This window comes from Ruegeria sp. YKSD163 (assembly GCF_059612905.1).
Genome location: NZ_JBXWRM010000008.1, coordinates 114,501 through 212,520 on the forward strand (window position 1 = coordinate 114,501; position 98,020 = coordinate 212,520).

The 98,020-nt window shown below is 63.5% G+C and carries 104 protein-coding genes, 1 tRNA gene, 1 pseudogene and 1 riboswitch (1 of these 107 running past the window's edge); of the genes and pseudogenes, 57 read left to right on the forward strand and 49 right to left on the reverse strand.

Going from position 1 to position 98,020, the window contains the following annotated elements:
* The 3 genes from AC2FNA_RS12415 to AC2FNA_RS12425 form a co-directional block, all read left to right on the forward strand.
* Positions 1-115, forward strand: partial view of an acyl-CoA dehydrogenase family protein gene (locus AC2FNA_RS12415; protein WP_496826954.1) — the 3' end only. Its footprint begins 1,046 nt before the window's first position; the window shows 115 of its 1,161 coding nt (coding positions 1,047-1,161); its start codon lies beyond the left edge, outside the window; the stop codon is at positions 113-115.
* An 82-nt stretch (positions 116-197) separates the two neighbouring features.
* Positions 198-2,210: an acetate--CoA ligase family protein gene (locus tag AC2FNA_RS12420; RefSeq protein WP_496826956.1), complete on the forward strand. Its 2,013-nt coding sequence runs from the start codon at positions 198-200 to the stop codon at positions 2,208-2,210.
* Positions 2,211-2,213: 3 nt separating this feature from the next.
* Positions 2,214-2,993 carry a carnitinyl-CoA dehydratase gene (locus tag AC2FNA_RS12425; protein WP_496826958.1) on the forward strand — a complete coding sequence of 260 codons (780 nt, stop codon included), beginning with the start codon at positions 2,214-2,216 and terminating at the stop codon, positions 2,991-2,993.
* 55 nt (positions 2,994-3,048) lie between these two features.
* Here AC2FNA_RS12425 and AC2FNA_RS12430 read toward each other — a convergent pair.
* Positions 3,049-3,332: pseudogene (locus tag AC2FNA_RS12430) on the reverse strand (beta-ketoacyl-ACP synthase I); the annotation flags it as partial.
* Positions 3,333-3,544: 212 nt separating this feature from the next.
* Here AC2FNA_RS12430 and AC2FNA_RS12435 point away from each other — a divergent pair.
* Together AC2FNA_RS12435 and AC2FNA_RS12440 are read left to right on the forward strand one after the other, a co-directional pair.
* Positions 3,545-4,432 (forward strand): sulfotransferase, encoded by an 888-nt coding sequence (locus AC2FNA_RS12435; RefSeq protein WP_496826960.1) that lies wholly within the window; start codon positions 3,545-3,547, stop codon positions 4,430-4,432.
* 151 nt (positions 4,433-4,583) lie between these two features.
* On the forward strand, positions 4,584-4,847 hold the full coding sequence (locus AC2FNA_RS12440) for a hypothetical protein (protein ID WP_234143691.1): 264 nt from the start codon (positions 4,584-4,586) through the stop codon (positions 4,845-4,847).
* 25 nt (positions 4,848-4,872) lie between these two features.
* Here AC2FNA_RS12440 and fabA read toward each other — a convergent pair whose 3' ends face one another.
* Positions 4,873-5,382: a bifunctional 3-hydroxydecanoyl-ACP dehydratase/trans-2-decenoyl-ACP isomerase gene (fabA, locus tag AC2FNA_RS12445; RefSeq protein ID WP_234140269.1), complete on the reverse strand. Its 510-nt coding sequence runs from the start codon at positions 5,380-5,382 to the stop codon at positions 4,873-4,875.
* 189 nt (positions 5,383-5,571) lie between these two features.
* Between fabA and irrA the strand changes: the two genes are divergently transcribed.
* Complete coding sequence (gene irrA, locus AC2FNA_RS12450) at positions 5,572-5,991, forward strand: iron response transcriptional regulator IrrA (protein WP_234140267.1); 420 nt, start codon at positions 5,572-5,574, stop codon at positions 5,989-5,991.
* Here the strand turns inward: irrA and AC2FNA_RS12455 are convergent, their stop codons facing one another.
* Positions 5,992-6,888, reverse strand: coding sequence for a LysR family transcriptional regulator (locus AC2FNA_RS12455; RefSeq protein WP_496826963.1), 897 nt, complete (start codon positions 6,886-6,888; stop codon positions 5,992-5,994).
* A gap of 91 nt (positions 6,889-6,979) precedes the next feature.
* Between AC2FNA_RS12455 and AC2FNA_RS12460 the strand changes: the two genes are divergently transcribed.
* Positions 6,980-7,777 carry a phytanoyl-CoA dioxygenase family protein gene (locus AC2FNA_RS12460; protein ID WP_496827129.1) on the forward strand — a complete coding sequence of 266 codons (798 nt, stop codon included), beginning with the start codon at positions 6,980-6,982 and terminating at the stop codon, positions 7,775-7,777.
* Between the two features lie 72 nt (positions 7,778-7,849).
* Here AC2FNA_RS12460 and AC2FNA_RS12465 read toward each other — a convergent pair whose 3' ends face one another.
* Entirely contained in the window at positions 7,850-8,716 is an 867-nt protein-coding gene (locus AC2FNA_RS12465; RefSeq protein WP_496826965.1) for a hypothetical protein, read from the reverse strand.
* Between the two features lie 134 nt (positions 8,717-8,850).
* Here AC2FNA_RS12465 and miaB point away from each other — a divergent pair, with 134 nt between their 5' ends.
* Positions 8,851-10,170, forward strand: coding sequence for a tRNA (N6-isopentenyl adenosine(37)-C2)-methylthiotransferase MiaB (miaB, locus tag AC2FNA_RS12470; protein WP_496826967.1), 1,320 nt, complete (start codon positions 8,851-8,853; stop codon positions 10,168-10,170).
* A gap of 12 nt (positions 10,171-10,182) precedes the next feature.
* On the opposite strand, the gene AC2FNA_RS12475 is transcribed toward miaB, so the two are convergent.
* Positions 10,183-10,506 (reverse strand): hypothetical protein, encoded by a 324-nt coding sequence (locus AC2FNA_RS12475; protein ID WP_496826968.1) that lies wholly within the window; start codon positions 10,504-10,506, stop codon positions 10,183-10,185.
* A gap of 437 nt (positions 10,507-10,943) precedes the next feature.
* On the opposite strand from AC2FNA_RS12475, the gene AC2FNA_RS12480 reads away from it, so the two are divergent.
* The 11 genes from AC2FNA_RS12480 (at position 10,944) to AC2FNA_RS12530 (ending at position 20,946) form a co-directional block, all read left to right on the forward strand.
* The gene (locus AC2FNA_RS12480) at positions 10,944-11,561 is read left to right on the forward strand and encodes an OmpA family protein (protein WP_235789805.1); all 618 of its coding nucleotides are present in this window, start codon (positions 10,944-10,946) and stop codon (positions 11,559-11,561) included.
* 10 nt (positions 11,562-11,571) lie between these two features.
* The gene (locus tag AC2FNA_RS12485; protein WP_234140264.1) at positions 11,572-11,865 is read left to right on the forward strand and encodes a hypothetical protein; all 294 of its coding nucleotides are present in this window, start codon (positions 11,572-11,574) and stop codon (positions 11,863-11,865) included.
* Positions 11,866-12,001: 136 nt separating this feature from the next.
* A complete protein-coding gene (locus AC2FNA_RS12490; RefSeq protein WP_496826970.1) occupies positions 12,002-13,012 on the forward strand; it encodes a PhoH family protein in 1,011 nt (336 codons plus the stop codon).
* 58 nt (positions 13,013-13,070) lie between these two features.
* Positions 13,071-13,568 carry an rRNA maturation RNase YbeY gene (ybeY, locus tag AC2FNA_RS12495; RefSeq protein ID WP_496826972.1) on the forward strand — a complete coding sequence of 166 codons (498 nt, stop codon included), beginning with the start codon at positions 13,071-13,073 and terminating at the stop codon, positions 13,566-13,568.
* Between the two features lie 33 nt (positions 13,569-13,601).
* A complete protein-coding gene (locus AC2FNA_RS12500; protein WP_234140261.1) occupies positions 13,602-14,489 on the forward strand; it encodes a hemolysin family protein in 888 nt (295 codons plus the stop codon).
* Positions 14,486-16,003: an apolipoprotein N-acyltransferase gene (gene lnt / locus AC2FNA_RS12505; RefSeq protein WP_496826974.1), complete on the forward strand. Its 1,518-nt coding sequence runs from the start codon at positions 14,486-14,488 to the stop codon at positions 16,001-16,003. Before AC2FNA_RS12500 ends, lnt begins: the two co-directional genes overlap by 4 nt.
* Positions 16,004-16,034: 31 nt before the next feature.
* Positions 16,035-16,085, forward strand: a riboswitch (SAM-SAH riboswitch).
* 6 nt (positions 16,086-16,091) lie between these two features.
* A complete protein-coding gene (gene metK, locus AC2FNA_RS12510; protein ID WP_496826976.1) occupies positions 16,092-17,273 on the forward strand; it encodes a methionine adenosyltransferase in 1,182 nt (393 codons plus the stop codon).
* Between the two features lie 125 nt (positions 17,274-17,398).
* On the forward strand, positions 17,399-18,064 hold the full coding sequence (locus tag AC2FNA_RS12515) for a COG3904 family protein (protein WP_496826978.1): 666 nt from the start codon (positions 17,399-17,401) through the stop codon (positions 18,062-18,064).
* A gap of 60 nt (positions 18,065-18,124) precedes the next feature.
* Positions 18,125-18,838 carry a tRNA (guanine(46)-N(7))-methyltransferase TrmB gene (trmB, locus tag AC2FNA_RS12520; protein ID WP_496826980.1) on the forward strand — a complete coding sequence of 238 codons (714 nt, stop codon included), beginning with the start codon at positions 18,125-18,127 and terminating at the stop codon, positions 18,836-18,838.
* A 147-nt stretch (positions 18,839-18,985) separates the two neighbouring features.
* Positions 18,986-20,332: a 3-phosphoshikimate 1-carboxyvinyltransferase gene (aroA, locus tag AC2FNA_RS12525; RefSeq protein WP_496826982.1), complete on the forward strand. Its 1,347-nt coding sequence runs from the start codon at positions 18,986-18,988 to the stop codon at positions 20,330-20,332.
* Positions 20,329-20,946 (forward strand): (d)CMP kinase, encoded by a 618-nt coding sequence (locus AC2FNA_RS12530; RefSeq protein WP_496826984.1) that lies wholly within the window; start codon positions 20,329-20,331, stop codon positions 20,944-20,946. Before aroA ends, AC2FNA_RS12530 begins: the two co-directional genes overlap by 4 nt.
* A gap of 51 nt (positions 20,947-20,997) precedes the next feature.
* On the opposite strand, the gene AC2FNA_RS12535 is transcribed toward AC2FNA_RS12530, so the two are convergent.
* The 11 genes from AC2FNA_RS12535 to hpaE all read right to left on the reverse strand — a co-directional run bounded on the left by AC2FNA_RS12535 (position 20,998) and on the right by hpaE (position 31,481).
* Positions 20,998-21,477 (reverse strand): YHS domain-containing (seleno)protein, encoded by a 480-nt coding sequence (locus AC2FNA_RS12535; protein WP_496826986.1) that lies wholly within the window; start codon positions 21,475-21,477, stop codon positions 20,998-21,000.
* Positions 21,478-21,628: 151 nt separating this feature from the next.
* Entirely contained in the window at positions 21,629-22,687 is a 1,059-nt protein-coding gene (locus tag AC2FNA_RS12540; RefSeq protein ID WP_496826988.1) for a DUF819 family protein, read from the reverse strand.
* A gap of 96 nt (positions 22,688-22,783) precedes the next feature.
* Entirely contained in the window at positions 22,784-23,956 is a 1,173-nt protein-coding gene (locus AC2FNA_RS12545; protein WP_496826990.1) for a DSD1 family PLP-dependent enzyme, read from the reverse strand.
* Positions 23,949-25,382 carry a D-arabinono-1,4-lactone oxidase gene (locus AC2FNA_RS12550; protein WP_496826992.1) on the reverse strand — a complete coding sequence of 478 codons (1,434 nt, stop codon included), beginning with the start codon at positions 25,380-25,382 and terminating at the stop codon, positions 23,949-23,951. Before AC2FNA_RS12550 ends, AC2FNA_RS12545 begins: the two co-directional genes overlap by 8 nt.
* On the reverse strand, positions 25,379-25,756 hold the full coding sequence (locus AC2FNA_RS12555) for a c-type cytochrome (protein WP_496826994.1): 378 nt from the start codon (positions 25,754-25,756) through the stop codon (positions 25,379-25,381). Before AC2FNA_RS12555 ends, AC2FNA_RS12550 begins: the two co-directional genes overlap by 4 nt.
* Positions 25,756-26,412: a TetR/AcrR family transcriptional regulator gene (locus AC2FNA_RS12560; protein ID WP_496826996.1), complete on the reverse strand. Its 657-nt coding sequence runs from the start codon at positions 26,410-26,412 to the stop codon at positions 25,756-25,758. The genes AC2FNA_RS12555 and AC2FNA_RS12560 overlap by 1 nt, the downstream gene beginning before the upstream one ends.
* An 87-nt stretch (positions 26,413-26,499) precedes the next feature.
* On the reverse strand, positions 26,500-27,300 hold the full coding sequence (hpaH, locus tag AC2FNA_RS12565; RefSeq protein WP_496826998.1) for a 2-oxo-hept-4-ene-1,7-dioate hydratase: 801 nt from the start codon (positions 27,298-27,300) through the stop codon (positions 26,500-26,502).
* Positions 27,297-28,148 (reverse strand): fumarylacetoacetate hydrolase family protein, encoded by an 852-nt coding sequence (locus tag AC2FNA_RS12570; protein ID WP_496827000.1) that lies wholly within the window; start codon positions 28,146-28,148, stop codon positions 27,297-27,299. Before AC2FNA_RS12570 ends, hpaH begins: the two co-directional genes overlap by 4 nt.
* 34 nt (positions 28,149-28,182) lie before the next feature.
* Positions 28,183-29,004: a GNAT family protein gene (locus AC2FNA_RS12575; RefSeq protein WP_496827002.1), complete on the reverse strand. Its 822-nt coding sequence runs from the start codon at positions 29,002-29,004 to the stop codon at positions 28,183-28,185.
* Positions 29,005-29,074: 70 nt separating this feature from the next.
* On the reverse strand, positions 29,075-29,926 hold the full coding sequence (hpaD, locus tag AC2FNA_RS12580) for a 3,4-dihydroxyphenylacetate 2,3-dioxygenase (RefSeq protein WP_496827003.1): 852 nt from the start codon (positions 29,924-29,926) through the stop codon (positions 29,075-29,077).
* A gap of 46 nt (positions 29,927-29,972) precedes the next feature.
* Positions 29,973-31,481, reverse strand: a complete 1,509-nt coding sequence (gene hpaE, locus AC2FNA_RS12585) for a 5-carboxymethyl-2-hydroxymuconate semialdehyde dehydrogenase (RefSeq protein ID WP_496827005.1) — start codon at positions 31,479-31,481, stop codon at positions 29,973-29,975.
* Positions 31,482-31,853: 372 nt separating this feature from the next.
* Here hpaE and AC2FNA_RS12590 point away from each other — a divergent pair, with 372 nt between their 5' ends.
* Genes AC2FNA_RS12590 through nqrF form a run of 6 tightly spaced genes read left to right on the forward strand, consistent with a single transcriptional unit; the run spans position 31,854 to position 37,700 of the window.
* The gene (locus AC2FNA_RS12590; protein WP_496827007.1) at positions 31,854-33,197 is read left to right on the forward strand and encodes a Na(+)-translocating NADH-quinone reductase subunit A; all 1,344 of its coding nucleotides are present in this window, start codon (positions 31,854-31,856) and stop codon (positions 33,195-33,197) included.
* A gap of 4 nt (positions 33,198-33,201) precedes the next feature.
* On the forward strand, positions 33,202-34,410 hold the full coding sequence (locus tag AC2FNA_RS12595; RefSeq protein ID WP_496827009.1) for an NADH:ubiquinone reductase (Na(+)-transporting) subunit B: 1,209 nt from the start codon (positions 33,202-33,204) through the stop codon (positions 34,408-34,410).
* Positions 34,403-35,206: a Na(+)-translocating NADH-quinone reductase subunit C gene (locus AC2FNA_RS12600; protein ID WP_496827011.1), complete on the forward strand. Its 804-nt coding sequence runs from the start codon at positions 34,403-34,405 to the stop codon at positions 35,204-35,206. The genes AC2FNA_RS12595 and AC2FNA_RS12600 overlap by 8 nt, the downstream gene beginning before the upstream one ends.
* Positions 35,206-35,859, forward strand: coding sequence for an NADH:ubiquinone reductase (Na(+)-transporting) subunit D (locus tag AC2FNA_RS12605; protein WP_496827013.1), 654 nt, complete (start codon positions 35,206-35,208; stop codon positions 35,857-35,859). The genes AC2FNA_RS12600 and AC2FNA_RS12605 overlap by 1 nt, the downstream gene beginning before the upstream one ends.
* Positions 35,859-36,467 carry an NADH:ubiquinone reductase (Na(+)-transporting) subunit E gene (gene nqrE / locus AC2FNA_RS12610; protein WP_011241816.1) on the forward strand — a complete coding sequence of 203 codons (609 nt, stop codon included), beginning with the start codon at positions 35,859-35,861 and terminating at the stop codon, positions 36,465-36,467. Before AC2FNA_RS12605 ends, nqrE begins: the two co-directional genes overlap by 1 nt.
* Before the next feature lie 12 nt (positions 36,468-36,479).
* On the forward strand, positions 36,480-37,700 hold the full coding sequence (gene nqrF / locus AC2FNA_RS12615) for an NADH:ubiquinone reductase (Na(+)-transporting) subunit F (RefSeq protein WP_496827015.1): 1,221 nt from the start codon (positions 36,480-36,482) through the stop codon (positions 37,698-37,700).
* Positions 37,701-37,934: 234 nt separating this feature from the next.
* Here the strand turns inward: nqrF and arsB are convergent, their stop codons facing one another.
* Both arsB and AC2FNA_RS12625 read right to left on the reverse strand, forming a co-directional pair.
* Complete coding sequence (gene arsB, locus AC2FNA_RS12620; RefSeq protein WP_496827017.1) at positions 37,935-38,942, reverse strand: ACR3 family arsenite efflux transporter; 1,008 nt, start codon at positions 38,940-38,942, stop codon at positions 37,935-37,937.
* Between the two features lie 163 nt (positions 38,943-39,105).
* Entirely contained in the window at positions 39,106-39,630 is a 525-nt protein-coding gene (locus AC2FNA_RS12625; RefSeq protein WP_496827019.1) for a CBS domain-containing protein, read from the reverse strand.
* 106 nt (positions 39,631-39,736) lie between these two features.
* Here AC2FNA_RS12625 and AC2FNA_RS12630 point away from each other — a divergent pair, with 106 nt between their 5' ends.
* The 3 genes from AC2FNA_RS12630 to nqrM all read left to right on the forward strand — a co-directional run bounded on the left by AC2FNA_RS12630 (position 39,737) and on the right by nqrM (position 41,274).
* Entirely contained in the window at positions 39,737-39,925 is a 189-nt protein-coding gene (locus tag AC2FNA_RS12630; protein WP_234221135.1) for a hypothetical protein, read from the forward strand.
* 63 nt (positions 39,926-39,988) lie between these two features.
* Positions 39,989-41,017: an FAD:protein FMN transferase gene (locus tag AC2FNA_RS12635; RefSeq protein WP_496827021.1), complete on the forward strand. Its 1,029-nt coding sequence runs from the start codon at positions 39,989-39,991 to the stop codon at positions 41,015-41,017.
* A gap of 20 nt (positions 41,018-41,037) precedes the next feature.
* Entirely contained in the window at positions 41,038-41,274 is a 237-nt protein-coding gene (gene nqrM / locus AC2FNA_RS12640) for a (Na+)-NQR maturation NqrM (RefSeq protein WP_234143715.1), read from the forward strand.
* A gap of 11 nt (positions 41,275-41,285) precedes the next feature.
* On the opposite strand, the gene AC2FNA_RS12645 is transcribed toward nqrM, so the two are convergent.
* The gene (locus AC2FNA_RS12645; RefSeq protein ID WP_496827023.1) at positions 41,286-42,461 is read right to left on the reverse strand and encodes a helix-turn-helix transcriptional regulator; all 1,176 of its coding nucleotides are present in this window, start codon (positions 42,459-42,461) and stop codon (positions 41,286-41,288) included.
* 407 nt (positions 42,462-42,868) lie between these two features.
* On the opposite strand from AC2FNA_RS12645, the gene AC2FNA_RS12650 reads away from it, so the two are divergent.
* Positions 42,869-44,788: a di-heme-cytochrome C peroxidase gene (locus tag AC2FNA_RS12650; protein WP_496827025.1), complete on the forward strand. Its 1,920-nt coding sequence runs from the start codon at positions 42,869-42,871 to the stop codon at positions 44,786-44,788.
* A 225-nt stretch (positions 44,789-45,013) separates the two neighbouring features.
* Here AC2FNA_RS12650 and crcB read toward each other — a convergent pair whose 3' ends face one another.
* The 7 genes from crcB to pobA form a co-directional block, all read right to left on the reverse strand.
* Positions 45,014-45,376: a fluoride efflux transporter CrcB gene (gene crcB, locus AC2FNA_RS12655; RefSeq protein ID WP_496827027.1), complete on the reverse strand. Its 363-nt coding sequence runs from the start codon at positions 45,374-45,376 to the stop codon at positions 45,014-45,016.
* The gene (locus AC2FNA_RS12660; RefSeq protein ID WP_496827029.1) at positions 45,373-45,753 is read right to left on the reverse strand and encodes a FluC/FEX family fluoride channel; all 381 of its coding nucleotides are present in this window, start codon (positions 45,751-45,753) and stop codon (positions 45,373-45,375) included. Before AC2FNA_RS12660 ends, crcB begins: the two co-directional genes overlap by 4 nt.
* Positions 45,754-45,784: 31 nt before the next feature.
* Positions 45,785-46,624 carry a 3-oxoadipate:acetyl-CoA acetyltransferase gene (locus AC2FNA_RS12665; RefSeq protein WP_496827031.1) on the reverse strand — a complete coding sequence of 280 codons (840 nt, stop codon included), beginning with the start codon at positions 46,622-46,624 and terminating at the stop codon, positions 45,785-45,787.
* Positions 46,625-46,639: 15 nt separating this feature from the next.
* Positions 46,640-47,260 carry a protocatechuate 3,4-dioxygenase subunit alpha gene (gene pcaG / locus AC2FNA_RS12670; RefSeq protein WP_496827033.1) on the reverse strand — a complete coding sequence of 207 codons (621 nt, stop codon included), beginning with the start codon at positions 47,258-47,260 and terminating at the stop codon, positions 46,640-46,642.
* 64 nt (positions 47,261-47,324) lie between these two features.
* Positions 47,325-48,053 carry a protocatechuate 3,4-dioxygenase subunit beta gene (pcaH, locus tag AC2FNA_RS12675; protein ID WP_496827034.1) on the reverse strand — a complete coding sequence of 243 codons (729 nt, stop codon included), beginning with the start codon at positions 48,051-48,053 and terminating at the stop codon, positions 47,325-47,327.
* 44 nt (positions 48,054-48,097) lie between these two features.
* Positions 48,098-48,475, reverse strand: coding sequence for a 4-carboxymuconolactone decarboxylase (pcaC, locus tag AC2FNA_RS12680; protein WP_496827036.1), 378 nt, complete (start codon positions 48,473-48,475; stop codon positions 48,098-48,100).
* Between the two features lie 22 nt (positions 48,476-48,497).
* Entirely contained in the window at positions 48,498-49,667 is a 1,170-nt protein-coding gene (gene pobA / locus AC2FNA_RS12685; RefSeq protein ID WP_496827038.1) for a 4-hydroxybenzoate 3-monooxygenase, read from the reverse strand.
* Positions 49,668-49,759: 92 nt separating this feature from the next.
* Here pobA and pcaQ point away from each other — a divergent pair, with 92 nt between their 5' ends.
* From pcaQ to AC2FNA_RS12730, 9 genes are all read left to right on the forward strand, one after another.
* On the forward strand, positions 49,760-50,677 hold the full coding sequence (gene pcaQ, locus AC2FNA_RS12690) for a pca operon transcription factor PcaQ (protein ID WP_496827040.1): 918 nt from the start codon (positions 49,760-49,762) through the stop codon (positions 50,675-50,677).
* 72 nt (positions 50,678-50,749) lie between these two features.
* A complete protein-coding gene (locus AC2FNA_RS12695) occupies positions 50,750-51,148 on the forward strand; it encodes a DUF2946 family protein (RefSeq protein ID WP_496827042.1) in 399 nt (132 codons plus the stop codon).
* On the forward strand, positions 51,142-53,313 hold the full coding sequence (locus tag AC2FNA_RS12700; protein ID WP_496827044.1) for a 4Fe-4S binding protein: 2,172 nt from the start codon (positions 51,142-51,144) through the stop codon (positions 53,311-53,313). Before AC2FNA_RS12695 ends, AC2FNA_RS12700 begins: the two co-directional genes overlap by 7 nt.
* Before the next feature lie 14 nt (positions 53,314-53,327).
* Entirely contained in the window at positions 53,328-55,235 is a 1,908-nt protein-coding gene (gene nosZ, locus AC2FNA_RS12705; RefSeq protein WP_496827046.1) for a TAT-dependent nitrous-oxide reductase, read from the forward strand.
* 3 nt (positions 55,236-55,238) lie between these two features.
* The gene (locus tag AC2FNA_RS12710; protein WP_496827047.1) at positions 55,239-56,495 is read left to right on the forward strand and encodes a nitrous oxide reductase family maturation protein NosD; all 1,257 of its coding nucleotides are present in this window, start codon (positions 55,239-55,241) and stop codon (positions 56,493-56,495) included.
* Positions 56,485-57,378: an ABC transporter ATP-binding protein gene (locus AC2FNA_RS12715; protein WP_496827049.1), complete on the forward strand. Its 894-nt coding sequence runs from the start codon at positions 56,485-56,487 to the stop codon at positions 57,376-57,378. The genes AC2FNA_RS12710 and AC2FNA_RS12715 overlap by 11 nt, the downstream gene beginning before the upstream one ends.
* Entirely contained in the window at positions 57,375-58,196 is an 822-nt protein-coding gene (locus AC2FNA_RS12720; RefSeq protein WP_496827051.1) for an ABC transporter permease, read from the forward strand. Before AC2FNA_RS12715 ends, AC2FNA_RS12720 begins: the two co-directional genes overlap by 4 nt.
* Positions 58,193-58,714, forward strand: coding sequence for a nitrous oxide reductase accessory protein NosL (locus AC2FNA_RS12725; protein WP_496827053.1), 522 nt, complete (start codon positions 58,193-58,195; stop codon positions 58,712-58,714). Before AC2FNA_RS12720 ends, AC2FNA_RS12725 begins: the two co-directional genes overlap by 4 nt.
* Before the next feature lie 35 nt (positions 58,715-58,749).
* Entirely contained in the window at positions 58,750-59,127 is a 378-nt protein-coding gene (locus AC2FNA_RS12730; RefSeq protein WP_496827055.1) for a c-type cytochrome, read from the forward strand.
* Positions 59,128-59,158: 31 nt separating this feature from the next.
* Here AC2FNA_RS12730 and AC2FNA_RS12735 read toward each other — a convergent pair whose 3' ends face one another.
* Complete coding sequence (locus tag AC2FNA_RS12735; RefSeq protein ID WP_234140145.1) at positions 59,159-59,773, reverse strand: helix-turn-helix domain-containing protein; 615 nt, start codon at positions 59,771-59,773, stop codon at positions 59,159-59,161.
* A gap of 379 nt (positions 59,774-60,152) precedes the next feature.
* Here AC2FNA_RS12735 and gcvT point away from each other — a divergent pair, with 379 nt between their 5' ends.
* The 4 genes from gcvT to AC2FNA_RS12755 all read left to right on the forward strand — a co-directional run bounded on the left by gcvT (position 60,153) and on the right by AC2FNA_RS12755 (position 65,668).
* Positions 60,153-61,250 (forward strand): glycine cleavage system aminomethyltransferase GcvT, encoded by a 1,098-nt coding sequence (gene gcvT / locus AC2FNA_RS12740; protein WP_496827057.1) that lies wholly within the window; start codon positions 60,153-60,155, stop codon positions 61,248-61,250.
* A 119-nt stretch (positions 61,251-61,369) separates the two neighbouring features.
* The gene (gene gcvH / locus AC2FNA_RS12745) at positions 61,370-61,735 is read left to right on the forward strand and encodes a glycine cleavage system protein GcvH (RefSeq protein ID WP_234143734.1); all 366 of its coding nucleotides are present in this window, start codon (positions 61,370-61,372) and stop codon (positions 61,733-61,735) included.
* A gap of 56 nt (positions 61,736-61,791) precedes the next feature.
* Positions 61,792-64,650: an aminomethyl-transferring glycine dehydrogenase gene (gene gcvP / locus AC2FNA_RS12750; RefSeq protein WP_496827059.1), complete on the forward strand. Its 2,859-nt coding sequence runs from the start codon at positions 61,792-61,794 to the stop codon at positions 64,648-64,650.
* Between the two features lie 61 nt (positions 64,651-64,711).
* Positions 64,712-65,668 (forward strand): helix-turn-helix domain-containing protein, encoded by a 957-nt coding sequence (locus AC2FNA_RS12755; protein WP_496827061.1) that lies wholly within the window; start codon positions 64,712-64,714, stop codon positions 65,666-65,668.
* Between the two features lie 57 nt (positions 65,669-65,725).
* On the opposite strand, the gene katG is transcribed toward AC2FNA_RS12755, so the two are convergent.
* The 7 genes from katG to AC2FNA_RS12790 all read right to left on the reverse strand — a co-directional run bounded on the left by katG (position 65,726) and on the right by AC2FNA_RS12790 (position 75,678).
* The gene (gene katG / locus AC2FNA_RS12760; protein ID WP_496827063.1) at positions 65,726-67,921 is read right to left on the reverse strand and encodes a catalase/peroxidase HPI; all 2,196 of its coding nucleotides are present in this window, start codon (positions 67,919-67,921) and stop codon (positions 65,726-65,728) included.
* Positions 67,922-68,075: 154 nt separating this feature from the next.
* Positions 68,076-68,768, reverse strand: coding sequence for a cysteate racemase (cuyB, locus tag AC2FNA_RS12765; protein WP_496827065.1), 693 nt, complete (start codon positions 68,766-68,768; stop codon positions 68,076-68,078).
* Between the two features lie 112 nt (positions 68,769-68,880).
* Entirely contained in the window at positions 68,881-71,316 is a 2,436-nt protein-coding gene (locus AC2FNA_RS12770; RefSeq protein WP_496827067.1) for a GcvT family protein, read from the reverse strand.
* A 140-nt stretch (positions 71,317-71,456) separates the two neighbouring features.
* Entirely contained in the window at positions 71,457-72,239 is a 783-nt protein-coding gene (locus AC2FNA_RS12775) for a dimethylarginine dimethylaminohydrolase family protein (protein ID WP_496827068.1), read from the reverse strand.
* 6 nt (positions 72,240-72,245) lie between these two features.
* Positions 72,246-73,847, reverse strand: a complete 1,602-nt coding sequence (locus tag AC2FNA_RS12780) for a 5-guanidino-2-oxopentanoate decarboxylase (protein ID WP_496827070.1) — start codon at positions 73,845-73,847, stop codon at positions 72,246-72,248.
* A complete protein-coding gene (locus AC2FNA_RS12785; protein ID WP_496827072.1) occupies positions 73,847-75,034 on the reverse strand; it encodes a pyridoxal phosphate-dependent aminotransferase in 1,188 nt (395 codons plus the stop codon). Before AC2FNA_RS12785 ends, AC2FNA_RS12780 begins: the two co-directional genes overlap by 1 nt.
* Positions 75,031-75,678 (reverse strand): TetR/AcrR family transcriptional regulator, encoded by a 648-nt coding sequence (locus tag AC2FNA_RS12790; protein WP_496827074.1) that lies wholly within the window; start codon positions 75,676-75,678, stop codon positions 75,031-75,033. The genes AC2FNA_RS12785 and AC2FNA_RS12790 overlap by 4 nt, the downstream gene beginning before the upstream one ends.
* Before the next feature lie 138 nt (positions 75,679-75,816).
* Here AC2FNA_RS12790 and AC2FNA_RS12795 point away from each other — a divergent pair, with 138 nt between their 5' ends.
* From AC2FNA_RS12795 to AC2FNA_RS12860, 14 genes are all read left to right on the forward strand, one after another.
* On the forward strand, positions 75,817-76,599 hold the full coding sequence (locus AC2FNA_RS12795) for an ABC transporter ATP-binding protein (RefSeq protein WP_496827131.1): 783 nt from the start codon (positions 75,817-75,819) through the stop codon (positions 76,597-76,599).
* A gap of 32 nt (positions 76,600-76,631) precedes the next feature.
* Positions 76,632-77,402 (forward strand): transporter substrate-binding domain-containing protein, encoded by a 771-nt coding sequence (locus AC2FNA_RS12800; RefSeq protein WP_496827076.1) that lies wholly within the window; start codon positions 76,632-76,634, stop codon positions 77,400-77,402.
* 9 nt (positions 77,403-77,411) lie between these two features.
* A complete protein-coding gene (locus AC2FNA_RS12805) occupies positions 77,412-78,164 on the forward strand; it encodes an ABC transporter permease (RefSeq protein WP_234140126.1) in 753 nt (250 codons plus the stop codon).
* Complete coding sequence (locus AC2FNA_RS12810) at positions 78,161-78,949, forward strand: ABC transporter permease (protein WP_496827078.1); 789 nt, start codon at positions 78,161-78,163, stop codon at positions 78,947-78,949. Before AC2FNA_RS12805 ends, AC2FNA_RS12810 begins: the two co-directional genes overlap by 4 nt.
* Before the next feature lie 78 nt (positions 78,950-79,027).
* Positions 79,028-79,507 (forward strand): UPF0262 family protein, encoded by a 480-nt coding sequence (locus tag AC2FNA_RS12815; RefSeq protein ID WP_496827080.1) that lies wholly within the window; start codon positions 79,028-79,030, stop codon positions 79,505-79,507.
* A 3-nt stretch (positions 79,508-79,510) separates the two neighbouring features.
* Positions 79,511-79,969 (forward strand): arsenate-mycothiol transferase ArsC, encoded by a 459-nt coding sequence (locus tag AC2FNA_RS12820; RefSeq protein ID WP_144084117.1) that lies wholly within the window; start codon positions 79,511-79,513, stop codon positions 79,967-79,969.
* Entirely contained in the window at positions 79,966-80,364 is a 399-nt protein-coding gene (locus tag AC2FNA_RS12825; protein WP_496827082.1) for a ketosteroid isomerase-related protein, read from the forward strand. The genes AC2FNA_RS12820 and AC2FNA_RS12825 overlap by 4 nt, the downstream gene beginning before the upstream one ends.
* On the forward strand, positions 80,357-80,950 hold the full coding sequence (locus AC2FNA_RS12830; protein ID WP_496827084.1) for a GNAT family N-acetyltransferase: 594 nt from the start codon (positions 80,357-80,359) through the stop codon (positions 80,948-80,950). Before AC2FNA_RS12825 ends, AC2FNA_RS12830 begins: the two co-directional genes overlap by 8 nt.
* Before the next feature lie 24 nt (positions 80,951-80,974).
* Positions 80,975-81,871, forward strand: a complete 897-nt coding sequence (locus AC2FNA_RS12835) for a carbon-nitrogen hydrolase family protein (protein ID WP_496827086.1) — start codon at positions 80,975-80,977, stop codon at positions 81,869-81,871.
* A gap of 70 nt (positions 81,872-81,941) precedes the next feature.
* Positions 81,942-82,160, forward strand: a complete 219-nt coding sequence (infA, locus tag AC2FNA_RS12840) for a translation initiation factor IF-1 (RefSeq protein WP_005978431.1) — start codon at positions 81,942-81,944, stop codon at positions 82,158-82,160.
* A 10-nt stretch (positions 82,161-82,170) separates the two neighbouring features.
* On the forward strand, positions 82,171-82,749 hold the full coding sequence (locus AC2FNA_RS12845; protein ID WP_496827088.1) for a Maf family protein: 579 nt from the start codon (positions 82,171-82,173) through the stop codon (positions 82,747-82,749).
* On the forward strand, positions 82,746-83,768 hold the full coding sequence (locus AC2FNA_RS12850; protein WP_496827090.1) for a ribonuclease E/G: 1,023 nt from the start codon (positions 82,746-82,748) through the stop codon (positions 83,766-83,768). The genes AC2FNA_RS12845 and AC2FNA_RS12850 overlap by 4 nt, the downstream gene beginning before the upstream one ends.
* Entirely contained in the window at positions 83,765-83,947 is a 183-nt protein-coding gene (locus AC2FNA_RS12855) for a DNA gyrase inhibitor YacG (RefSeq protein WP_496827092.1), read from the forward strand. Before AC2FNA_RS12850 ends, AC2FNA_RS12855 begins: the two co-directional genes overlap by 4 nt.
* Before the next feature lie 79 nt (positions 83,948-84,026).
* A tRNA-Phe gene (locus AC2FNA_RS12860) sits at positions 84,027-84,101 on the forward strand.
* Positions 84,102-84,142: 41 nt separating this feature from the next.
* Here the strand turns inward: AC2FNA_RS12860 and AC2FNA_RS12865 are convergent.
* The 10 genes from AC2FNA_RS12865 to AC2FNA_RS12910 all read right to left on the reverse strand — a co-directional run bounded on the left by AC2FNA_RS12865 (position 84,143) and on the right by AC2FNA_RS12910 (position 91,949).
* Positions 84,143-85,234: a tyrosine-type recombinase/integrase gene (locus AC2FNA_RS12865; protein ID WP_496827094.1), complete on the reverse strand. Its 1,092-nt coding sequence runs from the start codon at positions 85,232-85,234 to the stop codon at positions 84,143-84,145.
* On the reverse strand, positions 85,234-85,485 hold the full coding sequence (locus AC2FNA_RS12870; protein WP_496827096.1) for a hypothetical protein: 252 nt from the start codon (positions 85,483-85,485) through the stop codon (positions 85,234-85,236). The genes AC2FNA_RS12865 and AC2FNA_RS12870 overlap by 1 nt, the downstream gene beginning before the upstream one ends.
* The gene (locus AC2FNA_RS12875) at positions 85,463-86,266 is read right to left on the reverse strand and encodes a hypothetical protein (protein WP_496827098.1); all 804 of its coding nucleotides are present in this window, start codon (positions 86,264-86,266) and stop codon (positions 85,463-85,465) included. Before AC2FNA_RS12875 ends, AC2FNA_RS12870 begins: the two co-directional genes overlap by 23 nt.
* A gap of 82 nt (positions 86,267-86,348) precedes the next feature.
* The gene (locus AC2FNA_RS12880) at positions 86,349-87,410 is read right to left on the reverse strand and encodes a phage portal protein (protein ID WP_496827100.1); all 1,062 of its coding nucleotides are present in this window, start codon (positions 87,408-87,410) and stop codon (positions 86,349-86,351) included.
* Between the two features lie 2 nt (positions 87,411-87,412).
* Entirely contained in the window at positions 87,413-87,943 is a 531-nt protein-coding gene (locus tag AC2FNA_RS12885; RefSeq protein ID WP_496827102.1) for a hypothetical protein, read from the reverse strand.
* 1 nt (position 87,944) lies between these two features.
* Positions 87,945-88,505, reverse strand: a complete 561-nt coding sequence (locus AC2FNA_RS12890) for an HK97 family phage prohead protease (RefSeq protein WP_496827104.1) — start codon at positions 88,503-88,505, stop codon at positions 87,945-87,947.
* Positions 88,505-89,761, reverse strand: a complete 1,257-nt coding sequence (locus tag AC2FNA_RS12895) for a phage major capsid protein (RefSeq protein ID WP_496827105.1) — start codon at positions 89,759-89,761, stop codon at positions 88,505-88,507. The genes AC2FNA_RS12890 and AC2FNA_RS12895 overlap by 1 nt, the downstream gene beginning before the upstream one ends.
* Positions 89,754-90,095, reverse strand: coding sequence for an HNH endonuclease (locus AC2FNA_RS12900; RefSeq protein ID WP_496827107.1), 342 nt, complete (start codon positions 90,093-90,095; stop codon positions 89,754-89,756). Before AC2FNA_RS12900 ends, AC2FNA_RS12895 begins: the two co-directional genes overlap by 8 nt.
* On the reverse strand, positions 90,088-90,444 hold the full coding sequence (locus AC2FNA_RS12905; RefSeq protein ID WP_496827109.1) for a hypothetical protein: 357 nt from the start codon (positions 90,442-90,444) through the stop codon (positions 90,088-90,090). Before AC2FNA_RS12905 ends, AC2FNA_RS12900 begins: the two co-directional genes overlap by 8 nt.
* Positions 90,435-91,949, reverse strand: a complete 1,515-nt coding sequence (locus AC2FNA_RS12910) for a terminase TerL endonuclease subunit (RefSeq protein ID WP_496827111.1) — start codon at positions 91,947-91,949, stop codon at positions 90,435-90,437. The genes AC2FNA_RS12905 and AC2FNA_RS12910 overlap by 10 nt, the downstream gene beginning before the upstream one ends.
* 35 nt (positions 91,950-91,984) lie before the next feature.
* Between AC2FNA_RS12910 and AC2FNA_RS12915 the strand changes: the two genes are divergently transcribed.
* Positions 91,985-92,374 (forward strand): hypothetical protein, encoded by a 390-nt coding sequence (locus tag AC2FNA_RS12915; RefSeq protein WP_496827113.1) that lies wholly within the window; start codon positions 91,985-91,987, stop codon positions 92,372-92,374.
* A gap of 230 nt (positions 92,375-92,604) precedes the next feature.
* Here AC2FNA_RS12915 and AC2FNA_RS12920 read toward each other — a convergent pair whose 3' ends face one another.
* From AC2FNA_RS12920 to AC2FNA_RS12940, 5 genes are all read right to left on the reverse strand, one after another.
* Positions 92,605-93,873, reverse strand: a complete 1,269-nt coding sequence (locus tag AC2FNA_RS12920; RefSeq protein WP_496827115.1) for a virulence-associated E family protein — start codon at positions 93,871-93,873, stop codon at positions 92,605-92,607.
* The gene (locus tag AC2FNA_RS12925) at positions 93,873-94,259 is read right to left on the reverse strand and encodes a hypothetical protein (protein ID WP_496827117.1); all 387 of its coding nucleotides are present in this window, start codon (positions 94,257-94,259) and stop codon (positions 93,873-93,875) included. Before AC2FNA_RS12925 ends, AC2FNA_RS12920 begins: the two co-directional genes overlap by 1 nt.
* Complete coding sequence (locus tag AC2FNA_RS12930; protein ID WP_496827119.1) at positions 94,256-94,510, reverse strand: hypothetical protein; 255 nt, start codon at positions 94,508-94,510, stop codon at positions 94,256-94,258. Before AC2FNA_RS12930 ends, AC2FNA_RS12925 begins: the two co-directional genes overlap by 4 nt.
* Positions 94,510-94,833 (reverse strand): hypothetical protein, encoded by a 324-nt coding sequence (locus tag AC2FNA_RS12935; protein WP_496827121.1) that lies wholly within the window; start codon positions 94,831-94,833, stop codon positions 94,510-94,512. The genes AC2FNA_RS12930 and AC2FNA_RS12935 overlap by 1 nt, the downstream gene beginning before the upstream one ends.
* 279 nt (positions 94,834-95,112) lie before the next feature.
* Positions 95,113-97,974: a calcium-binding protein gene (locus AC2FNA_RS12940; protein WP_496827123.1), complete on the reverse strand. Its 2,862-nt coding sequence runs from the start codon at positions 97,972-97,974 to the stop codon at positions 95,113-95,115.
* Between the last annotated feature and the right edge of the window lie 46 nt (positions 97,975-98,020).

Here is a 98,020-nt window from a genome sequence, read left to right on the forward strand (position 1 = left end):
TTTCCCGATCGAGCGGTTCTGGCGTGATGCACGGGTCGAGCGGATCTGGGACGGCACCAGCGAGATCCAGCGCCATATCATCAGCCGCGACCTGCTGCGTCCGCTGGGGGCGTGATGGCGCGCGGTCGGGTTCGCGCTGAAGCGCGACGCCTCCGGCGGGAGTATTTTCGGCAAAGTGAAAGGGCAGGGTGCCTGTCATGAGCAAGGGCTTGTCACGCATGTTCCAGCCGCGCTCGATCGCGGTGATCGGGGGCGGCGCCTGGTGTCGTCAGGTGATCGTGCAATGCCGGCGCATGGGTTACGACGGCGCCATCTGGCCGGTACATCCCAAGGCGGCGGAGGTCGAGGGATATCCGGCCTTTGCCCGGCTGGAGGATCTGCCGGGCGCGCCCGATGCGGCCTTTATCGGCATCAACCGGCATGCCACCGTCGAGGCGGTGGCGCTGCTGTCGTCGATGGGGGCGGGCGGGGCGGTCTGTTTCGCCAGCGGGTTTTCCGAGGCGCTGGCCGAGGATGAGACGGGGGGCGATCTGCAGGCCGCGCTGGTGGCGGCGGCGGGTGAGATGCCGATCCTGGGGCCCAATTGCTATGGCTTTGTCAATGCGCTGGACGGGGCGCTCCTCTGGCCCGATCAGCATGGGTGCAGCCGGGTCGAACGCGGTGTGGCCATCCTGACGCAAAGTTCGAACATCGCGATCAACCTGACCATGCAGCAGCGTGGTCTGCCCATCGCCTATGTGGTGACCTGCGGGAACATGGCACAGACCGGTCAGGCGCGGATCGCCATGGCGCTGCTGGACGATCCCCGGGTGACGGCCATCGGCCTGCATATCGAGGGGTTCGGCGATCTGCGCGACTGGGAGGCGCTGGCGGCCAAGGCCCATGCGCGGGGCGTGCCGCTGGTGGCGCTGAAGGTCGGGGCCTCGGAACAGGCGCGGCAGGCGACGGTGTCGCATACAGCGTCCTTGGCGGGCAGTGACGCGGGGGCGCAGGCGCTGCTGGACCGTCTGGGCATCCCGCGCCTGCGGGCGCTGCCCGATCTGCTCGAGACGCTGAAGCTGTTGCATTGTTGCGGGCCGCTCGACGGGCGGGGCATTGCCTCGATCAGCTGTTCGGGGGGCGAGGCGAGCCTGATCGCCGATATGGCCGAGGGCGGCGGGCTGCGCTTTCCGCCGTTGAGCGGAGAGCAGCGGGCGCGGCTGCGCGCGGCGCTGGGGCCGATGGTGGCGCTGAGCAATCCGCTGGACTACCACACCTATATCTGGCGCGACACCGATGCGATGGCGGCGGCCTGGTCCGGGATGACCGGTGAGGGCATCGCCTTGACCGTTTCGATTGTCGATTATCCGGTGACCGATGCCAGCGACTGGGCCTGCGCCACCCAGGCGGCGCTGCGGGTGCGGGCCGAGACCGGGGCGCCCTTTGCGGTGGTGGCGACGCTGCCGGAACTGATGCCGCCGGATGTGGCGGCCGAGCTGATGGCGGGTGGCGTGGTGCCGCTGATGGGCCTGCGCGAGGCGCTGGCGGCGGCCGAGGCGGCGGCCAGCCTGCGCGCGCCCGATCCGGTGCCGCTGTGCCTGCCCGGGCTGGGCGCGGCGGAGCGGTTGCTGGACGAGGGTGCGGCCAAGGCGGCGCTGGCGGCGCATGGGCTGGCGGTGCCGCGCAACCGGACTGCGTGCGTTGACGAGGTTGCGCAGGCGGTGGAGGGGCTGCGCGGTCCCTTTGCCGTCAAGGGCGTGGGGCTGGCGCATAAATCGGACCATGGCGCGGTGCGTCTGGGCGTGGCGGCGGCGGCTCTCGCGCGGGTCGCGTCCGAGATCGGCACACCCGAGGTGCTGGTCGAGGAGATGGTGAGCGACACGGTGGCCGAGTTGCTGGTGGGAGTCGTCCGCGACCCGGCACACGGGTTTGTTTTGACGTTGGGGGCGGGCGGGGTGCTGACCGAGTTGATGCGGGATACCGTGTCGCTGCTGGTGCCCGCCGCGCCCGAAGATGTTCGCGCCGGACTGGAGCGGCTGCGCATCGCGCCCCTGCTGGCGGGCTATCGCGGCAAATCGGGAGCCAATATGGATGCGATCCTGGAGGCTGTTGCGGCGGTGCAGGACTATGTGCTTGCCCATGCCGAAACGCTGGGCGAGGTTGAGATCAACCCGCTCCTTGCCACGCCGGACCGGGCGGTGGCGGTAGATGCACTGATCAGAAAGGGCTGACCGATGACCCCCATCAAGACGCGCCGTGACGGCGCCATTTTCGAGGTGACGCTGGACCGGCCCAAGGCCAATGCGATCGACTTGGCCACCAGCCGGATCATGGGTGACGTGTTCCGCGAGTTTCGCGACGACCCCGAATTGCGGGTGGCGATCCTGACCGGGGGCGGCGAAAAGTTCTTTTGTCCCGGCTGGGACCTGAAGGCGGCGGCCGATGGCGATGCGGTCGATGGCGATTATGGCATCGGCGGTTTCGGCGGTTTGCAGGAGTTGCGCGACATGAACAAGCCGGTGATTGCCGCCGTCAACGGCATCGCTTGTGGCGGCGGGCTGGAACTGGCGCTGTCGGCGGACATGATCATCGCTGCCGATCACGCCACGTTCGCGCTGCCCGAGATTCGCTCGGGCACGGTGGCCGACGCGGCCAGCGTGAAGCTGCCCAAGCGCATCCCCTATCACATCGCGATGGAGCTTTTGCTGACCGGGCGTTGGTTCGACGCCGAGGAGGCGCATCGCTGGGGGCTGGTGAACGAGATCGTGCCGGGCGCGCAGCTGATGGACCGCGCGTGGGAGCTGGCGCGCCTGCTGGCCAGTGGCCCGCCGCTGGTCTATGCCGCGATCAAGGAGATCGTGCGCGAGGCCGAGGATGCCAAGTTCCAGGACACGATGAACAAGATCACCAAGAGGCAGTTTCGCACGGTGGATGTGCTCTATTCGTCAGAGGATCAGCTGGAGGGCGCCCGCGCCTTTGCCGAGAAGCGCGACCCGATCTGGAAAGGGCGTTGAGGCGTCCGACCTTCGCCACACAAGAGAGGGGTCGGCGAGCCCCTTTTGCTTGTCGTCCGGTACGGGAGTTGACGATCTGATCCTCGGTCAGACCTGCATCGCCAACCCTCTGTTGCATGGCGATATGGACGATGCTGCACCATCCCCAGGAAGCGCAGGGCCCGCTTGTCTACAGTCGATTTTGAGGGTGTCGGCGATGCGGCGGCGAAACCCGTGTTCGGTCATTTCCTTGCAGGCGACGATGCCGGACCGGCCTGCCATGAGTAAGGGTGTGACTTACTCGGGATTTCCACCGATCGAAGAGACGATCCCCAGACCGGCCACAACCACCCGGCGCATGAACGAACTCCCTTGTTGCGGGGTGCCTGTGTAGGGAAGCGGGGTGGTCTGGCAAGCCAATAGGCGTCAGGTCCGGACGCGGGCCTGCGTGGTGGTCCGCGGGCGGGTGAAGATTGAGATTGCTGTCGGGTTGTGGCAGCCTGAACCGGCCTGACTTTACAGCCAGTCTGTGTGACCTAGCAAAAGGAGGCGCCGCGCCGCCGGCCGATGACATGACCGTCGTGATCCCGGATCTTCGGGTCTATCCGAACCTGACCGGAAAGACGCTGCTTATCTGTGTCGGCGCGGCGAAATGCGCGACCAGCTGGCTGCACGATTACCTGGGCTCGCGCTGCGAAGTGGCGGTTTCGCCTCTGAAGGAACTGCATTTCTTTGACAGCAAGTTTCCCGAACATGCCCTGGGGGATGCCGACGGCCTTGCCCTGGCGCGCCTGTCCTTTCAGTTGGGTCAGGCTGGCGATGCGGTCGTGAATCTCAGGCGTCGCGCCATTTTTCAGGCCAGCCTCGACCGCGGCCAGATGATTTATGACGACAATGCCTATTTCGGGCATTTTGCGCGGTTATGTGGGCCGCAAACGCGCTGTTTCTGTGATCTGACGCCCTCCTACAGCGCTATTGGGGCCGAAGGGCTCTCCTATATGAAACGGTTCTGCGCAAGTCAGGACATCGAGGTGAAGATTCTCTTTCTCATGCGTGACCCGGTCCAGCGCTTCTGGTCGCAACTGCGCCACCTGCAGCAGATGAACCCAGTCAACGATGTTGCCAGCAAATGGCGGCGCGCGCTGACGGCGCCCGCGCTCCTGGCGAGGGCGGATTATCGCGGCATCGTTCTGGCGCTGGAGCAGGTGTTCCCTTCGGCGAACTTGCTATGCCTTTTCTATGAATCCCTGTTCGAGGGCGACGACGTGATCAGGCGCCTGTGTGGCTTCATCGGGATACCCTTTGCTCCTGCGGCGACCATTCAGCGGCATAACGAGACCACTGTCAGGCTGCCGCTTTCAGACGATGCCGAAGACGCATTTCGCCGTCTTCTGGCCCCGCAATACGATTTCTGCCGCGAACGGTTTGGGCGCTCCGTACCGGGGTCGTGGCTGGCCTGAGGCCTGAGGGCTTAATGCTCGACTCTGCGGGGTGTTTTTGCTATAATATCGAAACTTTTCTGACTTTTTGTGACCTGTTTCAGTGTCATCGAAGATCATCCGGGTGTTTCGAGCCCGGAGCCGTTGTTGTTTTTGCAGAAGGGATTTCACAATGCCAGAAGACTCAATCGGTTTTGAATTCTTCAGTGATGATCAAAACCCCCGCCTGACCATCGTCAACGAGGCGGCCTTGCAGAATGCCAGCAACCAGCTGTTCAATGAAATCGCCCATCTGAGGGCATTCGATCACCTTGGGAACGCGGTCGAAGCGGTGCAGAAAGCGGCGCAGCATAAGGCGCGCCTGGACCCGCCGGAATGGGAAGATAATGTGCCGCCCGACGCAACGGATTTCGGCGACTTTTTCCTGTTGGGATAGGCTAAGCCAGGGTCGTGAAGTGGCGTCAGCTTTCGCTGAGCGCGACCTTCATGTCCTTGACCTGATAGATCACCTCGCCATCGGCCTCGACGATGCCGTCGGCAACGCCCATGGTCAGGCGGCGGGTCTGGATCGCCTTGGTGAAATCCACCTTGTAGGTCAGCATCTTGCGGTCGGGCCGCACCATGCCGGTCAGCTTGACCTCGCCCACACCCAGCGCATAGCCGCGCCCCTGCCAGCCGCGCCAGCCAAGGTTGAAGCCGGTCAGCTGCCACAGCCCGTCCAGACCCAGACAGCCAGGCATGATCGGGTTGCCGGGGAAATGGCAGTCAAAGAACCACAGGTCGGGGGTGATGTCGAACTCGGCCCGAATGTGACCCTTGCCATGGGCGCCGCCATCGGCGGACACTTCGGTGATCCGGTCCATCATCAGCATCGGCGGCGCCGGCAGCTGTGCATTGCCGGGACCGAACAGCTCGCCACGAGCGCATTTCAGCAGTTCGTCCTTGTCAAAGCTGCTCGGGTATTGGGCCATCTGCCTGTCTCTCCTGCCTGTGGGTCTGTCTAGCATAGCTGGACCCCTCTAGCATCGCCAAAGCTTGTCCCGCAAGGGCGGCAAAGGGATCTGTGGTCGCAGGTCCACAGCCAGATGCGAATGAATTTCATTTGAGTTTTACGCTCCGCGCACTTTATATATACCGTTAGCCGCAACGGAACGGGACCGATGACGCCAAATTCTCAGGAAATCGCCACCGACTGGCTGGTAGATGCCGGGCTGCGCCCGACCCGTCAGCGCGTGGCGCTGGCCGAGCTGTTGGTGGGCGACGGGCGCCACCGCCATGTGACCGCCGAAAGCCTGTTTGATGCCGCCCGGACCAAAGGCGCTGCCGTGTCGCTGGCGACCGTCTACAACACGCTGCGCGCCTTTTGCGAGGCCGGTGTGTTGCAGGAGATCACGGTGGATGGCTCGAAAAGCTATTTCGACACCAATACCCATGACCACCCACATTTCTTTTGGGAGGATGAGGGGCGGCTCTCGGATGCGCCCTCGGACCAGTTGGTGATCCAGCGGCTGCCCGAAGCGCCCGAAGGCGTCGAGATCGCCTCGGTCGATGTGGTGATCCGGCTGCGCCGCAAGGGCTGATCAGCCCGCGCCGAACAATGCCGTCAAGACCTGTGCCGCCCGCGCGGTGGTCGCGTCCGCCGCGCCGGTGCCGTGCCGGACAAGGATCACGGATTCGGCCAGATCCGCCCCGAGGATCGGGCGACTGAGCAGCGGTCTGCCGTCATAACTGGTGGCGTGAGCGGGCGCCGCATAGCTGATCCCGACGCCCTCTCCATGGGCGGCGAGGCTGCGCAACAGCTCCAGTGTGGCGGCCCGGTGCGCCACCAGAGGCGACAATCCATGCCGTCGAAAGAGGCCCAGCATGTGTTGCGCCGACAGGCCCTCGTCCGACAGGATCAGCGGATGCGCGGTCAGCGCCTTCAGGTCGGGATCGGCGCCGCTGGCCAACGGATGGTCGGGAGACATCAGGGCCTGCGGGTGGCTGCGGTAGAGCGGCTGGCGGTGAAACCCGGCATCCAGCCCCAGATCATAGGTCAGCGCCAGGCCGATCTGGCCCTTGAGCAGGGCCGATATCAGCGCCTCGAACCCGTCGGCGCGGGTGCCGATCATGACATCGGGCAGCGCCCGGCGCAGCGCATGCAAGGCAGGCGCCAGCAGGAAGGGCGCCAGATCGGTGAAACAGCCCAGATGCAGCTGTCGTTTGGCCGGGCGGGGATGGGCCGGATCCTCGATCCGGGCCGCGTCGGACAAAAGCGCCTCGGCGGCGGCGATGAAATCGCGCCCCGCCGGGGTCACTGCCATGGCCGAGCCTCGCCTGCGGATGAAGAGGGGCTGGCCCAGATGGCTTTCGATCTTGGTCAGTGCGGCAGACAGTGCCGGCTGGGATACGTTGAGCGCAGCGGCGGCGGCCGACAGGCTGCCATGCCGGCCCACGGCACAGACATATTCGTATTGGCGAAGGGTGAGATATAACATTAACTTATTTATTAGTTCGAAAGATATGATTTGAACAGAAGTTCCCGTCATGCGCAAAAAGAGGCAGGACATCAGCCCCGGAGAGATCGCCATGCCGCACCCGCTTGTCACGCCCGAGATGATCGAGACCTTTCAGCGCGACGGTGTCGTGCTGGTCAGAGGCCTGTTCGCCGATCATGTAGAGGCGCTGCGCGCCGGGGTCGCCGCCAACATGGCGGCACCTGGTCCCTATGCCTCGGAAAACCGCAAGGAGGGGCATACGGGCCTGTTCTTTGACGATTATTGCAACTGGGAACGTATCCCCGAGTTTCGCGAGGTGATCGAGACCTCGCCCGCCGCCGAGGTTGCCGCCGACCTGATGCGGTCGCAAACCGTGCAGATGTTCCACGACCACGTGCTGGTCAAGGAGCCGGGCACCTCTATGGCGACGCCCTGGCACCAGGACGGGCCCTATTACTTTGTCGAGGGGCGGCAGACCGTCAGTTTCTGGTCGCCGCTGGACCCGGTGACCGAGGCGACGCTGCGCTGTGTGGCCGGGTCGCATCGCTGGGAGAAAGAGGTTCTGCCGACCCGTTGGGTGTCCGAAGAGGGGTTCTTTGCCGACGAAGGCCAATACATGCCGGTGCCCGACCCCGAGGCCGAGGGGATGCAGATCGTCGAGTTTGAGATGGCGCCGGGTGATGCGGTGGCGTTTGACTATCGCACCCTGCACGGCGCGCGCGGCAATACCAGCAATTCGCGGCGCCGCGCCTTCTCGCTCCGGCTGGTTGGGGATGACGCGCGCTATGTGGAGCGTCCCGGTCGTACCTCGCCGCCCTATCCGGGGCATGACATGGTGCCCGGTCAGCGCTTGCGCGAGGATTGGTTTCCGGTGCTGCTGAGGCGCTAGAGGGGGCGCTGCCCCCGGCGCTGGCGCGCCTCCCCCGGAGTATTTATGGCGAAATGAAGGAGCGGGCCGGGATCAGAACCACTGTCCCGGTTCCATCAGCCCCAGATCGAGCAACTGGCGCGAATGCCATTCGAAGGGGGTGGAGTTGTGCCAGCGGAAGCTTTGGATCTCGAAGGTTGATCCGGGGTTCTTTTTCAGTGCCTTGGCAGTGCGGAAGGAACAGATCGCCGCCGTCAGGTTGTGATGCCAGGGACAGGCATAGGTGTTGTATTCCTGGTCGTCGAAGGTGTGATCGGGTCTCAGACACAGGCCGGGTGCCGATTTGAACAGCGAGATCCGGTCGATCTTGCGGCTGTCCTTGGGAATATGTTCCTCGTAGCGCCAGCGCACGCCGCCGAAGAAATCGAGCTGCCGTTCGCGCGGATGGCCGGTTTCCGGGTCCTTGCGGGCCTGGGCGTAATAGCCGGACTTGTCCAGAAAGGCGCGATCGAGCGAGACCCCGATGGGAAAGGCGCTGAGGTCATCGGCATAGAGGTCGATGACATAGGTCAGCATGGCATCGCGCCGCTCTTCGCCGTGAAAGGCCAGCATCTCGCCGATGCTGCGCGTCTCGCAGAACGGGTAGAACAGGTATTCGGCGTTGAAACAGTAATACATCCAGATGCCGGGCGCCGCCGCGATGATGCGGTTGATGGCATTGGTCACCGCCAGGCGCGGGCCGCAGTCGAAGGGGATCCGGTGCACCCGGTTTTCCACGTCGGGAGGCAGGGTAAAGGCGTCTGGCATAAGGGCCAACACGGATTTGAACCCGCATTGGATGTGGTGGCGCATCGTGGTGGCCAGCTCGACATCGTCCTCGACAAAGATCATCGCCAGCGGCCCCTTGGCCAGGGCCTCGGCCCCGGTTTTCAGGAAATGATCGAGTGAGGCGTATTCCATGCCTGTCCAGCCTGCTTTGCGTCTTTGCCTGTCTGGCATTCTGGGCCAACTTCGGTTAATTGCGCGTGCATTGCAAGCGGCGCCCGAACCCTGTAGAGGCCGCCGCTGATCCCGCGAAAGCAAAGGCCCGTCCGATGTCCGACCCTAAGAAGCTGTTTATCAAGACCTATGGTTGCCAGATGAACGTCTATGACAGCGAGCGCATGGCCGAGGCGCTTGGCGGGCAGGGCTATGTCGAGACGCAAAGCGTCGAAGACGCCGACATGATCCTGCTCAATACCTGCCATATCCGGGAGAAGGCAGCCGAGAAGGTCTATTCCGAACTGGGTCGCTTCAAGGGGCTGAAGGCCGCGAAACCGGATCTGAAGATCGGGGTTGCGGGCTGTGTCGCCCAGGCCGAAGGTGAAGAGATCATGCGCCGCCAGCCGCTGGTCGATCTGGTGGTCGGGCCGCAAAGCTATCACCGCCTCCCCGAGCTGGAGGCCAAGACGCGCGCCGGGGAAAAGGCGCTGGACACCGATTTCCCCGAAGAGGACAAGTTCGAGAAGCTGAAAGGCCGCCCCAAGGCAAAGCGCGGCCCGACCGCGTTCCTGACGGTGCAGGAGGGCTGTGACAAGTTCTGCGCCTTTTGCGTGGTGCCCTATACCCGCGGGGCCGAGGTGAGCCGTCCTGCCGACCGTATCCTGCGCGAGGCGAACGAACTGGTCGAACGCGGGGTGCGCGAAATCACCCTGCTGGGTCAGAACGTCAACGCCTATCACGGCGCGGGGCCGAACGGCGACATGACACTGGCCGGGCTGATCTGGGAGCTGGACAAGATCGACGGGCTGGAGCGCATCCGCTTCACCACCAGCCACCCCAATGACATGAGCGACGATCTGATCGAGGCGCATGGCACCTGCGCCAAGCTGATGCCCTATCTGCACCTGCCGGTGCAGGCGGGGTCGGACAAGATCCTGAAGCGGATGAACCGCAGCCATACCGCCGAGAGCTATCTACGGCTGGTTGAGCGCATCCGCAAAGCGCGTCCCGATATCCTGATGTCGGGCGATTTCATCGTCGGTTTCCCAGAAGAGACCGAGGCCGATTTCCAGGCCACACTCGATCTGGTCGAGGAGGTCCGGTACGGCTATGCATATTCGTTCAAGTATTCCACCCGACCCGGCACTCCGGCGGCCGAGCGGGCTCAGGTCGACCCGGCCGAGGCTGACGACCGGTTGCAACGGCTGCAAGCGGTGATCACCCGCCACCAGCGCGAGATTCAGGACAGCATGGTCGGGCGCGAAGTCAGCGTGCTGTTCGAAAAGCCGGGCCGCCAGCCTGGTCAGATGGTTGGCAAGAGCGAATACCTGCACGCGGTCCACGTCCAGGATCCGGGTCTCGAGGTCGGGCAGATCGCCCGCGTTCGGATCGTCGCCTCGGGCGCCAACTCGCTGGCGGGCGAGCTGGCCTGAGCCAATATCGGATCAGTGCGACGGCGGCGTCTTGGCCACGATCTGGAGCAGCGACGAGCGCATGTAGTCGTGCTGGCCCACGCCCCATTCATCGCGGCAGATACGCTCGCCGATGGCATGGGCCTCGGGATAGGTATACCCCATCCGCACCAGATCCTCGACAAACACCGCGTTGGGCCGATCCCAGATCACGCTGCTGGTCGGTCCGCGAAAGCAGCTGATGGTGATGTTCTGGACATCCGACCCCGGTTTGGTCGGGCGCTGTTGCGCCTCGGGTGACGTCGCCATGACAGCGGTAAGCACCAGGGCAGCCCCGGCGCGCAGATAGGCTTTCATGTCAATACCCCCACGTCTGACAAGAAAATGTAGCGCCGCCACACAGCCCGTGACAGCGCACCGGTCCCGGAGGGGAACCCGGCACTGACGATGCTAGCCGATCCGGAGGAGTCGCGGAAGCCACCGCTTCAGGGAGTTGATCGATGGTGATTGTCAACTGGAGCGAGAGTAATGCGTAGCAAGAAACGCTTCTGTTTCCAATCGCTCCGCAATCGCCTTGCGGACCCGATGAGCAGGTCACGTGAGGTGACGAGAATCGGATCGGCACGAACCCGTAAAACCAGGCCAAGAGCCACCGATTCGTTACAATTCCGGGGAAACATTGGTGAGTGTCGACGAAAACGCCACAATATCTGGTGGATTTCGCTTCACAGAAATGTCGAATTTTCCTAAGCTTGCACCAGTTTCGCGTCCGGCGGGCGGCCCTTGTCCGCCGCATGTCGGCAGTGGGGGAACCAGGTGAGGAATTTTCGGTGACTGATTTCAAACTCAAGAGCGTGGCTGCCGCGCTTGCAACCGTCCTTGCGCTGACCGGGATTGCGACGACCCCGGCTGTCGCACAATCCAGCAGCGGGGGCACCACCCGGACCATTATCGGCGAGCGCTATGTGCCGACCATCTGGGTCGATCCCGATGGCTGCGAGCATTGGGTGATGGATGACGGCGCCGAGGGTTTCATGACCCCCCATGTCCGCCGCGACGGAACCCCGGTCTGCCGCCGGGGCGCGCTGTGCGGCACGATGCCGACGGACCAGTTCTTTGCGACCGACAGCTATCGCATCTCGTCCGAGGGACAGGCGCGGCTGCGTCAGTTCTTTCAGGAGACGGGCGCCAACGGTTACATCATCACCGGCCATACTGACAGCCGGGCCTCGGATGCCTACAACCTGCGGCTTTCGGTCAACCGGGCCAATTCGGTCGCGCGGGTGGGCCGTGCTTCGGGTGCCCGCATCGTCGATGTGCGCGGTTACGGCGAGCGTGATCCGCGCGTGCCAAATACCAGCGCCGCGAACATGGCGCAGAACCGCCGCGTCGAAATCATCTGTGTGAACTGAGGAGAGCGACATGAAACTGATCAAGGGGATCGCCCTTCTCGCGGCTCTGGGTGGGCTTGCCGCCTGTGAAGCCACCGACAAGACCCGTGACCGCGGCATCGACGCCAAGGACCTGTCGCAGCTCAAGGCCGGTATCTGGGTCGACCCGACCGGCTGCCAGCACTGGATCATCGACGACGGTCTGGAGGGCTATCTGTCTCAGCGGATGGATCGCCATGGAAAGCCAGTCTGCGACGACTCGTTGCCCAAGGGCGTGGCCACCGGCCCGTTCAAGGAAGGTTCGAATATCGTCGACGCGATCTGAGTGCCGAACATCTCATCAAGGCCGCCCCACGGGGCGGTCTTTTTGTTTCAAAAGGATGAAAATTTTGCGGTCCCGCTTGCACCGACCGCAATATCTTGGCTACGCTTGTCCCAGGACTGCGACTACAGGAGAGCGGATGGCCATCAGCGCCCTCACACCACCGCAAGACAGCAGCACCCCTGCGGAGCTGCAACTCGAATTCCCCGATAACCGGCTGTTGATAGATTTGTGCGGCGAGCATGACCGCCACCTTGTGCTGATCGAACAGGTGCTGGGTGTGCAGATCGTACGGCGCGGAAATCTGCTGTCGGTGCTGGGCGAAGCCGCCGCGCGCGACCGCGCCGCCGAGGTGCTGGAGGCGCTGTACGAGCGCCTGCAATCGGGCCGCCCGGTCGAGGGTGCCGATGTGGACCGCGAATTGCGCATGGGCCGGGGTGAAGAGGCCAAGGATGCTCCGGCGGGCGACCAGCTGGAGATGTTCCTGGGCGGCCGGATCGAGATCAAGACGCGCAAGAAACCGGTCGAACCGCGCACCGATGCGCAAAAGGCCTATGTCAAATCGCTGTTCGAGAACGAGCTGGCCTTTGGCATCGGGCCGGCGGGCACCGGCAAGACCTATCTGGCGGTCGCGGTGGGCGTGTCGATGTTCATCAACGGTCTTGTCGACCGCATCATCCTCAGCCGTCCGGCGGTCGAGGCGGGGGAGAAGCTGGGCTATCTGCCGGGCGACATGAAGGACAAGGTCGACCCCTATATGCAGCCGCTTTATGACGCGCTGAACGATTTCCTGCCGGGCAAGCAGGTGGCCAAGCTGATCGAGGAAAAGAAGATCGAGATCGCACCGCTGGCCTTCATGCGCGGCCGCACGCTGGCCAATGCCTTTGTGGTGCTGGACGAGGCGCAGAACGCCACCACCATGCAGATGAAGATGTTCCTGACCCGTCTGGGCGAGGGTAGCCGGATGGTGATCACCGGCGATCGCAGCCAGGTCGACCTGCCGCGCGGGGTGACCTCGGGTCTGGCCGATGCCGAACGGCTGTTGAAGCCGGTGCCGGGTATCAGCTTCAACTACTTCACCTCCAAGGATGTGGTGCGACACCCGCTTGTCGCCGCGATCATCGAGGCGTATGAGGCCGACACGGGCTGAACGGAGTTGGGTTTGTGGGTAGGATCGCTGGGTATTTGGCGGCGCGGAGCGTGGAAGCATGACGCTGGATCTGACGCTGGAGGATTCGCGCTGGACCATCCTGCCGCCACTGGCTGACCGGGCGATTTCGGCGACGCTGGCGCAGATGGGGCTGGACCCCGAGATTTGCGAAATCAGCTTGCTTGGCTGCGACGACGATCGCATCGCAGCGCTGAATGCCGAATTCCGAGACAAGCCCGCCCCCACCAATGTCCTGAGCTGGCCCGCCGAGGATCTGGCCGCCGAGGAGCCGGGCGGCGAACCTCTGGCGCCCGAGGCAGATTTCACAGGAGCGATTCCCTTGGGGGACATCGCCATCGCCTTTGACACCTGCCAGCGCGAGGCCGAGGCTGCGGGCAAGCCAATGGACGACCATGTGACACATCTGATCGTTCATGGTCTGTTACATCTGCTGGGTTACGATCACATCCGTGACGAAGACGCCACGCTGATGGAAAGTTTGGAACGCCGGATACTTGGCAATCTGGGCCTTGATGACCCATATAATATTGAGTGAGGGGCCAAGGGGCCTCGATTTGGAACAGGATTGATGGGCGATATAGAAGGCAGTTCTAGCGCAGCGCAAAGCGCGCAGCCGGAGGAAACCGGCGAAACGAACGCAGACAAGACAGGGTTTTTCACCCGTATCATGGATGCATTCTCATCCGGTGAAAGCCATCAGGAACAGGCGCCGAACGGGGCCACGACGGCACCCACCCCGGTTCCGGGGATACTCAACCTGCGTCGGATGCGGGTCGAGGATGTGGCGATCCCCACCGCCGAGATCGTGTCGGTTCCGCTATCCATTTCGAAGGAAGAGCTGGTCCAGATCTTCCGCGACAGCGGCATGACCCGGATTCCGGTCTACGAGAATACGCTCGATACCCCGCTGGGCTTCGTGCATCTCAAGGATTTCGCGCTCACCCACGGCTTCAACGGCAACTCGACGGTGTTCGATCTGGGGTCGATGCTGCGGCCATTGCTGTTCGTGCCGCCGTCGATGCCGATCGGGGTGCTGCTGACCAAGATGCAGACCGAGCGCCGCCATATGGCGCTGGTGATCGACGAATATGGCGGGGTCGATGGCTTGCTGACGATCGAGGACCTGATCGAACAGGTCGTGGGCGAGATCGAGGATGAGCATGACACCGACGAGGCGCAGACCTGGATAAAGGAACGTCCCGGCTGCTATATCGCGCAGGCGCGGACGCCGCTTGACGAGTTCGAGACCGAGATCGGGCGTTCGCTGACCAGCCACGAGGATGTGGACGAGGAAGAGATCGACACGCTGGGCGGCCTCGTCTTCATGCTGTCGGGCCGGGTGCCCGCGCGGGGCGAGGTGGTGCCGCATCCCGATGGCGTGGAATTCGAGGTGATGGACGCCGACCCGCGCCGGATCAAGCGCTTGCGGGTGATGATCCCCGACGCCGCCGAATGAACTTTGTTGCAGCTTGGCCGCTGTGGCAGCGTATGGCGCTGGCGGCGGTGCTGGGGGCCGTGGCCGCGCTTGGCTTGGCGCCGTTATCGCTGTGGGGCGCGACCGTCGCTGCATTGCTGGCGGTGCCCGCACTGTTTCTCGCGGCGCCGGGCTGGCGTCAGGCGGCCTGGACCGGCTGGGCCTTTGCCACCGGCTATTTCGGTCATGCGCTCATCTGGATTGTCGAGCCGTTTCTGGTGGATGTGGCACGGCATGGCTGGATGGCGCCGTTTGCGCTGGTGCTGATGGCGGGGGGGCTGGCGCTGTTATGGGCCGTGGCCTTTGCGCTGGCGGCGCGGCCCAGGCTGGGGCCTTTCCGGCGGGTGATCCTTTTGACCCTGACACTCGGCCTTATGGAACTGGCCCGTGGATATGTGTTCACTGGCTTTCCCTGGGCGGGTCTGGCGCAAATCTGGGTCGAGACCGATATGGCCCTGCTGCTGGCGTGGATCGGACCCAACGGTCTGGCAGTGATGACGCTTGCGGCGACCATGATCCCCGGTGCCGCGCTTACGCGAGGTTTGAGGGCGCGCGCGCTGCTCTCCTGTGCTCTGCCAATGCTGGCGCTGGCTCTGGCCGTGCTGGCTGCGGATGCGGCGCGCGCGCCGGTTGAAAGCAGCGGCAAGGTGGTGCGTCTGGTGCAACCCAACGCGCCGCAGCATCAGAAATGGGATCCCGACTGGTATCCGATCTTTCTGGAGCGCCAGATCCGCTATACCGCTGCCGACACGCCACCCGATCTGGTGGTCTGGTCGGAATCGGCGTTGCCCTACTGGTTGGACGAGGCCGGGCCGGTGCTGGAGCAGATCGCCGCCGCCGCGCGCGGCGCGCCGGTGCTGCTGGGGGCGAACCGGGCCGAGGGGCCGCGCATCTACAACGCGCTTGCGATGATCGGTCCGGGTGGGCGGGTCGAGGCCACATATGACAAGCATCATCTGGTTCCGTTCGGCGAATACGTTCCGTTGGGCGATGTGCTAGAGCAATTCGGCATCGCGGGCTTTGCCGCTCGCAGCGGGCGGGGCTTCAGCGCCGGTCCCGGGCCGGAAACCTTGCCGATACCGGGTATTGGCGCGGCGCTGCCGCTGATCTGCTACGAAGCGGTGTTCCCTCGATATGCGCGCGGCCCGGACGGGCGGCCCCGGCTGTTGGTGCAGGTCACGAACGACGCCTGGTTCGGCACCTGGGCCGGCCCGTATCAGCATCTGGCTCAGGCGCGGATGCGGGCCATCGAACAGGGGCTGCCGATGGTGCGCGTGGCCAATACCGGCATCTCGGCGATGATCGACCCGCAAGGGCGTATCACCGCCGCACTGCCACTGGGGCAGGACGGCTATGTGGATGCGGATTTGCCACGGGCCTTGCCGCCGACACTCTATAGCAGAACCGGCGATCTGCCTTGGCTGCTGGTGATGCTGGTTCTGCTGGCTGGTGCAGTGCGGATACAGGGCCGGGCGCTGCGTCCAAATAGCGATTGACCTTGCCAATGGCCCCGCGTATCCCGGCTTCGACCTGCCACAACGGCTTCCTGGCGTGGCGAGGGAAACCTTTAATGGAGCACTTTTCATGTCCCGACAGAACTACATCTTCACTTCGGAATCCGTCTCCGAAGGGCACCCGGACAAGGTGTGCGACCGTATCTCGGATGCGGTGCTTGACGCCTTTCTGACCGAAGAACCCGAGGCGCGCGTCGCCTGTGAAACCTTTGCGACGACCAACCGTGTGGTGATCGGTGGCGAGGTGGGCCTGTCGGATCAGGCTAAGCTGCGCGAGTACATGGGTCGGATCGACCGGATCGCCCGAGACTGTATCAAGGATATCGGCTACGAGCAGGACAAGTTCCACCACGAGACGGTGGAGATCACCAATCTGCTGCACGAACAGTCGGCCCATATCGCCCAGGGCGTCGACGCCGCCGAAGGCAAGGACGAGGGGGCCGGTGATCAGGGCATCATGTTCGGCTATGCCACGACCGAAACACCGGCGCTGATGCCGGCGCCGATCCAATACAGCCACGCGATCCTGCGCCGCCTGGCCGAGGTGCGCAAGAACGGCACCGAACCGGCACTGGGGCCGGACGCCAAATCGCAGCTGTCGGTCATCTATCGCGACGGGCAGCCGGTCGGCATCTCGTCGCTGGTGCTGTCGACCCAGCACCTGGACCCCGACCTGACCAGCGCCGATATCCGTGCCATCGTCGAACCCTATATCCGCGAAGTCCTGCCCGAGGGCTGGTTGACCGCCGAGACCGTCTGGCACGTCAATCCGACCGGCAAGTTCGTGATCGGCGGACCCGATGGCGATGCCGGCCTGACCGGGCGCAAGATCATCGTCGACACCTATGGCGGTGCCGCGCCGCATGGCGGCGGCGCCTTCTCGGGCAAGGATCCGACCAAGGTGGACCGCTCGGCCGCCTATGCGGCGCGCTATCTGGCCAAGAACGTGGTGGCCGCCGGCATGGCCGAGAAATGCACCATCCAGCTGAGCTATGCCATCGGCGTGTCGGCGCCGCTGTCGATCTATGCCGATACCCATGGCACTGGCACGGTCGCCGATGCCGAGATCGAGGCGGCAATCCCCAAGGTCATGAACCTGACCCCGCGCGGCATCCGCACCCATCTGGGCCTGAACAAGCCGATTTACGAGCGCACCGCCGCTTATGGTCATTTCGGCCGCGAGCCCGAGGCCGATGGCGGCTTCAGCTGGGAGCGCACCGATCTCTCCGAGGCGCTGAAAAAGGCGGTCTGAACCGGCGGATCGTGATCGACAACAGGGCGGCCAGGTGGCCGCCCTTTTTCGTTGAGCAGGGTGTTTCTTCTTGACCCGCGCGGCGCGGTTTTTCACCCTTGCGGAAACCATGAAGGAGACCCCGCATGCGCCAATTTGCAAGGCTTTCGCTTGTCGCGGGGCTGACACTCGGCTGGGTGATTGCGGTGGGTGCAGAAGCGGACGACCCTGTGTTCCGCGTCGCGGGCGATACGCTGATCTATGACACCACGCAGGAGCACGAAGCGGGCGGTTCGACCGATATCGAGGTGGCCCATATCGAACGGCTGCTGGCGCTGCTGCGGCAGAACCCCGAGATCCGGGTGCTGGACCTCAACAGCACCGGAGGAAGCCTCTATGCCGGGCGCGAGATGGCACGGATCGTGCTGGATTTCGACCTCGATACCCTGGTTTCGGGCGAATGTTTCAGCTCTTGCGTGCGTATCTTTCTGGCCGGTGCCGGGCGGCGGATGCTGCTGGGCGCCAAGATCGGCTTTCATCAGACCACCTGGTCACCCCGTTCGGTCGAGGAGTATTACACCGCAAATCGCGAGGCCGATGGCTGGGAGACTCCGTTCGATTTCGTCTCGTGGGTCTATGAGGATACCCAGAGCGAGGTGCATGACGATCTGGTCTATATGATCGACCGGGGTGTGGATGCGGGGTTTGCGGTGCGTACCAAGGGCGTGCGCGCGGATGACAGCTGGTACCCCTCGCGGCTGGAACTGACCCGCGCCGGGGTGCTGCGTGAACGCGCCCGCGCCGCCGAATGAGGCACCGGGCCGAGCGGCAGACCCTTGCACCGGGCGCGCGGGCGCAGTAACCCCGCGGCCATGAGCAAGACGACACCCGACCGCCCGCGCCGCAACTTCTATGGTCGCATCAAGGGCAAGACCCTGAAACCGAACCAGCGGACCTATCTGGACGAGGACCTGACGCCCCTGTCGCCGGGCCCGGTAAACTGGCAGGACAATCCCGCGCGCAGGCCGCTGGATCTGGACGCGCTGTTCGGCGGGCGCGAGACCTGGCTGGAGATCGGGTTTGGCGGCGGCGAGCACCTGGTGCACCAGGCGGCTTCGAATCCCGGCATCGGCATCATCGGCGCCGAACCCTATATCAACGGGGTGGCGATGCTGTTGGGCAAGATCCGGGCGGCGGGGGCCGACAATGTGCGGGTGCATCCGGGTGATGTGCGCGACCTGTTCGACGTGCTGCCGGCTCAGAGCATCGCGCGCGCTTTCCTGCTCTATCCCGATCCCTGGCCCAAGAAACGGCACCACCGGCGCCGGTTCGTGACCCCCGAACATCTGGAGCCGCTGGCGCGCGTGCTGAAACCGGGTGCCATCTTTCGCGTGGCCACCGACATCCCCGACTATGTCCGCCAGACGCTGGAAGAAGTGCCGCGCGCTGGTTTCGAATGGCTGGCCGAGGCACCCGCCGACTGGCGCCAGCCCTGGGGTGACTGGATCTCGACTCGGTATGAGCAGAAGGCGCTGCGAGAGGGCCGGGTGCCGCATTACCTGACCTTTCGTCGGCTGGACGGGTAAGGCAAGGGGGCGCTGCCCCCCGCGCCTGCGGCGCTCCCCCCGGAGTATTTCGAACCAGAAAGAAGCGGATGGTCTGCGTGCCTGTTCCCGCTGGACCCTGACGGGGCAATTGGGTAATCGCAGGAGGAGTTTTCCAAAGGAGCGCGCATGTCCGGACACGGCACCCCCATCCCGATGACCTCGCATCCCTGTGGCCCGCTGAGCGGCGTGGCCGAGGTGCCGGGCGACAAGTCGATCTCGCACCGGGCCCTGATCCTGGGCGCGATGGCGGTGGGCGAGACGCGCATCAGCGGCCTCTTGGAGGGCGAGGATGTGCTGGACACCGCCAAAGCGATGCGTGCCTTTGGCGCCGAGGTGACGCGGCACGCGGACGGATCGTGGTCGGTGCATGGGGTTGGCGTGGGCGGTTTTGCCGAGCCGGACCAGGTGATCGATTGCGGCAATTCCGGCACCGGCGTGCGGCTGATCATGGGGGCGATGGCAACCTCACCCATCACCGCGACCTTTACCGGTGACGCCAGCCTGAACAAGCGCCCGATGGCGCGGGTCACCGATCCGCTGGCGCTGTTTGGCGCGCAGGCGGTGGGCCGCAAGGGTGGCCGGCTGCCGATGACCATCGTGGGCGCCGCTGATCCAGTACCGGTGCGTTACGAGGTGCCGGTGCCGTCGGCCCAGGTGAAATCGGCGGTACTGCTGGCCGGGCTCAACGCACCGGGTCAGACCGTGGTGATCGAGAAGGAGGCCACCCGCGACCATTCCGAGCGGATGCTGGCGGGTTTTGGCGCCGTGGTCACCGTTGAAGATACCGAAGAGGGACGGGTCATCACCCTGACCGGGCGGCCCGAGCTGCAACCGCAGGTGATCGCGGTGCCGCGCGACCCGTCGAGCGCGGCATTCCCGGTCTGCGCTGCGCTGATTACCCCCGGTTCAGACGTGCTGGTGCCCGGCATCGGGCTGAACCCGACGCGTGCCGGGCTGTTCACCACGCTGCGCGAGATGGGCGCTGACCTGACCTATGAGAACGAGCGTACCGAGGGGGGCGAGCCGGTGGCCGACCTGCGCGCGCGCTATTCCCCCGACATGAAGGGCATTACCGTGCCGCCCGCGCGCGCGGCGAGTATGATCGACGAATACCCGGTGCTGTCGGTGGTGGCCGCCAACGCGCAAGGCGTGACCATGATGGGTGACGTCAAGGAGCTGCGTGTCAAGGAAAGCGACCGGATCGACGCGATGGCGCGCGGGCTGCGTGCCAATGGCGTGACAGTAGAAGAGGGCGCCGACTGGTGGGCGGTGCATGGCCTTGGTATCGGTAAGGTGCCGGGCGGTGGCACTTGCGAGAGCTTCCTGGATCACCGCATCGCCATGTCCTTCATGGTGATGGGCATGGGGGCCGAGGCGCCGGTTTCGGTCGACGACGGTAGCCCGATCGCCACCTCCTTCCCGATCTTTGAGCCGCTGATGGGCGGTCTGGGCGCAAAGCTGGAGCGGACATGACATTTACGGTTGCAATCGACGGACCCGCGGCAGCGGGCAAGGGTACGATTTCCAAAGCTGTTGCGGCGCATTTCGGGTTCGCCCATCTGGATACCGGGCTGCTTTATCGCGCGGTTGGGCGCCGCACGCTGGGGGGCGAGGCGGCTGAAACCGCCGCGTGTGCCTTGCGGCCCGAGGATCTGGAGCGTGACGACCTGCGCACCGCCGAGGTGGCTCAGGCCGCAAGCAAGGTGGCGGTGATCCCCGAGGTGCGCGCGGCGCTGGTCGATTTCCAGCGCGCCTTTGCCCGCCGGGCTGGGGGTGCTGTGCTGGACGGGCGCGATATCGGCACAGTGATCTGCCCCGAGGCCGAGGTGAAACTGTTCGTCACCGCAAGCGCCGAGGTGCGCGCCGAACGCCGTTACCTGGAATTGACCGGCAAGGGCCAGGAGACCACGCGCGAGGCGGTTCTGGCCGATGTGCGCGAACGGGACGCCCGCGATGCAGACCGAGCCACCGCGCCGATGAAACCGGCCGAGGATGCGGTGCTGCTGGATACCAGCACGATGGACATTCCCACTGCGCTGTCCGCCGCAATTGCCGAGATCGAACGGAAGATGCCCGCGAAGGGCTAATTCCTTCGCGGGCGGGTCGGGGCGCCGGGAAGCGCGCCCCTGAGGCCGGGATCAGAGGTCGCCCACCGCGACATGCTTGATCTTGGCCCAGTTGCCATCGGCGGTGGCGGTGGTGCCGGCCACGTCCTCAAGGAACTTGTCGCGGGTGGCGGCGTTCAGGAAAAGGAACAGTTTGCCATCCGCCAGGACGTATTTGTCCGGGTCGCCGTCGAACTTCTTGCCCACGGCCACGCCGTAAGAGCAGAAACCGCCGTGCTGGGGCAGGTAGCGGGCCGGTTCCGATTGGAATTCCTTGAGGTTCTCTTCGGAGGTGAAATAGTAGGACGCCCCGTCGATGGTTGCCGAGTAGTTGGCAAAGCCCTCGACCGGGTTGCCGTCGCGCACCAGGGTCACCAGGTCGACGCCATGCACGGCCAGCGGCGCGCCGCCGGCCGAGATGCCGTTCGAGACGTTGACTTCGTCCGCGGCAAAGGCGGGGGCGGCCAGCATCGGCAGCGCAGCAATCAGGGCAGTGAGTGCGAAAGTCTTCATGTTGAGATCCTTCCAGTGTGGTTTCAACCGGGCGGATCGGCCCGGTGACCAACAGATAGAGGCCGCAACGTGAACCTGTTATGGCAGATGGTCCCGAAAGATTTGCAGATCGTACAGAGATTAGAATGATCGGTATGATGCGAGGGTAGGTTTACATAGCCGCCGCCAGGCCTGCCACGGCAACGCCCAGATAGTTGCCCACTGCATAGCCCAGGATCGCAATGGCGATGCCAGGCACAAGCAGAGCCCGGTTGCGCAGGGCTCCGCAGATCACCGGGATGAAGGGCACCGACATGATCGCGGCGCCCGAGGCCACCAGATAGGTATCGCGGTCGATCCCGAACAGGCGGCAGAGCAGCGCGTGCAGCGCCATGGCCCCCAGCAGGATAAAGGCGAAATAGCCGCCAAGCGCCCGGTTCATCCCGGTCAGCACCGACAGATCCAGCAGGGTGGCCGAGCTGAGGCAGAAAATCAGGATCAGGTACATGCCTAGGTGAAAGCTGGTCGGGCTGGCATGCAGCCGGGGCACGAAGGCACCCAGCAGGCCGAATGTGGTGATCAACAGGATGGTCGCTGTGCCCGACCACGTCTCGGGCAGCAGACCGGCCAGCGCCACCGCCACACCGACACACAGCCCTGCCGCGCCAAAGGCAAGCGCAGACCCCGCCAGCCCGGAACGCTGGATCAGGCGCGCATATCCGCGTGCGCTGTCATCGGCGATATGGGCGGCGGTTGCCGCATGATCGGCCTCCGTGTGGGGCTGAAAGGGTGGCAGGATCAACCCGGCCAGCCGCTGGCCCACCAGCACGATGATCAGCATGTAGCCGATGGAAAACACGATGTCATAGGTGACCATGGTCAGGAACAGCCCATCGCTGGCGCCAGTGGCGCTCTTGATTGCGCCCATGTTGACGCCGCTGCCGGTATAAGCCCCCACCGCCATGCCCGCGACCTGTGGCAGGTCAGCGACCCGGCTTTGGAACAGCAGCACGCCCAGCAGGCTGGCCACACAGACCGATACCAGCGACAGCGCCATGGCCAACCCGGCGCCGCGCGCCTCGGTCAGGGCGCGGCGCAGGTTGGCGGCAAACAGGATCAGGGGCAGGGCCAGCGCCACGCTCACCTCTTGCAGTGTGGTCTGCATATCGGCAAAGGCGCTCAGGTCGAGGCTCAGCGCCAGGGTAAATCCGGTGGCAAAGGTCAGCGGCACAACGCCGATCCGGTCCAGCGCGGGGATTCGCGCCGCCAGCCAGATGACCAGCGCGGGCAGGGTCAGCAGGATCAGGGCAAACAGTATCGCGGCCTCCTAATGTGTTTCGTGCCAGACCGGCCACCACTCGGTGATCGCGGTGCCGTCGAACAGGGCGATATCGCCGAATTGCAGGAACAGCGCCTCGCTCTGACGTGGCCGGAAGAACAGGAAATCACCGGGTTTCAGGGCGCTGTCCGCAGGCAGGTCATACATTTCCTGATTGCTGGAATGCCCGAACAAGGCCGAGCGCCGCGCGTCCGCCGGGTGGCAGGGATCGGCCAGCCAGTTGCCGCCATAGATGAAACAGGCGCGCTCAGGCGAGCGGCCCAGCAGGCGCAAAACCCGGCTCAAGCCCGACGCCATCGGGATCTCGGGCCGTTCCACGGTTTTCAGAACCGGCGCCGCGATAAACGCCGCCGGTTGCAGCGCCTTCAGCGCGGGCAGGTCGAAATCGGTCGGTTTGACCAGGGCCGAGGCCAGCGCCACCTCGGTTTCCGGTCCGGTCCGGTCATAGAGCATGAAGGTCGTGCTGCCACCGGTGTTAAAGATCAGCTTGGCGGTGGCCTCCGCCCCCAGCACTTCGACCGTCAGCGCATGAAACCGGGCATAGGCCGCCCGCGCCGCATCCAACGCGCGCGCCGGGCTGGCGATCAGGCGGGGCAGGCGGGCGATATGCGGCTCGTACCCCATCAGCCCGGTCAGGTGCAGGTTCGGATCGTCGCGCAGGCGGTTCAGGGCGGCGGTGAACTCGCCGGCACGGTCCAGCGAGAATCCGCCCCGATGCAACCCGATATCGACCTCCAAACAGATGCGCAGGCGGCGGCCCGACTGTGCCGAAAGCGCGGCATATTCCGCCAGCCGGTCGGGGCTGTCGATCAGCCAGTGCACTTGGGCGTCCAATGTGGGCGATACGCCCGCCACCGCACCCACCGGCATCGGCTTGCCCAGCAGGATATCGGCCTCGGGGAACGCCGCCGCCGTCTGTTGGACAAAGGGCAGGTGAAAGCTCATCAGCCTGTTGGTCTCCAGCCTCGCCATCACCAGCCGCAACAGGTCCGGCGAGGGCAGCGATTTCTCGACCACGCGCAGCGCAAGGCCCGGCGCAACCATGCGGCGCACCGCCGCCATATTGGCCGCCAGCCGCTCGGCATCAACCACCAGCGTCGGTAGATGCCGCCCCGCCGCGATCAGCGCCGCCTGCAACTTTTGAAAATAGGCCTCAGACATCCCCGGCCCCAAACAGCGCGGCGGTGTGGGGATTGAGGAACTTGCCCGCCGGATCAAGCTGCGCCCGCAACGCGGCGAACCGGTCGAAATCGGGATAGAGCGCGGCCAGATCAGGGGCTGTCCGCGCATGCAGCTTGCCCCAATGCGGACGCCCGCCATAGGCGCGCAGGATCGGCTCGACCTTGTCAAACAGCATGTCCAGCGGCTCCGAGGCCAGCTTGTGCACCGCGACCGACACCCGCGTGCCGTCGTTGAAGGGCGACAGCCATGCGTCGTCCTGTCCGGTGAACCGCACCTCCATCGGGAAAAAGCTCTCCTTGCGCGTCTCCAGCGCCGCCACCACCGCGCGCACCGCCTCTTGTGCGCGGTCCTCGGGCAGGTGGTATTCCATCTCGTTCATCCGGGTGGCGCGGGCGGTCGAGAGGAGTTTCCAGTATTGGTCGGTCGTATCCTCCAGCACCCCGTCGGCGGGGACCTCCAGCGCCACATAGGCGCCGAACGCGCGCCGCCGCAGCCAGGGCCACCAGCCCAGGATATCGCGCAGATCCTTGAGCGTGGCGATCCAGTCCTCGTCCTCGCTGGGCACCCGTCCGGCAATCTCTCCCTGATACAGGTCATGGGTGATCACCGCCGCATAGCCCAGATTGGGCAGCACGTAGAATTCGAAATTGCGATGCGCGGCGGCCAGATCGTGCATGCGCGCGGTCACCTCATTGGTGGGCAGGATGAACAACCGGCGGTTCAGCGCATAATCCGGCACCAGTTTCAGCGTATAGCGGGTGATCACCCCCAGCATACCGAGCGACACCCGGCCCGCATCGAACAGATCGGGATCGCTGTCGCGGGTCACGTCGCGGGCGGTGCCATCGGCGGTGATCAGACGGAACCCTGTGATACAGCCATGCATGGCCTGCAAGCCGCGCCCGGTGCCATGGGTGGCGGTGCTGAATGACCCGGCCAGGGTCTGCACGTCGATATCGGGCAGGTTGGCAAAGCCCAGACCATGCTCGGCGGCCAGCATCGCTGCCTGCCGCAGCCGGGTCCCGGCCCCGAATGTCGCCATCCCTGCTGCCGCATCGACCGAGATCAACCCCGACAGGCGCCCGGTATCGAGGATCATATCCTCGCTGGGAACCAGAGCGGAAAAGGAATGCCCCGATCCCACCGGGCGAATCCGCCCCGGCCAATCGGCGACACGGGCGGCCAGTTCCTCCTCCGAGGTGGCCGCGTAGATCTGCTGCGGCGTGGCCACCTGATATCCCGACCAGTTGCGCCAGATCTGGCGGCCCGGCGGGGCAGGGGGGATGTCGGGGCCGTAACCGGGCCGGGTGAAATCGCGGCTCAGCCAATGGGCCTGCATTGCCGCTGGCACCGCCAGCCCGGCCAGCGCGCCATAGCCCAGCAGTTTGCGCCGTGTCAGTGTCATTGCTGCTCCTCTGCGGACATGAAGGCGATCAGCGCCGCCAGTTGCTCGTTCGAACAATCGAGGCAGAGGCCCATCGCGGGCATGTTCCCGAACCCGTTGCGCGCCGATAACAACAGGCCATGGCTCCCGCGCTCCTTTTCCCGCGCCGCCCAGGCAGGGGCATAGCCGGTCAAAGGCGCCTGCGCCTCGACCAATGAATGACAGGCCATGCAAGAGCGTTCATAGATCGCTGCCAGTTCCGGGTCGGTCGGGCGCAGGGTCTCGGCCCGGGCTATGTCGCCCGCCTCCGGTTCCGGAGGTGCCCCGTCACCGGAGAGCCACCACCAGAGCGCCGCCAAAATCAGCGTCGAGACCCACAGGATCAGGGCGCGCATCAGGTCTCCTCCGCAGGAGAGCGCCGCAGGTAGAGCGACAGATAGGCATCCAGCGCGCGCACCATCTCTTCGTGATATTGCGTCTCCAGCGCGGGCGTGGCCTGCCGCGCCATCCGGTCCTCCAGTGTCAGGGCGATCTGCACGGCGGTGGTCGCCACCACCTGTGGGTCGCCGCCGGTAAACCCGTCCAGCCCCCGCGCCCAGCGGTCGGCCAGAAAGCCCACCAGTTCCGCATTGTCGTCATCCTCAACGCTTTGGACTCCGCGCAGCGAGGCCAGCAGCAACAGGAGGCCCCGGTAATAGGGATGTTCGGCCATGAACACGCGGATACCCTCCAGCGTGCGGCGGATGCGCATCACCAGATCCGGCTCACCTTCGGTCGCGGCGATCGTCTCCATGAAATGTTGGCGCAGGTCGCCCGCGGCGCGGGCCGACAGCTCGTCCAGCAGATCGCGCAGGGTGGGAAAGTAGCGATAGATCGAGCTGACGGGCACGCCCGCCCGCTCGGCAATCAGCGAGGTGTTCAGATCGCCCGGCGGCCGCTCGGCCAACAGTGCGGCGGCGGCGTCCAGGATATCGACAACTCTCTGGCGCGCGCGCGCCTGTTTCGGCGTCGCGCGGGTATGCATCGGGGTGTCGGTCTCAGTTGGACCCATGGCTCCGCTCTCCTCTCTCCAGAAAGCGGAAACTTTTTCCGAAAAATTTTCAACTTCTTTCGCGCCTGACGTTGTGGCAGTCGCGCGTCAGTCGAAATAGACCGAGACTGCGCCAAAGGGGCCGAAATCTGCCTCGATCCGGGTGCCGGGCGGGCATTCGACCGGGCGGATGAAACTGCCCGACAGCACGATATGCCCCGGTTCGATGCTTTGCCCGTATTGCGCCATGCGACGGGCCAGCCAGACCACGCTTTCAACCGGGTCGTTCAGCACACCGGCGCCCAGCCCGGTTTCCTCGATCTCACCATTGCGAAAGGTCAGCGCCCCGACCCAGCGCAGATCGAACGCGTCGGGCGCATGGCGCTGCTTGCCCAACACCACACCCGCATTGGCGGCATTGTCGCTGATCGTGTCACAGACATTGCGCGCCCGCCCTGTTTCGGGATCGACCCGCAGGATGCGGGTGTCAAGGATTTCGAGCGACGGGGCGACATAGTCGGTGGCCGCCAGCACATCGTCGCGCGTCACATCTGCCCCGCCCAGCGGCGCCTTCATCACAAAGGCGATCTCGGCCTCGACGCGGGGCTGGATGAACCGCCCCTTGGGCACCGTGGCGCCATCGTCAAAGACCATGTCGTCGAACAGGATACCGCTGTCGGGAATGTCGATGTTCAGCGCATATTGCATCGCCTTCGAGGTCAGCCCGATCTTCCACCCGATCACCCGCCGCCCGGCGGCTTGCTTATGCGCGGCCAGCGCCTGCTGGATGGCATAGGCATCGTCCATGTCCATGCCCGGATAGGCCAGCGACAGCAGGCCGATCTGGCGGCCGGTTTCCTCGGCCTCGATCAACCGCGCGGCGGCATCGGCGTGCTGTTCGGGTGTCATGCCTCGTCCTCCACCCCGTTGACCAGCGTGCCGACGCCCGTCACCTCGACCTCGACCACGTCGCCGGGTTTCAGGTAACGCGGCGGATCGAACCGCGCGCCCGCGCCGGTGGGGGTGCCGGTGATAATGATGTCACCGGGGTTCAACGTGGTGAAGGTCGAGATATAGGCGATTTCCTCGCGCACGGAGAAGATCATGTTGGCCAGCGCATCGTCCTGCCGCAGCTCGCCATTGACCCGGGTGGTAATCCGCGCCGCGTCGATCTGGGCGGGATGGGTGAAGGGCACCATCCAGGGCCCGATCGCGCCTGAGCGGTCCCAGTTCTTTCCTTGTGTCACGTTGAACTTGGCGTGCCGCACCCAGTCGCGAATAGTGCCCTCGTTGCAGACGCTCAGCCCCGCGATATGGTCATAGGCATCCTCGGCCCGGATGCGCCGGCCCCCCTTGCCGATCACCACCGCCATTTCACCCTCGTAATCCAGGGTGTGGTTCTCGGGCGGGCGGATCAGGGGCTGGCCATGGCCGACAAAGCTGGACGCAAAGCGGGGAAACAGCGACATGTATTTCGGCGCTGCGCTGCCATCCTTGTATTCCGCGTTGCGGTCGGGAAAGTTGACACCGACGCAGATGATCTTGCCCGGGTTGGGAACCGGCGGCAGATAGGTGAAATCGCTATGCGTCACCGCCCGACCCATCGCCGCCTTGGCAAGGTCACGCAGACCGCCCGCCGCGATCACCGCGCGCAGGTCGGGCCAGTGCGGGAAATCGGGCGACAGCGCCACGAACCCCTCGTCGCGGATGATGCCGTAAAGCTCCTGCTCCTCGGCGGCAATGGTGGCGAACTTCATGCTGTTCCTCGCAATTGGTTTCTGTGTGAGATGGTCACCGGGTGACCGAACCGCTGCCCATCAGGTCAGGATCGCTGGCACCGGCATAGACCCGATTGGAGCGGACCACACCCAGCCTTGAACACATGGCCTGAGACGACGGGTTGTCAGCCTTGACACCACTGGAAAAGCCGCGTGCCCCGAACCGGTCGGCCAGCGCAAGGATTGCCGCCGCGCCGACCCAGCAGGCCAGCCGCTTGCCGCGCCAATCCTGCGCCGTCGCCAGCATGCCCCAAAAGGCTTCGTTGGGCCATGCGCTGTCCGGGTGATAGGCCATGAAACCACCCCCAACCGAGGCGATGTCTCCAGCCTCTGTTTCTGCATAGAGGATGATGCCGCGCGGGCCATATCCCCGCAGGGCAGAGCCAGGTGCGGGCAAGACACCTGCCGCCTGCGACATGCGACAGATCGCGTGAATGCGGTCGTCCGGCGTGTCTGGTGTAACCTCGCGCAGGGTCAAGCCCCTGGGAATCTGGAACTCCTTCATGAACGCGGCACTTGCCGTCAGGGCCGTGTCATGTCCCCAGTACTGTTCCCATTCGACCGGTGACAGGCCCGCCCGCTTGTAGGCTTCCAGAAAGAAACCTGCCTGATCGCGTGGCACGAATTGCGCGCTGGAATAGCCCTGCAACCGGCACAGGTCGATCACCAGGTCCGCCGCATCGAGGCTGTCTCCCAAGCACGAGACCGTCCGCCCCTGAAAGGTAAAGCGCGGGTCATGCCCGACCAGACGATAAAGCGCGTTCGCCCGGCGCACGACCGCGACCTGCTGCGGGCTGCCATAGATGATGTCGTCAGTTCCTGGACGTACTGCCATGTTCTGTGCTCCGGTTACGGGTTCATCCCCAGTTCTCTTTGAGGATGCCCGTCCTGGCAACTCCGTTTGATCAAACCGGGAAAATCACGTTGGTCTGACCGGTGCCCGAGGATGGAAAATACTCGGTCACCACCTCACACGGCTTGTCATAACTGTCCCAGCCAAGCGCACCGTAGAGCATCGCGGTATCGTGCATCGACCCCTCGCCGCAGCAAAAGCGGGCATAATCGCCCAGCATCTTCAGAAACGTCGCATGATCGCCGCGCTTCCACATCTCCAGCACATGCAGGTCCATCTGCCGGTTGAACTCGGAGCTGATGGTGAAGGTGCCGTTGTTGGCGGCATAGTCCTTGTTGGGCCAGATCTTGTGCGACAAGGAGCCCGAGGCGACCAGCAACACCTTGCTGTCGCTGGCCTCGACTGCGGCGCGGATCGCCTCGCCCACGATGCGGCTTTCGTCATGGTCATGCACGGTACACCAGGCCGCGACCGAGACCACCTTCATCCGGTGTTCCCGGCTCATGAACCGCATCGGCACCAGCGTGCCGTATTCCAGTTCCAGACTGTCCAGATGGTGCGCCAGCGTATAGGCGCCGCGCGCGCTGGCCTCCTTGGCGATGGCATCGCCCAGCCCCGGATTGCCCTCGTAGTCATAGGGCATGTTCTGGATGAACTGCGGAAACTCGTTCGAGGTGAACAGCCCCTGAAACCGGTTGTTCGCGTTGATGTGGAACCCAGCATTGATCACCCAATGGGTGTCGCAGATCACCACGGTATCGGCGCCAAGCGCGCGGGCGCGGCGGGCGATCTCCAGATGCCCGTCGATGGCCGCCTGTCGCTTGCCTTTCACGGGCCCCTCCTGCTCCGACATCAGCATGGTCGGCACATGGGTGCATTTGGCGGCAAGGACGATCTCTCCCATTTCTCTCCTCCGTCACGGGATGGTCGCGCGTTTCCCGGTGAGTGGTTCAGGCGCCCAGGCGCTGGATCTTGTGCTGGCCGGTGGCAAAGCCGATGTGCTTCTGCTCCATGTAGAACTCGAACGACCAGTCGCCGCCGTCGCGGCCGGTACCGCTGGCCTTGACCCCGCCAAAGGGGGTGGGCAGATGGCGCACGTTTTCCGAATTCACCCAGATCATCCCGGCCTCGAGCTTGTCGGTAAAGCGCAGCGCGCGGGTCAGGTCGTTGGTCCAGAGATAGCCGGTCAGCCCATAGGGCGTGTCATTGGCGATTTGCAGCGCCTCTTCTTCCGTCGAGAACGGGATCGCGGTCAGCACCGGGCCGAAAATCTCTTCGCGCGCGATACGCATCTGGTTACTGGCGCCGGTGAACAGGGTGGGGCGCACAAAGTATCCCTGATCGCCCACCACCTCGCCGCCCGCCGCGACGGTGGCGCCGTCTTGGCGCGCGATGTCGAAATAGCTGGTGACCTTGGCAAAATGCTCTTCGCCGATCAACGGCCCGATCTCGGTCGCCGGATCCAGCGGGTGGCCTACCTTGATGTTGTTCACTCGTTCGACCAACCGCGCCTCGAACTCTTCGCGGATCGTGTCCTGCACGAGTAAGCGCGAGGAGGACGTGCAGCGTTCGCCGTTGATCGAGTAGATCATGAAGATCACCGCATCCAGCGCCCGCTCGATATCGGCATCGTCGAACACGATCACCGGGTTCTTGCCGCCCAGTTCCAGATGCACACGCTTCAGCGTATCGGCCCCCTGTTTCACGATCATGCTGCCGGTGCGGCTTTCGCCGACAAAGGCCACGGCCTTGATCAACGGATGTTCGGTCAGCGCCTTGCCCGCATCCTCGCCAAACCCGTTGACCAGGTTCAGTACCCCGGGGGGCAGGCCCGCCTCTTCGGCGATCTCGATCAACAGCCGCGCGCTCAGCGGGCTGAGCTCGGCCGGTTTGTGCACCACCGTGCAGCCCGCTGCCAGAGCCGGCGCAATCTTCCACGTGGACAGCATGAACGGCGTGTTCCACGGCGTGATCACCCCCACCGGCCCGATTGGCACGCGGGTGGTGATATTCATCAAAGTGGGCGATTTCAGGTGTTGACCATCGCGCGCCTGCACCACCTGATCGGCGAAGTAGCGGAAATTTTCGGCCCCGCGCAGCGCCGCCTTGGACATGAAGCGCCAGGCCTGCCCGGTGTCCCAGCATTCACACAGCGCAATCTCCTCGGCCCGCGCCTCGATCCCTTCGGCGATGCGGATCAGGATCGCGCGCCGCTCGGTCGCGGGCATGTCGCGCCAGGCGGGAAAGGCCGCATGCGCGGCCCGTGCTGCCGTATCCACATCGGCGGCATCGGCCCGCGCCACCGAACAGATCACCGACTTGTCGACCGGAGACGTGCTGTCGAACCGGCCCGCGCCGCCGGGCATGTCCTGACCGCCGATCCGGTTCATCACCCCGTCGCGGCGGAATCGCTCCAGATGTCGGTCAAGGTCGGCCAGCCGTGTGGTCAGGTCGGGCATCGGGGGTGTCTCCTGCGGTAGTTTATTATTCACATGTTAATGAAAATAGTAGCGCGAGTCAACCGGGCGGCAGGCGTGATACTGCTGCGCTGCGGCATTTCCGCCCGGCCTGTTTCGGCAAATCTGCAAACTTGGATTGGAAAAACGCCTGTTAGCGACCAAACAACCGGGAAAATCCGACACAAATCTGCCAAGTGTGTTTGATTTCGCCGCCCCCCTCCCGTAAAGCTGCGCGCCAAGCGGGACATTATGCACATCAGATGCCTCGGCATCATGCGAAGCTCTCAGGGTTTCCGGGTATTTGCCCGGGCCGTCCCATGAAATAGGTAGGGCCCGCGACGGGATTCGGACACGAGAAGACGTAGCGATCATATGCAGAATTTCAGATTGAAAAAGGGATTGAACCTGCCGGTGAAAGGCGCACCGGTTCAGACCATTCATCCCGGCCCGGCGATCGGCTCGGTGGCCGTTCTGGGCGCCGATTATCTGGGGCTGAAACCCCGTATGCTGGTGCAGGAAGGCGACGAGGTCCGTCGCGGCACGCCGCTCCTTTGTCACAAGGACGCGCCCGAGGCGATGATGGTCGCGCCGGTGACGGGCCGCGTCGCCGCGATCAATCGCGGCGCGCGTCGGGTGTTGCAAAGCGTGGTGATCGAGGTCAGCGATGCCGCCGATCCCGGCCTCGATTTCGCCACCACCGGCAATGGCAAGACGCGTGAGGGCTTGACCGAGAAACTCTGTGCCGCAGGTCTGTGGACCGCGTTCCGTACCCGGCCCTATTCCAAGATGCCGGTGCCGGGCGACACGCCCGACGCGATCTTTGTCACCGCGATGGACAGTGAACCGCTGGCCGCAGATGCCGCCACCATCGTCGCCGACGCGGGCAGCGCCTTTGCCAGCGGTCTGGCGGCGGTCGCGCTGCTGACCGACGGGCCGACCTGGCTGTGTCACAAGCCCGGCGATGCGATCCCCGGCAGCGATGTGGCGGGCGTATCAGTGGCCACCTTCGACGGGCCCCACCCGGCGGGGCTGGCGGGCACCCATATCCATTTCCTGGCACCGCTGTCATCGGAAAAATCGGTCTGGACCATCGGGTATCAGGACGTGATCGCGATCGGGCGGCTGCTGGAAACCGGCCATCTCGACCCGTCGATGGTGATTGCCCTTTCAGGGCCCGCCGCGCGCGAGCCGCGCCTGATCCGCACCATCATGGGCGCTTCGACCGGCGATCTGGCCACCGCCGAGATCAGTGTCGACGCACCGGTGCGGGTGATCTCGGGCTCGATCCTGAGCGGACGGCAGGCCGAGGGGCCGTTTGGCTATCTGGGTCGGTTCGCCCGGCAGGTGACCCTGATCGAGGAAGACCGCAAACAGCACACGATGGGATGGATCCTGCCGATGCCGTCGAAATTCGCGGTGCAGCCGGTGCTGGGCTCGGCGTTCTCGCGCAAGCTTTTTGCTCTGACCTCGAACCTGAACGGGGGCCGCCGCGCCATGGTGCCGACCGGCACGTTCGAAGAGCTGATGCCGCAGGATTACCTGCCCACTCAACTGCTACGCGCGCTTCTGGTGATGGACACCGACACCGCGCAGGCACTGGGCGCGCTGGAGCTGGACGAAGAGGATCTGGGCCTTGTCGGCTTTGCCTGTCCGGCGAAATACGAATACGGGCTGGCGCTGCGCGACAGCCTCTCCAAGATCGAAAAGGAGGGCTGAGCCCATGGGGTTGCGCAACTTCTTTGACCGGATCGAGCCGAATTTCACCAAGGGCGGCAAGTATGAAAAGCTGTTCCCCATCTACGAGATGGTCGAAAGCTTCATCTACACGCCCAAGACGGTGACGACTGCGGCACCGCATGCCCGGTCTTATGTCGATATGAAGCGGATCATGACCTATGTCGTGATCGCCACCATCCCCTGCATCCTGTGGGGCATGTGGAACACCGGCTATCAGGCCAACTCGGCCATCGCTATGCTGGGCACCGATGCGGCGACCGGCTGGCGGATTGCGATCCTTCAGGCGCTTGGCATTTCGCTGGATGCGGCCAATCCGCTGGCGAATGTGGCGCATGGGTTCCTGTATTTCCTGCCGATCTACCTGACCACGCTGATCGTCGGCGGCATCTGGGAGGTGGTCTTTGCCACCGTGCGCGGCCATGAGGTGAACGAGGGCTTTCTGGTCACCTCGATGCTATACACCCTGATCATGCCGGCCAGCGCGCCGCTGTGGCAGGTGGCGCTTGGCATCTCGTTCGGGGTAGTGATCGGCAAGGAAGTGTTTGGCGGCACCGGCAAGAACTTTCTCAACCCCGCGCTGGTCGGGCGTGCGTTCCTATATTTCGCCTATCCCGCCAACATGTCGGGCGACAGCGTCTGGACCCCGGTCGACGGGTTTTCCGGCGCCACGGCGCTGGCCGTGTCGGCGGCGGATGGCTATCAGCAGCTGGCGGCCAACGGCATCACCTGGATGGACGCGTTCTATGGCACCATTCAGGGCAGCTTTGGCGAAACTTCGACACTCGCCTGCCTGATCGGGCTTGCCTTCCTGCTGATGACGAAAATCGCCAACTGGCGCCTGATCGTGGGCTGCATGGCGGGCATGATCGGCTTTTCGCTGCTGCTCAATGTCATCGGGTCGGACAGCAACCCGATGTTCGCCATGCCCTGGTACTGGCACCTGGTGCTGGGCGGCTATGCCTTTGGCCTGGCCTTCATGGTGACCGAGCCTGTTTCGGCGAGCCACACCAATACCGGCCGCTACATCTATGGCGCGCTGATCGGGGTGATGGTGGTGCTGATCCGGGTGATCAACCCGGCCTTCCCCGAGGGGATGATGCTCGCCATCCTGTTCGGCAACGTGTTTGCGCCTCTGATCGACTATTTCGTCGTGCAGGCCAATATCAAACGGAGGGCGCGCCGCCATGTCTGAGACCGAGAGCAAGGGCGTGATCGCCCGTTTCCTCGCCGCGCCGCCGGATTCGGTGGGCAAGACCATCTTTGTCGCCGTGGCCGTCTGTCTGGTCGCCTCGATGATCGTGTCCTCGGCCGCCGTCGCCCTGCGCCCGGTGCAAGAGGTCAACAAGCTCAAGGACAAGCAGATGAACATTCTGCAGGTCGCTGGGCTGTTCGAACCGGGCCAGAACGTGGCCGAGGCCTTCACGGCGTTCGAACCGCAGGTGCTGGAACTTGCCACCGGCCAGTTTACCGACCAGTTCGACGCGGCCACATTCGATGACAAGGCCGCCGCCAACGACGCCGAGCTGAGCCGCGCGCTGGATGACGACCCCGCCGGGATCGGCCGCCAGGCGCTGTACCGCACCGTCTATCTGCTGCGGGACGAGGCCGGTGGCATCGACAAGGTGATCCTGCCGATCCACGGCTATGGCCTGTGGTCGACACTCTATGGCTTTATCGCGGTCGAAGAGAACGGCAACGACATCTTTGGCCTGCAATTCTATCAGCACGGCGAGACGCCGGGCCTGGGCGCCGAGGTGGACAACCCGCGCTGGAAGGCGATGTGGAATGGCAAGAAGCTGCGCGACGATGCGGGTGAATTGCAGATCACCGTTGCCAAGTCGCAGCCCGCCGCCGGTGCCGATTTCTATGTCGATGCGCTGGCCGGCGCCACGCTGACCTCGGTCGGGGTGGATAACCTGGTGCGGTTCTGGATGGGCGAGCAAGGCTATGCGCCCTTCCTCGAGGCCCTGAAAGCGGGAGAGATCTGATGTCCCAGACCAAGAAAGAACTCCTGGTCGATCCGCTGGTCGACAACAACCCGATCACGCTTCAGGTGCTGGGCATCTGCTCGGCGCTGGCGGTCACCTCGTCGCTGCAGGTTGCCTTTGTCATGGCGCTTGCGGTGACCTTCGTGACGGCGTTCTCGTCCTTCTTCATTTCGATCCTGCGCAACCAGATCCCCAGCTCGATCCGGATCATCGTGCAGATGGTGATCATCGCCAGCCTCGTGATCCTGGTCGACCAGATCCTCAAGGCCTATGCCTTTGAAATCTCGAAAACCCTGTCGGTCTTCGTCGGCCTGATCATCACCAACTGCATCGTGATGGGCCGGGCCGAGGCATTTGCGATGAAGAACCCGCCGGTTGCCTCGTTCATCGACGGTGTCGGCAATGGGCTGGGATATGGGCTGATCCTGTTGCTGGTGGGCGTGATCCGCGAACTGTTCGGATCGGGCAGCCTCTTTGGCGTCACCATCCTGCAAACGGTCAACAATGGCGGCTGGTATGTGCCCAACGGGCTGCTGCTGCTGCCGCCCTCGGCGTTCTTCGTGATCGGCCTGTTGATCTGGGCCTTCCGCACCTGGAAGCCCAAGCAGGTCGAGGAACGTGAATTCAAGATCCAGTCGGTGGAGGCACATTGATGGAAGGGCTGATTTCCCTAGCGGTCAAGGCCGTATTCGTCGAGAACCTGGCACTCAGCTTCTTTCTCGGCATGTGTACCTTTATCGCGGTGTCCAAGAAGATCTCGACCGCACTCGGCCTTGGTATCTCGGTGATGGTGGTGCAGGCGATCACCGTGCCGGCCAACAACCTTCTGCTGAATACGCTCTTGAAACCCGGCGCGCTGGCCTGGGCGGGCTTTCCGGATGTGGATCTGACCTTTCTCGGTCTGATCTCGTATATCGGGGTGATCGCGGCGATGGTGCAGATCCTCGAGATGATCCTCGATAAGTATTTCCCGCCGCTCTACAACGCGCTTGGCATCTTTCTGCCGCTGATCACGGTGAACTGCGCCATTCTGGGCGGTTCGCTGTTCATGGTGGAGCGTGATTACAACTTTGCCGAGGCGACGACCTATGGCCTGTCCTCGGGCTTTGGCTGGGCGCTGGCCATCACCGCCATGGCAGGGGTGCGGGAGAAGCTGAAATATTCCGACGTGCCTGACGGGCTTCAGGGTCTGGGCATCACCTTTATCACTGCGGGGCTGATGGCGATGGCCTTCATGTCCTTCTCGGGCGTCAAACTGTAAGGGGGCGGACAGATGGAAACCTTTTCGCTGGGCGTCGTCCTCTTTACCCTGATCGTGATTGCGCTGGTTGGCGTGATCCTGATGGCCCGCTCGCGGCTGGTCTCGACCGGCAATGTCAACATCACCATCAACGGGGAAAAGACCATCTCGGTGCCCGCCGGTGGCAAGCTGTTGCAGACGCTGGCGGCTGAAAAGCTGTTCGTGCCGTCGGCCTGCGGCGGCGGCGGCACCTGCGCGCAATGCCGGGTCAAGGTGCATTCGGGGGGCGGCTCGATCCTGCCTACCGAGGAAAGCCATATCACCAAGCGCGAGGCCGCCTGTGGTGACCGCCTGTCCTGTCAGGTCGCGGTCAAGCAGGACATGGATATCGAGGTGCCGGAAGAGGTGTTCGGCGTCAAGAAATGGCGTTGCAAGGTGCGCTCGAATGACAACGTCGCCACCTTTATCAAGGCGCTGGTGCTGGAACTGCCCGAGGGCGAGAACGTCAATTTCCGCGCCGGCGGCTATATCCAGATCGAGGCGCCCGCGCACCAGCTGTCCTATACCGATTTCGATGTTCAGGACGAGTATCGCGAAGACTGGGACCGTTTCAATCTGTGGCAGTACAAATCCGTCGTGGATGAGCCTGTCGAGCGCGCCTATTCGATGGCCAACTACCCCGAGGAGAAGGGCATCATCATGCTCAACGTCCGGGTGGCGTCGCCCCCGCCGGGCAGCAGCGACATTCCGGCGGGCAAAATGTCGTCCTACATCTTCAATCTCAAGCCGGGCGATGAGGTCACCATCTCGGGCCCCTTCGGCGAGTTCTTTGCCCGTGATACCGACAAGGAAATGGTGTTCATCGGCGGTGGCGCCGGCATGGCACCGATGCGCAGCCATATCTTCGATCAGCTCAAGCGGCTGAAGAGCAAGCGCAAGATCTCGTTCTGGTATGGCGCACGGTCCAAGAAAGAGATGTTCTTTGTCGAAGATTTCGACATGCTGGCCGCCGAGAACCCGAATTTCGAATGGCATGTGGCCCTGTCGGACGCGCAGCCCGAGGATGACTGGAAAGGCTATACCGGCTTCATCCACAACGTGCTGTTCGAAGAGTATCTCAAGAACCACCCCGCGCCCGAGGATTGCGAGTTCTACATGTGCGGTCCGCCGATCATGAACCAGTCGGTGATCAACATGCTGCTGGATCTGGGCGTGGATCGCGAAGACATCATGCTCGACGATTTCGGCGGATAAATTGGGAACCGGCGCAGCGATGCGCCGGTTTTTTCATGCCGGGGCTGCCCATGGTTCGTTCCGGGCACATCGCCTCGGGATCAGCTCTTTCGAAACAGCGGTTTTCCAGGCTCCGCCGGGCAAGAGCATCAGGCTCGGCACAACATGCTCATACGGCGGGGATGCGTCCGGCTCCGCGAACGGTTTCCAAAGATGGGGCACACCGCAACCGGGCTGACCCGGTTCAGGCCGATATCAGCTGAACGAGGTGCGTGTCCGGTTGGCAAAAGCCACCAGCGACAGCATTACCGGCACCTCAACCAGAACTCCGACCACCGTGGCCAGCGCGGCGCCGGAATTCAGGCCGAAAAGGCTGATCGCCACCGCGACCGCAAGCTCGAAGAAATTCGAGGTGCCGATCAATGCACAGGGGGCTGCGATCCGGTGCGGAACCCGCAGCGCCCAGGCCGATGCATATGCCAGCGCGAAAATACCATAGGACTGGATCAGGATCGGCACCGCGATCAGCGCGATAACCTGAGGCCGGTCAAGGATCACTTGCCCCTGAAGGCCGAACAGGATGACAACCGTCGCAATCAGGCCCAGGATCGACCATGGCTTGACCCTGTCTCGAAACCGGTCGATGCGCTCTGCACTGCCAAGCCGCCGCCGCGTCCAGATACCTGCCGCCAGCGGCAGCGCGACAAACAGCACGACCGAGAGAAACAGCGTCTCCCATGGCACGGCGATATCCGTGACGCCCAACAGAAAGGCGACGATGGGCGCAAAGGCGAAGACCATGACCACATCGTTTACCGAAACCTGCAACAGCGTATAGCTCTCGTCACCACGTGTAAGCTGGGACCAGACGAACACCATCGCTGTACAGGGCGCAGCCCCAAGCAGAATGAGCCCCGCAATGTATTGTTGTGCATCTTCGGGTGCGATGAGATCGGCAAAGACATAGTCAAAGAACACAACGCCAAGCGCGGCCATTGTAAACGGCTTGATCAGCCAATTCACCGCCAACGTGATTGCCAAACCCTTTGGCTGTTTCGCCGCGCCTTTGAGGCTGCCGGGATCGACCCCTACCATCATCGGGTAGACCATTGCCCAGATCAGAACCGCAACCACCAGGTTGACGTTGGCAATTTCGGCGGCGGTAACCGCCTCTACCAAACCGGGAACCGCGCTGCCCAGCAGGATTCCGGCGGCCATCGCCAGCGCGATCCAAAGAGAGAGATACCGCTCGAAGACACTCATCGGAGGTCAAATACCCTGCTGCGGGAACCAAATCGAGAACTTGCGCCGCAACTTTCAGAAAATCGGCGGCTTTGCCTGTTTCCCGGTTGTCGCCGTGACCGGCAAGGATGCCGAACGTCGCAAAAGCCGCCTTAGATTTCAGATCTGGTTTCGGGGTCCGACCCTAACCGACGATCATCTGTTTCATCCGCAGCGCCTCGTATTCCAGCTCGCGCAGGCGGAAATTCACCACATCGCCGATGGTGACCATGCCGCAAAGCTTGCCGTCGCGCAGCACCGGCAGGTGACGGAACCGGCCTTCGGTCATCCGTTTCAGCACCGCGTTCAGCGTTTCGTCTGGCGCACAGGTCTGGACTTCGCTGGTCATCAGGCCCTCGACCTGTTGCGGCAGCGTCTGGCCCGGCGTGTCCGCCATGCGGCGTACGATGTCGCGTTCGGACAGGATACCCACCAAGGCGCCGTTCTGGTCGGTCACCAGCACCGCCCCGATCCGCTTTTCCTTCAACACGTTGACGACCTGGCCAATCGTGTCGCCGGGCCGGACCGAGAACACCGCGTCGCCCTTGCCGCCGAGCAGATCGGCAACGGTCGATTGTGACTGCGCCAGGTTCGAACTGGTCGACTGGCTATAGGTCGTCTTGTCGGCCTTGTCGCCACGGGTCGGGGCCTGATATGAGGATGGGGCCATGGGCTGGGACTCCTGCTTTCTTGTTGCGCGTTGCCCCATCTTACCCCGGCATCCCGATCCGCAAAGGGCCAATCGGCCGCAGACAGGACAAAACCGCAGCCCGCCCATGTTCGACACCCTGTACCTGACCCCGGCCAGCGCCGCGCTGATCTTCTTTGTGGTCGTGGTTTGCGGCCATGGCTACCGCAAAAGCTGGAAGGCCGAGCCGCCCGCGCCACGCTGGCATCTCTGGGCCTATGGGGTACCGGCGGCAATCGGCCTTCTGACGCTGGCCTTCCTGCCGCTCAAGGGCTGAGCCGGTTTGACTCCACCGCGCCGCTGGCCTATGCCGCAGCAGCGAAATATCCGAGGTTGGCCCATGTTCCGTTGGCTTGCACTGCCCGTTGCCCTCATGCTGTCCGGCTGTCTTTTCGATGCCGAGCCGGAGGTGGTGAAACTCTCTGGCGACACGATGGGAACGACCTATCATATCACGGCCATCGGCGAAGACCTGGACCCCGAAGCGCTGGGGGCAGCAGTCGAGGCGACATTGGCCGACGTGAACGCCAAAATGTCGAACTGGGATCCGAAATCCGAGGTTTCGACCTTTTCGGCCCGCACCGACACGGCGCCGATGCCGGTCTCGCCGGAATTTGTCACCGTGATCGGGGCTGCCAATCAGGTTCATGCGCAATCGGGTGGCAAGTTCGACATCACGCTGGGCCCGCTGATCGAGCTGTGGGGTTTTGGTCCGCGCAAGCCCGAGGATCCGATCCCTTCGGATGCCGAGATTACTGCTGCGCTTGAGGGCGTCGGACAGGCGCGGCTGCTGACGCTGGATACGGCCGCTGGCACGCTGGCCAAGGCGCGGCCCGAGACCGGCATCAACCTCAGCGCCATCGCCAAGGGATACGGTGTCGACGCGGTGGCAGAGACGTTGCGCGGGTTCGAGATCGACGACTACATGGTCGAGATCGGCGGCGATCTGGTGACACGCGGCAAGAACGACAAGGGCGAGGCCTGGCGCATCGGCATCGAGCGGCCCGACCATGGCGCGCAGAGTGTGCAACTGGTGGTGCCGGTCAGTGATTACGGCATGGCGACCTCGGGCGACTATCGCAATTATTTCGAGCACGAGGGCCAGCGCTATTCGCATATTCTCGATCCGGTCACCGGCCGTCCCGTCACCCATCGCACCACCTCGGTCACCGTGATTGCCGACAGCGCCATGATGGCCGATGCCTGGGCCACCGCGATGCTGGTACTGGGGCTGGACCAGGGGCTGAAGGTCGCAGAGGCGCATAAACTTGCCGTGTTCTTCATCGAAAGGGATGCGCAAGACGGCGCCGAGGCCTATATGACGGCGCAGAGCAGCGCATTCGCCGATCTGCTGAACGACGCCGAGTGACACCGCGAAAGGGTTTCGCCATGACGACCTTCCTGCTGGCCTTCTTTCTGCTGATGATTGTCGTGCTGGGCATGTCTCTGGGCGTGATGCTGATGGGCAAGCGGATCAAGGGCAGCTGTGGCGGGCTGAATGCGATCTCGGGTGCGGATCGCTGCGTCGTCTGCTCCAAGGAAATCGATCCGGACAGCCCGCTGCGCGAGCGGCTTCAATGTCCGCGCGCCCGCAAGATGGCGGAACAGATGCAGCAGGCCGACTAACCTCCGCAGGATCAGTCGCGCACCAGGAAGCCCGACGAGATATTGGTGGCCATGCGAATGGCCTGGGTGCGGTTGTCGCAATTGGATTTCGACAGGATCGACTTGACCTGCGAGTTGATCGTGTCGAGAGAACGCCCCCGCTCTTCGGCGATCTGCTTGTTGGTCTTTCCCTCTGCCATCAGTTCGAACACCGCGCATTCGGTCTCGCTCAGATCGAACAGGGCGGCAATCGTGGGCATTTCCAGCCGATAGGTGCGGCTGGTATCTGTGCTCATCAGCAGGAACCCATCCACCGCGCCATCTCCCAGTTCATCTGCTTTGTGAAGCGGCGAAATATCGATGCACAGCGCTTCGCCGATACATGCGGCGGCCTGTTGATCGGCCTCCAGCGCCTCCTTGCGGGGGCGGGCACCGAACCTGCCGTGTTGCAGCGGGCTGCCCAGCAGGGCCCGTGCCCGGCTCAGGTCGTCATCGCTGCGAAAGTTCAGCTTGCCATGTGGGTCGCGGCGGAATACGCCGCTTTCTTCGGTCTGACGGCGGAATTCCTCGTTTCCGGCAACGACATTCATGCGATTGTCCAGGACGCAGAACCCCACGTCCAGCTTGTCGAGCGCGCTCAGCACCGTCTGGTGCCGTTTCATCACGGCCTGTACCGGACGTCCGATGCTGAGAGCCTTGGCGATATGCGGCAGCAGCCGCGAGGCTCGCGCTAGGCGTTCCGGCAGATCGTCAGAGGCGTCGGACCCGAATTGCATCGAGAACCGGTCGTGGAATAGCTGATCCTTGTTCAGCAGCGCGCCGCAGCGGTAACGGATGCCATATTGCATCATCGTCTTCTGGTTGGGGCGCGCCAACAGTTCGGCTTCGGACGAGGCCAGCACCGAGTCCGGGATCAGCTGAATGTCGTCCGAGGCGCGGGAATGACGCGCAAAGATGGCCTGATCGGCGATCTCCAGATCGTTGTGCTGGCTCAGATACCCTTCGACCAGTTCCATCTGATAGGTGTCGCTGAAATGCGAGGCCAGCAGATGCGGCCGGTCTCCGGGCGTTTCGACCTCGAAGATCATTGCGCCGATGCCACCGGCAGAATGCGCGATTCGGGTCAGAAGATCCGGCCATTTTCCCGGGTCCAGCGCGGCATCGTATATGGAAAGAACGAGTTGATCGTGCTGGTCAGTTGGGGCCATGGGTCTTGGTGATTCGACTGGACTTCTAAGGAATATAACGTGTTTCACCATTTCGGGTGATTATTGTCACCTATCCAATCTTTACCCTACGTCCCATTGATAGCTGAGAGTGAGTGGCTTGGCGAAAATCATAGTCGTGCTGAGTTGGTGCCCGTTCAAGGCCGTTCACCGAACCGTACAGGGTCCCGCCGGGGAAATTACGACCCGGTCCTGAGCCTAGAGCGGTTGGAAGCGGGTCACCACTCAGCATTCCATGTGATCTGGGACCTCAGGGTTTAGAGACCAAATAATTGAAAAAGATATTTGAAAAACACGCAGGAGCAGCGGCAGAGTGGTGTTGCCGCCCTTTCGTTTCCATCCCCTTGAGGCAAGAGACGCGTACGGGGCAGAAGACCGGAGATAGATTGATGATTTCGAGACATGTGATTGGTATCGCCCTGGCAACCGGGCTCGCCGCCATTGCCGCGCCCGCGGCACAAGCGCAATCTGGATGGAGCGTCTGTCGCGACGTCGAGTGCCTGGATCAGGGCTGGAACGATGCGCAGCGCCGCTGGTGGTATACCACCACGCAGGGTTCGCGTCTGTTGCCGCTGTCCTGGATGCGTGCGCTGGAACAACCCGGTGACGGGGATGGGGCGATCCGCGCCTTTCTGGACCGTGCCTATATGGACGAGCTGGGCTATATCGCCAATCCCGACCCGGTGCACAATCCCGAGGGGCTGCCGCTGGGCTGGGTGGTAGATCAGGACAAGACCCTGGATGCCGACCTGATGTGCGATACCTTCCCGGAAACCTGCGACGCGCTGACCATGCGCGAACCCTGGGTCGGGCTGACCTGCTCGGCCTGCCACACCAACGAGATTACTCATCAGGGCCGTCGCCTGCGGGTCGAGGGCGCGCCGACGCTGGCCGATTTCCAGCGGATGGAAGAGGAACTGTTGCAGGCGCTCAAGGACACCGTCGCCGATCGTGACCGGTTCGACCGTTTCGCGCGCGCGGTGCTGGGGGCCGACCAGACGATCGACGGGCGCGAGTCGCTGGAACTGCAGCTCAACGAACAGATTGTCTGGCAACAGGCGCTGGCCGACAAGAACGCGGCACCCAAGGTGCGCTATGGCCATGCCCGGCTGGATGCGCAGGGCCATATCCTGAACAAGGTGGCGCTGACCATCCGCCACCCGAACCAGATCACAAATGTGCTGGCCGACGCGCCGGCCAGCTATCCGCATATCTGGAACACCTCACAGCAGGACCAGCTGCAATGGAACGGCATCGCGCCGCGCATGTTCAAGATCCGGTTCCTGGGTGAGAACACCGAGTTGGGCGCGCTGGTGCGCAATACCTCCGAGGTGATTGGCGTCTTTGCTCATCTCGAAACGGACAAGTCCAAGGTCCTGCGCGGCTATCCCTCAAGCGCCCGGGTGCGCGAGTTGATTTCGCTGGAACGCCAGCTCGAAAGCCTGCAATCACCACGCTGGCCCGAGGAGATGCTGGGAGCCATCGACTGGGATCTCGCAGCACGTGGGCGCGAGGTCTTTACCCGCAAGATCGACGGTGAAAGCTGCGCCGACTGCCACAGCCACATGGCGCCGACCGATACCAGCAGCAATATGAAAATCAGCATGACGCCGCTGGCAGAGTTGGGGACGGATGTGTTCACCACCTGCAATACCTTCCTGCATCGCTCGAAATCGGGCAATTTCGGCGGCCAGCTTGTGGACACGAAATTCACCCGCATCGACCGGGACGAGGATTATACCCGCCTGATGCTGGTCAACGCGACCGTGGGCACCATCCGCGGCAAGCTGTTCGAGGTTCTGGCCGCGATCCTGGGCGAGGATGACCGACCCAGCGGGATTCGCACCGAGACCGGGCTGGTGACCGAATACCTTCCCGGTGTCAGCGACGCGAAGAAGAAAGCCGATGCCGAGGAATGCCTGACGCAGGAGCATCCCCTCTTGGCCTACAAGGCCCGTTCGTTGAACGGGATCTGGGCCACCGCGCCCTATCTGCATAATGGTTCGGTGCCGACGCTCTATGACCTGCTGTTGCCCGCGCGCATGCGCAACGTCGCCACCGCGCTTGACGCGGAACTGCCCGAGGACGCGGCCACCCGGCCCGAGGTCTTTGGCGTCGGCAGCCGCGAATTCGACCCGGTCAAGGTCGGTTTCGTGTCGGACCTGGAACAGAACCCGTTCACCTTCCGCGCCCGTGGCGAGGATGGCGAGCCGATCCCGGGCAACTTCAATTCGGGCCACGATTATGGCACCGCGGGTTTGAGCGAGGAGGACCGCCGCGCGTTGGTCGAATATCTCAAGACGCTGTAACCAGGCGGTGCGCCTTCGGCGCGCTCAGGGTCTCGTCGTCGTTCCTCCTCCTCGGCGCGGGACGAGAGGTGACGTATCCTCGCCCCTGCTGCGCGGCTTGCCGGGTGCGGCGCCTCCGGCGGGAGTATTGTGAACCAGAAAGAAGCAGGGACCCTCTTGTTTCTTTCTGGTCGGAAATACTCCAGGGGGTCTGGGGGACTGGTCCCCCCAGCGCGGTCGTCAGGATCAACCGCCCAGATGGGTGCCCAACAGGTAGGCAAGTGCGCAGAGCGCCACGCTGGCGAGGATGTTGACGGCGGCGCTGGCGATCGAGCGGGCGCGATGCAGGTCGAGCGTCTGATAGGCAAAGCTGGAGAAGGTGGTGAAGCCGCCACAGAAACCGAGGATCAGCTGGCGGCTTTGGTCCGGGTCCGCTGCACCGCTTGCGGGTTGGCCGAGCCAAATACCCAGCAGAAGGGTTCCCAGCACATTGACCACCAGGGTTGCGATCGGCAGGTCATGTGTCACACGACGCGCGACCCAGTGGCGCAGGACCGCCCCGAGACCGCCGCCGAGTGCAAAGAGCGCATGCAGGGCAAAGGTCGTCAACGTCGTGCCTCGCGGCCGCGCCCCAGCGCTTCGCCCAGGATGGCGGCGGCAAGGCCCGCGGCGATTTCCACCGTCATGGCGATGAGGCCGATGGACCAGCCGCCGGAATTTGTGAGCCGGTCCAGTTCGAGGATGAATGAGGAAAAGGTCGAAAGACCTCCGCAAAACCCTACCGCGCCCAGGTGCAACAGATGGGGATGCAGCCGATGGCGGATGGCATAAAGCCAGCCAAGCAGGAAACAGGCGGCGATGTTGATGCCGAAGGTGGCAGTGAGGAAGGGCAGTCCTGGCAGTTGGGCTCCCAAGAGTTCACGCAGGACAGAGCCTGTTGCCCCGCCTGCAAATACCGCCAGATAGCTGCCCGCCCTTTGTCTCATTGGGCTCGCATAGCTGGGTGTGCGACCGTTTTCAATTCCGCGCCGTTGCCGGAAGCCCGAGAAGCTCACGTGCCTGCTGCCAGGTGGCGACCGGGCGCTGGTATTTCTCGCACAACTCGACGCTGCGCCGTACCAATGCAGCGTTCGAGGGCGCAAGCGTTTGCCGGTCGAGGCGGATATTGTCCTCAAGCCCTGTACGCGTGTGTCCGCCTGCCGCGATTGCCCATTCGTTTACCGCCAGTTGATTGGCGCCGATCCCGGCGGCACACCATTCGGCCCGAGGGGCGCGGGTCTGCATCATCCGGACGTAGAAATCGAACACTTCGCGATCGGCAGGCATCGCGTTCTTCACCCCCATCACGAATTGCACATAGAGCTTGCCGTAGAGCAGCCCGTGCCCGTGCATGTCGATGGCGCGCAGGATATGGCTGAGATCGAAGGCCTCGATTTCCGGGGTGACCTGATGGGTTCGCATCTCGGAGGCCAGCCATTCGACCAGGTCGGGCGGGTTCTCGTAGACGCGGGTGGGGAAGTTGTTGGACCCGACCGAGAGCGAGGCCATGTCAGGTTTCAGTGGCAGCATGCCACCGCGCGCCCGACCGGCCCCTGACCGACCACCGGTCGAGAGTTGCACGATCATACCCGGGCAATGTTTGTGCAGCCCCTCCATCAGCCGGGCAAAACGGTCGGGATCGCTGGTGGGGGTGCCGTCGTCATTGCGCACATGGCAATGGGCGATGGTGGCGCCGGCCTCGAACGCCTCATGTGTGCTCTCAATCTGTTCATTGACCGTGATCGGAACGGCGGGATTGTCAGCCTTTGTGGGAACGGAGCCGGTGATTGCAACGCAGATGATGCAGGGCTTGTCCATGGGCGGTCTCCGGTCTCAGATATCGAAAAAGACGGTTTCCTGCGGGCCTTGCAGGTGAATGTCGAAGCGGTAGAGCGGTTTGCCCTCGCGTTCGTCGCGCGCAGCGATCAGGGTGGTGCGGCGGTTTTTCCATTCGATCAGGTTCAGCACCGGGTCGGCGGCATTGGCATCGGCCTCGTCGCTGAAATAGAGCCGGGTGTTAAGGCCAATGTTGATGCCGCGCGCCACGATCCAGAGGGTCAGGTGCGGCGCCTGTTTTGAACCGTTGCGCCCGGGTACCGGGCCGGGTTTGACGGTGTCAAAACCCCACTCGCCGGTCTCGAAATCGGTAATCACCCGGCCCCAGCCGCGAAACCCGTCCTCGACCTCGCCGGCGTGTTCGGGATGGGCATGGATGCCGGCGGCATTGGCCTGCCAGACCTCGATCAGCACATCCTTGACCGGGCTGCCGGTGCCGTCGATGACCCGGCCTTCGACCCGGATACGCTCTCCGGCGGCATTGGGTCCGGCAATGTCCCAGCCCAGCTCACGGTCATAGATGTCGAAACCGGCGGCGCCTGGGGCCAAACCGATATGGACATAGGGACCGGCGGTCTGGGACGGTGTTTCCTTCAGATAGTCGAGTCTCTGGGCCATGATCATCTCCTCTTTGTCGCGTTTCCGAACCGGAAAATCGGACTTCATTTTACCTTGAAACGCTTCAGTTCCCCTCAAGCCGGTTCTCGAACAGGGTCGAGCGGCGCCCGCGCAGGACTACGTCGAACCGGTAGGCTAGGCTATCGAAGGGGATTGCGGCATTCACGTCGAGCGGCGCGATCAGCCGGTCGACGGCGTCGGGGTCGGGGATGGTGTTGACGATCGGGCATTTGTGGATCAGCGGGTCGCCCTCGAAATAGAGCTGGGTGATCAGCCGCTGGGCAAAGGCGGTTCCGAAGATCGACATGTGGATATGGGCGGGTCGCCAGCTGTTGACCCAATTGCGCCAGGGATAGGCGCCGGGTTTGACGGTGCGAAAGTAGTAATAGCCGTTCTCGTCGGTCAGGGTGCGCCCGCAACCACCGAAATTGGGATCGATGGGGGCCAGATAGGTATCTTTCTTGTGGCGATACCGCCCGCCCGCATTGGCCTGCCAGATTTCCACCAGTGTGTTCGGCAGGGGCCGAGAATTTTCGTCGAAAATTCTCCCATGCAAGAGGATCCGCTCGCCGATGGCGCTTTGGCCTGTCTGGGCGTAGTTGTGAATCAGGTCGTTGTCGTCGGCGCCGATATCGGTATGGCCGAAAACCGGTCCGGTTATCTCGCTCACCGTGTTCTCGAGGCTGATCAATGCCTGCCGGGGAGAGCGCGCAACCGAGGTCTTGTAGTCAGGGACATGCGCGGGCGGGTGCCAGGCGCGGTCGCGCTGGTAGAATTCGCCGGGTTTGGTCATCTGGGCTGTCTCCTCTTGGCTGGGCCGTTCGCGCTCGGGTCCGCTCACTCCGCTTCCATCTCGTCATAGGTCTGCCGCGCCAGCTTCAGCGCCTGATTGGCGCGCGGCACGCCGGCATAGATCGCCACATGCTGGAAGGCCTCCAGCACGTCCTGCTTGCTGGCGCCGGTACGGGCGGTGGCGCGGATATGCATGGGAATTTCGTCGAAATTCCCCAGCGCCGCCAACAGCGCCAGTGTCAGCATCGACCGGTCCCGGTCGCTGATCCCGTCCGATGCCCAGACCGTGCCCCAGGCACCTTCGGTGATCAGCGTCTGGAACGGGCTTTCGAACTCGGTCCGGTTCGCCTCGGCCCGGTCGACATAAGCGTCACCCAGCACCTGGCGGCGTACCTTCATTCCGTTGTCATAGCGTTCAGACATTCGTCTTCCTTTCCGCCATGCCCTAGTAGGGCAGACCGACATAGTTCTGTGCAAGCACCGTTTGCGCATCGCGGCTGTCGCGCAGGAATTCCAGTTCGGCCCGCTGGATGCGCAGGTCGAATTCGGTCTGTTCGGGAAAACGGTGCAATAGCTTGGTCATCCACCAGCTGAAGCGCTGGGTTTTCCAGATGCGGGCCAGCGCCTGTTCGGAATAGCGATCAATCCCCTCGGTCTCGCCGGTCTCGAACACCTGCACCAGCGCGTGATACAGGTAATGGATATCGCTCGCCGCCGTGTTCAGCCCCTTGGCGCCGGTTGGCGGCACGATATGGGCCGCATCCCCGCAAAGGAACAGCCGCCCCCAGCGCATCGGTTCGCAGACAAAGGACCGGAGCGGCGCGATGGATTTCTCGATCGATGGTCCGGTGACCAGCCGGTCCCCCAGTGCGCGCGGCAACCGCTGTCGGAACTCGGTCCAGAAGGCATCATCGCTCCAGTCGGTCACCTTGTCGGACAGCGCACATTGGATGTAGTAGCGGCTGAGCGTGGCGTTGCGCATGGAACAAAGGGCAAAGCCGCGCTCGGACAAGCTATAGAGCACTTCGTCGCTCACAGGTGGCGTTTCGGACAACAGCCCCAGCCATCCAAACGGATAGACCTGTTCATATTCCTTGCGGATGCCGGCCGGAATGGTTTGTCGGCTGATCCCGTGGAACCCATCGCAGCCCGCAACATAGTCGCAGTCGATCCGGTGTTCCGCGCCGTCACTGGTGTAGGTCACATAAGGCGCGTCGCTGTCGGCACCGTGGATCGTCACACCCTCGGCATTGAACACAGTCTTGCCGCCCACAGCATCGCGGGCGTCATACAGATCGTGCGTCAGTTCGGTCTGGCCATAAACCACCACGTGTCGCCCGATCAGATCCTCGAAACTGATGCGGATCTGTTCCTCGCCGTGGGCCAGGATGGTGCCGTGATGCACGAATCCCTCGCGGTCCATCCGCTCGGCGACACCGGCTTCGCGCATGAGGTTGACGAATCCCGCCTCAAGCACACCGGCCCGGATGCGGCCCAGCACATGCGCGCGTGACTGGCGTTCCAGCACCACCGTGTCGATGCCCTTGCGATGCAACAGCTGCCCCAGCAGCAAGCCCGAAGGGCCACCTCCGACAATCACTATTTGCGTGCGCATCGTGTTTCCTCCCGTTCAGAACAGGATGAATGATTGAATGCGTGATGTAAAATGAGTAGTAAGGCAACTTAGTTTCCAAAATAGGAAAGTTAATGATCGACCGCCGCATCAAGTTCCGCCACATCCAGTGCTTTGTGGAAATCGCGCGCGAGGGCAGTCTGAAGACGGCGGCGGAAAAGCTGTTCCTGACCCAGCCGGCCATGTCCAAGACCCTGAAGGAGCTGGAAGAGATCACCGGCACCACCCTGATGCGCCGCAGCCGGGCCGGGGTGGAGCTGACCAAGCCCGGAGAGGTGTTTCTGCATTTTGCCCGAATGTCACTGGCCAGCCTGCAACAGGGGCTCGACGGGATTGAAACCGAGGGGCGCCGCCAGCGGGAAACGCTGTCGGTGGGTGCCTTGCCCAGCGTGGCGGCCTATCTGATGCCGCGGGCGGTGGGCGAATTCGCGAGACTGGCACCTCATGCGCTGTTGCGGATCCAGGACGGGCCGCATGGCTATCTGGTCGAACGGCTGCGTTTGGGGACGCTGGATCTGGTGATCGGGCGGATGGGTCCGCCCGAGACGATGCAGGGGCTTTCGTTTACCCAGCTCTATCAGGAACAGGTGGTGTTTGTGGTGCGCCCCGGTCATCCGCTGCTAGCCGCGCCCGATCTGGCGCGGGTGGCCGACTGGCCGGTGATCTATCCGCCTCCAGGTGCCGCGATCCGGCCGCTGGTCGAGCAGATGCTGATCGCAAACGGGATCGGCGAGTTTCCCAACCGGCTTGAAACCGTCTCGGGCGCGTTTGGCCGGGTGCATACACGCCGCTCGGATGCGGTCTGGATTATCTCGCGCGGGGTGGTTGCCAACGAGATTGCCGAGGGGCGGCTGGTGGCGTTGCCGTTCCAGACCGGGTTGACCCGGGGGCCGGTGGGGTTGATGACGCGGCCCGACCGGCCGGATAGCCCGGTGGCGCAGTTGTTTGCGCTGGCGCTGCGGAATGTGATCGCAGCCGAGGCGGGGGCCTGACCAAAGTCAAGTAAGCGGCGCGGCGGGGCGCATAGGACTCGGGCCAGACGCAATCCCGTGCCCGAGGTGCTTATGCCCCGCCAAACCGACACACCGGACTCGACCCGCAGCGCCCTGCGCCGCGTCGGCGGTGTATTGGGCATCGTGCTGATGGTGCTGCAACTGCTGGCACCGCAGCTGGCCCAGGCAGGCGAGGGCGCGTGGATCGAGATCTGCTCGGAAGAGGGCGCGGTCTGGATTCAGATGCCGGTCGAGGGCACGGATGATCCCTGCCCCGATTGCGGCGATTGCCTGATGTGTTCGGCAGCGACTGATCTTCTGACGCCCGCCTATGGCGGGGGCGTCGAACCGGTCCTCCTCAACGTCCGGCAACAGACGGGTACCGACGTGCCGGCTCTGGCGGCGCGACACCGGCTTTGGCCTGAAACCCGTGGCCCCCCATTCCAAGACAAGAGAGGTGCGATGTGCTGATCACGCGCGTCATCCGGGTTCTGCTGACCCTTCTGTTTCTGGCCCCCATCCCGGCGCTGGCCAGCGACCTGCCCCGGTTTCTGGCCGCGCTTGCGCCCGCCGATCTGGCCCCCGGTGCCGACGCCTTTGGCCCGCTGCGCGAGGATGTGCCGGTGGCGCCGGTGCTCAAGGGTGGCGAGACCGTTGCCTGGGCCTTTCTGACTTCGGATTTCGTGGGCACCACCGGCTATTCCGGCAAGCCGATCCATGTGATCGCCGCCATTGATGCCGATGCGGTGCTGACCGGCGTCAAGCTGGTGGAACATTCCGAACCGATCGTGCTGATCGGCATTCCCAATTCCAAGATGGTCGCCCTGACCGAGGGCTATCAGGGTCTTGACCTGAAACGCGAGGCCGAGACCGGCGGCGAGGGGCATGATCTCGACATCATTTCGGGCGCCACCGTCACCATCATGGTGATCGATGACAGTCTGGTGCGCGCAGGGCTCAAGGTGGCCCGCGCGCTGGGCCTGGGCGGCCTTTCGCCGGCCACCCCCGAAGGCCCGCGTCGCGAGATCGACATGGGCCAGACCGGGACCAGCGACTGGTTCACCCTGTCGGGCGACGGCTCGGTCCGGCGGATGACCTTGGACATCGGGCAGGTCAACGCGGCCTTTGAGGCAACCGGCGACGCCCGCGCCATCAAGCGACCCGAACCGGGCGCGCCCGAGGATACGTTCATCGACATGCACCTGGCGCTGGTCTCGGTGCCCGAGATCGGCCGCACCCTGTTGGGCGAGGCGGAGTATGCAAATTTTCTCAAGTGGTTGGAGCCGGGTGAACAAGCCATTCTGGTTCTGGGGCGTGGTGCTTACAGCTTCAAGGGCTCGGGCTATGTGCGCGGCGGAATCTTCGACCGGATCCAACTGATCCAGGGCGACAGCGCGGTGCGGTTCTTCGACCGTCAGCAACGCCGCCTGGGCACGGTCGCGGCGACGGATGCGCCTGCGTTCTCCGAGCTTGACCTGTTCAAGATCCCCGCCGATGCCGAATTTGACCCGGCCGCCCCCTTCCGCCTGCAACTCTTGGTGCAGCGCGCCGTGGGCGCGGTGGAGAAAAGCTTCCTCACCTTCGATCTGGGCTACCGCCTGCCGGAACGCTTCCTGCTGCCCGCCGCCGCGCCGGCGGTGGTCGAGGATGCGGGCGACGAGGCCGCCGCCAAGGCCGCGCTGTGGCAACGGATCTGGAAGGACCGCACGGTCGAGATCGGCATCCTGAGCGCGATGCTGCTGCTGCTGACGGCGACATTCTTCTTCCAGTTCCAGGCCACGATGAATGCGCGCGTCTTCTACTGGTTCCGCATCGCCTATCTGACCGCAACGCTGTTCTTCATCGGCTGGTATGCCAATGCCCAGCTGAGCGTCGTCAACCTGATGGCGCTGGCGGGAAGCCTGCGCACGGGCTTCAGCTGGGACGCCTTCCTGCTCGACCCGCTGGTGTTCATCCAGTGGTTCGCCGTAGCCGCCGCGCTGATCTTCTGGGGCAGGGGGGCCTATTGCGGCTGGCTTTGCCCGTTTGGCGCGCTGCAAGAACTGACCAACAAGGTGGCCCGCGCCCTGCGCCTGCCGCAATGGACCCTGCCTTGGGGGCTGAACGAGCGGCTTTGGCCGGTGAAGTACATGATCTTCCTGGGTTTGTTCGGTCTCAGCTTTGTCTCGATCCCGCTGGCCGAAACCTATGCCGAGGTCGAACCGTTCAAGACCGCGATCATTCTCAAGTTCATGCGCGACTGGCCCTTCGTGGTATTTGCGCTGCTGCTCTTGCTGATCGGCCTTTTCATCGAACGGTTCTATTGCCGCTATCTCTGCCCGCTGGGCGCGGCGCTGGCGATCCCCGCCCGCATCCGCATGTTCGACTGGCTGCGCCGTTACAAGGATTGCGGCAACCCCTGTCAGACCTGCGCCAACGAATGCCCGGTTCAGGCGATCCACCCCACCGGCGAGATCAACCCGAACGAATGCATCACCTGCCTGCATTGCCAGGTGCTCTATCAGTCCGAGGCCAAATGCCCCGTCGTCATCCGCCAGATCAAGCGGCGGGCGCGCACAGGGACGGTCGATCCGAAACTGACCCTCGGACACCCACCGGCGAACCATCCAAACGCCAAACCGCAAGAAGCTTCCTGAAAGGAGGAACGATCATGTCGGACCACGATAACAACCTGAGCGTCACCCGCCGCGGCCTGCTGGGCGCGACAGCAACCGGCGCCGTTCTCGCCAGCACCGGCCTGGGCGCCACCCTGATGACCGCGCGCGAGGCATCCGCCGCCGCCAAGGCCAATCTGGAGCCCGGCGAGCTGGACGAATATTACGGCTTCTGGTCCTCGGGCCAGACCGGCGAGCTGCGCATCCTCGGCATCCCCTCGATGCGCGAGCTGATGCGGGTGCCGGTGTTCAACCGCTGCTCGGCCACCGGCTGGGGCCAGACCAACGAGTCGCTCAAGGTGCTGACCGAGGGTCTGCTGCCCGAAACCAAGCAGTTTCTGGCGTCCAACGGCAAGAAGACCTATGACAACGGCGACCTGCACCACCCGCATATGTCGTTCACCGATGGCACCTATGACGGCCGTTACCTGTTCATGAACGACAAGGCCAACACCCGGGTTGCCCGCGTCCGCTGCGACGTGATGAAATGCGACAAGATCATCGAGATCCCCAACGCGCATGACATCCACGGCCTGCGTCCGCAGAAATACCCGCGCACCGGCTATGTCTTTGCCAATGGCGAGCATGAGGCGCCGCTGGTCAATGACGGCCAGATCCTCGACGATCCGTCGCAATATGTGAACATCTTCACCGCGATTGACGGTGACAGCATGGAAATCGCCTGGCAGGTGATCGTGTCGGGCAACCTCGACAACACCGATTGCGATTATCAGGGCAAATACGCCTTCTCGACCTCGTACAACTCGGAAATGGGCATGAACCTGGCCGAGATGACCGAGAACGAGCAGGACCATGTGGTCGTGTTCAACCTCAAGGAAATCGAGGCCGGCATCGCCGCGGGCGATTATCAGGAGCTGAACGGCGTCAAGGTTGTCGACGGGCGCAAGGGTGCGGGCAAGAACTATACCCGCTATATCCCGATCCCCAACAGCCCGCATGGCTGTAACGCTGCCCCCGACAAGCGCCACATCATGATCAACGGCAAGCTCAGCCCGACCGTCTCGGTCATCGACGTCGAGAAGGTGGACGCGCTGTTCTCTGAGGATGCCGATCCGCGCTCGGCCATCGTGGCCGAACCGCAGCTGGGTCTTGGGCCGCTCCACACCGCGTTCGACAACAAGGGCAACGCCTATACCACCCTGTTCCTGGACAGCCAGGTGGTGAAGTGGAACATCGCAAAGGCGATCGAGGCCTATGCCGGTGCCGATGTCGACCCGATCCTAGACAAGGTCGATGTGCAGTATCAGCCGGGCCACAACTCGACCTCGATGGGTGAAACCGCCGAGGCCGACGGCAAATGGCTGATCTCGATGAACAAGTTCTCGAAGGACCGGTTCCTGAATGTAGGCCCCCTCAAGCCCGAGAACGAGCAGCTGATCGACATCTCCGGCGACAGGATGAAGGTGGTGCATGACGGCCCGACCTTTGCCGAGCCGCATGACAGCATCATCGTGCACCGGTCCAAGGTGAACCCGGTCAACGTCTGGGATCGCAACGACCCGATGTGGGAAGACGCCCGCCAGCAGGCCGCCGCCGATGGTGTCGATCTGGAGGAAGGCGCCGAGGAACCGATCCGCGACGGCAACAAGGTGCGGGTCTACATGACCTCGGTCGCGCCGACCTTCAGCCTTGAGAAGTTCACGGTGAAACAGGGCGACGAGGTGACGATCTATGTCACCAACCTCGACGATGTGGATGACGTGACCCACGGGCTGTGCATGGCCAATTTTGGCATCGCGATGGAAGTGGCGCCGCAGGCCACCGCTTCGGTCACCTTCATCGCCGACCGTCCGGGTGTGCACTGGTTCTATTGCCAGTGGTTCTGCCACGCGCTGCACATGGAAATGCGCGGCCGGATGTTTGTCGAACCGCGGGGAGCATAAACCATGCGCTGGCCCCTGCTGATCGCGTTTCTTTTTGCCACGCCCCTTTGGGCGGCTGATTGGGACGTGCCCAACCGGGCGGGGGCCATCGCCCGGACACTGGCCCAGGCGGCGGATGGTGACACCCTCCACCTGGCGCCCGGCATCTATGCCGAAACTCTGGTCCTGTCCCGGCCCGTCACCCTTGACGGGATGGGGCAGGCCACTATTGACGGACAAGGCACCGGCAGCGTGATCACCGTGACCGGCCCCGGCGTGACCCTGCGCGGGCTCACCGTGATCGGCTCGGGTTCGAACCATGACGGCATCGACAGCGGTATCCAGCTGACCAAGACCGCCCGCGCGCCGGTAGTGGAAAACAACGTGCTGATCGGCAATCTCTACGGCGTCGATATCCACGGCGCCAAGGATGCGCTGGTCAAGGGCAACCGGATCGAGGGCCGCCAGGACCGCCATATGAACGCGCGCGGCAACGGCGTCTATGTCTGGAACGCCCCCGGCGCGGTGGTCGAGGACAACGATATCCAATACGGGCGCGACGGCATCTTCGTGAACTCCTCGCGCCGCAACATCTTTCGCGACAACCTGTTCCGCGATCTGCGTTTTGCCGTGCATTACATGTATGCCGACAATTCCGAGGTCTCGGGCAATGTCTCGATCGGCAACGACCTGGGCTATGCGGTGATGTTCACCAGCCGGGTCAAGGTGGTCGACAATGTCTCGATCGGCGACCGCGAACATGGGGTCATGCTGAACTATGCCAATGACAGCGTGATCTCGGGCAATGTGGTGAAGGGGGCGAAAGAGAAATGCACCTTCCTCTACAATGCCAACAAGAACGAGTTTACCGACAACTGGTTCGAAGGCTGCGGCATCGGCATCCATTTCACCGCCGGGTCCGAGCGCAACCGGATCGTAGGCAACGCTTTTGTCGGCAACCGGACCCAGGTGAAATATGTCTCGACCCGTTGGGTCGAATGGTCCGAGGACGGGCGCGGCAACTACTGGTCCGATTTTGCCGCCTATGACGTCAATGGCGACGGCATCGCCGACGCGCCCTATCGCCCCAACGACAGCATGGATCATGTGCTGTGGACCCAGCCGGCGGCCAAGTTGCTGCTCGGCTCCCCCGCCGTACAGTTGGTGCGCTGGTCGCAATCGGCCTTTCCGGCCCTTTTGCCCGGCGGCGTGATCGACAGCAACGCCCTGATCAAAGCCCCTGAACCCCCAGCTCTGAAAAAGGTGCCTCATGACGGATAAGGCCCTGACCATCACATCATTGTGCAAGGATCGCGGACCAACCCGCGTTCTGAGCGATATCTCTCTGCATGTCGCCCCCGGCGAGCGCGTGGCGCTGCTGGGCCATAACGGCGCCGGGAAATCCACGCTGATCAAATCCATCCTGGGCCTGACCCCGACCGATGGCGGCACGATTCGCATCGGCGCTGCTGCCCCCGGCAGCGCACAGGCCCGCCGCGATACCGCCTATTTGCCCGAAGCGGTCTCATTCCATCCAGCCCTGACCGGGCGAGAGCAACTAAGGCTCTTTGCCCGCCTGTCCGGCGAACGGGCCGATGTGTCCGGATTGCTGGAGCGGGTCGGGCTGGCCGACGCGATGGACCGCCGCATCGGCGCCTATTCCAAGGGGATGCGGCAGCGGCTGGGCCTCGCGCAGGTGCTGCTGGGCAAGCCCCGCGTGGCGCTGCTGGACGAGCCGACATCGGGGCTCGACCCGATCTCGCGCCAGGATCTCTATGCCATCATCGACGAACTGGCGGGGCAGGGGGCGGCGGTGCTGATCGCCAGCCACGCCCTGACCGAGGTCGAGGCCCGCACCGACCGCATCGCCATCCTGTGCAAGGGGGTCAAGGTGGCCGACGACACACTGGCCAACCTGTCGGCGCTTGCGGGTCTGCCGATCCGCCTGCGGGTCAGGGCGCGCGAAAACGCCGATGCGCTGGCCGCCCGGCTGGGCGGCAGCCGGGTCAACGGCGCCTCGGTCGAACTGCTGTGCGACCCCGCCGACAAAATGACCGCGCTGCGCAGCATCGCCGCCATGGGCGAGGCGGTTGTCGATGTCGACATGACCCCGCCCCGGTTGGAGGACCTCTATCGCCATTATGCAAAGGAGACGTTGCAATGACCCGTTTTCTTGCCGTTGCCCAAACCGAAATGCTGATCCTGCGCCGCAACCGCTGGCTGCTGGTCGCGACCCTGATCATGGTACTGTTTGCGCTGGCGCTGACATTTGCGGGTAGCGCGCCCACCGGTACGCTGGGGGTCGATATGCTGACGGTCTCGGTTGCCTCGATGACCACACTCAGCGTCTATCTCGCGCCACTTCTGGCGCTGATGATCTCGTTCGACGCGGTGGCGGGCGACATGGACCGGGGCAGCCTGCCCCTGTTGCTGTCCTATCCGGCGGGGCGGGGCGAAATCCTGTTGGGCAAGTTCGCCGCGCATCTGGCCGCGCTGGCCTTTGCCATGACCGTCGGATTTGGCACTGCCGGTGCGGTGGCGGCCTGGTTCGGTGGCGCGGGTCCTGAAAGCCTGATGGCGCTGTTGCGCCTCATCCTCACCTCGATCCTGCTGGGCGCTTCCTTTCTGGCGCTGGGATACCTGCTGTCCGCGACCGCCCGAGGCTCGGCCGCGGCGGCGGGTCTGTCGGCCGGGCTCTGGCTGGTTTTTGTCGTCCTCTACGATCTTGGCCTGTTGGGGGCCGTGGTCATGGACAAGGGCGGCACCTTCACCCAATCCGTCTTCCCCTGGGTGATGGTGGCCAACCCGGCCGACGCTTTCCGCTTGTGGAACATTGCCGCGACCGATGGGGTCGCCATGGCCTCGGGCATGACCGGCGCCGCGCAGGCGCTGCCGGTCTGGGCCGCACCCGCCTCGCTGCTCATCTGGCCGGTGCTGGGGCTGCTGCTGGCCCGCGCCGCCTTCCGGAGGGTCGAGCCATGAGAGCCCTTGCCCTGATCGCCCTGATCACGCTGGCCGCTTGCAAGGAGGAAGAGGCCGCCGCGCCGCCTGTGCCTGTCGATCTGACCGAAAGCGCGCTCAGCTATTTCTGTCAGATGAACGTGGCTGAGCATGGCGGGCCAAAGGGTCAGATCCACCTTAAGGGGCATCCGGCACCGCTGTTCTTTGCCCAGGTGCGCGACATGGTCGCCTATCTCAAAAGCCCCGAGCGCGAGGCCGAGATCACCGCCATCTATGTCAGCGACATGGGCGCCGCGCGCAGCTGGGCCGAGCCTGGGCCGGGCAACTGGATCGCTGCTGACAGCGCGCTGTTTGTCACCGGCGCCGATGTGGCAGGCGGCATGGGCGCGCCCGAACTGGTGCCCTTTGCCACGCGTGAGGCCGCCGCGCGGTTCATCGCGCGCCATGGCGGTCAGGCGCTGCCGCTCAACGACATTCCCGATGCCGCGGTCCTGGGTCCGGTCGACCTGACCCAGCCGCTGGCGACACCGGTGCTGTAACCCCGCACCCGCAACCCCGAGAGAAGGAGAAACCCATGTTCAAAAACCGACTGATCCTGACCATTCTGGCCGCCGGGCTGGCGCTACCGGCGCTGGCCGATGGCGATGCCGACAAGGGCAAGAAAGTGTTCAACAAATGCAAGGCCTGCCATGCGGTCGGCGATGGCGCGGCCAACAAGGTCGGGCCGCAGCTGAACGGCATCATCGGTGCGGCCGCCGGTCAGGTCGAAGGGTTCAAGTATTCCGACGCCCTGATCGAGGCCGCCGCCGGGGGTCTGGTCTGGGACGACGAAAGCCTGGCCGCCTTTCTGGCCAAGCCCAAGGATTTCATGAAGGGCACCAAGATGTCCTTTGCCGGGCTCAAGAAGGAAGACGAGATCGAAAACGTCATCGCCTATCTGCAAGGGTTCTGACCCTGCGGGGCGGGGCGCCTAGCGGCCCGCCCTAACCTTCGAGTGAGACCCAGAGCACGCGCGCGTCCTCGTCACTGGTCGAGACGCAGCCATGGCCCATGCCGCTGTCGTAATAGACGCTGTCGCCCGCCTTCATCGGCAGGGGCCGGTAATGTTCGGTATAAAGGGTCAGCTCGCCGCTCAGCACGAACATGAACTCCTCCCCCCGGTGGCGCACCCAGGTGTCGAACTCGCTGACATCGCGGGCCTTGATCGTGCTGATATAAGGCAACATTCGTTTGCTGGTCAGTTCGGTGCACAGCAATTCGTGATCATAGGTGCGTGTGACCTGATGTTCGCCCTGATCCTTGCGGGTGAAATCGCGGCGGCCCGAGATGTCGCTCTTGCCCGATTGCACGAACAGTTGTGGCGTCTCCAGATCCAGCGCCTGCATCAGGCGGCGGATGATGTCGAAGCTTGGCCGCGTCTGGTTGTTCTCGATCTTGGACAGGGTCGAGCGGCCGATCGCGGCCGACCGCGCCGCTTCCTCCAGCGTCAGGCCCTTGTCCTTGCGGGCATCGCGAATCATCTTGCCCAGCGTTTCGCCATCGGGCGCTTCCAGCATGTCGGGGCTCATCCCCTCGTCGTCGGCCTGTATCGGCTCCATCGCAGTTGTCCTTGTTTTCCCGATCTCCCTGCAAGGCAGCCTAACCCATTCAAATTTTCTCATGCAAATCTTTTGTTGCTAATAGGGGAAAAGTTTCCTATAGGAGACTTACCTTGTGTGCGACGGGATACAAATGTCGCGCCAGCAGGGCATTCAGGGGGGTTCTCGTGAGCAAGCGCGTTTCGTCACTGATCGGCAGAGGGGAGGGCCAACCAGGCCCCGCCCCAGCCGTGGGCCACGGGTTCACCTCCAAAAAACTGCCGTTCCGGTCCGGTCGCGCCGCTGGCCCCTCTCTCCTTTTCCCGGCCTGGGTCGATCCTGGCCGGAACGGTCTCTTCTCCGCCGCATCCTGTCTTTCAGCCCAAGGGATCCCCCAGTCATGACCGATACGCCCAAACGCACCCCGCTTTACGATCTGCATGTCGAGCTTGGCGGCAAGATGGTGGATTTCGCCGGATGGGAAATGCCGGTGCAATACCCGATGGGGATCATGGGTGAACACAAGCAGTGCCGGGAAAAGGCGGCGCTGTTCGATGTCAGCCACATGGGGCAGGTGATCCTGCGCGGGGACGATATCGGCGCCAAGCTGGAAAAGCTCTGCCCGCAGGTGTTTTCCACCCTGCCCGAAGGCAAGGCGCGCTATGGTTTCTTCACCAATGCGCAGGGCGGCATCATGGATGACCTGATCGTGTCGAACGCGGGCGACTACTTCTTTGTCGTGGTGAACGCGGCGCTGCGCCATCAGGACATCCCCCATATGGCGGCGCATCTGGACGGGGTCGAGGTGACCGAGATCTTCGATCGCGCGCTGGTTGCGGTGCAGGGCCCCAGTGCCGAGGATGTGGTGGGTCGTCTTTGCCCTGCCGTGCGCGAACTGAAATTCATGGAGACGATGCTGGGCCAGATCGACGGTGTAGACTGCCGTATCTCGCGGCTGGGCTATACCGGCGAGGACGGTTACGAAATCTCGATCCCCGAGGGCGAGGCGATCCGCATTGCGCGCCTGTTCCTGGCGCATGAGGATTGCGAACCGGCGGGCCTGGGCGCCCGCGACAGCCTGCGGCTGGAGGCGGGGCTGTGCCTCTATGGCAATGACATCGACAACGGCACCTCGCCGATCGAGGCCAGCCTGCTCTGGGCGATCCAGAAACGGCGCCGCGAAGAGGGCGGATTTCCCGGGGCCGAACGCGTCCTGAAGGAAATCGCCGAAGGCGCCCCACGCAAGCTGGTCGGCATCAAGCCCGAAGGCCGCGCACCCGCACGCCAGCATGTGGAGATCCAGAGCCTTGACGGCGAGACCATCGGCGAGATCACCTCGGGCGGGTTCGGCCCCACGGTGGGTGCACCGGTGGCGATGGGTTATGTCGCCAGTGCCCATGCAGCACCCGGCGAAAAGGTCAACCTGATCATCCGGGGCAAGGCCCAGCCCGCCGAGGTTGTCGCACTGCCCTTTGTTGCGCAGAATTACAAACGCTAGGTCACCCCTGCCGCGCGGCAGGGGCGCAAAGCCTTGTGAAGGCTTTGTCTACAAGGTTTTTTCAAAACCTTGCCCCCGCCCGTCGCAGCCGAAATACACTACCTGAAGGATCGACTGACATGACTATCTACTATTCCGAAGACCACGAATGGCTCAGCGTCGAGGGCGAGATCGCCACGCTGGGCATCACCAAACACGCCGCCGATCAGTTGGGCGAGGTGGTATTCATCGAGCAGAAAGAGGCCGGTGATGACTTTGCCCAGGGCGATGAGATCGGCGTCATCGAGTCGGTCAAGGCCGCCTCCGAGATCTATGCCCCCGTCGACGGCGAGGTGGTCGAGGTGAACGAGGATCTGGCCGACAATCCCGGCGCCTTGAATGACAGTCCCGAAGGCGACGCCTGGATCTACAAGATCAAGCTCAGCGATCCGTCGCAGCTTGACGGTCTGATGGATCTCGCCGCCTATAACGACATGATCGGCTAAGCCGCAGGCCGCCGGCCTTGCCGGCGGCACCCACCGCCTGACGAGGACCCAGAGCCATGGCCTTCAAACTCACCGATTACGAAGCCTACGATTTCGCTAACCGCCGTCATATCGGGCCCAGCCCGCGCGAGATGGCCGATATGTTGCAGGTGATCGGCTTCAAGACGCTCGACCAGCTGATCGACGCCACCGTGCCGCCGTCGATCCGGCAGAAAGAGGCGCTGGACTGGGGTCCGGCCATGACCGAGCGCGATGCGCTCTATCACATGAAGCAGGTGGCCTCGAAGAACAAGGTGCTGACCTCGCTGATCGGCCAGGGCTATTATGGAACCACCACCCCGGCGCCGATCCTGCGCAACATCCTGGAAAACCCGGCTTGGTATACCGCCTATACCCCCTATCAGCCGGAAATCAGCCAGGGCCGGCTTGAGGCGCTGTTGAACTTCCAGACCATGGTCAGCGATCTGACCGGGCTGGACGTGGCAAACGCCTCGCTGTTGGACGAGGCCACCGCGGCGGCCGAGGCCATGGCCATGGCGAAACGCTCCAGCCGGTCCAAGGCCAACAACGCGGCCTTCTTCGTCGACAAGAACTGTCACCCGCAGACCGTCGCGGTGATCCGCACCCGGGCCGAGCCCTTGGGCGTGGATGTGCAGGTGGGCGACCCGTCCGAGCTGGAGGCCGGCGCGGTGTTTGGCGCCATTTTCCAGTATCCCGGCACCTATGGCCATGTGCGCGACTACACCGCCGAAATCGCGGCGCTGCACGAACATAACGCCATCGCCATCGTTGCCGCCGACATCCTGTCGCTGGCGCTGCTGAAATCGCCCGGCGAGATGGGTGCCGATATCGCCATCGGTTCGACCCAGCGCTTTGGTGTGCCGATGGGTTATGGCGGCCCGCACGCGGCCTATATGGCCACCACGGACAAGCTCAAGCGGGCGATGCCGGGCCGGATCATCGGCGTCAGCATCGACGCGCGCGGCAACAAGGCCTATCGCCTGGCGCTGCAGACCCGCGAACAGCATATCCGCCGCGAAAAGGCCAACTCGAACGTCTGCACCGCCCAGGCGCTGCTGGCGGTGATGGCCTCGATGTATGCGGTCTATCACGGTCCCGACGGGATCAAGGCGATCGCGCAATCGGTGCATCGCAAGACCTCGCGTCTGGCTGCGGGGCTTGAGGAGCACGGGTTCAAAGTGGCGCCGGAAGTGTTCTTTGACACCATCACGGTGGATGTCGGCCCCCTGCAGAAGACGGTGATCGAGGCCGCGGTGGCGCGCGGTGTAAACCTGCGCAAGGTGGGCAGCGACCGGATCGGCATTTCGCTCGACGAACAGACCCGCTCCGAGACCATCGAAGCGGTCTGGGGTGCCTTTGGCATCGACAAGAAGGATGACAGCGTCAAGAACCGCGCCTATCGCCTGCCAGATTACGCGCTGCGCGATACGCCCTATCTGACCCATCCCATCTTCCACAAGAACCGGGCCGAGGCCGAGATGACCCGCTATATGCGGCGTCTGGCCGATCGCGACCTGGCGCTGGACCGGGCGATGATCCCGCTGGGCAGCTGCACCATGAAGCTGAACGCCACCATCGAGATGATCCCGGTGACCTGGCCGGAATTTGCCAATCTGCATCCCTTCGTGCCCGAGGATCAGGCGCAGGGCTATCTCGAGATGATCAACGACCTGTCCGAGAAACTGTGCCAGATCACCGGCTATGACGCGATCTCGATGCAGCCCAATTCGGGCGCACAGGGGGAATATGCAGGCCTGATGACCATCCGCAACTATCACGCGGCTCAGGGGCAGGGGCACCGCAACATCTGCCTGATCCCCACTTCGGCGCATGGCACCAACCCGGCCACCGCGCAGATGGTGGGCTATCAGGTGGTGCCGGTCCGCTCGGACGATCACGGCAATATCGACCTGGCCGATTTCCGTGCCAAGGCCGAGCAGCACAGCGCCAATCTGGCGGCCTGCATGATCACCTATCCTTCGACCCATGGTGTGTTCGAGGAGACGGTGCGCGAGGTCTGCGACATCACTCATGAACATGGCGGTCAGGTCTATATCGACGGGGCCAACATGAACGCGATGGTGGGCCTGGCGCAACCGGGCGAGATCGGCGGCGACGTGAGCCACCTGAACCTGCACAAGACCTTTTGCATTCCGCATGGCGGGGGCGGCCCCGGCATGGGCCCGATCGGGGTCAAGGCGCATCTGGCCGAACATCTGCCGGGCCACCCGGAATACGGCACCGCCGTGGGTCCGGTTTCGGCGGCGCCCTTCGGCTCGCCCTCGATCCTGCCGGTCAGCTGGGCCTATGTGCTGTTGATGGGTGGCGCGGGCCTGACCCAGGCGACCAAGGTGGCGATCCTGAACGCCAACTATATCGCCGCGCGGCTCAAGGATGCTTATCCGATCCTCTATACCTCGGCGACGGGGCGGGTGGCGCATGAATGCATCCTCGACACAAGGCCGCTGAACGACGAGGCGGGTGTGACGGTGGACGACGTGGCCAAACGCCTGATCGACAGCGGGTTCCACGCGCCGACGATGAGTTGGCCGGTGGCGGGCACGCTGATGGTCGAACCCACGGAATCCGAGCCCAAGGACGAGCTGGACCGGTTCTGTGATGCGATGCTGTCGATCCGGGCCGAGGCACAGGAGATCATCGACGGCAAGATCGACGCCGAGAACAACCCGCTGAAACACGCGCCTCATACGGTGCGTGATCTGGTGGGGGATTGGGACCGGCCCTATAGCCGTGAACAGGCCTGTTTCCCGCCGGGCAACCTGGGCGTTGACAAGTATTGGCCGGTGGTGAACCGGGTCGACAACGCCTATGGAGACCGTCACCTCGTCTGCACCTGCCCGCCGATGGAGGCCTATGAAGAGGCTGCCGAGTAAGATCATGATCCGGGGCGGGCGCCAGCGTCCGCCTCGTTTTTGACAGCACGGGGAGGATAGCATGATCTGCCCTGACCAGGCTCGCGCCGCGCATCCGGCGCGGGGTATCGACATCATACTGCCCGACGCCAGCCCGCCTTCGGCAGCGCGGATGCTGGCCGACCTGTTTCGCACCACGAACGAAATTCTGGGCGCACCGGTCTATCGGGTTTCGGTACACCGGCTTGCCGCGCAACCTTGTGCCGATCCGCGCCGCTGGACCCGGCGTACCGTCATCCTGCTGGGCGATATCCGTACCCGCTGGAGCGTGACCGACCCGCTGCGCCCGCTGTTGCGGGTGCTGCTGGCGCAAGCGCCGCGCCGGGTGCTGGTGGGTGGCGCGGTCTTTCTGCTGAGTGATGCCGGTTTGGCCCGCGGTTGCGCGCTGGCGATTCACCCCAATTTTCGCGCTGCTGCCGCTGAAGAGGGTCTGGAGGCGTTACCCGACGCACCTCTCTCGGGGGTGTCGGGTTCGGTTGCAAGTGCGGTCAGCGGCTTTGCCGCGGTGCCACTGATGCTCGACCTGATTGCCGAGGATCATGGGCAGGTTACCGCCAACGCGCTGCGTGCCTATCTGGGCCTGCCCGCGCCCGAGTCGCAAGCGCGCAGCCGTCTGAGTCTGGGCCTGTTGCAAAGGGCGCGTGGCGACCGGCTGATCGACCGCTCGCTGGCGGTGATGCAGGAGCATATCGAAGAGCCGCTCAGAATTGGCGATCTGGCGCGAAAGCTTGGCGTATCGACCCGCAAGCTACAACGCCAGTTTCTGGAACTGACCGGCGAGGGACCGCTTTCCGTTTATCGAGCGCTGCGGATCGAGCGAGCGCGGCAGCTGCTGGAACAGACCAATTTGCCGCTGGTCGAGATCATCGCGGCGACCGGATTTGGCACCCATTCCAACCTGGCCCGGTGGGTGCGCAAGGAGCATGGTGTCAGCCCGCATGCTTTGCGACAGCGCGCCATGTCCGGGCGCGCAGCATAGATTACACGCGAACGGGGCGGCCAGGGCCGCCCCGTCCTGTTTGCAACCCGACCCGGTTCAGTTCAGGTCGAACCGGTCGGCATTCATCACCTTGACCCAGGCGGCGACGAAATCGGCCACAAAGCTGGCCTCAGCATCGTCCTGGGCATAGCGTTCGGCCAGCGCGCGAAGCTGCGAGTTGGAGCCGAAAACCAGATCAACCCGTGTCGCGGTCCAGCGCGGCGCACCGCTGGTGCGGTCGCGGCCTTCGTAGATGCCCTTGCCCGACGGTTTCCACTCGGTCCCCATGTCCAGCAGGTTGGTCAGGAAATCGCTGCTCAGCACGCCGGGACGGTTGGTCAGGACGCCATGGGACGAACCGCCATGATTGGCGCCCAGAACCCGCAGACCAGCGACCAGAACCGTCATCTCCGGCGCGGTCAGACCCAGAAGCTGGGCGCGATCGACCAGCATCTCCTCGGGCGAGGTGGAAAGCTCGCGCGCCTGATAGTTGCGGAACCCGTCCATCACCGGTTCCATCACCTCGAAGCTTTCGGCGTCGGTCTGTTCGGCACTGGCATCGCCCCGGCCCGAGGCAAAGGGCACCTCGATCTGGTGACCGGCGGCCTTCGCCGCCTGCTCGACACCGGCGCAGCCCGCCAGCACGATCAGGTCGGCCATCGACACCGACTTGCCGCCGCTGTTGAACCCGGCCTGAATCCCTTCGAGCACGCCCAGCACGCGGGCCAGTTTCGCGGGCTCGTTGACCTCCCAGTCCTTTTGCGGGGCCAGGCAGATACGGGCGCCATTGGCACCGCCGCGCATGTCAGAACCGCGATAGGTCGAGGCCGAGGCCCAGGCGGTGGACACCATGTCGGACACGCTCAGGCCCGAGGCCAGGATCTGCGCCTTGAGCGCCGCAGCATCCGCCGCGTCGATCTGCGGGCCTGCCGGGATCGGATCCTGCCAGATCAGTTCCTCGGCGGGCACTTCCTTGCCCAAGTAACGGGCGCGCGGACCCATGTCGCGATGGGTCAGCTTGAACCAGGCGCGGGCAAAGGCATCGGCAAACTCGTCGGGATTGGCATGGAAACGGCGCGAGATCTTCTCGTACTCCGGATCCATCCGCAGCGACATGTCGGCGGTGGTCATCATCGGTGCGTGGCGTTTGTCCGGGTCAAAGGCATCGACAACCATATGCTCGGGTTTCACGTCCTTGGCACGCCACTGGTTTGCACCTGCCGGGCTTTTGACGAGTTCCCAGTCATAGCCGAACAGCACGTCGAAATAGCCCATGTCCCACTTGGTCGGGTTGGGTTTCCAGGCGCCTTCGATGCCGCTGGTGATCGCGTCACCGGCCTTGCCGGAGCCATAGGTGCTGAGCCAGCCCAGGCCCATCGCCTCGACCGGGGCCGCTTCGGGTTCGGCGCCCACATGGGCGGCATCGCCCGCGCCATGCGCCTTGCCAAACGTATGGCCGCCCGCAACCAGTGCCACGGTCTCTTCGTCATTCATCGCCATGCGGGCAAAGGTTTCACGCACGTCGCGCCCCGAAGCGATGGGGTCGGGATTGCCGTCCGGGCCTTCGGGGTTCACGTAGATCAGGCCCATCTGCACGGCGGCCAGCGGGTTTTCCAGATCGCGGTCGCCCGAATAGCGGCTGTTGGGCTTGTCCGAGGTGGCAAGCCATTCGCCTTCGGACCCCCAATAGATGTCCTCTTCGGGTTCCCAGATGTCGGGGCGGCCACCGGCAAAACCGAAGGTCTTGAAGCCCATCGATTCCAGCGCCACGTTGCCGGCGAGGATCATCAGGTCGGCCCACGAGATCTTGTCGCCGTATTTCTTCTTGATCGGCCAGAGCAGGCGGCGGGCCTTGTCGAGGTTGCCGTTATCGGGCCAGCTGTTGAGCGGGGCAAAGCGCTGGTTGCCGGTGCCGCCACCGCCGCGCCCGTCGGCCAGGCGATAGGTGCCCGCGCTGTGCCAGGCCATGCGGATGAAGAGGGGGCCGTAATGGCCATAGTCGGCGGGCCACCAGTCCTGGCTGTCGGTCATCAGCGCGGTCAGATCGGCCTTTACAGCGTCTAGATCGAGCGACTTGAACGCCTCGGCATAGCTGAAATGGGCGCCCATCGGGTCCGATTTGGACGAATGCTGGTGCAGCAGTTTCAGATTGATCTGGTTGGGCCACCAATGATGGTTGCGCATACCGCTGCCTGCGGCATGTCCATGCATCACCGGGCATTGGCCTGCGCTGGGGGCGTCGTTTCCGTCCATGTCTGTCTCCGATCGTGAGTTGATAGAATGGGTTTCAGCACCAGAAGGAACCGGCACTGGCCGGGGCATTCTGATGTCATGAGATGAGACTAGCAAAGGAAATTGATCGGAATAAGTTGCATTTTCCGATCTATTTCATAATGAAAAACTATCGCTATTCGCGTGTATGATCGCGGATCGCTTCGGCCAGCACATCGACCGTGTCTATGACAGGCGGGATACCGGGCAGGCTGTCGGCAATCAGGGAGAATTCGGAGCAGGCGACAAAGATGAGCGCCGCGCCTTTCTCTGCCAACTCCTCTGCCGCGCTGATCAGGATCGCGCGCGCGGCGGGTACCGGCCCTTCGGCCTTGATGGTGCGAATCGCGGTCAGCATGCGGTCGGCGTCCTCGGGCCAGAGCGGCGCGAGCTGCGCCTCGTCCAATGCTGCGTCGAAGACACCCGCCATCCGCACGGCGGGCGAGGCAAGCAGGCCCACTCGCGCACCCGGTGCCAGCAGCGCGCGCGCCCGCGCCACCGACAGCGATACCATGTTCAACAGCGGGATCGACACCGCCGCCTCGATCGCGGGGGCATAGTGATGGGCGGTGTTGCACGGCATGCCAAGCGCGGTGGCGCCGGCCTGCTCCAGCCGCTGCGCCATCCGGGCAAGGGTAGGGCCGGGATCGGTGCCGGTGCCCTGTATCAGATGCGCGATGCGCGATGGCACCTGCGGGTTCATGTCGATGAGCAGTGGCAGATGATCGGCATCATCCGCCGCTTGCACCGTTGCCAGCAGCCGCTGTTGCAGCAGGATCGTCGCCTCGGGACCCATGCCGCCAAGAATACCGACCACGCGCCGGGTCATGCCGGGCACCGGTCAGGGCAGGGGAGAAGGCTGGGCATGTCGGTGTCCTTTCGGTTCGGATGCATCAGGGGGCTGCGCTAACGAAAGCTGCAACCGGGCGGATAGGCAAGGGTCAGTCGCGCATGCGGGCATGGTCGGGATCATAGGGCGAGGGCGCGATCACCTGCGCGGTCACCATGTCACCGCAGAGATCCAGCATCATGTTGCTGCCCGGCGCCGCCATCGCGGGATCGACAAAGGCATAGGCCAGGTTCTTGCCGATCCGATAGCCCCAGCCGCCGGACGTCACGGTCCCGACCACCTGTTGCCCCTGCATCAGCGAGGCGCCCGGATGCGCGGGGGCGTGGGTCGTATCGACATGCAGGGTCACCAGCTTTCTGCCGGGGTCCTTGCCCTGCCGGTCCAGCAGCGCCTGCTTGCCGATGAAATCACCCTTGTCGAGCTTGACGAACCGGCTGAGCCCGGTCTCGAACGGGTCGAATTCGGTGATCAGATCGGCTTTCCAGTGCAGGAACCCTTTCTCCATGCGCATCGAGTCGACCGCGCGCGCGCCAAAAAGCGTGAGGCCATGCGCCTCTCCGGCCTTTCGCAGCGCCAGATAGGCGGCATAGAGCGCGGCATTGGGGACGTGGATCTCATAGGCCAATTCGCCCGAGAAACTGACGCCCAGCACAGTGGCAGGCGCAAAGCCGATGAAACATTCGCGCACCGAGAGCCAGGGAAAGGCCGCGCGCGACCAGTCGCCCCGGGCGCAGGCTGAAAGCACGTCGCGTGCACGGGGACCGGCCAGAACCAGGATGGTCTGGTCATTGGTGAGCGAGCGGAGATGCACGTCCTCATCCGCACGCAGGTGGCTTTGCAGCCAATCCATGTCATGAAACTCGCTGGCGGCGGCGGATCCGTACCAGACCCGGTCAGGACCCCGATCCGAGGCAGGCAGGTTCGCCACCGTCGCCTCGCCCTTGATCCTGCCGTGATGGTTCAGCAGATAGCACAGCCCGACCCGGCCCGCGCGTTTGGGTACGGCGCCGCAGATCATCCGGTCAAGAAAGGCGTGCCGGTCGGCACCAGTGATCTCGATCCGGTTGAAGCCGTTCACCTCGGCCAGGCCGACGCCGGTCTGTACCGCGTGCACCTCGGCCCCGATCAGGTCAAAGGTCTCGTCAAAGGTAAAGCCGAGCGTCGGGTGGAAATCGGGCGCAGGCTTGATGTAATCCACCCGCTCCCATCCGTTGACAACGGTGAATTCGGCGCCCTCGGCGGCCAGAACCGGGGTCAGCGGCGTGGTCTTGGCGGGGCGTCCGGCGGGGCGGTGTTCATGTGGAAAATGAAAGCGGAACTCGTTCTGATAGTCCTCAACGGCTTTCAGCGCGGTCAGTTCCACATTGGCGTGCCCGGTGAACCGGCGCGGGTCGATGCACCAGGTGTCATAGCAGGCTTCGCCATGTACGATCATCTGTGCCAGCAGCCAGCCATGGCCGCCGCCCTCGCCCAGACCGGCGCGCAGGCCGATGGCGCAGAACGCGTTGCGTTTGCCGGGAATGGGGCCGATCAGCGGGGCGCCGTCGATCGTATAGGTAATCGGGCCGTTGACGATGGCGCGGATACCGGTCTCGCGCAGGGCGGGCATGCGGGCAAAGGCACCTTCGAGCACGTCCATCACCCGGTCCACATCGTCCGGGCAGAGCGCGTTGACGAAATTCGGGTCGATCCCGTCCATGCCCCAGGTCTTGCAATCCTGCTCGTAGAAGCCGATCAGCAATCCGTTCTTTTCCTGCCGGCAGTAATAGTCCGATATCGGACAGCGGATCAGAGGCATGCGGTGGCCTGCCGCCACGATTTCCGGGATATCCTCGGTCAGGAAATACTGATGCTCCATCGAGGCGACCGGGTGATGCACACCCATCATGGCGCCCACCTCGTTGACGCGATAGCCGCAGGCATTCACCACGATATCGCAGTCGATATCGCCGTGTTCGGTATGCACGGTCCAGGTGTCGTCCTTGTGCTGGGTCAGCGCCGTTACCGGCGTGTTGCGATAGACCTCGGCCCCGGCCTTGCGCGCGTGATAGGCCAGCGCCTGGCACAGCTGCGCCGGGTCGATATCGCCATCCAGCGGATCCCAAAGCCCGCCCAGCAGGTTCTCGGTCGAGATCAGCGGGTGACGGCGGGCGCATTCGGCGGCGTCGATCACCTCGAAATGCACATCCATGCCGCGCGCCATCGAGGCGAAATGACGATAGCCCTGCATCTGCTGAGGCGTGTTGGCCAGTCGGATGCCGCCATCGCCATGATGGTAGTTGATCGGGTATTCCGCGTTCTCGGCCAGCGCCTTGTAGAGCGCGATGGAATGGCTTTTCAGACCTACCATCGTCTGGTTCATGCCGAAATTGGTCACCTGCGCCGCTGAATGCCAGGTGGTGCCGCTGGTCAGCTCGTTGCGTTCGACCAGAACCACGTCCGACCAGCCTTCTTGCGTCAGATGATATAGTGTCGAACAGCCGGCGATGCCGCCGCCGATGACAACAACCCGAGTACGCGATTTCATGTTGGGGTGCCTCCAAAACTCTGCGCCGATTAGGGCATGGGTTTTTCGTCACCGGCAACAAGCGGATTGCGGATCAAGCAACATCAAAAGAAGATTTGAAAGTTTGAAATCCGCACCACCCCACGAGGGGTGGCGCAGGTTCAGAACCGCAGCGACAGACAGGACATGCCGCCATCCAGTTTGGCGCATTCGCTGTTGTCGATTTCCACAACCTCGAATCCGGCCTTGTCCAGAGTCTCGGCGGTTTTCGGGAACCCAGCGGGCATCAGCACCAGCTTGTTGAACCGGATCGTGTTGGCGGCGGCCTCTTCTCCCGGGGCCGTGTGGATCACATGGTAGCCGTCGAAGCATCCCGAGGCATCAAGCCGCTCGGTCGCCAGGATGGTTTCGCCATCCAGGAGGGAACAGTCGGTCTTGAAATGCAGCACGCCGGGCGGGGTAAAGACCTCGCGCAGGGTATAGCCCCAATCGCTGACGATATCGGCCAGTTCGGCCACACCGGCGGCATCGGTCCGGTCCGAGCGGCCCACAAGTATCTCGCGCCCGGTGACGAGGATATCGCCGCCCTCGATATGACCGGGGCCGGTGATTTCGCGCAGCTCGGCGTAACAGGCGCGCAGGGCCGGGGCCATCTCGGCCACCTCGCCCATGCGGCTGGGGGCGCCGGGGCGCATCAGCACTGCGCCCTTGGGCAGGCAAAGCGCGGTATCCTCGACAAACAGCGCGTCGGGATAGGCATCGATCGGGGGCAGTTCGATCACTTCGGCACCGGTGCTTTTCAGGGTGGCGACGTAATGGTCATGCGCCTTTTGCATGCGGGCCAGATCGGGGGTGCCGATATCCTCGGCCCTGAGCCCATCGATAACGCTGGGGGCCGGGCGGCGGGTGATGGCGCGGGTGAATTCATAGGTCGGGTCGGTCATGGCGGATCAATCCTGTTCCGGCGCATAGGGCGCGTCGATTTCGATGAGCTTGGGACCGGCATGGCGCCGAGCCTCAGTCAGGGCGGTGGCAAAGCCGGCCGGGTCACCGGCGGCGCAGGTGGCGTAGGGCATGCCACAGGCGGCGGCGATGGCGGCGAAATCGGGCGGGGTGGGATCGCAACCCACCACCTCGACACCCACCGCGCGCATCGACATGTCGATCTCGCGATAACCGCGGCTGTTCCAGATCACGAAGGTGATGGGCAGGTTTTCGTCGCGGGCGACCATCAGCTCAGCCAGGCTGAATTGCGCCCCGCCATCGCCCGTGACACAGATCACCGGGGTCTCGGGGGCGGCAATGGCGGCGCCGATGGCGGCGGGAATGCCATAGCCTAGGGCGCCAAACCCGGTGGCGGCGTTGAACCAGCCGCCGGGGCGGTCGTGGTCGTAAACAAGGTTCCCGGCATAGATCGGCTGGGTTGAATCCCCGACCATCAGCGCGCCGGGCACGGCATCACGCGCGGCCTCCAGCATCTCGACCATGCTGCGCATATAGGGGCCGATCTCGTCCAGAGCCGCCTGCCGCGCGGAGCTGGATCGGGCGACGCCGTCGTGGTTGCGCGCGCCCTCGGGCAGCCGCGCCAACAGCCCCGCCACGGCGGCACCCGCGTCGCCCCGGATCGTCAGGTCGGCGGGGTGGCGGGCAAGCTGAGCGTCGCAGATGTCGATGCGGATCAGCCCCGCCATCGACGGCATGGTGCCGGTGGCATACATGTCGTAATCGGTCGGGCCGAGCTCGGTCCCGATTGCCAGCACCCGGTCGGCGCCTGCAATCAGGGCGCGCACCGCGTCAAGGCTGGGGCTGGCGGCCACCGTCAGGGGATGGCCATGCATCAGCCCGCGCGCGTTCACCGTCTGCACCACTGGCGCATCCAGCCGTTCGGCCAGCGCCTGTAGGGCCGCTTCAATGCCCTTTGCCCCGCCTCCGATCAGGATCACCGGGCGTCGCGCGGCGTCGAGCCGCGCGGCAGCAGTGTCGAGCAGCGTGGCCTCTGGTTCATCGGGCTTTGCAGGGTCAGCGGCGGGCAGGGCACCGTCGAAATCGATCCCGGCCACATCCAGCGGTACCTCGATATGACAGGGACCGCCGCGACCTGTTGCGAGCCGGTCAAACACCGATCCCAATGCCGGGGCCAGCTGATCCATCTGCGAGATGCGATGCGCCTCCAGCGCCACCTGCGAGACCAGCCCCAACTGGTCGGGCAACTCGTGCAGATGCCCCATGCCGCGCCCCAGGCTGGCGCGGGTGTTCACGCCCGAAACCACCAGCATCGGCACGCTGTCGGCGCGGGCCTGTCCCATCGCGGTCAGCGTGTTGGTCACCCCCGGTCCGGTGATGACAAAGGCCACGCCGGGCCGCCCCGAGACGCGTGCATAGCCATCGGCCATGAACCCGGCGCCCTGTTCGTGGCGTGGGGTGACATGGCGGATACCCGAGGCGGCCAGACCGCGATACATCTCGATCGTGTGCACGCCGGGAATACCGAACACGCATGTCACGCCGCGTGCGGCAAGACCTGCCACCAGCGCCTCTCCCACAGTTGTCATCAGGCGTCCTCGCTCTGAAATTGGGCCGCATGTGCGGCTATGCGCTCGCAGGCGGTGTCAAAGGCCGCGTCCCCGGCGGTCAGCGCCACCCGGACCCAGCCGTCGATCGTGTCGCCGAACGAGGCGCCCGGCATCACCGCCACCCCGGCATGATCCAGCAGGTGTTCGGCATAGGCCTCGCCCGCCATACCTGTGCTGCTGACGTCGATCATCGCGAACATGCCGGCCTGCGGTTTCAGCACGCGCAGGCAGGTCTGCCCGTTCAGCCGCGCGGCCAGCCGGTCCGCCCGCGCGGCGAACCGCGTGCGCATGCCCGGTGCGACCGAGGATCCGTTGCGCACCGCCACCTCGGTCATGTCGGCGATAAAGGGCTGGTTGCCGAAGAGCATGGTTTCCGACAACGGCAGCAGCGCGGCGGTAAACGTTTCGGGCCCCACGCACCAGCCGCTGCGAAATCCCGGCGCGGCGTGGGATTTGGAGATTGATGAGACCACGATCACCCGGTCGGCCAGATCGGACTGGGCCAGCGGCGAGGTAAAGCCTTGCCCGTCGAACACCAGCTGCTCGTAAACCTCGTCCGAGATGATCCACAGATCATGCTTGCGGGCGAGGTCGCCAATTGCGGCGATATCCTCGGGCGTCAGGATGGCGCCGGTGGGGTTGTGGGGCGTGGTGAGCAGGATCGTACGGCTGCGCGGCGTGATGCGCGCGGCGATATCGTCGGCTGAAATGCGAAACCCGTTTTCGGGCCGCAGCGGCACCGGTACCAGATCGGCACCAGTGGCGCGGATCACGCCGGCATAGGTGGCATACATGGGATCGCCCACCAGCACCTCGGCGCCTTCCTCGGCCACGCCCATCAGCACCGCGTAAAGCGCGGTCTGGGTGCCCGGAAAACACATGACCTGCGCGTCCGAAATCGCCCGCCCGGTGCTGGCGCTATAGCGTTCGGCGAGCGCCGCGCGCAGGCCCGGCTCGCCCGCACCATCGGAATAGGTGGTGCGCCCGGAGCGCATTGCGGCCTCGGCCACATCCATCAGCTCGGTCGGTGGCGGCACGTCGGGTTCGCCGATGGTCAGGCTGATCACATCGGCGCCCTTGGCGATCATCGCCTTGGCGCGCAGGTAGATGCCCCATTTGGCGCCACCCAGATCGGCCAGGCGGCGGGTAATGGCGGTTGTTTTCATGCCTCTTCTCCCGGATCGTTCAGGGTCAGTCCCAGAATGGCGCCGACCGACGTCAGGCCGATGTTCACAAGTTCGCCCGGATCAAAGGCATCGGGCAGCGCGCCGCCCTCCAGCCAGAGCCCGTCGATGACGGCGTTACAGGCGATGGCCAGCGCCCGCAGTTCCTCGGGTGAGGGCACTTCGCCCGCTTCCTCCAGCGCCGGGGCGATCAGCGCCTGCAGGCGGTCGCGGAAATCGTAATAGGTACGGCTGTGCACCTCGGCCATGCGCGGATCGCGCTGCACCATGGTGAGGAACCCGGCCCACAGACCCACCGCCTGCGGGCTGCTGACCGGCGGGGTCAGGCTGGCGCGCACGATTCGAGCAAGTTGCCGCGCCGCCGGTTCGCCCGCCTGCCGGGGGCCTTCCATCGTGGCATCGGTCAGATGACTCATATGCGCCTGATAGGCGGCATAGATCAGCTCGTCCTTGCCATCGAAATAGTGCCGGATCAGGCCCAGTGTCACGCCCGCCTCGTCCGCGATGCCACGCACGGTGGCCGCCTGCACACCCTTGCGCCCGATCAGGGTCAGCGTCGCCCGGATCAGCGCCTCGCGCCGGTGTTCGGCGGATTCGCGGGTAAAGCTGCGGCGTGGGCTGTCCAAGGGTGGGGCCTCCTGCGGGGTGAAAAGCGGGCTTGATTTGCGTCGCTCATGTTGTTATACAGTTGTATAAATATAAGCAGAGCCGGGCCGAAAAGGCAACCGGAAAGTCAGGGGGATGGCGTGACAGCAACGCAGGAACTGACGTCCGACGCGGGGGCCGCCAGCGATTTGGCGGGGACATTGCTGATCGAGGATCTGCATAAATCCTTTGGCGATCTCGAAGTGCTCAAGGGCGTGTCGCTGACCGCGAACCGGGGCGATGTGATCGCGATCATCGGCGGCTCGGGCTCGGGCAAGTCGACCATGCTGCGCTGCATCAACTTTCTGGAAACTCCCAGCTCGGGCCGGATCGTGATCGGCGGCGAGGAAATCCGCATGCGTGCCGATGGCACCGCTGCCGACCGCAAGCAGTTGGAGCGGGTGCGCACCCGGCTGGCGATGGTGTTCCAGTCGTTCAACCTGTGGACCCACCGCACCCTGCTGGAAAACGTGATCGAAGTGCCCGTGCATGTGCTGAAAGTGCCGCGCGCGCAGGCGATCGAAAAGGCGCGCGCCCTGCTTGCGCGCGTGGGCCTGGGCGAGAAAGAGGACACCTATCCGCTGTTCCTCTCCGGGGGTCAGCAGCAACGCGCGGCCATCGCGCGCGCTCTGGCGGTCGACCCGGCGGTGATGCTGTTTGACGAGCCGACCTCGGCGCTGGACCCCGAACTGGTGGGTGAGGTGCTGGGCGTGATGCGCGACCTCGCCGCCGAGGGCCGCACCATGCTGGTGGTCACGCATGAGATGAATTTTGCCCGCGAGGTCGCCGACCATGTGGTGTATCTTTATCAAGGCCGGATCGAGGAACAGGGGCCACCCGACCAGATCTTTGGCAACCCGCAATCCGAGCGGCTGAAACAGTTTCTGAAATCCATCAACTGAACCCCAAGAATGAAAAACAGGGAGACCAACATATGAACATCAAGACATCGCTGCTGGCCGGTCTGGCCGCATTGGCCCTGAGCGCGGGCGCCGCGGCCGCCGAAGAGGTCAAGATCGGCATCGCGGCCGAACCTTATCCGCCCTTCGCCTCGCCCGATTCCGCGGGCAACTGGGTCGGCTGGGAGGTCGAGGTGATCGACGCCGTCTGCAAGGCCGCCGCACTGGATTGCGTGCTGACGCCGGTCGCATGGGACGGCATTATCCCCTCGCTGACCGGCAAGCAGATCGACGCCATCATGGCCTCGATGTCGATCACCGAAGAGCGGATGCAGACCATCGACTTCTCGAATCCCTATTACAACACGCCCGCCGTGATCGTGGCCGACAAATCGCTGGATATTGATGCGTCGCCCGCCTCGCTGGCTGGCAAGATCATCGGTGTGCAGGCATCGACCATCCACCAGGCCTATGCCAACGCGTATTTCGGCGATGCGGAAATTCGTGTCTACCAGACCCAGGACGAGGCCAATCAGGACCTTTATGCCGGTCGCATCGACGCGACCCAGGCCGACAGCATCGCCATGGCCGATTTTGTTGCCACCGATGCGGGCCAGTGCTGCGAGATCAAGGGCAACGTCGCCAATGACGAAGCGATCCTGGGCAAGGGCGTTGGCGCCGGAGTGCGCAAGGGCGACGATGCGCTGCGCGAGGCGCTGAACAAGGGCATCGCCGCGATCCTCGCCGATGGCACGCACGAGGCGATCACCGCGCGTTACTTCACCGCGCCCATCTACAGCGAATAATCGCAGTCGATGGAGGGGCTTCTGGACCTACTCGGCCTGGCGAAAAGCGCCGAGCTGTTGTCGCTGTCGCCGCCGGGCTGGGGGATGAACCTGCTGCGCGGTCTGGGCAAATCGCTCCAGATCGCGTTCGGGGCCTTCGGGTTCGGTCTGGTGATCGGGCTGTTCGGAGCCTATGGCAAGCTTTATGGCGGGCCGGTCATTCGTGACCTGCTCGCCATTTACACCACCGTTGTCCGGGCCGTGCCCGAACTGGTGCTGATCCTCATTCTCTATTTCGTCGGCACCGACCTGATCAACCGCGCGTCCGAGGCGCTTGGATATGGCCGGGTCGAGATCAGCGGCGTGGCCGCCGGTATCTGGGTGCTGGGCGTGGTGCAGGGCGCCTATTCGACCGAGGTGCTGCGCGGTGCCATTCTGGCGGTGCCGCAGGGCCAGATCGAGGCGGCGCGCGCCTTTGGCATGCCGCCGGTGATGCTGATGCGGCGGGTGACCATTCCGGCAATGCTGTCCTTTGCCCTGCCGGGGCTGGCGAACCTGTGGCTGATCGCCACCAAGGATACAGCGCTGTTGGCGGTTGTGGGCTTTAGCGAGCTGACGCTGGAAACCCGGCAGGCGGCGTCGAGCACGCGGGCTTATTTCACCTTTTTCCTCGCCGCAGGCGCGCTGTACCTGATGGTGACGCTGATGTCGTCCGCGCTGTTCCAGCTGCTTGAGCGGCGGTCGCGGCGCGGGCAGCCCTCTCTCAAGGGGGCGGGCCGATGATGCGGTTGATCCGTCCAATGCTGATGCCGCACCGGCTGGTGCTGATTGCTCTGGCCGTGGCGCTGGCGGTCTGGTGCGCCCTGACGCTGCGCTGGGATTGGCTGCCGAAGTATCTGCCGCTCGCGATGGAGGGGCTGTGGCGCACGGTCTGGCTGCTGGTGGCAAGTACATTCCTGGGTTTCCTGCTGGCGGTGCCGTTGGGCTTTGCCCAGGCGGTGGGGCCTTGGTATCTTGCCGTTCCGGCGCGGGTGTTCTGCACCCTGATCCGGGGCACGCCGCTGCTGTTGCAGATCTGGCTGCTCTACTATGGGCTGGGGTCGGTCTTTCCCCAGATCGACGGCATTCGCGACAGCGTTCTGTGGCCCTATCTGCGGCAGGCCTGGCCCTATGCGCTGCTGGCGCTGACGCTGTCCTTTGCCGGGTACGAGGGTGAGGTGATGCGCGGGGCCTTCTCGGGCGTCAACCGAGGCCAACTGGAGGCCGCGCGCTCGTTCGGGATGCCTCGTTTCACCCTTTTCCGTCGCATCTGGCTGCCACAGGCGATCAACAACGTGCTGCCGACGCTGGGGGGCGAGACCATCCTGCAACTGAAGGCAACGCCGCTGGTGGCGACGATCACGGTGGTCGAGATCTTCGCGGTGTCGTCGCGGGTACGGCAGGACACGTTCGTGATCTACGAACCGCTCCTGTTGCTGGCGCTGGTCTATATGGTCATCGCGGGGCTGATCGCGCTGGCGTTTCGTTGGCTGGAAAACCGGGTGCCGACGCGTCGACCGGGGAACTGATCGCGCATCGCGACACGTTGCCCATCGCAAACCCATGGTGTAGGTCTGTCCCGATCTATCGAACAGGCACCCGTGACGATGAGCCGTATTTCTCATATCGAGCTGGATGACAGCAACCTTCCCCCGCCCACGCCCGAGATCGAGCAGGAGCGCAAAGTCGCGATCTATGATCTGCTGGAGGAGAACAGCTTTGCCCTTCCGGCACGCGACGACCGCGTGGTGCCAGACGGACCCTACCGGGTGAACCTGTCGATCCGCGACAAGCGGCTGGTCTTTGATATCCAGACCGAGGACGAAGAGAAGGCGGCAGAATTCCACCTGTCGCTGGGTCCATTCCGCCAGGTGGTCAAGGATTACTTCCAGATCTGCGAAAGCTATTTCAACGCGGTCAAGACCCTGCCGCCCAGCCAGATCGAGACCATCGACATGGCCCGGCGCGGCATCCACAACGAGGGCAGCCGGGTGTTGCAGGAACGGCTGGAGGGCAAGGCCGAGATCGACACCGACACCGCGCGCCGCCTGTTCACCCTGATCTGCGTTTTGCATTTCGGGGGCTGAATGGTGCATCCGCTTCCGCAGTCGGTCCTGTTTTGCTGCGACCACAACGCGGTCCGCTCGCCCATGGCGGAAGGCATCATGAAGAAATTCTATGGCACCGGCACCTATGTGCAATCTGCCGGTGTTCATAACGACATGGAAATCGACGGGTTCTGCATCGCCGTCTGCCAGGAGATCGACGTCGAACTGGCGCGCCACCGGTCGCGATCCTTCGACATGATGCAGGAATGGGGTGACGACCTCAGCTCTTTCGATCTGGTGGTGGCGCTGTCGCCCGCCAGCCAGCGCCGGGCGCTGGAACTGACCCGTTTTTTTCACCTCGATGTCGAATATTGGCCAATTATGGACCCAACCGGACTGGGTGAGACGCGGGCGGAGAAGCTACACCACTATCGTCAGACCCGCGATCAGATCATCAAACATCTGAAAGAGCGCTGGGGAGAGCCAACGGAGAGATCATGAGCGAGACCGTCAAACGCTATTTCGACGCCTTCAACGCAGGCGATGTACAGGGCATGCTGGACTGCCTGTCCGACGACGTGGCCCATCACGTGAACGAGGGGCAAATCCGTGTTGGTAAAGAGAAATTCGCCGATTTCTGCGCCCATATGAACCGCTGCTACAAAGAGTTGTTGACCGAAATCGTCGTGTTTGAGGCCGAGGGCGGCACCCGCGCGGCGGCGGAGTTCATCGTCAACGGGACCTATCTGCAAACCGATTCCGGCCTGCCCGAGGCACATGGCCAGACCTATCGTCTGCCTGCGGGGTCGTTTTTTACGCTGACGGGTGACAAGATCTCGCGGGTGACAACCTTCTACAACCTGGCCGATTGGGTGAAACAGGTCTCGAATGGCTGAGGTGACCGAGGTTCGGGTGCTGACCGGCGCGGCGCTGGACGCCGCGCTGGAGGATGTCGCCCGGCTGCGGATCGCGGTGTTCCGCGCCTGGCCTTACCTTTACGACGGCGACCTGGACTATGAGCGGGACTATCTGCAGGCCTATCGCAACAGCGACCGGGCCATCGTGGTCGGCGCCTTTGACGGCGACCGGTTGATCGGTGCCTCGACCGGCATGCCGCTGGCCGATCATGCCGATGATTTTGGTGCTGCCTTTGAAGGTACCGGTCTGACACTGGAGGAGGTGTTTTATTGCGCCGAATCCGTGCTGTTGCCCGAGTATCGCGGCCATGGTGTCGGGCACCGGTTCTTTGACCTGCGCGAGGACCATGCCCGCGCGCTAGGCTTTGCCAAATGCGCCTTTTGCGGCGTGCAGCGCCCCGTCGATCACCCGCTGAAGCCCGACAGCTATCGCCCGCTCGACGCGTTCTGGCGCGGGCGGGGGTACGAGAAACTGCCCGGAGCGGTGGCGCATTTCAGCTGGAAAGACCTGGATCAGGACTACGAGACCGACAAGCCGCTGCAATTCTGGATACGGGATCTCTGATCCAATGCCCTGGAAGGTTGACATATGAAAATCGCCACCGCCGCCTATCCGCTCGACTGGCTCGACAGCTGGGCGCAATACGAGGACAAGCTGGCCCATTGGGTATCCGAGTCCGCCGGACAAGGGGCCGACCTGCTGGTCTTCCCTGAATACGGCGCCATGGAGCTGAGCACGTTGGCCGGGCCTGCGGTCGCTGCCGACCTCGAAGGGTCGATCCGCGCGGTCAGCGAGCGGATGGAAGACGCCGCCGCCCTGCATTTGAAACTGGCCGCTGAACATGGCGTGCATATCCTGGGTGCGTCGGCGCCGGTTGATCCCGGTGCAGGTCGTCCGGTGAACCGGGCGGAACTCTACACGCCCGACGGCGGACGTGACCATCAGGACAAACAGATCATGACCCGGTTCGAGCGCGAGGATTGGGACATCGCACCCGGCGGGCCGCTGAAACTGTTTGATACCGCTCTGGGCCGGATCGGTATTCTGATCTGTTATGACAGCGAGTTTCCCCTGCTGGGCCGTGCTCTGTCCGAGGCCGATATCCTGCTGGTCCCGTCCTGTACCGAGGCATTGGCGGGATACAGCCGGGTGCGGATCGGCGCGATGGCGCGGGCTCTGGAAAACCAATGCGTGACCGTCATGTCCTCGCTTGTGGGTGACAACGATTGGTCCGAGGCGGTGGACCGCAATACCGGCATGGGCGGCATATTCGGCCCGCCTGACAAGGGTTTTCCCGGCACCGGCATTCTGGCCGAAGGGCAGATGAACCGGCCTGGATGGACCTATGCCGAGGTCGACCTGTCAGCCATCGCCCATGTACGTGCCGATGGCGGTGTCCTGAACCGTAGCCATTGGGTCGAACAGGACGGGCGGGTCGGTTCGGTCACAAACTCTTGCCTGCGCGCAAAAGCACCCTTGAATTAGGGGGGAAATGAGCGCATTTAAGCGCCAGTGCCTGCGGATTCCGCGGGCTAAACGTAATGATGGAGACAACATGGCCAAGGAAGATACGCTCGAATTTCCCGGTGTCGTGAAGGAACTCCTGCCCAATGCGACGTTCCGGGTCGAGCTTGAAAACGGCCATGAGATCATCGCGCATACGGCAGGCAAGATGCGCAAGAACCGCATCCGTGTTCTGGCTGGCGACAAGGTGCAGGTCGAGATGACCCCCTATGATCTGACCAAGGGTCGGATCAACTACCGCTTCAAGTAACGCCTTTCGCATGGCGTTCATTCTCGGATCGGGCAGCCCAAGGCGGCTGGACCTGCTGGCGCAGCTTGGCATCACGCCAGATGCCGTGCGCCCACCCGAGATCGACGAGACTCCTGCCAAGGGCGAGTTGCCCCGCGCTTATTGCACCCGCATCACCCGTGAGAAGGTGGCCGCCGTCGAGGCCGGGCCGGACGATATCGTGCTTTGCGCCGATACAACCGTCGCGCTTGGCCGTCGTATCCTAGGCAAACCGGCAGACGCGGGAGAGGCGGCCGAGTTCCTGCATGCGCTGTCCGGGCGCCGGCATCGCGTGATCACCGCTGTGGCGGTCCGACGTGGCGACCGCCTGTGGGAGCGGGACGTGGTGAGCCAGGTCAAGGTCAAGCGCCTCTCGGATGTCGAGGTGAATAGATATCTCGCCACCGGCGATTGGAAGGGCAAGGCAGGGGCTTATGCCATTCAGGGCCCGGCGGGCGCGCTCGTTCCCTGGATCTCGGGCTCGTTCAGCGCAATCGTCGGGCTGCCCCTGGCCGAAACCGCCGCCCTGCTGGCTGCTGCGGGTCATCCCAAATTCAAAGGTGACATATGAAGGGCTGTACCATTGTTCTGGACCATGTCGCAGGTCGCGAGGCCGCGGCCCTGATGGTCGATGGCCAGCTGGACGATTTCCTGATCGCCAGCGATGCGCCGCCCCCCGGAACCATCTATCGCGCCCGCGCCGATCGACCGGTCAAGGGGCAGGGCGGCATGTTCCTGACTACCCCCGATGGCCCGGCCTTTCTGCGCCAGGTCAAGGGGCTGGCCCCCGGTGCCCATCTGCTGGTGCAGGTCACCGGCTATGCGGAGCCGGGCAAGGCGATTCCGGTTACGGCTAAGCTATTGTTTAAAAGTCGCTATTCCATCGTCACGCCCGAGGCGCCGGGGCTGAATCTATCGCGTAGCATCCGCGATGAGGCCGAGCGAGACCGCCTGTTGGAAATCGCTCATGATGTGATGGAGGGCCATGGCTTTGGCCTGATCCTGCGCTCGTCTTGTGCCGAGGTCGCGGCCGAGGTGATTGCCGAGGATATCGAGGCGATGATCTCTCAGGCCCGGCAGGTGCTGGAGGATGACGGCAAAGGTTGCGAGACCCTGATCGAAGGCGACGGACCGCATGTTCTGGCCTGGCGCGACTGGACCGATCCGGCCGAAGTGGTGACCGAGGCGGGCGGGTTCGAGGATCATGGCGTGCTCGACGCGCTGGAGCAGGTGCGCGGCATCGCCGAGCCACTGCCGGGCGGCGGCCACCTCTATATCCAGCCCACCCGCGCGCTTGTGGCGGTGGATGTGAATACCGGCAGCGATACCTCGCTGGCGGCGGGTCAAAAGGCCAATTTTGCCTGCGCGAAACTGCTGCCGCGCGCCCTGCGCGTGCGGGGCTTGGGCGGCCAGATCACGCTGGATCTGGCGCCTATGGCCAAGAAGGACAGGCGCGGGTTCGAAGCCGCCCTGCGGGCCGCGTTGAAGGCCGATAGCGAAGAGACGACCCTAGCGGGCTGGACCCCTCTGGGCCATTACGAGCTTCAACGCAAGCGCGGCCGGGTGCCGGTGTCGGAGGCGCTGTCATGAGTTGCCCGATCTGCGGGTCCGAGACCGTTCCCGCCTATCGTCCCTTCTGCTCGAAACGATGTGCCGACCTTGATCTGGCCAAGTGGCTGAACGGGTCCTACGCGATCCCGTCTTCGTCTGAAGAGGAAGACGAAGCCCTTGGTGACGAGGCCGAAACTCAGGCCAAGCTGCGGCACTGAAAAAACTTGAAAAAGCCTCTGGACACCGCCTCAGCCACGTCCTAGAAGGCCTCCACCCAGCGGCAGACGCCGTTCCCGTGCCCGGGTAGCTCAGGGGTAGAGCAGTGGATTGAAAATCCTCGTGTCGGTGGTTCGATTCCGCCCCCGGGCACCATTCAAACGCTTGATATTGCTCGGTATTCATTCTTGAGCCTCTCAGGGTTTGACAGTTTTCTTGAAGGGTTTGACAACTTTTGATCGGCGTTCGTTCTCCTTTTCGAGTGTTTCCATCGTGATCCGGTTGCGGTCCGCAAGGTTGGCGGACCGGGAATAGTGGCGGGCCATCGACGGGGTTTTCTGCCCCAGCAGGTCCGCAATCTGACGTTCCTCAAGTCCCGCCTCTCGTAGCGTCGTGGCCACGGTATGCCGCAGCCCCTTGAGGGTCAGACCGGGTTGCACGGCTTCCTCAGCTTCCAGCTTTTTCTTGAAGCGGTGCCAGACCGTCGAAAAGCCGTTGTAGGTCCAGGGCTTCCCCGTGGACGTGGCAAGGATCGTCACCGAGTCGTGGGCCGGTGCAGCGTCCAGAGCCGCTTGCAGAGTCGGGCCGATAGGAATGGCGACCTCTTGCCCCGTCTTGCCCCGGACGCCCCAGATCGTGTTGCCGTCGATCTGGCGACGGGTCAGCTTGAGCGCGTCGGACGGATCAAGGCCGGTGTTCATAATCAGGGCGACCGCCACCCGGACATGAGGCGCGGCCCGATCCAGCACAACGGCGCGTTCCTCGACCGCCCAGGGCCGGTTGGCATAGGGCCGATCTTTCGGGCGCGGCTTGGGAATGACGCCCGCCGCATAGTCACGGTCGATCAGCCCGCGCGGAATGGCATAGCGGAAAACTTGGCTCAGGAAGGTGCGCACCATGTTTGCCCGCCGCCAGCCGATCTTGCCTGCCGCCTTGTCATGGATACCCGACACAAGGGGCGTCGTGATCGCGGAAACGGGCGTTTCGCGGATCGGGTGCAGAAAGTCAGCGCACTTGCGATAGTCGCGCTTTGTAGCGTCCGCCAGATTGCCAAAGTGCTCAGTCTGGAAATAGGCATTGACCAGCCCGCCAAGCGTTCCCGGCTTGGGGGCTTGCGCCTTCCTCGCCTCGGAAATGGCCGCAATGCGGGTGCATTCCGCGAAAAACTCAGCCGATCCCAACGGGGTCTTTTCCAGGTCGATCTTGTGGCCCGTGGCGCGATGATAGCAGCGCGGTTTCCCGTGCCGGTCATCGAATATCTTGAAGCCCTTTACCCTGATCCGCGTCATTACAGCTTGCCAAGAATGATGTCTTGCGTCGCCATCTCAGCCCCTTCCTTCATCGCATCAATCCACTTGTCCAGGTCGCGCTTGTCCCAAAGGATCGTGCCGGGGCGCATCTCGACCGGCTGGACCGGGCATGTCGCCTTGAAGTGCTTGACGGGCAGGCCGGTATAATCCGCCGCCTCAGCCTGTTTCAGCATCCGCTTTTCAATGACGCTGATATTGAGGTTTGCATTAGCCATCGGCTTCTTCTCCACCCGAACGCCCGCACCGCTTCAACCGCTCGCGTTCATGCTTGTCGTGCAGTTCAAGGAACCGTTCGCCGCCCCGGTATCCCTCGCCCACAATCACAAGTTCATCGCCTTGGATTTCGCTGCCCTGCATTTCTAGCAGTTCGTCGGTCTCGTCCTCAGTCAGCCCCACATACACCCATCGACCGGACGGGGATTTTTCCCATGCGCGAAAGAAATTGGATGCGGGGCCATAAGGATTCGGCTCGGGCTTCGGATCAGGAGCCGTGAAGTCCGGCACTTCCTCGTCGGCAATCATCGCCTCAAGCTGCGCCTTCACTTGGTCAATCAGACGGTCAACGTCCAAAAGATGAACCGCCACGGGTAGCACCGGCTCTTTTTCCATTTCGTTGAAAAGATGCGTGACCGCCCAATCATCACTATCGTGCATCGGGTAGGTCGCAATCATCAGCCCGCTTTGCCAATGCCCGCCCCGAATGGACCGATTGAGCGCGCGGCGTTCCACAGAATCCGCAAGGGTGCGAACCCACCTTTGCGGAAAGCCGATCCGGGTCATGGCATATGCCGCTGCAATCATCAGCACTTGGCCGCCGGTGAACACGCGGCGGCGTCCGGTGCCGGGGTTCACATGCGGCCCGATCAGACGGACCAGATCGCGCTTCGGATTGACGAAGTGCTCAAGCGCCTTGGGCGTGGTGCCGGTGATCTTGCACACGTCCGACACAAGAAATTGCGGATGCGTCCAAATCCGTTGCGCCGCCTGCATGTCAAAGATTTCGTCGCTCATCGCCAAAGTCCCGCGTCGTGGTGCTTTACCTTAAACACCATGCTGCGGGGCTTGTAAAGCCCCACGGTGCGGGGTTTTGGGATTAGTTGGCGATTTCATTCCCCCAATCGACCACCCGCAGAGCATCGGACGGATCAACGCCCGCCTCTTTCGCTTGCGCCAGAGCGCCCACAATCGCCGTGATTGCCCGCGCCCGTCCGCCTGCATCAAAGGCTTGAAGGGGCCGCATCACGTCCAGCGTGACCGCCGATCCCAGCTTGTCCGTCGCTTCCTCGGCAATGCCCGTGGCGATAGGTTGCAGCACCCACTGCGCCAAATGGCGTTGGCTTTCGCGCACCATCGGCCCGGTTGTGGCGGGTGCGGTCAGACCGGGCAGAACGCCAAAGGCCATGTTGATCGCATCGCGCGCCGCCGCCAGCGTCTCGCGCGTCATGGCTTTCGACAGGTCCGGGGAAAGATCGTGGGGCTTCCAGTCCTGCATCGGGGCCGGTCCGCCCGCCGCCGCCACGTTGACGGATTCACGGATCAGCACCTTGCCCCGGTTGCCCCGGAACCCGCGCGCCATCGCTTCCAGGTCGGTTTGCGGTGCCTCGGGGAACGGGACGATCTGACTGGCCAGCGGGGCCGTCTCATAGACCTCGGCAAGCGCCGTCTCGACCGCATTCAAAAGCCCCGCCGTCAGTTGCGCCCGCTTGAGCGGGGCCGTGCCATAGTAGGGCGCGGACACGTCGCATCCGATCCGAAAGTGCAAGACCTCAGCCGCCAGCGCGGTTTCAGACCGTCCGCCACCCGCCTCGGATACGGACACCCGGTAAGCCGTGGGCCGTCCGTCACGGGTGCGAAGATCCCAATCGGAACACGGGACAAGCCCCGCGTCACGGATCAGGAATAGCGCCTCGCCCCGCAGGGCCAGAGACCGCGCACAGAGCGTCAGGGACCGCCGGTCCAGTAGATCGGTGCCCGACACATCGGCAAGCCCTAGACCGCCCTCCCAGAGCGTCACCGCGCCTTGCGCCGTGGCCGTCAGTTCGGCAATGCCGCGCCGCCCGCTGATATAGCTTTCGCGCGCCGCCATGATCTCAGCCGTGAAGCCCGATCCGCTGGACCGGGTTTCCTCAGCCGTCTTTCGCTTGAATGGCCACATGCTCAGGCCCTCCTTTTGTAAGGCCGCAGCAGGTCCGCCGCGCCGCTCAGTTCCATTGCGCGCGCCACCCAGGCCGGGTTGCGCTGATAGCTTTCCTCGATCGCGCCACCCATGTTGACGGAATAGCTGGACACGCCCGCCCGATCCGTTGCTTCCGTCAGGTATTCGGCAAGCCGCCGGAACGCCTCAGAGACAGCCCCCGGAACGTCGCCGCCCCCCACGTCCGCCGTGATCCGGTAAACGCCATCGAAGGGCAGGCAGATGCCGAGAGGCCCATCCTCAAGGATCAGCGCCTCCCACTGGTCGCCCCAGAAATGCGCCTCTCGCGCGACGACCGGCTGCAACGGAGGCTCCCATTCGCCCCCACCCTCGACCGTCCAGACCACTTCCCGCACCATCCAGCGCATCCGGCAATAAGCCTCGATCCGCTGCCAGAGCGCCGCTTGATCCAGCATCGCCGCCGGAACGCTCAGGCCCGTGATGTTCGGATAGCTGGCCGGGATTGCCTCGACCTCTTTCAGTGTCACCGCCATGTCAGAGCCTCCACCGATTGAGCGCATGGGCAAGCGTCCGATCCTCGACCGCCGCGCATGGCGTCCAGTTGCGCGCCTCGATCTGCGCTTGGGGATAGGCGGGAAGCGTGACGGCGCTGATTTCCGCTAGGAGCGCTTCCCGGATTTCACGTAAGATGCCGTCAGGCGTCCGCCACACCTCTGCTCCGCCATCACGCACCACAAAGCCGGGCGAAATGCCGCCGACAAGACCCGCCTCCAATGCGCCTAGGAAGTCCCGGACATAGCCCACCTCGGCAAGCTGTGGAGAAATGCGCGCCTCAAAGGTTAAGGCGTCCGCACCATCTTGCACCGTCAGAGTGCCAGCGCTTCGCGAGGCCAGAGGCCGGTCAAAATCGTGATGCACCAGCAAGTGAATATTGCCGGTTGAAGCACTGCCACCGAACGCAAAAGGACGGAATACCTCCCGTTTTCCCTTAGATATTTCGGTTTCAACCCCATAGGGGAAACGCCCAGCCAGACGGGTTTCCCCGCCTGACAAGGTGCGGACCTCAAGCCCGCCTTTGGAACCGGCCCAGAGCATCACTGAATGCCCGTCAGGATTCGGGTTTGCACCGCGCGTGAAATGGTCACGTCCATCGTGGCCAGCGCCGTGAGCCGCAGCCCGCCCGATTGCGCGTCCGAATACGGATCGCGGATCAGGTCGATTGCGCCCCAGGTGCCCACGAAGAACGGGGGAACACCGCCCGCCGTGGTCGTCAGAACCGCGCTTGTCTCCGCCGGATCGCCCGTCGGATCGGCAAGGGCGTTGTGCGACATGACCACCGCGCCCAGAGCCTCGGACATGCGGTCCCACTCGAAGCGGGTACCAGCATCGCCCGTCATCAGATTGTCCAGCGTATCCCAGACCTCGGGGCGGATCAGCGCCCGCACATCGCCGGGGCCGGTCGCAGCGTTGCCAGTGATGAAGCTGACCACCTCGGACCGGAACGCCGCCCAGCTTGCAGCCGCGTCCACCGCCGTTTCAGTGATGCCCCACGCCGACGCACCCGCGAAAAGCCCGGTAGGCTCGCCCGCCGATCCGCTGCCCAGGAACACGGCACGGTCAAGGGCTTCCTCGATAGCGCCGTTCATGTCGCGCCGCACCGCTTGCTCAAGACCGCTGCCGGATTGCTTGAGCGTCTTTCGCGTGATGCGCATCTGGACGCCCAAGTTGTGATCCGGCTTCAAGGGCCGATCAACGGTCGTGTAGGCACTCGGGCCGGTCACGTTGCCGGTTTCCGAAGTCGCCCACCCCGCCGTTACGCTGGACGTGGCAACGGGATATTCGACCTCGCCCACGCCCACGTTGACCATCTGGCCACCCATGCGGGCCGCGACCGATCCCGCGAAAAGCCGCTCGATGATCGGCGCGGTGCGGATCGGATCGGGGGTGCCGCCCGCCACGGTTTCACCGGCCCGGATTTCCAGGGCTTCCCACGGCACCGGAACGCCGCGATAGCCGCCACGCGACCGCAGTTCGGTGACGATCTCGCCCGTCTTGCCGTCCAGGGCGCGGCCCTCGTCCAGAGCCAGCGCCACTTGGCGCATTTCAAAGCCCGCCATGATCTCGGACCATTCCCGGCTGGACCGGGTTTCCAGATCGGCCCCGGCTTCCCGGCGTTCGGTGTCCTCGGCCACCAGCGCCGCGCGATAACGGGTTTCATTGGACCGATATTCGCGGTCCATTTCATCCATCTGGCGGGTTTCATCCTCGGACGGCTTGTCCTTGCCGACCAGTTCCGAAAGCGTCTGGCGGATTTCGCTTTGCCGCCGTGCGATTTTGACAGAATCAAGCATCTGATTTCCTTTCGTGCTCGATAGGGTTTCGGCCCGTTTGTCGGACCAGCTTTTTCCACGCCTCACGGGCGGGGTCGGGTCGGCCTAAGCCGATCTCGATTCGGGTCTTGCGGGAATGACAGCGCCCGCAGAGCGTTTGCAGATTGGACAGCGACCACGCCAAATCAGGCCGGTCCCGGACCGGCTCGATATGGTCGATCTCAAGCCGGTGCCGGTTGCCGCACTGGACGCATTGCCAATCGTCGCGCTCTAGCGCCTGCATCCGCAAAGCCTTCCAGCGCGGGCCGCGCGTGATCCGCCGGGAATGGCGGGCGTATTCCTTCCGATCAGTCATCCCGCACCTGCAATTCCCAGAAAATGACCTCGCCAGCGGGGGCCAGCGGGGAAACGCGGATTGTCCGAAATTCGGTGCCTTCCATGCGCACCCGATCCTCGGTCGTGGGCGTGATCGCCAAGCCCTCGACCGCAATCAGAATGCGTTGATCGCCCACCCCCAGCAGACCGCCCGCGATAAGTTGCAGCTCGATTGCGTAGGTTGCGGACATGGCAACAGCCGCGTAGGCCGTGACCGGCCCCGGCTCAAAGCCGCCAAAGCCATCCGGCACCCCCGGACCTTCCCGCAAGATTTCGATTGCGCGACCGTGTTTCGCTATCAGCCGCGATGCAGTTTCCTTCATCCCCATGCGATGCGCCCCCCTTTGTGAGCGGGGCGGCCCATCATCCGGGCACCCTCAGCGACCGCCAGCACCGTTGCCGCTGCCGCGTCGATCCGGCCTGTGGACCGCGCCTTTGCCAGTTTCAGATTGTTCGCCGGGTCACGCAGGCAGACCGCATCCGCGAAAGCGGACCGCAGCAGCAGAGACGGGGCGGTTTTCACCTTGCCGTCATAGGCCGCGCGCCGGAAACGCTCGCAATCCTCGCCGCCGTCCTTGAAGCCTTGGCCGCGCCAGATGATCGGGCACCGGATGCCCGCCCGGTCTATCGCCTCTCCAAGTTCGGCTTGCTTGTATCGGTCCGCCGTGATCGCCGCGACCGGCTCGCCTTCCACATGCGCCATGACCTCGACCAGCCAGGGCGCGACGGGAACCGTCTGATCGCCAAGGGTGGACAACTCGCCCCGGTCCTGCATTTCGACATAGCGACCGGACACGCCGTCATTCTGGCCACGGTCCAGCAGGGAAGGCTTTGACGGGAAGGTGCCCAGAGCCTCAAGCCGCCCCGTCTCGGGCCAGTAGAACGCCGCCGCCGTCATGCTGGCAGAGCCGCCCAGGTCGATCCCGATGACCACCTGACCTTGCCGGGGTGGCAAGTCCGCCGTCTCGCAGGACAGCCATTCATCGACCGTCAACAGCAGGTCGCGGGTTTCACCGCTGACACGCTCATTGCGGTTGTAGAGCCGGAAACTTGTCAGGGTCGATCCGCCCCGCGCAATCGCCCGCCGCGCCTGTCCTTGCAGCCATTCAAGGCTTGAGCCGATCCCGTATGCCGCGCCGGGGTTGGCCAGCTTGAGGCTTTCCAGATCGTCCGCAGGAAGGCCGGGGGCGGGTCGATGCTCTTGGCGATAGACGCCCTCTTGTTCCTCATCCAGCCAGACGGAAAACGGGTGCACATCGTCCGCCGCGCTTGTGCTGATAATCAGCGCCCGCCCGCCACGCTTGCCCAGACCGGACAACAGGGCGTGTTCCAGGGCATCCCCCTGATCCGCCTGCCAATGCCCGCGCTCATCCATCAAGACCAGCGTCGGGGCCGATCCCAAAGCCGTCTTGCCGTCCGCCGCAATGGCCCGGACGAAGTGTCCGCCGCCGTCACCGTCATACTCGACCTCAAGCCTGGGGCTGCGCCGGATCGTGAAGGCCGCTTGCTCATCCTCGGGAAGCGACCGGATGAAGCCCACCACGAAGTCAAAGGCGATGCGCGCCTGATCCCGCGTCCGGGCCGCTATCAGGATTTCCCGCCGGGGCTGACGATCCCAGACGCCTTTGACCGCGCCGAGGGCGATGCCCGCCGACAGAGCCGTTTTCGCGTTGCCCCTGCCGATGCTCAGACAGGCGACGTTCACGCCGTCCGCCAGGGCACCCTTGACGAATTGCTTTTGGAACGGGGCCAGCTTCACCGCCTGACCGGCTTTCGGCCCCTCGGGGATGCTCAGGCTTTCAAGGAAGCGGATTGCCTTGGTGGATGCCTTCATGCGAACGTCCCCTCAAAAGATAAGAGGGTTTCTTGATGCGGCTTCCCGCAGTTTTTTTCTTGGCTGTAATGGGCACTTTTTCCTATGCTCAAGACATGAGCACAGGGACATTCCTTTATGTGGACGCTTGCGAAAGACATCGCGTCCAGATCGCGGAGATGACTAGGGGTGCGGGTGCAAACAGCAATAAAATCTTCGAGTTCGCGTTCTTTATTGAAGCGACAGCATACATCAACGCTTACAATCTTTACACGGGGATTTATCAGAGCCGTGATGAGACTCTCGAATACGTATTGGAAAAATGTGCCGAAGACCCGACTCAAACAATCGGCGGAATCCTCTATGATCGGTTCCTTATTGATCAAGCTCTGAAAGAGCTTGAACGCCGCAGAAGTGAGGACAACCCACAATCCCAGCGTGACTGAACGACTGCACAGCGCGAAAGCGCAAGTCAGCCCCCCGGCTTCCTGCCCACTCGGAACCGGGGGCATTGGGACCAGATCAGCAATGAACATCGCGGGTGAGGCGGTGAGGATAGTGAGGGTGTTTTCTATAAATTCCCCTGTAATCCCTATATGACTATATATCAGACACTTAGCCTGTTTCCCGAGTTGCGATAGATATTGCCTCACCGTCCTCACTATCCTCACCATCATCACCGCACCCTCACCGCATCCTCACCCGGCACATAGCGGGCCGCGCCTTTACTTTCCCCCGAGGTGATCCGGCCCGCGCGCGCCCATCCAAGCGCCACCAGTTCTTGCGTGACACGCCGCGCCAGCAGCGGCGTCATGTCAGAGGGCAGAACGCCCATCTCGCCCAGCACTTGTTTAGCCGTGACTTCCGTACGTCCTTGCACGGCGCGGGCTATATCCGCCCGCCACGGGTCGTCAGGGCGGCGCTCAGCAGCCTCAGCCTGCGCTTGGTCCGCAACCGCGCCTTCAAGCCACCAGCGTTCACCAGAGCGATAGAGGGCCACGGCCTCAGCCCATATCTGGTCACGGTCCCGCTCGATGCCGGGAACGTCGATCTCGCCCACCTTCACCGGCCAGAACCGCCGCCCGCCTGTCTCGTCGCGCTGCCAATCGTCCTTGTTCGTCGTGCCAGCGAATACGCAGCGGCGCGGCTCCGATACTTCCTCGCGTCCATAGGCAGGGCGGAACGTCTCCACCTGGCGGGTGATGAACGCCTTGATCGCGTCCACCTCTTTCCGCATGGCCTCAAGTTCGCCCACTTCGATAATCCAGCGGCCCCGCAGATAGGATTGCGCATCCTTGGTGCCCATCTGAGGCAGGGCGTCAGAGAACCAATCATCGCCTGCCAGAGCGGCCAGCGCCGACGATTTCCGCCGCCCTTGCGCCCCTTCCAGCACCAGCATGTGATCCGCCTTGCATCCGGGCTTGAAGCCCCGCGCGACAGCAGAGACACACCAGCGCAAGCCCACTTCGGACGTGTAGGCGGTAGCCTCAGCCCCGCAATAGGTCGTTAGCCAAGACGCCAGCCGGGGCGTTTGGTCCCATTCAAGGCCGCTGAGATAGTCGTGCAGCGGGTCGAAAGACTGGTGACGGCACACCTTGCGCACCGCCCCCATGACGATTTCCATTGTCGCACGGGGGAAGCCGTTGCGGTTGAACCATGACTGAGCCGCCGCATAATCATCGTCCTCAATTGGACGGGGATAGGGGCCGCCCCCTTGGCCCGGAATTGCCCGCAACAGCACCCGGCGCACGGTAAATTCATTGAATGCCAGGACGCCGTGCCAATCGCCGTGGTCGGTCAACATCGTGATCGCGTTGGCCATGTTCCACATCGGACGGTCTTTGTCGTCGCGGATCAGGTCCAAGTCCTCGTGGCGATAGGTCAGGCCGCTTTTGCGTCCGTCGATCCGGCCCGCAATCACATCAAACGGGTTGTCTTTTGCCATCACGCAGCAGCCCTCCCCGCATAGTCGAGAAAGGCCCGCTTTTTGCCGCCTGACATAGCGTTGAAGATCGCCACCGCGTAAGCGTCCAGTTCGTCCGGGGTGGCCAGATCGGCCCAGAACGCCGCCTGATCCATGTAGTCAACGAGTGGGGCTTGAGGCTGGCCAGCACCAGCGCCAAGCGCCCCCTGGGCAACCGCGAGCGCGTTCTCAGTGTCCAGTGACTTTAGCGACATGAACGCCAGCGCCGCCCGCTCGCGTTCACTCAGACGCGCCCGCAAGATCACGGGCAGGCCAAACCAGGTTTCGGTTTCGTCCAGCCAAAGAGCGATGCCGATGGAGCGCGAAACCCTTTTGATGTTGTCGGGGATATGCTGCGAAATACTCACGCTTCACCCCCTTTCGGAGGTGCAAGGACGTGCCCTTGCAGCAAAGCGCCAGCTTGCGCTTTTTCAGTAGCAAGGGCATGCACAATGCCAGCACTGTCCAGAACGTAAGCCGCAATTTCGCGCAGCTTTTCGGCATCATCAGGGGACTTATCCGCTTTCGATGCCAGCCAATCTGCGATTTCCATTAGGGAAACGGCGCGACCTTCCAGATCAAGACGTAGACGCACCGGATAGTCATATTGATAGGTCATCACACGATCCCCCAGTGCATTGCCAAGATCGGGAAAAGTGCGATATACTCGGGGGTGAGATAGACGCTTACCACAACGTCTTTAGCCCCGGTTGCGATTGCCGTCGCGCCGGGGTTTTCGTTTGTCAGATCGGCCCGCGCCGGTTTGACATTTTCCGCGTAAGTATTTGATCCGCCGTCAGGGGTTTGACGTGCCGTGATCGCGTAAGTGCTTGCTTTGCCTTGAATAGCGCCGGATTGAAAATCCTCGTGTCGGTGGTTCGATTCCGCCCCCGGGCACCAGAGATCACTTGTCAAGGGACGGAAATCCGTCGTTTCTTCCATTCAAGAGCGCTCCGCTTTTGCAGTTGGAAGCGTGCAGGTACGTTGTGAACCTTCAAGCGCCTTACGGTGAAAACCCGTAAGGAACCCAACAGTTACCCCGGATCCTTTGCAGTGAACGGCGACTGTGCAAACCTCGGGTCAAAAACAGCTCAAAACCCAAGACTTTTTGAGCGGATTTTTGATACCTCAAGACGTCCGAAAATCGACGAGTAGAGAGTACGGCTCAAAAAAGACCGTTCTTTGAGCCAACCGTCCTGCCCTACATACTGGTTCTCACTGCTAGATCACGTTGAACACAAAGTCATCTACGCCCAGGCTCAATCCAACAAGGGTCATTGAATAATCAGAACTGTCGGAATGACTGAGCACAGTGTTGCCGTCCAAAAGCTCAATTGTCACACCATCTGCGCTCAGACCATTCAAGACGAAGGAGATTTCGTCGGCGGAAGCGTCAAAATCCTCAACGCTATCATGGCCGGTCGATCCGCCTCCGAACAAAAAGGTATCTGACCCTGCCCCGCCCCGCAGTATGTCATCGCCAGGGCCACCGTTGAGATAGTCATCTCCTGCTTGGCCGTTCATGGTGTCGTTACCGGACAAACCAAACAAGGAGTCATTTCCGTTATCACCAGACAATCGGTTGTCTTGACTATCACCGGTCAGAGTGTCGGCATACCGTGAGCCTGTGAGAGCCTCAAAATTCCGGAGAATTTCACCCTCAGCATCGCCTGTGAAGAAGGAATTGTCATGGGTCAGGCTGACCCAAACTGATGAGCCCGCTGAACTATAGTCCGCCGTATCGAAACCTTCGCCACCGTCTAGCCAGTCTGCACCATCATCACCGCGAACAATATCGTTCCCGGAACCGGCCCGGATGACGTCGCCACCTGCACCGCCGTAAATGCTGTCGTTGCCACCACCGCCATTGAGGACATCTGTTGAGCTTCCGCCATAGATTGCGTCGGCATCTTCAGAGCCGCGCACGAAACGTTCAGCGCCCGTTGCCTCGATTACCATGCTCGCGTCAAGGATGCTCTGTAAAATCTCTTCGTCAGTTGGTCGTACATACCCACCAAAAGGGTCCGACGGCGGCGGCAGGAAGTCGTCCAAGAAAATTTCCATCGCGGCAATTGCGGGGAACGAACTGTCAGGATTTCCCGCATAAGTGGACCGCTCGACCAGTATCCCGCTTGACGTCAACGTAATGCCAGCCAAGTCGTGGTCGAAGTTTACACCATCCGTATTGTAGAACAGCAGGATATCGCCTTCGTCGGGATTGAAATCCGTGATCCGGGTATTGCCGGACGTGTCGGTAATCTCGAACGCATCTGCGCCTGCTCCGCCGACCAAAGTGTCGCCACCAACGCCACCAAACAGGGTGTCGTTGCCGTTGCCGCCTTGGATCAGTTCGGTCGCGTCTGAGCCCCAGATGATGTCATTACCTTCGCCCCCGTCGATCGTCATGCTGACACCGGCCAGGCTGTAATCGGGGCTTGTCAGATCGATGATATCATCGCCGCCCAGGCCGCGAATTTCTTCGATATTCGCGAAACGCGCTGTGCTTTGGTTGCCAACGTAGTCCTCGGTCAAAGCTACAGAACTGTGGAAACCGGAATAGGCATCATGCAAGAAGAACGCGTCGCCTTCCTCGCTCAGTTGCACGACGTCGGCACCTTCCCCTCCGTCGGTCACCGCTTCGATGCGGACAAGACCTTCAAGGTTGATCCGAGCCTGGGTGCCCACCTGAGTATCCGAGCTAACATTGAATGCGACATAGCCTGCGCTGTGGTAGCTGTTGCCAGCGAGCGTAACGATGTCTTCACCCGCGCCAGCGCTGATTTGATCGGTTCCGACACCGTCGACGATTGTGTCCCGCCCATTGCCCCCATCAAGCTGATCCCCTTCTCGCCCCCCCTCTAAATGATCGTCTCCCTCGCCAGCGGTAACGAAAATCGCCCTGTTAGCTTCTGATGCATAAATTGCATCATTGCCATTCCCGGAAGAAAGATGGACCTCTTGAACGCTTGTTGAAGACGAATCGAACGACCCAATCTCAAAAGTGTCGGAGTATCTTGACGCATAAAGACGCAGGATTTCAATGTCTTCAATTACAACAGCGTCCTCGAAACCGTCTTGTGCACGTGAAGACACCCGCACAGGGCTGTTTGCCGTTACAGTTGTGGTAGAACCGCCTGACACATCCGTCGAGATCGCGATGTCTTCATCATCGCTTGATGTTCCGAAATATACTCTGTCATCGTTATCATCTGTGCCTAAGTCATCGGCCCAATCAGCAGCGCCGAAGTTAAAGAGAGCGGTTGACTGTGCGTGCGCACCATCATGACTTGGGCCAAAAGGCTGGTCGTCCTCTGTGAGCCACTCTAGGCCATCGGCGATTAGATCGAAGCTGAAATCAGCGGCGGACGAAACAAGCGGTGCCACAGCTTCAACAACTGGAGTGAACTGCTGTTGTAGCCAATCAACCACTGGAGAGATGAGTTCTCCAAATGCGTCGGTAACACCAACAATTACGATGACAACAACTCCAGCAGCTTTGCCATAGGGTTGTGGAATTCGGAGTAACCAAGCACCAAACGCTTCCCCTGCGGAAACCGCAGCAACGTCCTCCGCAAATTCAGCCGATTGCTCTAAGGTTGCGCCTTCAGCAATCATATATGCGCCTTCTGCACCTAAGACGCCATAACTGAAACCAAGGCCAATATCGCCAGCAGAGTTACCTACCCGACCTAAGAAATCTAGGTTTCTTTGCTGATCAACAATCAATGGGTCTTCGATTAGCCGAAAGTCTTGAAGTACAAAGCCTCGCTCAAATCCGTTCGGGTACGTCCCCGCATCAATGACGTAGGATTGACCCGGAACAGACTGATAAACGTCAAAAGAGTTTATTTGAGTTCGGGCTATCCCACCCGCTCCATCAAGCGTAGTGGCTATTGTGGATATTCCATTCCGTAACTCGTCAAACTCAGAGTCAGGATCATCGGTAACCGCTTCGCTGGTCACGGTCGCGCTGACCGACGCATTGAAGTCACCATCGTTGTCGATGGCGTTGAACCGGACCTCGTCGACACTGCCATCCGCACCAGCCACAAAGCGCCAGTTGCCGATATCGCCAATCGCCACCTCATCGTAGAGCTGGCCATCCGTCTGGCGCACGCCGTTGCGCGTG

Excerpts from the sequence above, each read along its gene's own strand:
- AC2FNA_RS12420 (WP_496826956.1), top strand. The coding sequence starts at position 198 with ATGAGCAAGGGCTTGTCACGCATGTTCCAGCCGCGCTCGATCGCGGTG.
- AC2FNA_RS12425 (WP_496826958.1), top strand. The coding sequence starts at position 2,214 with ATGACCCCCATCAAGACGCGCCGTGACGGCGCCATTTTCGAGGTGACG.
- AC2FNA_RS12435 (WP_496826960.1), top strand. The coding sequence starts at position 3,545 with ATGACCGTCGTGATCCCGGATCTTCGGGTCTATCCGAACCTGACCGGA.
- AC2FNA_RS12440 (WP_234143691.1), top strand. The coding sequence starts at position 4,584 with ATGCCAGAAGACTCAATCGGTTTTGAATTCTTCAGTGATGATCAAAAC.
- fabA (WP_234140269.1), bottom strand. The coding sequence starts at position 5,382 with ATGGCCCAATACCCGAGCAGCTTTGACAAGGACGAACTGCTGAAATGC.
- irrA (WP_234140267.1), top strand. The coding sequence starts at position 5,572 with ATGACGCCAAATTCTCAGGAAATCGCCACCGACTGGCTGGTAGATGCC.
- AC2FNA_RS12455 (WP_496826963.1), bottom strand. The coding sequence starts at position 6,888 with ATGTTATATCTCACCCTTCGCCAATACGAATATGTCTGTGCCGTGGGC.
- AC2FNA_RS12460 (WP_496827129.1), top strand. The coding sequence starts at position 6,980 with ATGCCGCACCCGCTTGTCACGCCCGAGATGATCGAGACCTTTCAGCGC.
- AC2FNA_RS12465 (WP_496826965.1), bottom strand. The coding sequence starts at position 8,716 with ATGGAATACGCCTCACTCGATCATTTCCTGAAAACCGGGGCCGAGGCC.
- miaB (WP_496826967.1), top strand. The coding sequence starts at position 8,851 with ATGTCCGACCCTAAGAAGCTGTTTATCAAGACCTATGGTTGCCAGATG.
- AC2FNA_RS12475 (WP_496826968.1), bottom strand. The coding sequence starts at position 10,506 with ATGAAAGCCTATCTGCGCGCCGGGGCTGCCCTGGTGCTTACCGCTGTC.
- AC2FNA_RS12480 (WP_235789805.1), top strand. The coding sequence starts at position 10,944 with ATGTCGGCAGTGGGGGAACCAGGTGAGGAATTTTCGGTGACTGATTTC.
- AC2FNA_RS12485 (WP_234140264.1), top strand. The coding sequence starts at position 11,572 with ATGAAACTGATCAAGGGGATCGCCCTTCTCGCGGCTCTGGGTGGGCTT.
- AC2FNA_RS12490 (WP_496826970.1), top strand. The coding sequence starts at position 12,002 with ATGGCCATCAGCGCCCTCACACCACCGCAAGACAGCAGCACCCCTGCG.
- ybeY (WP_496826972.1), top strand. The coding sequence starts at position 13,071 with ATGACGCTGGATCTGACGCTGGAGGATTCGCGCTGGACCATCCTGCCG.
- AC2FNA_RS12500 (WP_234140261.1), top strand. The coding sequence starts at position 13,602 with ATGGGCGATATAGAAGGCAGTTCTAGCGCAGCGCAAAGCGCGCAGCCG.
- lnt (WP_496826974.1), top strand. The coding sequence starts at position 14,486 with ATGAACTTTGTTGCAGCTTGGCCGCTGTGGCAGCGTATGGCGCTGGCG.
- metK (WP_496826976.1), top strand. The coding sequence starts at position 16,092 with ATGTCCCGACAGAACTACATCTTCACTTCGGAATCCGTCTCCGAAGGG.
- AC2FNA_RS12515 (WP_496826978.1), top strand. The coding sequence starts at position 17,399 with ATGCGCCAATTTGCAAGGCTTTCGCTTGTCGCGGGGCTGACACTCGGC.
- trmB (WP_496826980.1), top strand. The coding sequence starts at position 18,125 with ATGAGCAAGACGACACCCGACCGCCCGCGCCGCAACTTCTATGGTCGC.
- aroA (WP_496826982.1), top strand. The coding sequence starts at position 18,986 with ATGTCCGGACACGGCACCCCCATCCCGATGACCTCGCATCCCTGTGGC.
- AC2FNA_RS12530 (WP_496826984.1), top strand. The coding sequence starts at position 20,329 with ATGACATTTACGGTTGCAATCGACGGACCCGCGGCAGCGGGCAAGGGT.
- AC2FNA_RS12535 (WP_496826986.1), bottom strand. The coding sequence starts at position 21,477 with ATGAAGACTTTCGCACTCACTGCCCTGATTGCTGCGCTGCCGATGCTG.
- AC2FNA_RS12545 (WP_496826990.1), bottom strand. The coding sequence starts at position 23,956 with ATGTCTGAGGCCTATTTTCAAAAGTTGCAGGCGGCGCTGATCGCGGCG.
- AC2FNA_RS12550 (WP_496826992.1), bottom strand. The coding sequence starts at position 25,382 with ATGACACTGACACGGCGCAAACTGCTGGGCTATGGCGCGCTGGCCGGG.
- AC2FNA_RS12555 (WP_496826994.1), bottom strand. The coding sequence starts at position 25,756 with ATGCGCGCCCTGATCCTGTGGGTCTCGACGCTGATTTTGGCGGCGCTC.
- AC2FNA_RS12560 (WP_496826996.1), bottom strand. The coding sequence starts at position 26,412 with ATGGGTCCAACTGAGACCGACACCCCGATGCATACCCGCGCGACGCCG.
- hpaH (WP_496826998.1), bottom strand. The coding sequence starts at position 27,300 with ATGACACCCGAACAGCACGCCGATGCCGCCGCGCGGTTGATCGAGGCC.
- AC2FNA_RS12570 (WP_496827000.1), bottom strand. The coding sequence starts at position 28,148 with ATGAAGTTCGCCACCATTGCCGCCGAGGAGCAGGAGCTTTACGGCATC.
- AC2FNA_RS12575 (WP_496827002.1), bottom strand. The coding sequence starts at position 29,004 with ATGGCAGTACGTCCAGGAACTGACGACATCATCTATGGCAGCCCGCAG.
- hpaD (WP_496827003.1), bottom strand. The coding sequence starts at position 29,926 with ATGGGAGAGATCGTCCTTGCCGCCAAATGCACCCATGTGCCGACCATG.
- hpaE (WP_496827005.1), bottom strand. The coding sequence starts at position 31,481 with ATGCCCGACCTGACCACACGGCTGGCCGACCTTGACCGACATCTGGAG.
- AC2FNA_RS12590 (WP_496827007.1), top strand. The coding sequence starts at position 31,854 with ATGCAGAATTTCAGATTGAAAAAGGGATTGAACCTGCCGGTGAAAGGC.
- AC2FNA_RS12595 (WP_496827009.1), top strand. The coding sequence starts at position 33,202 with ATGGGGTTGCGCAACTTCTTTGACCGGATCGAGCCGAATTTCACCAAG.
- AC2FNA_RS12600 (WP_496827011.1), top strand. The coding sequence starts at position 34,403 with ATGTCTGAGACCGAGAGCAAGGGCGTGATCGCCCGTTTCCTCGCCGCG.
- AC2FNA_RS12605 (WP_496827013.1), top strand. The coding sequence starts at position 35,206 with ATGTCCCAGACCAAGAAAGAACTCCTGGTCGATCCGCTGGTCGACAAC.
- nqrE (WP_011241816.1), top strand. The coding sequence starts at position 35,859 with ATGGAAGGGCTGATTTCCCTAGCGGTCAAGGCCGTATTCGTCGAGAAC.
- nqrF (WP_496827015.1), top strand. The coding sequence starts at position 36,480 with ATGGAAACCTTTTCGCTGGGCGTCGTCCTCTTTACCCTGATCGTGATT.
- arsB (WP_496827017.1), bottom strand. The coding sequence starts at position 38,942 with ATGAGTGTCTTCGAGCGGTATCTCTCTCTTTGGATCGCGCTGGCGATG.
- AC2FNA_RS12625 (WP_496827019.1), bottom strand. The coding sequence starts at position 39,630 with ATGGCCCCATCCTCATATCAGGCCCCGACCCGTGGCGACAAGGCCGAC.
- AC2FNA_RS12630 (WP_234221135.1), top strand. The coding sequence starts at position 39,737 with ATGTTCGACACCCTGTACCTGACCCCGGCCAGCGCCGCGCTGATCTTC.
- AC2FNA_RS12635 (WP_496827021.1), top strand. The coding sequence starts at position 39,989 with ATGTTCCGTTGGCTTGCACTGCCCGTTGCCCTCATGCTGTCCGGCTGT.
- nqrM (WP_234143715.1), top strand. The coding sequence starts at position 41,038 with ATGACGACCTTCCTGCTGGCCTTCTTTCTGCTGATGATTGTCGTGCTG.
- AC2FNA_RS12645 (WP_496827023.1), bottom strand. The coding sequence starts at position 42,461 with ATGGCCCCAACTGACCAGCACGATCAACTCGTTCTTTCCATATACGAT.
- AC2FNA_RS12650 (WP_496827025.1), top strand. The coding sequence starts at position 42,869 with ATGATTTCGAGACATGTGATTGGTATCGCCCTGGCAACCGGGCTCGCC.
- AC2FNA_RS12660 (WP_496827029.1), bottom strand. The coding sequence starts at position 45,753 with ATGAGACAAAGGGCGGGCAGCTATCTGGCGGTATTTGCAGGCGGGGCA.
- AC2FNA_RS12665 (WP_496827031.1), bottom strand. The coding sequence starts at position 46,624 with ATGGACAAGCCCTGCATCATCTGCGTTGCAATCACCGGCTCCGTTCCC.
- pcaG (WP_496827033.1), bottom strand. The coding sequence starts at position 47,260 with ATGGCCCAGAGACTCGACTATCTGAAGGAAACACCGTCCCAGACCGCC.
- pcaH (WP_496827034.1), bottom strand. The coding sequence starts at position 48,053 with ATGACCAAACCCGGCGAATTCTACCAGCGCGACCGCGCCTGGCACCCG.
- pcaC (WP_496827036.1), bottom strand. The coding sequence starts at position 48,475 with ATGTCTGAACGCTATGACAACGGAATGAAGGTACGCCGCCAGGTGCTG.
- pobA (WP_496827038.1), bottom strand. The coding sequence starts at position 49,667 with ATGCGCACGCAAATAGTGATTGTCGGAGGTGGCCCTTCGGGCTTGCTG.
- pcaQ (WP_496827040.1), top strand. The coding sequence starts at position 49,760 with ATGATCGACCGCCGCATCAAGTTCCGCCACATCCAGTGCTTTGTGGAA.
- AC2FNA_RS12695 (WP_496827042.1), top strand. The coding sequence starts at position 50,750 with ATGCCCCGCCAAACCGACACACCGGACTCGACCCGCAGCGCCCTGCGC.
- nosZ (WP_496827046.1), top strand. The coding sequence starts at position 53,328 with ATGTCGGACCACGATAACAACCTGAGCGTCACCCGCCGCGGCCTGCTG.
- AC2FNA_RS12710 (WP_496827047.1), top strand. The coding sequence starts at position 55,239 with ATGCGCTGGCCCCTGCTGATCGCGTTTCTTTTTGCCACGCCCCTTTGG.
- AC2FNA_RS12715 (WP_496827049.1), top strand. The coding sequence starts at position 56,485 with ATGACGGATAAGGCCCTGACCATCACATCATTGTGCAAGGATCGCGGA.
- AC2FNA_RS12720 (WP_496827051.1), top strand. The coding sequence starts at position 57,375 with ATGACCCGTTTTCTTGCCGTTGCCCAAACCGAAATGCTGATCCTGCGC.
- AC2FNA_RS12725 (WP_496827053.1), top strand. The coding sequence starts at position 58,193 with ATGAGAGCCCTTGCCCTGATCGCCCTGATCACGCTGGCCGCTTGCAAG.
- AC2FNA_RS12730 (WP_496827055.1), top strand. The coding sequence starts at position 58,750 with ATGTTCAAAAACCGACTGATCCTGACCATTCTGGCCGCCGGGCTGGCG.
- AC2FNA_RS12735 (WP_234140145.1), bottom strand. The coding sequence starts at position 59,773 with ATGGAGCCGATACAGGCCGACGACGAGGGGATGAGCCCCGACATGCTG.
- gcvT (WP_496827057.1), top strand. The coding sequence starts at position 60,153 with ATGACCGATACGCCCAAACGCACCCCGCTTTACGATCTGCATGTCGAG.
- gcvH (WP_234143734.1), top strand. The coding sequence starts at position 61,370 with ATGACTATCTACTATTCCGAAGACCACGAATGGCTCAGCGTCGAGGGC.
- gcvP (WP_496827059.1), top strand. The coding sequence starts at position 61,792 with ATGGCCTTCAAACTCACCGATTACGAAGCCTACGATTTCGCTAACCGC.
- AC2FNA_RS12755 (WP_496827061.1), top strand. The coding sequence starts at position 64,712 with ATGATCTGCCCTGACCAGGCTCGCGCCGCGCATCCGGCGCGGGGTATC.
- katG (WP_496827063.1), bottom strand. The coding sequence starts at position 67,921 with ATGGACGGAAACGACGCCCCCAGCGCAGGCCAATGCCCGGTGATGCAT.
- cuyB (WP_496827065.1), bottom strand. The coding sequence starts at position 68,768 with ATGACCCGGCGCGTGGTCGGTATTCTTGGCGGCATGGGTCCCGAGGCG.
- AC2FNA_RS12770 (WP_496827067.1), bottom strand. The coding sequence starts at position 71,316 with ATGAAATCGCGTACTCGGGTTGTTGTCATCGGCGGCGGCATCGCCGGC.
- AC2FNA_RS12775 (WP_496827068.1), bottom strand. The coding sequence starts at position 72,239 with ATGACCGACCCGACCTATGAATTCACCCGCGCCATCACCCGCCGCCCG.
- AC2FNA_RS12780 (WP_496827070.1), bottom strand. The coding sequence starts at position 73,847 with ATGACAACTGTGGGAGAGGCGCTGGTGGCAGGTCTTGCCGCACGCGGC.
- AC2FNA_RS12785 (WP_496827072.1), bottom strand. The coding sequence starts at position 75,034 with ATGAAAACAACCGCCATTACCCGCCGCCTGGCCGATCTGGGTGGCGCC.
- AC2FNA_RS12800 (WP_496827076.1), top strand. The coding sequence starts at position 76,632 with ATGAACATCAAGACATCGCTGCTGGCCGGTCTGGCCGCATTGGCCCTG.
- AC2FNA_RS12805 (WP_234140126.1), top strand. The coding sequence starts at position 77,412 with ATGGAGGGGCTTCTGGACCTACTCGGCCTGGCGAAAAGCGCCGAGCTG.
- AC2FNA_RS12810 (WP_496827078.1), top strand. The coding sequence starts at position 78,161 with ATGATGCGGTTGATCCGTCCAATGCTGATGCCGCACCGGCTGGTGCTG.
- AC2FNA_RS12815 (WP_496827080.1), top strand. The coding sequence starts at position 79,028 with ATGAGCCGTATTTCTCATATCGAGCTGGATGACAGCAACCTTCCCCCG.
- AC2FNA_RS12825 (WP_496827082.1), top strand. The coding sequence starts at position 79,966 with ATGAGCGAGACCGTCAAACGCTATTTCGACGCCTTCAACGCAGGCGAT.
- AC2FNA_RS12830 (WP_496827084.1), top strand. The coding sequence starts at position 80,357 with ATGGCTGAGGTGACCGAGGTTCGGGTGCTGACCGGCGCGGCGCTGGAC.
- AC2FNA_RS12835 (WP_496827086.1), top strand. The coding sequence starts at position 80,975 with ATGAAAATCGCCACCGCCGCCTATCCGCTCGACTGGCTCGACAGCTGG.
- infA (WP_005978431.1), top strand. The coding sequence starts at position 81,942 with ATGGCCAAGGAAGATACGCTCGAATTTCCCGGTGTCGTGAAGGAACTC.
- AC2FNA_RS12845 (WP_496827088.1), top strand. The coding sequence starts at position 82,171 with ATGGCGTTCATTCTCGGATCGGGCAGCCCAAGGCGGCTGGACCTGCTG.
- AC2FNA_RS12850 (WP_496827090.1), top strand. The coding sequence starts at position 82,746 with ATGAAGGGCTGTACCATTGTTCTGGACCATGTCGCAGGTCGCGAGGCC.
- AC2FNA_RS12855 (WP_496827092.1), top strand. The coding sequence starts at position 83,765 with ATGAGTTGCCCGATCTGCGGGTCCGAGACCGTTCCCGCCTATCGTCCC.
- AC2FNA_RS12865 (WP_496827094.1), bottom strand. The coding sequence starts at position 85,234 with ATGACGCGGATCAGGGTAAAGGGCTTCAAGATATTCGATGACCGGCAC.
- AC2FNA_RS12875 (WP_496827098.1), bottom strand. The coding sequence starts at position 86,266 with ATGAGCGACGAAATCTTTGACATGCAGGCGGCGCAACGGATTTGGACG.
- AC2FNA_RS12880 (WP_496827100.1), bottom strand. The coding sequence starts at position 87,410 with ATGTGGCCATTCAAGCGAAAGACGGCTGAGGAAACCCGGTCCAGCGGA.
- AC2FNA_RS12885 (WP_496827102.1), bottom strand. The coding sequence starts at position 87,943 with ATGGCGGTGACACTGAAAGAGGTCGAGGCAATCCCGGCCAGCTATCCG.
- AC2FNA_RS12890 (WP_496827104.1), bottom strand. The coding sequence starts at position 88,505 with ATGCTCTGGGCCGGTTCCAAAGGCGGGCTTGAGGTCCGCACCTTGTCA.
- AC2FNA_RS12895 (WP_496827105.1), bottom strand. The coding sequence starts at position 89,761 with ATGCTTGATTCTGTCAAAATCGCACGGCGGCAAAGCGAAATCCGCCAG.
- AC2FNA_RS12900 (WP_496827107.1), bottom strand. The coding sequence starts at position 90,095 with ATGACTGATCGGAAGGAATACGCCCGCCATTCCCGGCGGATCACGCGC.
- AC2FNA_RS12905 (WP_496827109.1), bottom strand. The coding sequence starts at position 90,444 with ATGGGGATGAAGGAAACTGCATCGCGGCTGATAGCGAAACACGGTCGC.
- AC2FNA_RS12910 (WP_496827111.1), bottom strand. The coding sequence starts at position 91,949 with ATGAAGGCATCCACCAAGGCAATCCGCTTCCTTGAAAGCCTGAGCATC.
- AC2FNA_RS12915 (WP_496827113.1), top strand. The coding sequence starts at position 91,985 with ATGCGGCTTCCCGCAGTTTTTTTCTTGGCTGTAATGGGCACTTTTTCC.
- AC2FNA_RS12920 (WP_496827115.1), bottom strand. The coding sequence starts at position 93,873 with ATGGCAAAAGACAACCCGTTTGATGTGATTGCGGGCCGGATCGACGGA.
- AC2FNA_RS12930 (WP_496827119.1), bottom strand. The coding sequence starts at position 94,510 with ATGACCTATCAATATGACTATCCGGTGCGTCTACGTCTTGATCTGGAA.
- AC2FNA_RS12935 (WP_496827121.1), bottom strand. The coding sequence starts at position 94,833 with ATGGAAGAAACGACGGATTTCCGTCCCTTGACAAGTGATCTCTGGTGC.